This is a genomic window from Saccharopolyspora spinosa NRRL 18395 (genome assembly GCF_000194155.1).
Taxonomy (GTDB): Bacteria; Actinomycetota; Actinomycetes; order Mycobacteriales; family Pseudonocardiaceae; genus Saccharopolyspora; species Saccharopolyspora spinosa.
Genome location: NZ_GL877884.1, coordinates 56,473 through 150,133 on the forward strand (window position 1 = coordinate 56,473; position 93,661 = coordinate 150,133).

96 protein-coding genes, 4 tRNA genes, 3 pseudogenes and 1 riboswitch (1 of these 104 cut by a window edge) are annotated in these 93,661 nt (G+C 68.0%); of the genes and pseudogenes, 31 read left to right on the top strand and 72 right to left on the bottom strand.

Annotated elements, in window-relative coordinates; all coding sequences use genetic code 11:
- Positions 1-341 carry the 5' portion of an NAD(P)-dependent oxidoreductase gene (locus tag SSPN_RS0140670; protein WP_010316317.1) on the bottom strand. 295 nt of this gene lie to the left of the window's left edge, so only the first 341 of its 636 coding nucleotides appear in the window; the start codon lies at positions 339-341; the stop codon falls past the left edge of the window.
- A 388-nt stretch (positions 342-729) separates the two neighbouring features.
- On the opposite strand from SSPN_RS0140670, the gene SSPN_RS0140680 reads away from it, so the two are divergent.
- Both SSPN_RS0140680 and pth read left to right on the top strand, forming a co-directional pair.
- Positions 730-1,332, top strand: coding sequence for a 50S ribosomal protein L25/general stress protein Ctc (locus tag SSPN_RS0140680; protein ID WP_010316319.1), 603 nt, complete (start codon positions 730-732; stop codon positions 1,330-1,332).
- Positions 1,333-1,423: 91 nt separating this feature from the next.
- The gene (gene pth / locus SSPN_RS0140685) at positions 1,424-1,999 is read left to right on the top strand and encodes an aminoacyl-tRNA hydrolase (protein ID WP_010316321.1); all 576 of its coding nucleotides are present in this window, start codon (positions 1,424-1,426) and stop codon (positions 1,997-1,999) included.
- A 198-nt stretch (positions 2,000-2,197) separates the two neighbouring features.
- Here pth and SSPN_RS0140690 read toward each other — a convergent pair whose 3' ends face one another.
- From SSPN_RS0140690 to SSPN_RS0140750, 12 genes and pseudogenes are all read right to left on the bottom strand, one after another.
- Entirely contained in the window at positions 2,198-3,850 is a 1,653-nt protein-coding gene (locus SSPN_RS0140690) for a fatty acyl-AMP ligase (RefSeq protein ID WP_029536235.1), read from the bottom strand.
- Positions 3,851-3,927: 77 nt separating this feature from the next.
- Positions 3,928-5,709 (bottom strand): ABC-F family ATP-binding cassette domain-containing protein, encoded by a 1,782-nt coding sequence (locus SSPN_RS0140695; protein ID WP_010316325.1) that lies wholly within the window; start codon positions 5,707-5,709, stop codon positions 3,928-3,930.
- A gap of 121 nt (positions 5,710-5,830) precedes the next feature.
- On the bottom strand, positions 5,831-6,787 hold the full coding sequence (locus SSPN_RS0140700) for a 4-(cytidine 5'-diphospho)-2-C-methyl-D-erythritol kinase (RefSeq protein WP_187764773.1): 957 nt from the start codon (positions 6,785-6,787) through the stop codon (positions 5,831-5,833).
- A 365-nt stretch (positions 6,788-7,152) separates the two neighbouring features.
- Positions 7,153-7,965, bottom strand: coding sequence for a MetQ/NlpA family ABC transporter substrate-binding protein (locus SSPN_RS0140705; RefSeq protein ID WP_010316329.1), 813 nt, complete (start codon positions 7,963-7,965; stop codon positions 7,153-7,155).
- A 62-nt stretch (positions 7,966-8,027) separates the two neighbouring features.
- Positions 8,028-8,711 (bottom strand): methionine ABC transporter permease, encoded by a 684-nt coding sequence (locus SSPN_RS0140710; protein ID WP_029536236.1) that lies wholly within the window; start codon positions 8,709-8,711, stop codon positions 8,028-8,030.
- The gene (locus SSPN_RS0140715; protein WP_029536237.1) at positions 8,708-9,727 is read right to left on the bottom strand and encodes a methionine ABC transporter ATP-binding protein; all 1,020 of its coding nucleotides are present in this window, start codon (positions 9,725-9,727) and stop codon (positions 8,708-8,710) included. Before SSPN_RS0140715 ends, SSPN_RS0140710 begins: the two co-directional genes overlap by 4 nt.
- A gap of 244 nt (positions 9,728-9,971) precedes the next feature.
- A riboswitch (SAM riboswitch) is annotated at positions 9,972-10,059 on the bottom strand.
- 175 nt (positions 10,060-10,234) lie between these two features.
- Positions 10,235-11,104, bottom strand: a complete 870-nt coding sequence (gene rsmA / locus SSPN_RS0140720) for a 16S rRNA (adenine(1518)-N(6)/adenine(1519)-N(6))-dimethyltransferase RsmA (protein WP_010316339.1) — start codon at positions 11,102-11,104, stop codon at positions 10,235-10,237.
- A 121-nt stretch (positions 11,105-11,225) separates the two neighbouring features.
- Entirely contained in the window at positions 11,226-12,719 is a 1,494-nt protein-coding gene (locus SSPN_RS0140725; protein ID WP_010316341.1) for a resuscitation-promoting factor, read from the bottom strand.
- 580 nt (positions 12,720-13,299) lie between these two features.
- Positions 13,300-13,551 (bottom strand): annotated as a pseudogene (locus SSPN_RS0140735) (transglycosylase family protein); the annotation flags it as partial.
- Positions 13,552-13,833: 282 nt separating this feature from the next.
- Positions 13,834-14,667, bottom strand: a complete 834-nt coding sequence (locus SSPN_RS0140740) for a TatD family hydrolase (RefSeq protein WP_029536238.1) — start codon at positions 14,665-14,667, stop codon at positions 13,834-13,836.
- A 104-nt stretch (positions 14,668-14,771) separates the two neighbouring features.
- Positions 14,772-16,565, bottom strand: coding sequence for a methionine--tRNA ligase (gene metG, locus SSPN_RS0140745; RefSeq protein WP_010316346.1), 1,794 nt, complete (start codon positions 16,563-16,565; stop codon positions 14,772-14,774).
- 270 nt (positions 16,566-16,835) lie between these two features.
- Positions 16,836-17,861, bottom strand: a complete 1,026-nt coding sequence (locus SSPN_RS0140750) for a DUF4185 domain-containing protein (RefSeq protein ID WP_010316348.1) — start codon at positions 17,859-17,861, stop codon at positions 16,836-16,838.
- A gap of 363 nt (positions 17,862-18,224) precedes the next feature.
- On the opposite strand from SSPN_RS0140750, the gene SSPN_RS0140755 reads away from it, so the two are divergent.
- A complete protein-coding gene (locus SSPN_RS0140755) occupies positions 18,225-19,532 on the top strand; it encodes an aminodeoxychorismate synthase component I (RefSeq protein ID WP_010316349.1) in 1,308 nt (435 codons plus the stop codon).
- Here SSPN_RS0140755 and SSPN_RS48265 read toward each other — a convergent pair.
- Together SSPN_RS48265 and rsmI are read right to left on the bottom strand one after the other, a co-directional pair.
- Positions 19,495-19,935 carry an isochorismatase family protein gene (locus SSPN_RS48265; protein WP_143539469.1) on the bottom strand — a complete coding sequence of 147 codons (441 nt, stop codon included), beginning with the start codon at positions 19,933-19,935 and terminating at the stop codon, positions 19,495-19,497. The genes SSPN_RS0140755 and SSPN_RS48265 overlap by 38 nt on opposite strands.
- Positions 19,936-19,968: 33 nt before the next feature.
- Positions 19,969-20,805, bottom strand: a complete 837-nt coding sequence (gene rsmI / locus SSPN_RS0140765) for a 16S rRNA (cytidine(1402)-2'-O)-methyltransferase (RefSeq protein ID WP_010316351.1) — start codon at positions 20,803-20,805, stop codon at positions 19,969-19,971.
- 94 nt (positions 20,806-20,899) lie between these two features.
- Between rsmI and SSPN_RS0140770 the strand changes: the two genes are divergently transcribed.
- A complete protein-coding gene (locus SSPN_RS0140770; RefSeq protein ID WP_010316352.1) occupies positions 20,900-22,474 on the top strand; it encodes a dolichyl-phosphate-mannose--protein mannosyltransferase in 1,575 nt (524 codons plus the stop codon).
- Positions 22,475-22,494: 20 nt separating this feature from the next.
- Complete coding sequence (locus SSPN_RS56115; RefSeq protein WP_010316353.1) at positions 22,495-22,671, top strand: LuxR C-terminal-related transcriptional regulator; 177 nt, start codon at positions 22,495-22,497, stop codon at positions 22,669-22,671.
- 128 nt (positions 22,672-22,799) lie between these two features.
- Here the strand turns inward: SSPN_RS56115 and lat are convergent, their stop codons facing one another.
- The 6 genes and pseudogenes from lat to SSPN_RS63205 all read right to left on the bottom strand — a co-directional run bounded on the left by lat (position 22,800) and on the right by SSPN_RS63205 (position 28,891).
- Positions 22,800-24,167, bottom strand: a complete 1,368-nt coding sequence (gene lat, locus SSPN_RS0140780; protein WP_010316355.1) for an L-lysine 6-transaminase — start codon at positions 24,165-24,167, stop codon at positions 22,800-22,802.
- A 170-nt stretch (positions 24,168-24,337) separates the two neighbouring features.
- The gene (locus SSPN_RS0140785; RefSeq protein ID WP_010316364.1) at positions 24,338-25,201 is read right to left on the bottom strand and encodes a spermidine synthase; all 864 of its coding nucleotides are present in this window, start codon (positions 25,199-25,201) and stop codon (positions 24,338-24,340) included.
- A gap of 438 nt (positions 25,202-25,639) precedes the next feature.
- A pseudogene (locus SSPN_RS0140790) lies at positions 25,640-25,798 on the bottom strand (ABC transporter permease); the annotation flags it as partial.
- 277 nt (positions 25,799-26,075) lie between these two features.
- Positions 26,076-28,331 (bottom strand): 2OG-Fe(II) oxygenase, encoded by a 2,256-nt coding sequence (locus SSPN_RS0140795; protein ID WP_010316366.1) that lies wholly within the window; start codon positions 28,329-28,331, stop codon positions 26,076-26,078.
- A gap of 45 nt (positions 28,332-28,376) precedes the next feature.
- Positions 28,377-28,766: a hypothetical protein gene (locus SSPN_RS0140800; RefSeq protein WP_010316367.1), complete on the bottom strand. Its 390-nt coding sequence runs from the start codon at positions 28,764-28,766 to the stop codon at positions 28,377-28,379.
- Between the two features lie 14 nt (positions 28,767-28,780).
- Positions 28,781-28,891, bottom strand: a complete 111-nt coding sequence (locus tag SSPN_RS63205; RefSeq protein ID WP_083822385.1) for an SEC-C metal-binding domain-containing protein — start codon at positions 28,889-28,891, stop codon at positions 28,781-28,783.
- 518 nt (positions 28,892-29,409) lie between these two features.
- Between SSPN_RS63205 and SSPN_RS0140805 the strand changes: the two genes are divergently transcribed.
- Together SSPN_RS0140805 and SSPN_RS0140810 are read left to right on the top strand one after the other, a co-directional pair.
- Positions 29,410-29,991: a DUF1841 family protein gene (locus tag SSPN_RS0140805; protein WP_029536239.1), complete on the top strand. Its 582-nt coding sequence runs from the start codon at positions 29,410-29,412 to the stop codon at positions 29,989-29,991.
- Positions 29,992-30,001: 10 nt separating this feature from the next.
- Entirely contained in the window at positions 30,002-31,309 is a 1,308-nt protein-coding gene (locus SSPN_RS0140810) for a helicase-associated domain-containing protein (protein WP_010316369.1), read from the top strand.
- A gap of 437 nt (positions 31,310-31,746) precedes the next feature.
- Here SSPN_RS0140810 and SSPN_RS0140815 read toward each other — a convergent pair.
- The 5 genes from SSPN_RS0140815 to SSPN_RS0140835 all read right to left on the bottom strand — a co-directional run bounded on the left by SSPN_RS0140815 (position 31,747) and on the right by SSPN_RS0140835 (position 35,782).
- Positions 31,747-31,822, bottom strand: a tRNA-Ala gene (locus SSPN_RS0140815).
- Between the two features lie 74 nt (positions 31,823-31,896).
- Positions 31,897-32,667 (bottom strand): divisome protein SepX/GlpR, encoded by a 771-nt coding sequence (gene sepX, locus SSPN_RS0140820; protein WP_029536240.1) that lies wholly within the window; start codon positions 32,665-32,667, stop codon positions 31,897-31,899.
- 269 nt (positions 32,668-32,936) lie between these two features.
- Positions 32,937-33,602, bottom strand: a complete 666-nt coding sequence (locus tag SSPN_RS0140825; protein ID WP_010316372.1) for a GNAT family N-acetyltransferase — start codon at positions 33,600-33,602, stop codon at positions 32,937-32,939.
- Between the two features lie 7 nt (positions 33,603-33,609).
- Positions 33,610-34,833 (bottom strand): molybdotransferase-like divisome protein Glp, encoded by a 1,224-nt coding sequence (gene glp, locus SSPN_RS0140830; RefSeq protein ID WP_029536241.1) that lies wholly within the window; start codon positions 34,831-34,833, stop codon positions 33,610-33,612.
- 46 nt (positions 34,834-34,879) lie between these two features.
- Positions 34,880-35,782: a UTP--glucose-1-phosphate uridylyltransferase gene (locus SSPN_RS0140835; RefSeq protein WP_010316374.1), complete on the bottom strand. Its 903-nt coding sequence runs from the start codon at positions 35,780-35,782 to the stop codon at positions 34,880-34,882.
- Positions 35,783-35,819: 37 nt separating this feature from the next.
- Here SSPN_RS0140835 and SSPN_RS0140840 point away from each other — a divergent pair, with 37 nt between their 5' ends.
- From SSPN_RS0140840 to mscL, 4 genes are all read left to right on the top strand, one after another.
- Positions 35,820-36,416 carry a 5-formyltetrahydrofolate cyclo-ligase gene (locus tag SSPN_RS0140840; protein ID WP_010316375.1) on the top strand — a complete coding sequence of 199 codons (597 nt, stop codon included), beginning with the start codon at positions 35,820-35,822 and terminating at the stop codon, positions 36,414-36,416.
- Positions 36,417-36,514: 98 nt separating this feature from the next.
- Entirely contained in the window at positions 36,515-36,817 is a 303-nt protein-coding gene (locus SSPN_RS53340) for an FmdB family zinc ribbon protein (RefSeq protein WP_010316376.1), read from the top strand.
- A 212-nt stretch (positions 36,818-37,029) separates the two neighbouring features.
- Entirely contained in the window at positions 37,030-37,680 is a 651-nt protein-coding gene (locus tag SSPN_RS0140850; RefSeq protein ID WP_010316377.1) for an SAF domain-containing protein, read from the top strand.
- A gap of 123 nt (positions 37,681-37,803) precedes the next feature.
- Complete coding sequence (gene mscL / locus SSPN_RS0140855) at positions 37,804-38,265, top strand: large conductance mechanosensitive channel protein MscL (RefSeq protein WP_010316378.1); 462 nt, start codon at positions 37,804-37,806, stop codon at positions 38,263-38,265.
- A 29-nt stretch (positions 38,266-38,294) separates the two neighbouring features.
- Here mscL and SSPN_RS0140860 read toward each other — a convergent pair whose 3' ends face one another.
- Entirely contained in the window at positions 38,295-38,480 is a 186-nt protein-coding gene (locus tag SSPN_RS0140860) for a hypothetical protein (RefSeq protein ID WP_010316379.1), read from the bottom strand.
- A gap of 150 nt (positions 38,481-38,630) precedes the next feature.
- Between SSPN_RS0140860 and SSPN_RS48275 the strand changes: the two genes are divergently transcribed.
- On the top strand, positions 38,631-38,930 hold the full coding sequence (locus SSPN_RS48275) for an antitoxin (protein WP_010316380.1): 300 nt from the start codon (positions 38,631-38,633) through the stop codon (positions 38,928-38,930).
- 69 nt (positions 38,931-38,999) lie between these two features.
- On the opposite strand, the gene SSPN_RS0140870 is transcribed toward SSPN_RS48275, so the two are convergent.
- The 9 genes from SSPN_RS0140870 to mrf all read right to left on the bottom strand — a co-directional run bounded on the left by SSPN_RS0140870 (position 39,000) and on the right by mrf (position 47,629).
- The gene (locus tag SSPN_RS0140870; RefSeq protein ID WP_083822386.1) at positions 39,000-39,500 is read right to left on the bottom strand and encodes a MogA/MoaB family molybdenum cofactor biosynthesis protein; all 501 of its coding nucleotides are present in this window, start codon (positions 39,498-39,500) and stop codon (positions 39,000-39,002) included.
- A 256-nt stretch (positions 39,501-39,756) separates the two neighbouring features.
- A complete protein-coding gene (locus tag SSPN_RS53345) occupies positions 39,757-41,259 on the bottom strand; it encodes a S1C family serine protease (RefSeq protein ID WP_083822378.1) in 1,503 nt (500 codons plus the stop codon).
- A 230-nt stretch (positions 41,260-41,489) separates the two neighbouring features.
- A complete protein-coding gene (galT, locus tag SSPN_RS0140880) occupies positions 41,490-42,563 on the bottom strand; it encodes a galactose-1-phosphate uridylyltransferase (protein WP_010316395.1) in 1,074 nt (357 codons plus the stop codon).
- Positions 42,560-43,351 carry a DeoR/GlpR family DNA-binding transcription regulator gene (locus SSPN_RS0140885; protein WP_010316396.1) on the bottom strand — a complete coding sequence of 264 codons (792 nt, stop codon included), beginning with the start codon at positions 43,349-43,351 and terminating at the stop codon, positions 42,560-42,562. The genes galT and SSPN_RS0140885 overlap by 4 nt, the downstream gene beginning before the upstream one ends.
- A gap of 161 nt (positions 43,352-43,512) precedes the next feature.
- On the bottom strand, positions 43,513-44,943 hold the full coding sequence (locus SSPN_RS0140890) for a HAMP domain-containing sensor histidine kinase (protein WP_010316397.1): 1,431 nt from the start codon (positions 44,941-44,943) through the stop codon (positions 43,513-43,515).
- Entirely contained in the window at positions 44,940-45,635 is a 696-nt protein-coding gene (locus SSPN_RS0140895) for a response regulator transcription factor (protein ID WP_010316398.1), read from the bottom strand. The genes SSPN_RS0140890 and SSPN_RS0140895 overlap by 4 nt, the downstream gene beginning before the upstream one ends.
- Before the next feature lie 136 nt (positions 45,636-45,771).
- The gene (gene rpmF, locus SSPN_RS0140900) at positions 45,772-45,924 is read right to left on the bottom strand and encodes a 50S ribosomal protein L32 (protein ID WP_029536244.1); all 153 of its coding nucleotides are present in this window, start codon (positions 45,922-45,924) and stop codon (positions 45,772-45,774) included.
- Between the two features lie 125 nt (positions 45,925-46,049).
- The gene (locus SSPN_RS0140905) at positions 46,050-46,301 is read right to left on the bottom strand and encodes a type B 50S ribosomal protein L31 (RefSeq protein ID WP_010316400.1); all 252 of its coding nucleotides are present in this window, start codon (positions 46,299-46,301) and stop codon (positions 46,050-46,052) included.
- Positions 46,302-46,372: 71 nt separating this feature from the next.
- Positions 46,373-47,629, bottom strand: a complete 1,257-nt coding sequence (mrf, locus tag SSPN_RS0140910; protein ID WP_010316401.1) for a ribosome hibernation factor-recruiting GTPase MRF — start codon at positions 47,627-47,629, stop codon at positions 46,373-46,375.
- 97 nt (positions 47,630-47,726) lie between these two features.
- Between mrf and rpmB the strand changes: the two genes are divergently transcribed.
- From rpmB to SSPN_RS48290, 7 genes are all read left to right on the top strand, one after another.
- Entirely contained in the window at positions 47,727-47,963 is a 237-nt protein-coding gene (gene rpmB / locus SSPN_RS0140915) for a 50S ribosomal protein L28 (protein ID WP_010316402.1), read from the top strand.
- Positions 47,963-48,130: a 50S ribosomal protein L33 gene (gene rpmG, locus SSPN_RS0140920; protein WP_010316403.1), complete on the top strand. Its 168-nt coding sequence runs from the start codon at positions 47,963-47,965 to the stop codon at positions 48,128-48,130. Before rpmB ends, rpmG begins: the two co-directional genes overlap by 1 nt.
- A gap of 68 nt (positions 48,131-48,198) precedes the next feature.
- A complete protein-coding gene (gene rpsN, locus SSPN_RS0140925) occupies positions 48,199-48,504 on the top strand; it encodes a 30S ribosomal protein S14 (RefSeq protein ID WP_010316404.1) in 306 nt (101 codons plus the stop codon).
- Between the two features lie 3 nt (positions 48,505-48,507).
- Positions 48,508-48,747 carry a 30S ribosomal protein S18 gene (rpsR, locus tag SSPN_RS0140930; protein WP_010316405.1) on the top strand — a complete coding sequence of 80 codons (240 nt, stop codon included), beginning with the start codon at positions 48,508-48,510 and terminating at the stop codon, positions 48,745-48,747.
- Positions 48,748-49,090: 343 nt separating this feature from the next.
- Positions 49,091-49,771 (top strand): 5,6-dimethylbenzimidazole synthase, encoded by a 681-nt coding sequence (gene bluB / locus SSPN_RS0140935; protein WP_010316406.1) that lies wholly within the window; start codon positions 49,091-49,093, stop codon positions 49,769-49,771.
- Positions 49,772-49,858: 87 nt separating this feature from the next.
- On the top strand, positions 49,859-51,343 hold the full coding sequence (locus tag SSPN_RS0140940; RefSeq protein ID WP_044577481.1) for a GGDEF domain-containing protein: 1,485 nt from the start codon (positions 49,859-49,861) through the stop codon (positions 51,341-51,343).
- 171 nt (positions 51,344-51,514) lie between these two features.
- Positions 51,515-52,675 carry a hypothetical protein gene (locus tag SSPN_RS48290; protein ID WP_044577484.1) on the top strand — a complete coding sequence of 387 codons (1,161 nt, stop codon included), beginning with the start codon at positions 51,515-51,517 and terminating at the stop codon, positions 52,673-52,675.
- 19 nt (positions 52,676-52,694) lie between these two features.
- On the opposite strand, the gene SSPN_RS0140950 is transcribed toward SSPN_RS48290, so the two are convergent.
- Positions 52,695-54,737, bottom strand: a complete 2,043-nt coding sequence (locus tag SSPN_RS0140950; protein WP_010316412.1) for a tetratricopeptide repeat protein — start codon at positions 54,735-54,737, stop codon at positions 52,695-52,697.
- 142 nt (positions 54,738-54,879) lie between these two features.
- Between SSPN_RS0140950 and SSPN_RS0140955 the strand changes: the two genes are divergently transcribed.
- Positions 54,880-54,952, top strand: a tRNA-Arg gene (locus SSPN_RS0140955).
- A 142-nt stretch (positions 54,953-55,094) separates the two neighbouring features.
- Here SSPN_RS0140955 and SSPN_RS0140960 read toward each other — a convergent pair.
- The 14 genes from SSPN_RS0140960 to SSPN_RS0141025 all read right to left on the bottom strand — a co-directional run bounded on the left by SSPN_RS0140960 (position 55,095) and on the right by SSPN_RS0141025 (position 66,067).
- Positions 55,095-56,498 carry a tyrosine-type recombinase/integrase gene (locus SSPN_RS0140960; protein ID WP_010316415.1) on the bottom strand — a complete coding sequence of 468 codons (1,404 nt, stop codon included), beginning with the start codon at positions 56,496-56,498 and terminating at the stop codon, positions 55,095-55,097.
- Positions 56,498-56,689: a helix-turn-helix transcriptional regulator gene (locus SSPN_RS0140965; protein ID WP_010316417.1), complete on the bottom strand. Its 192-nt coding sequence runs from the start codon at positions 56,687-56,689 to the stop codon at positions 56,498-56,500. The genes SSPN_RS0140960 and SSPN_RS0140965 overlap by 1 nt, the downstream gene beginning before the upstream one ends.
- Before the next feature lie 79 nt (positions 56,690-56,768).
- Positions 56,769-57,824 (bottom strand): AAA family ATPase, encoded by a 1,056-nt coding sequence (locus tag SSPN_RS0140970; protein WP_010316419.1) that lies wholly within the window; start codon positions 57,822-57,824, stop codon positions 56,769-56,771.
- Positions 57,821-58,765, bottom strand: coding sequence for a bifunctional DNA primase/polymerase (locus tag SSPN_RS0140975; protein ID WP_010316421.1), 945 nt, complete (start codon positions 58,763-58,765; stop codon positions 57,821-57,823). The genes SSPN_RS0140970 and SSPN_RS0140975 overlap by 4 nt, the downstream gene beginning before the upstream one ends.
- A gap of 210 nt (positions 58,766-58,975) precedes the next feature.
- Positions 58,976-61,210: an FtsK/SpoIIIE domain-containing protein gene (locus tag SSPN_RS48295; protein ID WP_010316422.1), complete on the bottom strand. Its 2,235-nt coding sequence runs from the start codon at positions 61,208-61,210 to the stop codon at positions 58,976-58,978.
- A complete protein-coding gene (locus SSPN_RS0140985; RefSeq protein WP_010316424.1) occupies positions 61,210-62,310 on the bottom strand; it encodes a hypothetical protein in 1,101 nt (366 codons plus the stop codon). The genes SSPN_RS48295 and SSPN_RS0140985 overlap by 1 nt, the downstream gene beginning before the upstream one ends.
- On the bottom strand, positions 62,307-62,576 hold the full coding sequence (locus SSPN_RS0140990; protein ID WP_010316426.1) for a hypothetical protein: 270 nt from the start codon (positions 62,574-62,576) through the stop codon (positions 62,307-62,309). Before SSPN_RS0140990 ends, SSPN_RS0140985 begins: the two co-directional genes overlap by 4 nt.
- Positions 62,576-63,025, bottom strand: a complete 450-nt coding sequence (locus SSPN_RS0140995) for a hypothetical protein (protein WP_010316428.1) — start codon at positions 63,023-63,025, stop codon at positions 62,576-62,578. The genes SSPN_RS0140990 and SSPN_RS0140995 overlap by 1 nt, the downstream gene beginning before the upstream one ends.
- Before the next feature lie 89 nt (positions 63,026-63,114).
- The gene (locus SSPN_RS57410; protein WP_010316432.1) at positions 63,115-63,267 is read right to left on the bottom strand and encodes a hypothetical protein; all 153 of its coding nucleotides are present in this window, start codon (positions 63,265-63,267) and stop codon (positions 63,115-63,117) included.
- A 126-nt stretch (positions 63,268-63,393) separates the two neighbouring features.
- Positions 63,394-64,050, bottom strand: coding sequence for a hypothetical protein (locus SSPN_RS0141005; protein WP_010316434.1), 657 nt, complete (start codon positions 64,048-64,050; stop codon positions 63,394-63,396).
- A gap of 10 nt (positions 64,051-64,060) precedes the next feature.
- Positions 64,061-65,140 (bottom strand): hypothetical protein, encoded by a 1,080-nt coding sequence (locus tag SSPN_RS0141010; RefSeq protein ID WP_010316435.1) that lies wholly within the window; start codon positions 65,138-65,140, stop codon positions 64,061-64,063.
- A complete protein-coding gene (locus tag SSPN_RS0141015; RefSeq protein WP_010316436.1) occupies positions 65,137-65,403 on the bottom strand; it encodes a hypothetical protein in 267 nt (88 codons plus the stop codon). Before SSPN_RS0141015 ends, SSPN_RS0141010 begins: the two co-directional genes overlap by 4 nt.
- The gene (locus SSPN_RS0141020; protein WP_010316438.1) at positions 65,403-65,834 is read right to left on the bottom strand and encodes a hypothetical protein; all 432 of its coding nucleotides are present in this window, start codon (positions 65,832-65,834) and stop codon (positions 65,403-65,405) included. The genes SSPN_RS0141015 and SSPN_RS0141020 overlap by 1 nt, the downstream gene beginning before the upstream one ends.
- The gene (locus tag SSPN_RS0141025; RefSeq protein ID WP_010316440.1) at positions 65,831-66,067 is read right to left on the bottom strand and encodes a hypothetical protein; all 237 of its coding nucleotides are present in this window, start codon (positions 66,065-66,067) and stop codon (positions 65,831-65,833) included. The genes SSPN_RS0141020 and SSPN_RS0141025 overlap by 4 nt, the downstream gene beginning before the upstream one ends.
- Positions 66,068-66,237: 170 nt before the next feature.
- Between SSPN_RS0141025 and SSPN_RS48300 the strand changes: the two genes are divergently transcribed.
- Entirely contained in the window at positions 66,238-66,585 is a 348-nt protein-coding gene (locus SSPN_RS48300) for a YceH family protein (protein WP_044577421.1), read from the top strand.
- 11 nt (positions 66,586-66,596) lie between these two features.
- Here the strand turns inward: SSPN_RS48300 and SSPN_RS0141035 are convergent, their stop codons facing one another.
- Positions 66,597-66,803: a hypothetical protein gene (locus SSPN_RS0141035; protein WP_143539467.1), complete on the bottom strand. Its 207-nt coding sequence runs from the start codon at positions 66,801-66,803 to the stop codon at positions 66,597-66,599.
- Positions 66,804-67,003: 200 nt separating this feature from the next.
- Between SSPN_RS0141035 and SSPN_RS0141040 the strand changes: the two genes are divergently transcribed.
- Together SSPN_RS0141040 and SSPN_RS0141045 are read left to right on the top strand one after the other, a co-directional pair.
- The gene (locus tag SSPN_RS0141040; protein WP_029536246.1) at positions 67,004-67,744 is read left to right on the top strand and encodes a helix-turn-helix domain-containing protein; all 741 of its coding nucleotides are present in this window, start codon (positions 67,004-67,006) and stop codon (positions 67,742-67,744) included.
- A gap of 12 nt (positions 67,745-67,756) precedes the next feature.
- Positions 67,757-68,233 carry an NUDIX domain-containing protein gene (locus SSPN_RS0141045; RefSeq protein ID WP_010316450.1) on the top strand — a complete coding sequence of 159 codons (477 nt, stop codon included), beginning with the start codon at positions 67,757-67,759 and terminating at the stop codon, positions 68,231-68,233.
- Here SSPN_RS0141045 and SSPN_RS0141050 read toward each other — a convergent pair.
- Positions 68,221-68,772, bottom strand: coding sequence for an HD domain-containing protein (locus SSPN_RS0141050; protein WP_010316451.1), 552 nt, complete (start codon positions 68,770-68,772; stop codon positions 68,221-68,223). The genes SSPN_RS0141045 and SSPN_RS0141050 overlap by 13 nt on opposite strands.
- A gap of 556 nt (positions 68,773-69,328) precedes the next feature.
- Between SSPN_RS0141050 and SSPN_RS56120 the strand changes: the two genes are divergently transcribed.
- Positions 69,329-69,394 (top strand) — tRNA-Ser (locus tag SSPN_RS56120).
- A 409-nt stretch (positions 69,395-69,803) separates the two neighbouring features.
- Here SSPN_RS56120 and SSPN_RS0141055 read toward each other — a convergent pair.
- The 6 genes from SSPN_RS0141055 to SSPN_RS48310 all read right to left on the bottom strand — a co-directional run bounded on the left by SSPN_RS0141055 (position 69,804) and on the right by SSPN_RS48310 (position 72,002).
- A complete protein-coding gene (locus SSPN_RS0141055) occupies positions 69,804-70,271 on the bottom strand; it encodes an Imm1 family immunity protein (RefSeq protein ID WP_010316452.1) in 468 nt (155 codons plus the stop codon).
- Positions 70,268-71,017 carry a DddA-like double-stranded DNA deaminase toxin gene (locus tag SSPN_RS48305; RefSeq protein WP_010316453.1) on the bottom strand — a complete coding sequence of 250 codons (750 nt, stop codon included), beginning with the start codon at positions 71,015-71,017 and terminating at the stop codon, positions 70,268-70,270. The genes SSPN_RS0141055 and SSPN_RS48305 overlap by 4 nt, the downstream gene beginning before the upstream one ends.
- A 232-nt stretch (positions 71,018-71,249) precedes the next feature.
- A complete protein-coding gene (locus SSPN_RS61245; RefSeq protein ID WP_010316455.1) occupies positions 71,250-71,399 on the bottom strand; it encodes a hypothetical protein in 150 nt (49 codons plus the stop codon).
- On the bottom strand, positions 71,399-71,557 hold the full coding sequence (locus SSPN_RS61250) for a flagellar basal body-associated FliL family protein (protein ID WP_237710984.1): 159 nt from the start codon (positions 71,555-71,557) through the stop codon (positions 71,399-71,401). Before SSPN_RS61250 ends, SSPN_RS61245 begins: the two co-directional genes overlap by 1 nt.
- Positions 71,554-71,763, bottom strand: a complete 210-nt coding sequence (locus tag SSPN_RS0141075; RefSeq protein WP_010316457.1) for a hypothetical protein — start codon at positions 71,761-71,763, stop codon at positions 71,554-71,556. Before SSPN_RS0141075 ends, SSPN_RS61250 begins: the two co-directional genes overlap by 4 nt.
- The gene (locus SSPN_RS48310) at positions 71,760-72,002 is read right to left on the bottom strand and encodes an HC3 family zinc finger protein (RefSeq protein WP_010316459.1); all 243 of its coding nucleotides are present in this window, start codon (positions 72,000-72,002) and stop codon (positions 71,760-71,762) included. The genes SSPN_RS0141075 and SSPN_RS48310 overlap by 4 nt, the downstream gene beginning before the upstream one ends.
- A 78-nt stretch (positions 72,003-72,080) precedes the next feature.
- Here SSPN_RS48310 and SSPN_RS53355 point away from each other — a divergent pair, with 78 nt between their 5' ends.
- Both SSPN_RS53355 and SSPN_RS56130 read left to right on the top strand, forming a co-directional pair.
- On the top strand, positions 72,081-73,280 hold the full coding sequence (locus SSPN_RS53355) for a helix-turn-helix domain-containing protein (RefSeq protein WP_044577424.1): 1,200 nt from the start codon (positions 72,081-72,083) through the stop codon (positions 73,278-73,280).
- A 1,188-nt stretch (positions 73,281-74,468) separates the two neighbouring features.
- Positions 74,469-76,592, top strand: coding sequence for a restriction endonuclease (locus SSPN_RS56130; protein ID WP_143539465.1), 2,124 nt, complete (start codon positions 74,469-74,471; stop codon positions 76,590-76,592).
- Between the two features lie 175 nt (positions 76,593-76,767).
- Here SSPN_RS56130 and SSPN_RS61255 read toward each other — a convergent pair whose 3' ends face one another.
- Genes SSPN_RS61255 through SSPN_RS0141105 form a run of 3 tightly spaced genes read right to left on the bottom strand, consistent with a single transcriptional unit; the run spans position 76,768 to position 78,216 of the window.
- The gene (locus tag SSPN_RS61255; RefSeq protein ID WP_010316466.1) at positions 76,768-76,932 is read right to left on the bottom strand and encodes a PhnA domain-containing protein; all 165 of its coding nucleotides are present in this window, start codon (positions 76,930-76,932) and stop codon (positions 76,768-76,770) included.
- Between the two features lie 46 nt (positions 76,933-76,978).
- Positions 76,979-77,707 carry a tyrosine-type recombinase/integrase gene (locus SSPN_RS61260; protein ID WP_010316468.1) on the bottom strand — a complete coding sequence of 243 codons (729 nt, stop codon included), beginning with the start codon at positions 77,705-77,707 and terminating at the stop codon, positions 76,979-76,981.
- Entirely contained in the window at positions 77,662-78,216 is a 555-nt protein-coding gene (locus SSPN_RS0141105) for a site-specific integrase (RefSeq protein WP_010316470.1), read from the bottom strand. The genes SSPN_RS61260 and SSPN_RS0141105 overlap by 46 nt, the downstream gene beginning before the upstream one ends.
- A gap of 697 nt (positions 78,217-78,913) precedes the next feature.
- Between SSPN_RS0141105 and SSPN_RS0141110 the strand changes: the two genes are divergently transcribed.
- Together SSPN_RS0141110 and SSPN_RS56135 are read left to right on the top strand one after the other, a co-directional pair.
- The gene (locus SSPN_RS0141110) at positions 78,914-79,234 is read left to right on the top strand and encodes a hypothetical protein (protein WP_010316472.1); all 321 of its coding nucleotides are present in this window, start codon (positions 78,914-78,916) and stop codon (positions 79,232-79,234) included.
- Positions 79,235-80,736: 1,502 nt separating this feature from the next.
- A tRNA-Ser gene (locus tag SSPN_RS56135) sits at positions 80,737-80,859 on the top strand.
- A 309-nt stretch (positions 80,860-81,168) separates the two neighbouring features.
- Here SSPN_RS56135 and SSPN_RS0141120 read toward each other — a convergent pair.
- The 4 genes from SSPN_RS0141120 to SSPN_RS0141135 form a co-directional block, all read right to left on the bottom strand.
- The gene (locus tag SSPN_RS0141120; protein WP_010316475.1) at positions 81,169-82,035 is read right to left on the bottom strand and encodes a hypothetical protein; all 867 of its coding nucleotides are present in this window, start codon (positions 82,033-82,035) and stop codon (positions 81,169-81,171) included.
- 2 nt (positions 82,036-82,037) lie between these two features.
- Positions 82,038-83,306 carry a class I SAM-dependent methyltransferase gene (locus tag SSPN_RS0141125; protein ID WP_010316477.1) on the bottom strand — a complete coding sequence of 423 codons (1,269 nt, stop codon included), beginning with the start codon at positions 83,304-83,306 and terminating at the stop codon, positions 82,038-82,040.
- 746 nt (positions 83,307-84,052) lie between these two features.
- Entirely contained in the window at positions 84,053-84,268 is a 216-nt protein-coding gene (locus SSPN_RS0141130; RefSeq protein ID WP_010316479.1) for a hypothetical protein, read from the bottom strand.
- An 876-nt stretch (positions 84,269-85,144) separates the two neighbouring features.
- Positions 85,145-85,828 (bottom strand): MerR family transcriptional regulator, encoded by a 684-nt coding sequence (locus tag SSPN_RS0141135; RefSeq protein WP_010316481.1) that lies wholly within the window; start codon positions 85,826-85,828, stop codon positions 85,145-85,147.
- A 145-nt stretch (positions 85,829-85,973) separates the two neighbouring features.
- On the opposite strand from SSPN_RS0141135, the gene SSPN_RS0141140 reads away from it, so the two are divergent.
- Positions 85,974-87,191: an erythromycin esterase family protein gene (locus tag SSPN_RS0141140; RefSeq protein ID WP_010316483.1), complete on the top strand. Its 1,218-nt coding sequence runs from the start codon at positions 85,974-85,976 to the stop codon at positions 87,189-87,191.
- 97 nt (positions 87,192-87,288) lie between these two features.
- Here SSPN_RS0141140 and SSPN_RS61265 read toward each other — a convergent pair whose 3' ends face one another.
- The gene (locus tag SSPN_RS61265; protein WP_010316486.1) at positions 87,289-87,513 is read right to left on the bottom strand and encodes a hypothetical protein; all 225 of its coding nucleotides are present in this window, start codon (positions 87,511-87,513) and stop codon (positions 87,289-87,291) included.
- Between the two features lie 29 nt (positions 87,514-87,542).
- Here SSPN_RS61265 and SSPN_RS61270 point away from each other — a divergent pair, with 29 nt between their 5' ends.
- Together SSPN_RS61270 and SSPN_RS61275 are read left to right on the top strand one after the other, a co-directional pair.
- Entirely contained in the window at positions 87,543-88,643 is a 1,101-nt protein-coding gene (locus tag SSPN_RS61270) for a sensor histidine kinase (protein WP_010316488.1), read from the top strand.
- A complete protein-coding gene (locus tag SSPN_RS61275; RefSeq protein WP_010316490.1) occupies positions 88,631-89,284 on the top strand; it encodes a response regulator transcription factor in 654 nt (217 codons plus the stop codon). Before SSPN_RS61270 ends, SSPN_RS61275 begins: the two co-directional genes overlap by 13 nt.
- A gap of 168 nt (positions 89,285-89,452) precedes the next feature.
- On the opposite strand, the gene SSPN_RS0141160 is transcribed toward SSPN_RS61275, so the two are convergent.
- The 5 genes and pseudogenes from SSPN_RS0141160 to SSPN_RS53375 form a co-directional block, all read right to left on the bottom strand.
- On the bottom strand, positions 89,453-89,959 hold the full coding sequence (locus SSPN_RS0141160; protein WP_010316492.1) for a methylated-DNA--[protein]-cysteine S-methyltransferase: 507 nt from the start codon (positions 89,957-89,959) through the stop codon (positions 89,453-89,455).
- Positions 89,960-89,972: 13 nt separating this feature from the next.
- The gene (locus SSPN_RS0141165; RefSeq protein ID WP_029536249.1) at positions 89,973-91,439 is read right to left on the bottom strand and encodes a DNA-3-methyladenine glycosylase 2 family protein; all 1,467 of its coding nucleotides are present in this window, start codon (positions 91,437-91,439) and stop codon (positions 89,973-89,975) included.
- A 147-nt stretch (positions 91,440-91,586) separates the two neighbouring features.
- The gene (locus tag SSPN_RS0141170; RefSeq protein ID WP_010316496.1) at positions 91,587-92,891 is read right to left on the bottom strand and encodes a tetratricopeptide repeat protein; all 1,305 of its coding nucleotides are present in this window, start codon (positions 92,889-92,891) and stop codon (positions 91,587-91,589) included.
- A gap of 375 nt (positions 92,892-93,266) precedes the next feature.
- The gene (locus SSPN_RS53370; protein ID WP_237710987.1) at positions 93,267-93,395 is read right to left on the bottom strand and encodes a DUF397 domain-containing protein; all 129 of its coding nucleotides are present in this window, start codon (positions 93,393-93,395) and stop codon (positions 93,267-93,269) included.
- Between the two features lie 10 nt (positions 93,396-93,405).
- Positions 93,406-93,630, bottom strand: a pseudogene (locus SSPN_RS53375) (AlkA N-terminal domain-containing protein); the annotation flags it as partial.
- Positions 93,631-93,661 lie beyond the last annotated feature (31 nt).

Below are 93,661 nucleotides of genomic sequence, written 5' to 3' on the forward strand. Positions count from 1 at the left end.
ATCAACCGCGGGCCCCCATCGGCGACCCGCAGGCTGCTGGCACCGCCGACCACGCCGATCCGCAGGCCGCGCCGATTGGCCGTGGCGAACAGCGTTGGCACCGCGTCGAACAGCTTCGTGCCGTCGGGCATCGGCCGCCCCGGGATCGCCACGATCAACGCGCCCGCACCCGCGGTCGCGTCGAGCACGAACTTCTCGTCGTGTAGCGAGCCCGCCTCCCTCGGCTCGGCCAACGACTCGACGTGCCGCGCCACGCCGACCACCTCGTGCCCGCGCTGCCGCGCTTCCCGCAGGATCTTGCCGCTGGCGAAGCCGGTGGCACCAAACAGGACCAGTCTCATCGCATCCTCCTTCTGTGCTGGTCACCGACGATAACTATTAGTTACTGGTGACTTCAAAGTGCACTGAGTTCCTGGAGGTAACCATCGAGCTGGCGCGCCCGTGCCGAACGCCCGGGAGCGACCCGAACCGGGTGGAGTCACCCATGCGAAAACGACTGTGCAAGCAACGTTTAGACTAGTCAGGTTGCCTCGGCGAGGTCGGGACGTTCGCCCGGCGTGATCGACGCGGTGGCACGGTGGTCGCCGACCATTCGGTTGGCGCACTGATGTCGCTCACACCCCGGGTGCCCGTTCGGCACCGCGTCGTAATCACGCCAGTAGCGCGCCCCACCGCCGCAGGCCAGCGACCAATTCACGTTCCGCCCGACGTCATGAGGAGTGCACCACCGTGTCCGAGGTACGTATCGCCGTCGAGCAGCGCACCGAGTTCGGCAAGGGGGCGGCCCGCCGCACCCGCCGCGCCGGCAAGATCCCCGCGGTGCTCTACGGTCATGGCGCCGACCCGAAGCACCTGTCCCTGCCCTCCGTGGAGTTCGCCCGCGCGATCCGCGAGAACGGGCACAACGCGGTGCTGACGCTTGATGTGTCCGGTAGCGACAGCGAGCTCGCGCTCACCAAGACCATCACCACGCACCCGATCAAGAACTACATCGAGCACGTCGACCTGCTGCTGGTCAAGCGCGGCGAGAAGGTCACCGTCGCGGTTCCGGTCGTGCTCTCCGGCGAGGCCGGCCCCGGCGGCCTGGTCAGCCAGGAGATCACCGACGTCGAGATCGAGACCGAGGCGCTGCACATCCCCGAGCAGCTGGAGCTGTCGATCGCCGGTGCCGAGATCGGCACCCAGTTCCACGCCTCCGACATCCAGCTGCCGGCGGGCGTGACCCTGCAGTCCGACCCCGAGGCACTGGTCGTCAACGTCACCGAAGCCGCCGCGTCGATGGCCGAAGAGGCCCCCGCCGAGGCCGCCGAGGGCGAGACCGAAGAGGCCTGAGCCCCCGACGTCGGGCCGCACCGCGCGCTGTCCCCCTCGACCTGAGCGGGACAGCGCGCTGCGTGCCATCTAGAGCAGGAGACTTCTTCCCGTGAGCACTCCGGACTCGGTCGCGCTGATCGTCGGGCTCGGCAACCCCGGTCCGCGCTACGCCGGAAACCGGCACAACATCGGTTTCCTCGTCGCCGACGAGCTCGCCGACCGGATCGGCGGGAAGTTCAAGGCGCACAAGGCCGGTGCCGAGGTCGTCGAGGGACGGCTGGCCGGAGCGCGCGCCGTGCTGGTCAAGCCGCGCTCGTTCATGAACCTCTCCGGCGGCCCGGTGGCCGGCGCGGTGAAGTTCTACAAGGCGCCGCCGGAGTCCCTGATCGTGATCCACGACGAGCTCGACCTGCCGTTCGGCACCATCCGGCTCAAGCGCGGTGGCGGCGAGAACGGCCATAACGGGCTGCGCTCGATCAGCAAGTCCCTGGGCACCCGCGACTACGTGCGGGTCCGCTTCGGCATCGGCCGTCCGCCCGGCCGGATGGACCCCGCCGACTACGTCCTGAAGGACTTCTCCGGGACGGAGCGCAAGGAGCTCGCCTACTTCATCGACGTCTGCGCGGACGCGGTGGAAGCTTTGGTCACCAAGGGCCTCGAAGCCGCCCAGAACCAGTTCCACTAACGCCGGGAGCGGCGATTTCGCGCGAAAACGCCGCTCCTACCCGTTCCCGGATCACTGCGCCCCCGCTGCAACGGGTGGATCTTTCCGTGTGAAGGGCACCGTCGTCCCCGTGGAGGCACTGGCGCGCCGTGTGTCCTAGGTGCCGGTCGAAAGCGCCCTTCACCCATCGCACCAACGGGTTCCGTTCGTCCACATTGGTCAGTTGCTGGGGACCAGGGACGCGGTCGCGGCTCGTTTGAGCTTCCCGGACGGGGTTTTCGGCAGCGAACCCGGAGCCAGCACCACGACCGCCGACGGGCGGACGCCCACGGCGTCGACGATGCGGGCCGCGACCTCCTTGCGCAGCGCCTTCTCCGCGTTCTCATCGCCCGCCAAGCGCGACTCCAGCACCACCGCGAAGCGTTCGCGGCGGCTCCCGGCGTCCTGCCGGACGGCGGCGGCGTTGCCCGCGCGCACCCCCTCGACCTGGCAGGCGGCCCGCTCGACGTCCACCGGGTAGATGTTGCGGCCGCCCATGATGATCACGTCCTTGCGGCGCCCGCAGATCACCACCTGCCCGTCGACCAGGTACCCCTCGTCCCCGGTGTCCAGCCAGCCGTCTTCGTCCTTTGTGGACAGCGGCCCGTCGACGGTGAGGTAGCCCGGCGTCACCGCCGCGCCCCGGATCCGCAGCCGCCCCACCTGCCGCTCCCCCAGCTGCTGCCCGGCGTCGTCGACGACGTCGACGTCCAGGCCCGGCAGCGGGTGGCCCAGCAGCGCGAACTGCCGCGCCCGCTCGGCATCCGGCGATACCGGCTTCGCCCGGCGCTGCTGCTCCAGCGCGTCCGCATCGACGACGTCGACCTCCAAACCCCGGCCCAGCGGGGCGAAGGACACCGCGAGCGTGGCCTCGGCCATCCCGAAGGCGCACACCATGCAGTTCGAGCGGAGTCCGAACCGGGCGCCCTCGTCGGTGAACGACTGCGCCGCCGACGGATCGATGGGTTCGGCGCCGTTGAGCGTGAACCGCAGGCTCGACAGGTCGAAGTCGCCGTCGTCGGCGCGAGCCATCCGGCGGGCGACGATGGCGTAGGCGAAGTTCGGCGCGGCGGTCACGGTCGCGCGGTACCGGGTGATCAGCTCGGGCCACAGCAGCGGCCGGGCCACGAAGTCCGCCGGGGTGACCTTTACCGCCGACATCCCGATGGCCATCGGCACCGTCAGGCAACCGACCATCCCCATGTCGTGGAACAGCGGCAGCCAGGACACCGCGACGTCGCGCTCGGGAGTGAGATCGACGGCGGCAACCATCGCCCGCAGGTTCGCGTAGAGGTTGCCGTGCGTGATCCGCACCGCCTTGGGTTCGGCGGTGGAGCCGCTGGTCAACTGCAGCAGGGCGGTCGCGTCCTCGTCGACCGCGACCGGCTCGGCGAGTGGTTCGCCGCCGGTGAGGCCAGCCAGGTCCCGGTAGACGATCGCGCTCTCCTCGAGCACCCCGGCCAGCTCCTCGAAAGGAGTGCCCAGCAGCACCAGCCGCGCACCGATCATCTTGAGCACCCGAACGGTGTCCTCGGCCCAGTGCGCGAGGTCCGTGCGCGGCGTCGGCTGGTGCAGCATGGTCACGCTGCCGCCGCCGAGCCACACGGCCTGCACGGCGGGCGCGATCAGCCCCGGATCTGCGGCGAGGATCGCGACGACCCGCCCGGGCCCGAGGTCGTCGCCCAGCGCCCCGGCCATCCGTAGCGCATCGGCGTGCACCTCAGCCCACGTCCGGAACCACGGTTGGTCGGGCTCGCCTGTCGTGAGCCCCCGCGCCTGCGCACCGGAGTTCTCCCGGGCGGACGCCACCAGTGTCTCCACGAACTGACTCATGTGACGCAGCTTACGAGCACCGTGATCGGCCGCACAGCGTCCGCCACTCCGGTGGGTGCCGGTCTGACGACTTCTGGTCAGCCGAGCTGATCGGCGAGTTCCATCCAGCGGGTCTCGATGTCGTCCTTCTCCTGCTTCAGCGCCCGCAGCTCCACGTTCAGCTCAGCCACCCGCTCCGGCGCCGTCGCGGCTTCCGCGAGCTTCTCGTGCAGGCCCGCCTCGCGCTCCTCGAGCTTGTCGAGCTGGCGCTCGCAGCGCGCGAGCTCCTTGCGCGCCGCATGCTCCTCCGCGCCGGAGAGCCCTCGCGGCTTCGCCGCGTCGGTCGCCTGCTTGCCGACGCTGCCTTCTGCGGCGTCCAGCAGCGACTCCCGCCGCTCCAGGTACTCGTCGATACCGCCCGTCAGGTGGGTGAGCCGACCGTCACCGAACAGCGCGTGCACGCTGTCGCACACCCGCTCCACCAGGTAGCGGTCGTGGGAGACGACCACCAGCGTGCCCGGCCAGTTGTCCAGCAGGTCCTCGAGCTGCTGGAGCGTGTCGATGTCGAGGTCGTTGGTGGGCTCGTCGAGGATCAGCACGTTCGGCTCGGCCATCAGCAGCCTCGCCAGCTGCAGGCGGCGGCGCTCGCCGCCGGAAAGGTCCTCGACGGGCGTCCACTGCCGCCCCTTACCGAACCCGAAGCGCTCGCCGAGCTGCGACGCGGACAGCTCGTACTTGCCGAGGGTGACCCGCTCGGCGACGTCCTCGATCGCTTCCAGCACCCGCCATTGCCCGGGCAGGTCGTGCAGTTCCTGGGTCAGGTGCGCCAGCCGCACCGTCTTGCCCTCGACGCGCTTGCCCGCGTCGGGTTCGCGTTCCCCGGCGAGCAGCTTGAGCAGCGACGTCTTGCCGGAGCCGTTGACGCCGACCAGGCCGATCCGGTCGCCGGGGCCGATGCGCCAGGTGACGGCGTCCAGCAGCGCGCGGTCCGCGATCCGGAGGTCGACATCCTCCAGCTCCAGCACCGTCTTGCCGAGGCGCCGCTTGGCGAACGCGACCAGCTCGACGGTGTCGCGGGGCTCCGGCACATCGGCGATCAGCGCCTCGGCGGCCTCCATCCGGTACCGGGGCTTCGAGGTGCGGGCCTTCGCACCGCGCTGCAGCCACGCGAGTTCCTTGCGGGCGAGGTTCTGTCGCTTCTCCTCGGCCTGCTGGGTGATGCGGGCGCGTTCAGCGCGGGCGAAGATCCAGTCGGCGTAGCCGCCCTCGTACTGCTCGACACGGCCCTGGACGACCTCCCAGGTGCGGTTGCAGACGGTGTCCAGGAACCAGCGGTCGTGGGTGACGATCACCAGCGCGCACTTGCGCTCCAGCAGGTGGTCGGCCAGCCAGTGCACGCCTTCGACGTCCAGGTGGTTGGTCGGCTCGTCGAGCACCAGCAGGTCGAGGTCGCGCACCAGCGCGGCGGCCAGCGCGACGCGGCGGCGCTCGCCGCCGGAGAAGTCGGTGACCGGGGTGTCCAGGCCGAGGCGGGTCATGCCGAGGCCGGTGAGCACCGACCGCACTCGCGGGTCGGCGGCCCATTCGTGTTCGGCGCTGAAGCCGTGCGGGTCGAGCACCGCGTTGCGCACGGTCGAGTTCGCGGGCAGCTCGGTGCGCTGCGTGACCACCGCCATCCGCAGGTCACGAAACTGGCTGACCCGGCCGCTGTCGGGTTCGGCGATGCCGGCGAGGACCTCCAGCAGCGTCGTCTTACCGCCGCCGTTGAGCCCGACGACCCCGATGCGCTCGCCCGCCGAGACGCCCAGCGAAACTCCGTCCAGCAGCGGGCGCACGCCGTAGCTCTTGCTGACCGACTCCAGATTGACCAGGTTCACCATCGGGTGCTCGTCTACTCCATCATCTGCGTTGCGTGATCACGGGCTGGGGTCGTCCCGGCGCAGTTTCAATTGAAACTGCGTAACCGGAGTCCTAAACGCCAGTTTCAATTGAAACTGGACTTCAGGCGTGGACCTGGGGCGGGGTCGGGCGGTGCGCGGGTTCCTCGGAAACGATCCGCGCGCCCGGGACCGGGCCGTGCGCGACGCGGACCGTGCGGCACACCCCCGCGCCGGAGAGCTCGGCCGCCACGTGGACCGCCGCGTCCGCGTCGGTGCAGAGGAAGGCACAGGTCGGGCCCGAGCCGGACACGATCCCCGCGAGCGCTCCCGCCTGCACGCCCGCGCGCAGCGTGCGCCGCAGCCCGGGCCGCAGCGAGACGGCCGCTGCCTGCAGATCGTTGCCCAGCAGCAGGGCGAGCTGCCGCGGGTCGCCGGACGACAGCGCCTCCAGCAGCGGCTCGACCTCCCCGACCCGGTTCGGCTTCGACTCCGCCCGCAGCCGGTCAAGCTCGGTGTAGACGCCGGGCGTGCCCAAGCCCCGGCGATCCAGCGCGATCACCCAGTGGAAGGTGTGCCGGGCCAGCACCGGCACGAGCCGCTCGCCGCGGCCGGTGCCCAGCGCGGTGCCGCCCTGCAGCGAGAACGGGACGTCGCTACCCAGCTTCGCGGCGATCTCGCTGAGCTCGTCGCGGCCCAGCTCCAGCCGCCACAGGTGGTTCAGCGCCAGCAGCGTCGCCGCCGCATCGGCGCTGCCTCCGGCCATCCCGCCGGCGACCGGGATGCCCTTGCTGATCGACAGCCGCACCCCGGGTTCCTCCGGATCCCGCCCGCTGTGCTCGGCGAGCAGCTGCACGGCCTTCCACGCGAGGTTGCTGGGCCCGGTGGGCACCGAATCCGCGCCCTCGCCGTGCACGTCGATGCCCGGTTCCTCGGCGACCAGCACGGTGACCTCGTCGGTCATCGACAGCGCCTGGAAGACGGTGACCAGCTCGTGGTAACCGTCCGGGCGCGGGTCACCGACCGACAGGTGCAGGTTCACCTTGGCCGGGACGCGGACGGTGATGGGGGTAGGAACCACGGAGAGCACTCTTAGAGCGTACGTGTCCGCGAAAGCCCACCGCTTGCTTCCCTGCGCCTTGAGATCCTTTCCGGCTGACCTTGCTCGGCGATTCGGGTAACGGCCCCCTGCGGGAATTTCGGTCGCGACGTGGACTCCGGGATGCCCGACTTGCGTATGACCATTACGCGGCGCTGGGGCTGTCCTCGCCAGGCGACGTCTGAGAACCCACGACGGTGCAAGTTGCAAGGGTGGCCTAAGCGCCTGACGCCGCTTTAAAGAACAAACCCCAAACCCGGCCCCAAGCCGAGCACACAAACGAGGTGAGGGGCACCCTTGGGCGGCTAAACCACTCAAGGGTGCCCCTCACCTCGGGGAAACTCCGGTCAGGACGCCGGGATGACGGCTACGCCGCCGTACTTCTGGTTGATGAAGTCCTTGACCTGCTGGGAACGCAGCAGCTCGGCGAGCTTCAGGATCCGCGGGTCCTTGGCCAGGGCCGGGGTGGTCACCAGGCCGTTGGCGTACGGGTTGTGCTCCGGACTCTCCACGGCGATCGGGTTCTGCAGGTTCGCCTTGATCGCGTAGTTGCCGTTGACCACTGCGGCGGCGGCGTCATCGACCGAGCGCGGCAGCTGGTCCGGCGACAGATCCTTGAGCTGGATGTTCTTGGGGTTCTCGGCGATCGCCGACTCCAGCCGGGTGCCCACCGCTGCCTCCGGCTTGAGCTTGAGCAGGCCGCCCTGCTCCAGCAGCTTCAGCCCGCGGAACTGGTTGGCCGGGTCGTTGGACAGCGTGACCGTCGCGCCGTTCGGGATCTCTTGCAGCGACTTGAACTGCTTGGAGTACACCGCCAGCGGCTCCAGGTGCACCGCCTGGATCCAGACGAAGTCGCCACCGCGCTGCTTGGTGTACTCGTCCAGGTAGGGCTGGTGCTGGAAGTAGTTCGCGTCCAGCTCACCGTGCGCGACGGCTTCATTCGGCCGGTTGTAGTCGTCGAACTTCGTGATCTCGATGCCAATCCCGGCCTGCTGCGCCAAGTTGTCCTTGACGTACTGCAGGATCTCGCCGTGCGGGGTCGGGCTGACCGCGATCCGCAGCGGGGCGTTCGGGTTCTCGGCAGCCGAGCTGCCGCCGCCCCCGCACGCGGCCAGCGCCAGGCCGGCCGCAGCCACCAGGGCAGCAAAACGCAAACGCATCAGGGTTTGTCCTTTCTGGACAGAGTGGAAGGTCCCCAGGCAAGGGGTGGTTTCGGGGGGTGTCAGCTGGTCGCGGTTCGGCGCCGGTCGACCAGCTTCGCGGTGCGGTCGGTGATCAGCTGCATCGCGAAGGCCAGCACGCCGAGCACAACCACGGATCCCCACAGGATCCGGTCGTCGTAGCCCTGGTAGCCGTCCTGGATCGCGGTCGTGCCCAGCCCGCCGCCGCCGATCGCGCCGGCCATCGCGGCGTAGCCGATCAGCGCCACGGCGGTGACGCCGACCGCGCCGACCAGCGCGGCCCGCGCCTCGCCGACCAGCACCGTCCACACGATCCGCAGCCGACTCGATCCAGTCGTGATCGCGGCCTCGACCACGGTGAAGCTGACCTCGCGCAACGCGTTCTGCGTCAACCGCGCGAAGAACGGGACGGCGCCGATGGTCAGCGGCACGATCACCGCGGTGCTGCCGATCGACGTGCCGATCAGCAGCCGGGTGAACGACGCCAGGACCACCAGCAGCACGACGAACGGCACGGACCGCACCAAGTCGACGACCACGCCGAGCACCCGGTACAGCACGGGTTTCGGGCTCAGGCCGACCGGCGAGGTCAGATGCAGCAGCACCCCGAGCGGCAGGCCTCCCAGCACCGCCAGCAGGGTCGACACCAACACCATGTAGAGCGTGTCGATCGTCGCTTCACCAAGTATTCCAAGGACCTCCGACCAGGGGGTCACATCACTCACGCAGCAGCTCCGTCAACGCAAACCGGGGCACGTCGCACATGCGCGTCCCGCTCGACCATCCATTTCAGGGCCGCCTCGGCGCGCTCGCCGCTCAGGCCGACCTTGAACTTCGCTACCGGCGTGTCCCCCAGCCGGGTCAGCCCGCCGCCCAGGATCGCGAGGTCGACCCCGAACTGGCTGGCGGCCTCCGGCAGCAGCGCGCCGACCGCGGCGAAGCCGACCAGCACGACCTCGGCGACGACGTCGTGCCGACCGCCGGCTGGCTTGAACGACGCGGCCTGGTCGGTGTCCGGCAGCAGCGTGGTGCCCACCCGGCTGCCGGGCTCGGCGACCAGGTCGAGGACCTTGCCGTGCTCGACCACGCGGCCGTTCTCCAGCACCGCGACGTCGTCGGCGATCTTGCGCACCACGGCCATGTCGTGGGTGACCACCAGCACGGTGACACCCAGTTCAGCGCGGGCGCGGTCCAGCACGGTGAGTACCGAGTCGGTGGTGCCCGGGTCGAGGGCCGAGGTCGGCTCGTCGGCCAGCAGCACCGAAGGCTTGGCGGCCAGCGCACGCGCCACCGCGATCCGCTGGCGCTGCCCGCCGGAGAGCTGGTCGGGGTAGACCGAGGCCTTGTCGGTCAGGCCCACGAGGTCCAGCAGCTCGCCGACGCGGGTGCGCCGCTGCGGGCCGCTGATACCGGCCGCTTCCAGCGGCAACGCGACGTTGCCCGCGGCAGTGCGCTGCCGCAGCAGCGAATCTCCTTGCGGCACAACGCCGATCTGCCGGCGCGCGGCGCGAAGGGACTTGCCGCCGAGGGAAACCAGGTCGGTGCCGTCGACACGGATGGCGCCGCTGTCCGGCTTCTCCAGCAGCGCGATGCACCGGGCCAGGGTGGACTTGCCGGCCCCGCTCGGACCGACCACACCGCACACCGCGCCGGCCGAAACCTCCATCGTCACGCCGTCGAGGGCGCGGACGGATCCGTTGTTGTGCTGGAAAGATTTGGTCAGGTTCTCGACTGTGATCACGATCGGCTCCACATCAGCTCGCGACGGCCGCGCACGCGAAAGGGCGACAGGCCAAGGAACTTCGGAAAGGGAGGAAAGGCTGGGTCACATCTCGCGACGACAGGCGGTGGTGGTGCGGCGCCCGTGGTCGATGACGCGACGCTGCGTCAACAGCCTCCGGATGTGGTTTCGCCGGGATCGGGCCAGCTGGGCTCGGGTTTGACCCGCAGGCGGGCTAGCTGGCAGCGCGTTGGACTCCACAACAACTCCATCGGTCCTGGCGTTAGCACCTGCCCACCGGGTGGTTGCTGCGGCTTCGCGGAGCCAGGTCTCTCGGCCGCTCGGGATGGATTTCCCGAATAGTAGACCCCACTGGCGGATTCCAGCGCAAGTTGATAGTCGTCACTTTCCGAAATCGTTTGCCAAATCACACACCCGGAGGAGCGGGAATTTTCCCAACACACCAGGTGTTGCCTGTGACTCCACGTAGCGGATCGATCTCGGATGGCAAGCGCCCGGACGGGTGGTTCAGCGACCGCTCTCGGTAGTCGCGGCCTGTGCGATGCGCGCGAAATCGCCGATCTCCAACTGCTCGCCGCGGACGGTCGGATCCACCCCAGCGGCCCGGAGAACCTCCTCCGCCCGAGCCGCGGACCCGGCCCAGCCGGACAGCGCGGCGCGCAACGTCTTGCGCCGCTGGGCGAACGCCGCGTCCACCACGCGGAAGACGTCCTGGCGCGGCGCGGTCGACGGCGGCTCGATGCGCTGGAACGACACCAAGCCGGAGTCCACATTGGGCACCGGCCAGAACACCTTGCGCGGCACCGGACCCGCGCGGCGCACGTCGGCGTACCACGCGGCCTTGGCGCTCGGCACGCCGTAGACGCGGCTGCCCGGCTTGGCGGCCATCCGGTCGGCGACCTCGGACTGCACCATGACCAGGCCGTGCGCCAGGCTCGGCAACTCGGCCAGCAGGTGCAGCACCACCGGCACGGCGACGTTGTACGGCAGGTTCGCGACGAGCGCGGTCGGCGCCGCCGGGAAGTCCTCGGCGCGGACCCGCAGCGCGTCGGCCTCGATCACGGTGAGGCGATCGGCCAGCGCCGGGGCGCACTCGGCGGCGGTGCGCGGCAGCCGCGCCGCGAGCACCGGATCGATCTCGACCGCCGTCACGGCGCCCGCAGCGGGCAGCAGCGCGAGGGTCAGCGAGCCCAGGCCGGGGCCGACCTCCAGCACGACGTCGTCGGCGGTGACCGACGCGGCAGTCACGATTCGGCGCACGGTGTTCGGGTCGTGCACGAAGTTCTGGCCGAGCTTCTTCGTCGGTCGGATGTCGAGTTCCTCGGCCAGCCGGCGCACGTCGGCCGGGCCAAGCAGCGTCGCCTGCTGGTCGTCCACACCGAAAAGCTACCCGCGCCCCAACTCACCACCCCGACCAGGTGACGAGCGAGGGGCACCCGTGGTGTCCACGGGTGCCCCTCACCTGACGAAATGGGCTTGGTAATCCCGGAAGGTCACCTCACAGGCTGAGCTTCGAGGAGCAACCCGGCCAGGCGCCGTAACCGCCGCCCCGGGACGCGCGGACCTTTTCCGCCACCGCGATCTGCTGCTCGCGGCTGGCCTGGTGCGGGTACGGCGCGTACTGGTCGCCGCCGTAGGCATCCCAGGTCGACTTGTTGAACTGCAGGCCGCCGTAGTAGCCGTTGCCGGTGTTGGCCGCCCAGTTCCCGGTGGCCTCGCACTGCGCCAGCTTGTCCCAGACCCCGGAGGTCGGGGGCTGCTTGCCGCCTACTCGCACGACCTTGGGCTGGGCTTCCTTGGTGATCTTCTCGCCGACGGTTTCCCGGCCGGTCTCCTCGCCGTTGCGGGTGGTGACCCGGGTGAACACGATCTTCTCGCCGGGCACGCCGGGGAACTCGACCCGCTCCTCGCCCTTGAACATCGTGTTGTCCACGACCTCCTGCACCGGGGGCTGGACCGGCACGGTCATGTTGATCACCGTGCTGCCCGTGCGGTCGATGCGCACCTCGGCGCCACTGGCGAGCCGCTGGTCGCCGCCGGGCGTGATCGCGTCCTCGGGGCCGAGTTCGAGCTTCTGCTCCCGGACCAGCTCGTCGATGTCGATTGCGGTGGTGGTCAGCTGCCGCGGCTCGCTCGCCCCGTCGATGATCGTGATGTTCTTGCTGGTCTTGACGACCAGGTCCATGCCCTGCTCTGGCACGGTCATGGTGCGGTCGGCGGAGACCCACGCGCCGTCGGCCTGAACGCCGAGTTGACGAAGCGCCTGGTCCACCGTGACCGAGCGGACCCACTCCTCGCGCTGCTCGCCATCGACGGTCAGCTTCAGCAGCCGTCCGCGGTCGAGGGTGATGGTGTCGCCGTGGCTGACCTTGGCCTGCGGGGAGGGGCTGAGCGCGTCGTGCTGGCCGACGGTGATGCCCTCGTCCTCCAGGACTTCACCGACGGTGCCCTCGTAGGTGCTGACGGTGTGCTCGTGACCGTCGACCTCGACGGTCACCGACTTGTCCATCGCGGCGGCCGCGCCGCCGGTACCGGTGAGGCTGAGCAGCACGCCAGCCACCGCGCCCTTGAGGAAGCGCCGCTTCCAGGTGGTGATCGCCTCGACGACTTCCTGCGGCGGGGCGTCGCTCTCCTCGGCCTCCGGCAGCGCCTCCGGAATGACCAGCGGCGGCAGGATGATGGTCTCGGCGTTGATCAGCCGGATGACCTCGGCGACGTCGACCTCGGCAGTCGCCAGCATGTCCTCGGCGTCCGGCCCGAGGACCTCGTAGATGTCCGCCGACGTGATCTCGAGCGCGCCCGGCGGGAAGCTGGGGTGGTCCTCGGCCGGGTAGCGCTGCGGCTCCGGGCGGTCCAGGAGTCCGACGGCGGTGTGCTGGTCGGCCTGAACCGGCGTGAACCAGTCCGTCGTAGGTTCGAAGGATTCGGCCCAGTAGCCGTCGTCCGACCGATGGGCATGGCCGGGATGGCTGGGCTCGCCGCGTCCGTTCACAGGGTCGTTACCTCCCGAAGGCGGAAGTCGCGCTCGCGCGTTTCGGAACGGAGGCGGCGTCGGGCGAGACTCATGTCGTCGCTCAACACTCCCTCGGTCCTTGCGGGCACACAACCTTCGTGCTTCGCGTCTGTATCCGACTCCCGTAGCCAAGCGCCGTCCTAGCCGGCCGCGAGCACCTTTGCTCGTGGCCCGCTTCCCCGACGTACACCGGCGAGACTAACGGGCGTTCCCCATGACTGGTTGTCATCGGTTACGAGGCCGAGACTCTAGCGTGATCAAAGGCGGGAGCCAAGAACCCCGACGGCACGTGTGATCTGCGTTACGATAATTTGCCGCGCAACCAAGCACTATCAGTAAGCGAGATCGCCCCCGTTTTTACCCATTCGGGGGTACCGCCGACGGTCCGCCAGCTAGGTGACCGCCCGCCTTGGTGACATCTCACACGTCCCCGGCACCAGCGGTTTCCATGATCGGCTCGGGCCGGAACATGAGTCCGGCCCGAGCACTCAACGCGCTCGGGCCGGTCCCGCCCTCCCCTCGCACGTGGGATCCGGGCCCACGTGTCGAGTTGATCACCTCATCTCCGCAAGCCCAACTTTCGCGCGCATGCGGGCCAGGCGCCGAATCCGCCGCGGGCGCTGCGCAGCGCTTCCGCGACGACGATCTGCTGCTCCCGCGAGGCCCGGTGCGGGTACCGGTTGTACTTCTCGCCGCCGTGGGCTGCCCACGTGCGGCGGTTGAACTGCAGGCCGCCGTAGTAGCCGTTGCCGGTGTTGGCCGCCCAGTTCCCGCCTGACTCGCACCTCGCCAGCCGGTCCCAAACGCCCGCTCGCGCGGCTGGTGGTGCGCTCGGAGACGCCATCACCACCGGCGCGCCACCGCAGACCACAATGCTCGCCACTACCGTCGCCTTCGTGAACAAACCGAACTTCATCGCAATCCTGACTGCCGTGCGTCCGGGCAGGAGGACCTCCGTCCAGCAGGCGAAGTTTCGGGGTTGTCCCCATCCCGGCTTCCAAAGTGGACGGTAGGGACGGCGTCACGGACCGCAAGCGGGCGCGGCTCAACACCCGATATCAAAAGACAGCGGGTGAGAAGCGGCAGGGTGGGATTACGCCTGATCGAGTCGGAAGACTCGCTCGGCAGTTGCCGTTGTCGCTACGACCAGTTCTTCGAGCGTCATGCCACGGAGTTCGGCGAGCTCCCGGAGGGTGTAATTGACGCAGTACGGCTCGTTCGGGTGCCCGCGGAACGGGTGCGGGGTCAGGAACGGTGCGTCGGTCTCCACCACGAACTGCTCCAGCGGCACCAGCTGCGCGGCCTCCCGGAGCGCCTTGGCGTTGCGGAAGGTCGCCGTGCCGGCGAAGGACAGCACGTAACCGGCGTCCACGCAGTCCTGGGCGAACTCCGCGTCCCCGGAGAAGCAGTGGAAGACCACCGTTTCCGGGGCGCCCTCCTCGGCCAGGATCCGCAAGATGTCCTGGTGCGCCTCGCGGTCGTGGATCATCAGCGGCTTGCCGACGCGCTTGGCCAGGTCGATGTGCCAGCGGAAGGCCTCCTGCTGCGGCTCCGGCGGCGAGTAGTCCCAGTAGTAGTCGAGCCCGGTCTCACCGACCGCTACGACCCGCGGGTGCTCGACGAGCTGCTCCAGGACCTCGCGGTCGGCGTCGTCGAAGTCCTTGGTCCGGGTGGGGTGCAGCGCCACCGCGGCGAACACCCGGTCGTCCCAAGTGGACGCCTCGACGGCCCACTGCGCGGAGGCGATGTCGTCGGCGACGGTCACCACCCGGCCGACCCCGGCGGCCTGCGCGCGCTCGACGATCGCGTGCACCTCGTCAGGCGTCTTCGCCCCGCACGCGTCGAGGTGGGTGTGCGCGTCGACCGCCGAGGCGGGCAGCGCCTCCGGCACCGGCGGCAACTCCCGCTTCCTGTCGCGCTTGCTCATCGCACCTCCCACGTGCATGCGCAATTTCCATTGAAATCAGGGCTCCGATTTCAATGGAAATCAGGGCTCCGATTTCCATTGAAATTGCAACCCACCTCGGTGGGTCAGCTTTCGATCGGGGCCCACTCGGGGCCGGTCTCGCCGAGCTTCGGGTCCAGCTTGGCGAACAGCGGCGTCGGCTTCTGCAGCGGCCGCCCGACCTCGATCTCGGTGGACCGCCACGACGCCTGCTCGGCGGCGTAGTCGCCCATCAGTACCGGGTACTCGATGCTCGCGTCGTCCAGGTCGGTGACCTCGCGGATCTCCGGCTGCGCCGACCAGACCCCGGTACCGCCGAGCAGCTCGTGCACCTTCTGCGCCGAGTGCGGCAGGAAGGGGGTGAGCAGCGTGTTCGCGTCGGAAACCACCTGCAGCGCCGTGTTCAGCACGGCGTCCCGGCGGTCCGGGTCCTCCTTGAGCTTCCACGGCTCCTGGTCGGACAGGTACTTGTTCGCCGCCGACACGACCCGCATGGCCTCCTGCGCGGCAGCCTTGAACCGGGACCGCTGCAGGTGCCCGCCGACGGTGTCGAAAGCGTTGCGGGACAACGCCTTCAGCTCCTCGTCGGCGGCCTGCGGCACGGTCGGCGCGGGCACCGCGCCGTTGTTCTTCGCGGCCATCGAGATGGACCGGTTGACCAGGTTGCCCCACTCGTTGGCCAGCTCGAAGTTGGTGCGCCGGACGAACTCGTCCCACGTGAAGTCGGTGTCCTGGTTCTCCGGCCCGGCGACCGAGATGAAGTACCGCAGGGTGTCCGGGCCGAAGTCGCGGAGGAAGTCCCGCACGTAGATCACGGTGCCGCGGGAAGTGGAGAACTTCGACCCGCTCATGGTGAGGAACTCGCTGGAGACAATCTCGTCCGGCAGGTTCAGCTCGCCGTACGGGCCGACCTCGCCACCGCGGTCGCCCTGGCCGTTGTGGCCCATCAGCAGGGTGGGCCAGATCTGGGCGTGGAAGGTGATGTTGTCCTTGCCCATGAAGTAGTAGCCCTTGGCGGCCGGGTCGGTCCACCACTGCTGCCAGGCGTCCGGCTGCCCGATGCGGCGGGCCCACTCGACGCTGGCCGAGAAGTAGCCGATCACCGCGTCGAACCAGACGTAGAACCGTTTCATCGGCTGGTCGCGCCAGCCGTCCAGCGGGATCGGCACGCCCCAGTCGAGGTCCCGGCTGATCGCCCGCGGCCGCATGTCCTCGACCAGGTTCTGGGCGAACTTCAGGACGTTGGGCCGCCAGCCGGTGCGGGTGGACAGCCACTTGCCCAGCGACTCGGTGAACGCCGGCAGGTCCAGGAACAGGTGCTCGGTCTCGACGAACTGGGGCTTCTCGCCGTTGATCCGGGACACCGGGTTGATCAGGTCGGCAGGGTCGAGCTGGTTGCCGCAGTTGTCGCACTGGTCGCCGCGCGCGCCGTCGTAACCGCAGATCGGGCAGGTGCCCTCGATGTAGCGGTCGGGCAGCGTGCGGCCGGTGGACGGGCTGATCGCGCCGGTGGTGGTCTTCGGCGCGATGTAGCCGTTGCGGTGCAGCGCCAGGAAGATCTGCTGGACGACCTGGTAGTGGTTGCCGGTGGTGGTGCGGGTGAACAGGTCGTAGGCCAGGCCGAGGCCCTGCAGATCCTCGGCGATCACCCGGTTGTACTTGTCGGCGAGCTGGCGGGTGGTCAGGCCCTCCTTCTCGGCCTGGACCGAGATCGGGGTGCCGTGCTCGTCGGTACCGGACACCATGAGCACCCGGTTGCCCGCCATTCGCTGGTAGCGCGAGAAGACGTCCGAGGGCACACCGAAACCGGAAACGTGGCCGATGTGCCGCGGGCCGTTCGCATAGGGCCAGGCCACAGCGGTCAACACAGAGGCACTCATAGTGCTTAGCCTACGGTTCTGGAGGACCTGATCTCGAACGGGTTCTGGTTAGTGGAGATGTCCGCGCGCGGTACCGGTAGCGAAGCCCGAGAGACCATCTCGGCTGCGGGATCCCCCGGGTTGTGCACGCCACGGCATCGGGGGCTGGTTTCGGATTGCGGAGGCGGCGTCGTCACGCCCGACATCATCCCGACGGTGTGGTGATCCGGTGAGTGCTTTTGGGCGCTGCGGCAGCCGAAAACGCTCACGGACCGTCGGCGGCCGGACGGATCACGCCAGATCGGCGCGGAAGAAGTCGACGTTGTACGGGCCCCACTGGGTCAGGGTGAAGTAGATCGCCGGCCGGTCCGCGGCCCACGGATGCTGGAAGCCCCCGTAGAGCGCCGGGTAGTCGGCACCGGAGACGACGACCTCACCGTCGGTCCACGGCCCGGTGAGTTCCGGCGCGGTGCGCAGCACGATCGCCGCCCGGTGCTCGTCGAGGTGCACGGCGAACCACAGGCCGAAGTGCCGGTTGTACTGCACCGAGAGCTCGGCGACCGGGCCCGGCAGCCCCGGTTCGGCGGCGAACGGGTCGGCGCCCCAGCCCGCCCCGGTCCAGTACTGGTAGGCCGCCGGTTCGAGCAGGTCATCGGCGCCGACGCGGGCGAGGTGCCCCGCACCGAACCGGCCACTCGGGGTGCCGAGCAGGTACACGCGTCGGTCCAGGACGCCCGCGAAACCGATCATCTGGAACGGGTGCCCGCCCTGGTCGCGCCGCCGGAACCGGCTCAGCCAGGACTGCCGCCGGTTCGGCCACACCGCCGTCTCCGACTTCGTCCAGGTGGTGCCGCCGTCGTCGGAGTACGCGAGCGCGCCGTAGTTGGTGTGCCACACGCCCGGCGTCCCCCAGTGCCGGACCGACATGTAGTGCAGGTAGTTCCGGCCACCCACCGCGATACCGGAGGTGGGGATCACGGTGTGCTCGGGCACCCCGGTCCGGTCGCCGGGCAGCACCTGCCCAGCCATGCCGTCCTCGCGCTCCAGGACCGAGTCGAACTTCAGGCCGGTGTCGAGATCGGTGTTGGTGGACCGGGCGATCACGTTGTACCGCCAGTCGGCGTGCCCGGGGCCTGCGCCGTGCCCGCCCCAACCATCGCCGTAGGTGTCGCCGAACGCCGCCAGCACGCCGCCCCGCCCGTCGTCCCACATGATCCCGAGATCGGTCGCGTGGATGCCGAACCGGCTTGCCGTCCGGTTGCAGGAGTCCTCGCCGGTGATCCTCGTGAGCCTGGTCGCTGAGAGCACGCGCACCATGCCGCCACCGTACGGAACGGCGCCTGGCGGGAACAGTGGCGCACAAGCTCGCACAGGGTTGGCGTTTCCGCAGGTGGGGGCGTGAGCGTATTTGGGAGGCACCGGCACCGCATCGCACTCAAGCACTCTGACCTGGCTCTGACCAGAGAAACCGGGCGGGCATGGCGATGGGGTTTGCATTGGCATCGCAGCTGGGCTCGCCAGCGGTGGCGCTCGTCACGGACAGCACGGCAGCCAGTTTTGGGCGGACGGCTCTGATCAGGACGAACAGCTGGCCAGGGCGGGGGCTCGCGTGATGGGGCCCGTCCCCGGCAACGCGGAGGCCGGTCCGGAACAGGCGTTGGGCGTGGTCATACTGTCGGCGTGCCGGTCTTCACCCGCCCGATTGATGGCGACGCGAGCGCGGCCAAGGTGCTGCGCCGCCTCGCGGCTCGCGCGCGTCGCCGCGGGCTACCGCCGCCAGCGGCGCTGACCGGCGACTGGTTCGGCGGCTCCGCCGTCCTCGCCCCATCCGTGCAGATCGCCGCGACCCAGCCAGAGCTGGCCTTCACCGCCCTGGACCTGCCAGCCCCTTCCGGCGACGCGAGCAGCTCGGGTACGCCGAGCAACCCTGGCCAGGCGGAGCCGGGGGCGGTCGGCGGCGGGTGGATCGGCTACCTCGGCTACGGCCTCACCGACCCCGGGCAGCACACCCGACCCCGACGCCTGCCGCTGGCCGCGTGGGGCTGGGCCGATCACGTGCTCCGCCTCGACTCCGACGGGCAGTGGTGGTTCGAGGCGCTCCGCGCCGCAGAACCGGGCCTGGTCGCGGAACTCGCCGAGGTGGTCGCCGCAGGCGATCCGCCGACGGCGACCTGGGAGGTGGGGCCGGTCGGCAGACCGGACGCCGACCAGCACGGCAAAGCCGTGCGCGGCTGTGTGGAGGAGATCGCCGCAGGCGAGATCTTCCAGGCCAACATCTGCAGCCGGTTCGAGGTGCCGTTCCGGGGCGATCCGCTGGACGTTTTCGCCGCCGGCAGTGCGCGGTTGCAGCCCGCGCGGGCCGCTTACGTCGCCGGATCGTGGGGCGCGATCGCGTCGTTGTCGCCGGAGTTGTTCCTGGCCCGGCACGGTCGGGTGGTGCGCTCCAGCCCGATCAAGGGCACGTTGCCGCGCCGGGGTCCGCACGAGGATGGCAACGCCGAACTGCTGCGGTCGTCCACCAAGGACATCGCGGAGAACGTGATGATCGTGGACATGGCGCGTAACGATCTCGGGCGGGTCGCCGAGGTCGGGCGGGTGACGGTGCCCCGGCTGCTGGAGGTGCAGCCGCACCCCGGCGTGTGGCACCTGGTGTCGGACGTGCGGGCGGAGGTTCCCGCCGACCTGCCGAACTCGGCGCTGTTGTCGGCGGCGTTCCCGCCCGCCTCGGTGACCGGTGCGCCGAAGGTGCGGGCGCTGGAGCTGATCGCGGAGCTGGAGTCGCAGCCGCGCGACGCGTACTGCGGCGCGGTCGGCATGGTCTCGCCCGTCGCGGGCATGGAGCTCAACGTGGCCATCCGCACCTTGGAGTACGCCGACGGCGTGCTGCACCTGGGTGTCGGCGGCGGGATCACCGCGGATTCCGACCCGGACCGGGAGTGGCAGGAAGTGCTCACCAAGGCCGCCCCGGTGCTGTCGCTGCTCGACTAGATCCCCGCTGGTCACTCCGGCCGTGAGCCTTCTGGGCTGCTACGGCGGCCCAGGAGATTCGGGTCCCGGACCCGCCCGGCACGGCATTGTCCACCACCCGCCCGTCCGAATCGGACATTTCCGCGATTAGCGCGGATCCCGGCGCGTCCGGTCGGAACGCGGCCTGCGCATCGCCGACGGCACGCATGAACGCCGTGTTGCGCACTAACCCGCCTTCTCCAGGGGGCACCGTGAACCGGGTCAACACCAGCTCGGCCCCAGCTTCGCGGGCCGCCTGGTGGAATCGCGCGGCCCGCCCGACCACGCCACTGCTAGCCACCGGCTCCGCGAGCATCCCGCCGAAGAAGCCCTCGGGCTCGATCACGTTGACCTGCCAATGCAGGCCCAGCACTGCGCTACGCATCTCGCGATCTTGCCCCGAAACCCGCGCGGACCTCTACCTCCGGGCGGCGAGCACTGCGTCGTACAACTCCTTCTTCCGCACGCCCGCGAGCTCCGCGACCTCCGCTACCGCGTCCTTCAACCGCACGCCTTCGGCGGCGCGCTCCTCCACCAGCGCCACCAGTTCCGCCGGATCTGCGGCTGCCGCCGGCTCGGCTCCGCCGAGCACCACGGTGATCTCGCCGCGCACGCCTTCGGCGGCCCAGGCGGCGAGCTCCGCGAGACTGCCGCGGCGGATCTCCTCGTAGGTCTTGGTCAGCTCGCGGCACACCGCCGCCCGCCGTTCGCCCCCGAGCACCGAGACGGCGTCGGCCAGGGTGTCGGCGAGCCGGTGCGGTGCTTCGAAGAGCACGCAGGTGCGTTCCTCGGCGACCAGGCGGCCAAACCAGCGGCGCCGCTCCCCCTGCTTGCGGGGCGGGAAGCCTTCGAAGCAGAACCGGTCCGAGGGCAGCCCGGACACCGCGAGCGCGGTGGTCACCGCGGACGGCCCGGGCAGGCAGGTCACCGGGAGTTGTTCGGCGACGCAGGCCGACACGAGCCGGTATCCGGGGTCGGACACGCTGGGCATCCCGGCGTCGGTGACCAGCAGGACGGTGCGGCCCTCGCGCAGCGCGTCCAGCAGCATCGGCGTCCGCGACGATTCGACCGCCTCGTAGTAGCTGACCACCTTGCCGCCAGGGGCGACGCCCAGCGCGCTGGCGAGCGAGCGCACCCGCCTGGTGTCTTCGGCGGCGATTACGTCTGCCGAGCCGAGCGCGTCGACGAGGCGCGCCGAGGCGTCGCGGGCGTCGCCGAGCGGAGTGGCGGCGAGCAGGAGCGTGCCAGTGTCCATAACCGCACAGCGTATTTCCGCAAGCCGTCGAGGTTCGGGCCACCCGGGACGGCGGGCCACCCGCTTCGCGGCTGGTCTCCTACGATCGGAGGCTGTGACCGTCCTCGTCCCCAATCCTGGTGGCCGCAGCGCCGACGAACTCGTCAACGTCGGTCGCAGGCCGCCGGCCCGGCAACCGGGCGAGAGCGATCCGCGTCCGCTGCTCGACGTGACGATGCCCACCGACCGGCTGCGCGGCTGGTTGGTCACGATCACGATCACGGTCGTCGCAGGTCTCGTGCGGCTTTGGGATCTCGGGCGCGCCACCAACGAGGGCACCCCGGTCTTCGACGAGAAGCACTACGTGCCGCAGGCGTGGCAGATGCTGCGCAACGGCGGCTACGAGGACAACCCCGGGTACGAACTGGTCGCACATCCGCCAGTGGGCAAGCAGCTGATCGCGGTCGGCGAGTGGCTGTTGGGCTACAACCCGTGGGGCTGGCGGATCATGGCCGCGCTGTCCGGCACGCTGATGGTGCTGCTCATCGTCCGGATCGCCCGCCGGATGACCAGGTCCACGCTGCTGGGCGCGATCGCCGGGGTGCTGCTGATCTGCGACGGGCTCAGCCACGTGCAGTCCCGGGTCGGGATGCTAGACATCTTCCAGGCGATGTTCCTGCTCGCCGCGTTCGGCTGTCTGCTGGTCGACCGCGACGAGGTGCGCAGCCGGATGTGGCAGGTCTGCGTCGACGGCCGGCTGGATGCGAGCAAGTGGGGCCCACGGTTGGGGTTCCGCTGGTGGCGGTTCGGCGCCGGGCTGATGCTCGGGCTGGCCTGCGGCGTGAAATGGAACGGCATCTACTACATCATGGCGTTCGGCCTGCTCAGCGTGATCTGGGATGCGCTGGCGCGACGCGCGGCGGGGGTCCGGTACCCGTGGCGGGCCGCGCTGGTGCGCGACACCGCGCCGGCGTTGTGGTCGCTGGTGGCGATCCCGCTGCTGGTCTACTTCGCGACGTGGGCGGGCTGGTTCGCCAGCGAGACGGCGACGGATCGGCACGCGACGCTGGTCTCCGAGGACGTCGGTCTCGGGTTCCTGCCCGATCCGCTGCGCTCGCTGCTGTACTACCAGCTCAACGTGCTGGACTTCCACACCCACCTGGTCACGCCGAAGAACCCGCATCCGTGGGAGTCGAAGCTGTGGGCGTGGCCGATGGGCATGCGCCCGATGCTCTACTACTACGAGTCCGGGGTGACTGGCTGCGGCCGGGCGAGCTGCGTCGAGGCGACGATGCTGATCGGCACCCCGGCGATGTGGTGGCTGGCGCTGCCCGTCGCGGGCTGGGCCGTGTGGCGGGCGACCAGCAGGATGGACTGGCGCTACGCGGCGGTCCTGGTCGGCTATGGCGCGGGCTACCTGCCGTGGTTCACCAACCTGGACCGGCAGATGTACTACTTCTACGCGACGCCGCTGGCGCCGTTCCTGGTGCTGGGGATCGTGCTGGTGCTGGGAGAGGTCCTCGGCACGGCGCGGGACCACTTCGAGCGGCGCCGGACGGGGCTGCTCGCGGTGGCGCTGTACGTGGGGCTCGTGGTGGCGAACTTCGTGTGGCTGTGGCCGATCCTCAACGGGGAGCCGATCACCCAGGAGCACTGGCAAGCAGAACTCTGGCTCCCCTCCTGGCGTTGAGGGCGGTTTCCAGGCCCGCTTTGCGCAGCGGTGCGGTCGAACTGCTCGGCCACACCTTGCAAGGCGGGACCATCGCGGCGGCGGTCCACTTGGCCCCCGGCACGGTCCGCAACTACCTGTCCGCGGCTATGACCAAGCTCGGCGTCGCCAACGGCCACGAGGAGGCCCGCCGGGCCTGGGAAAAAGGATGGAGCTAACGCCGTCCGGTCCCGGGTGCTGCCGATTTCGCGCGACATCGGCGCGAGCGCCAGGTCATCGCCATGCCACCTGACAGCCGCGAGCGGTCGCCCCGGGCGGCAGCGACCGCTTGCGAACCCCTGCACCTTCAGGCCAGGTCGGCCAGGGTCTTGCGGAGCGCTGCCACCGCGTCGACGATCTCCTCGGGTCGGGCCGAAAGCGGCGGGCGGCAGCGCAGCGAGTCCGGTCCCGAGGGCAGGAACAGCGTGCGGTAGCTGTCGCGGGCGACGGCCAGCGCCCGGTCGCGCTTGGCCAGGTCGTGGAAGGTGATCGCGCACATCAGGCCGCGGCCGCGCGGGGCGTGGACCACCGACGGGAACTCCGCCGCCAGGTCGCGGAGCTCACCCAGCAGCAGTTCGCCCATCTGCCGGCTGTGCTCGAACAGGCCCTCGCGCTCGACGACCTCCAGGATCCTGGTCGCGCGCACCATGTCGACCAGCGAACCGCCCCAGGTGGAGCTGATCCGGCTGACCTCGCGGAAGGCGTTGTCGGCGACCTCCAGCACGCGGCGACCGCCCATCACCCCGCACACCTGCAGCCGCTTGCCGAACGCCACCAGGTCCGGCTCCAGCCCGAGCGCCTGGTGCGCCCATGCCCGCCCGGTCAACGCGCCGGTCTGGACCTCGTCGGCGACGGTGAGCACGTCATTGTCCCCGCAAAGCTCCTGCACGGCCTGCAGGAACTGCGGACGCAGGTGCCGGTCGCCGCCCTCGCCCTGGATCGGCTCGTACACGAAGCAGGCGATCTCCGCGCCGTACCGGCGCATCGCCGCGCGGGCTGCGTCGAGCGCGACGGTCTCCTCCGGCAGCAGCTCGGCGCTTTCCCACCGCTCGCCCGGTTCGATCGCGGGGCTGGGGATGCGCGGCCAGTCGAACGCCGGGTAGTCGCGGATCTTCGCTGGATCGGTGTTGGTCAGCGAGAGCGTGTAGCCGCTGCGGCCGTGGAAGGCCCGCTCCAGGTGCAGCACGCGGCTGCCGCGCACGGCGATCCCGTTGCGCGCGTTGACCTTGGTCTTCCAGTCGAACGCGACCTTCAACGCGTTCTCCACCGCGAGGGTGCCGCCGTCGATGAAGAACAGCAGCGGCAGCTCGGACACGCCGACCACGCGCCGGAAGGTCTCGGCGAAGCGGGCCTGCTCGGTGGTCGCGAAGTCCGGGTTGGACGGCTTGACCCGCCCGGCGCGCACCAGCGCCGCCTCGAACTCGGCGGTGCGAAGGCCGGGGTGGCCGTGCCCTAGCGGCGCCGAGCTGAAGAACATCGTCATGTCCAGGTACTCGGTGCCGTCCCGGGCGTCGCGGAGCCGGCACCCGTCGCCGGCGTCCAGGTCCACGACGATGTCCAGCAGATCACCGGTGACGTGGGCTTTCAGCGCCGCGACGGCGCCGGTGGCCGCCTCGCGCGGGCTTGGAACGTCGGTCGGTACCACTGCGCTAACGGTCTCGTGCTGAGCGGTCATGTTCGGCCTCCCGGCGCCGTGTGGTGCGGTGCCCCGCATCACTTGTCAAGAAAAATTACATCAGAAATCCGCATCTACACAATATCCTTCCGCTAGAACTGCGCAGCGACGAAAGATCTTCTTTTGCTGTGGGCAGAGGGTGCCCACGAGAACCACAGCGCGTGGATACGTCAGGCGAATCGGGAGCCGTCGCCCCACCGGCGCACCGGAGGCACCGGGACGGTCAGCGGTTCCGCCTCGGTGAGTGGCGCGGCCGTCCCGGACACGGCGGCCAGCTGCCGCGGCGCCAGGCAGGAAACCCGGTTCTTCGCGGCGGCGCCCCACTCGACGAGCCCGGCCATCGGCAGCCGGCGGGTGGACGCCACGACGACGACATTGCCCGCGCGTCGCCGCAGCAGGACACCGGGTTCGGCAAGCACGAGGACATGCGGGAACACCTCGCAGACCGAAGCGACGACGCGCAGCGCGAAGCCGAGGTCGGCGGCGTCCCACATGTTCGCGGCGTACAGCCCGCCGTCCCGCAACACCCGGGAGATCTCGGCGAGGAACTCGACGGTGGCCAGTTCGGTGACGACGTCGCCCGCCCGGAACACGTCCAGCACGACGAGGTCGGCGCTCGCGTCCCGGGCGTCTTCGACGCCGTTTCCGCCGTCCTGCACGCGAACCTCCAGGCCGGGCACCTGGTCGAGTTCGAGGTGTTCGCGAACGAGCTCGACGAGAGCCCCATCGAGCTCGAAGACGACCTGCTCCGAGCCGGGCCGGGTCGCGGCGAGGTAGCGCGGCAACGTGCAGCCGGCACCGCCGACGAACAGGGCCGACACGGCGTCCCCGGACGGCCAATGCCGGTCGATCGCCTGCCCGATCCAGTCGGCGAAGGGCATCTTCAGGTGCCCGGGCTCTCGGAGATCCACGTAGGACTGGGCGACCCCGTCGACGGCAACGGTCCACCCGCACTCCCGGTACCGGTCGGGAATCAGCTCGGCGACGCCGAACCGAACCGGCGCCTCGACGCGAACCCGCTCCAAACCGATCACCCCAAACCCGGAGATCCTAACCCGGCCACGGCACCGACGAAGCCCGAACCTCAACTGCGGCAAGAGTTTCCGAACCACTTGTCGGCAGGTCGGGCCGAGCAGAAATCCCTGCGGAACCTACCGCTCCGCTAGGAGCGCTTCTACCGGGAGCCGATCGCCTCCCGCCACGTCGATCACGGCCGAATGGCGCAGGTGCGCGATGAATGCGCCAGCGGCGGGGGTCGCGGATGGCTCCGACGGGCGGTGGCGGGGACGCCGGTTCGCCAGCAGAAGAGCAGAACAATCGGCCAGCTTCGCGGCGCTGATACGGCCATGTCCCGGCTGCAACTCCGGATGTTGCCCGGACCGCGCACGCTACGCAACGTCGCCTCGGCAACACGCGGTTCACCGAGGCGACGCAGGAGGGGCCGCAGGCGAGCTGGCGTGAGTTGGTCGCGGTCACGGTCGTTTCCTGAACGTGGAGGACGCCCACAGGTACCCGTCGAGAGCGATCCTGGCGCACCAGGCGAGGGCGGCGATCACGTCGCTGGTGGCCGGCGCGCCCAGCAGCCCGCGCCGGGTTTCGGTGATCGGTGTGAAGGGCTGGTACGCCGCGAACACATCGACCAGATCCTCGCGCAGGACTTCGCGCGCGACCCATGACGCCTGCACAGCGTGAAGAGCGCGACAGCATGCTCTCGACGCTCCTCGCCGCAGAACTTGACGTGCAGAACAGCTATGCACGCTGGTCCGCGTCGCTGCGCCGCCTCCTCACGCGTGCCGCCCACGGCGGCCGCCACCAGCGGCTGCTCAATCTCGCCGACCGCGCACTTCACGCAGGGGCAACCTGGGTACAGGCCAAGCCCGGGCAACGGTACGTACCGCAGGACGTGCTTCATGTTCGCGCTGATACGTCAGCCAACGTCGAGGTCAACCACGTCAGATCGGTCTCGGCGGTGTGCCGCGCGGTCTTGGCGCGCGTGAGCAGCTCGTCGGTTTTCGTCAGCACGAGCGTGTATGGCCGGCCCTGTCGTCGGGTCTGGTGCCGCACCGGCAGCCCGGCCGAGTCGATCTGGGTGTGCACGTGCAGACGTCTGTTCTTCGCTAGCGGCCACTCGAAGATCCGCCGCGACCGGGCCCCGAGAAACGTTCCCAACGTGTCGCACAGGTCACACCCGCACCCGGTCCATGCGATTGACCAGTCGTCGTCTTCCCGCCGCGGCCGCGCGACGATCGCGCCGAGCCGCTGTGCGCAGTCCCGCGCGATTGTGTCGAACTCCGCCGCCTGCCGCGAGGCCGCCGAACGCAACGCCGGCATCAGACATTCCAGCACCGTGTCCTCGTATCCGCGCAGCGCCGTGGTGATCTCCGCGTGCAACGTGTCGTCGGCCGCCTCGATCAGCTGTGTCAGCGGTGAACTGAGCATCTCCAGCCTCGGCCGGCGGGCATCGATGCGCGCGGTCGTGGTCCAGGTCCGCAACTCGTCGTCCAGCCAGCGCCACGTTCGGGCGGCCAGCAGCCGCACCACTTCCGGTCTTCCGGCAACACGTAGCGCCTCGCACAGACCCGGAAGCCTCTCGACCCACCCGTGCCGGTCGGTTCCGTTGTGGTGCCCCCGTTCGAACCACCCGTTGACGACGTCCAGCGTCCACTCCTGGCCGTACCGCCCGGCCGCGGCCGCCAGCCCGCCCGCATGCTCCCGTGCGAGCGTCTCCACGCGGAACGGCTCCAGCAGCATCGCCGCCGTCCTGGCAACACCCAGACCCGCTGCCACGTCCAGCGCGTTGCAGAGCAGTCCCGCCCGCGACGCGGTCCTGTTCCAGAAAGGCGCGAGCGACTCCGCCGCGGCCCGCGCCCCCGCCAAGTCGCCGGCCTCGATGCGATCGCGGAGCTCGTGTAGCGCCCACTGCGATCCGGCCTCGGCACGCGCCGCGAAAGCCCGGTCCCGGGGCCACACGACGACCGCGGCCCGCCGGTACCACCGGTCCAGCGTGTTGCCGTAGTTACCCATGTAGCCCTCGTACTCAGACCGGTAGGGCTCCATAGCCGCGCTCGGGGTGGTGGCGCAGACCTCATAGTCGGAGACGTACAGCGAGATCGGCTCGCCGCCGGCGCCGTCCGGGCCGGTCCACCAGCCGAGGGTGATCTCGTTGTCGATCAGGTCGGTGAGCTGATCGTCGTCGGGGTCCTCGTCCTCGCCGTTGTAGTCGTCCCACCCGTAGCCGTCGGACGGCTGGACGTCCCAGGTCTCCTTCACCTCGGCGAGCGCCAGCACTGCCTCGCATCCAACCCGCTCCGCGGCTGCGCGCACCAGCGCGGCACGTTCCGCGTCGGCGCCCTTGAGCCGGCGCCAGGTCAGGCCCCGCTGGGTGTATTCGTGGTCCAGCAGGAAGACCAGCCGGTTCGGTGGGTCAAGGTCGCGTCCGCCGTACCGCGGGGTGGCCGGCGTGGTGAAATGCTCGGTCAGGCAGTGCGCCAGCTCGGTGACCGGGCCGGCCTCCGGGACCGAGGTCTCGGCACTGGCAAGCAGGTTGAACGTGAGCGTCACCCGGTACCCGGACCTGACCGGCGTGACCTCATGACGGCAGTTCGAGTAGAACGCGACGAGGGTCAGCTCCTCCTTCGACGCGCGATAGGCCCTGCTTTCCCCGGCGTGGTCGATGACCAGTTCCCCGCCGGTGTGCGCCGACGGCAGTGACACCACAAGGGTGCCCACCATCTCGTCGTGCTTCTCCGAGTCCTGGTGAGGGAGGAAGAACTGTCCCTTGCCGTAGACCAGCATCGCGTGCGGCTCGGCCCGCAGCCGTGCCGTCCGCGGGAGCCCGAGCTCGTCACGGAAGTGCTCCAGCGCGCCGTCCAGCACCATCGTCCAGTCGGGCCCGCCGAGGGTGATCTGATCCGGGGCCAGCTCCCACGTGTCGCGGACCCCGGTGTCGGTCAGCGTCTCCTCACCCCTGCCGAACATCGCCGGCCGCGCCACCGCGATCAGTTTCTTCGCTAGGGGTGCGCGGACCGGCAGGCGTACCGGCCCGACACCGGAGACCTCAAGCTCGAGCATGCGCGCCGGTGCCAGCAGTTGAGCGCTGAACGACCCGGTCGGCTCGACATCGTCGAACAGTTGTGCAAGTCGTTCCCGTGCCGTTTTCGTCATTTGTCCCCTCATATCCTCGCTGGACGTTGCCGATGTGCGGCCGACTCAGCCTTCGCCGCTGTGCCCGTTCGCCCTGGGTAGTAACCAGTGAGTGCGGTAGGCGCGCTCGATGTCCGGGTCTCCCGATTTGGAAAACCGCAGCCGGCGGCGATCCTTGGTCCAACTGACGTATACCGTCTCGCTGGGGCGCATTCCTTCGCTCTCGGCCCAGCTTCGGAAGATCCGCATCGCTGTACTGATCTTGGGCAGGCTGGCGACCACTACCCGCTCCAGGTATGGCACGCGGCAACGCCGCCAGTCCTCAACTCTCTCAGGCCGAAGCCAGCCGGTGGCGAGCAACGCGTCGATCGCGGTGACGTAGCCGTTCCTGGCGACGGCGGCATTGCCGGCTGCGGCGATCCCGCGCCGGAGTTTCGTCTCATTCTGGGAATTCATCGACCACTGGACCTTCAGTCGAGGGAGCCCAGGCTGTGTGGTCGGCAGCATTGCTGGTACTTGCGCCCCGAGCCACACCAGCAGGTCGCGCCTCGTGCCGGTGGCCAGGGGACGGACAGCGTCATGGTCGAGTGGTGGTACGTGCCGTACCAGCCAGCCCGGCTCCAGTTCGGGGTCACGCTGATTGGGATTGTCAGTCTGCGTCCTGTTTATCAGTTGGTGGTGTCGCTGAGTTGCAGGCATTTTGCAGGACGGGGGTGGCCTTGCAGATGGCGGCCTGCTCGGCGGGGAACGCCTCGGCGACCTCCGGGCAGGTGGCCTACGCCGCACGGGATCAGTAGCAGACGGCGCGGTCGACGACGACGACGGCGGCGAGTATGCGAACGGCTGTAAGGCCAGCAGCGGCAACGACAACAACGGGTCGAAACCTGGGCGGGGCAGCACCGCGACAGCCCGGTTCACCAGTGCCGACGCCGCCGGATCGACCACCGGGGCACGGCCAACTGGCTGAGCAGTCCCCGCAGCGCCGCGGGCAATTCCTGTTGGACGGAAATGGCTCGTGCCGACATCGAGCACACGGCGGCGGAGCCAGCCCGACGAGTCGGCGCCAGCGCGTCATGAGAACCTGGATTTCGTGAGTCCGGTGAGCAGGGGTCGCAAGCGCAAGCCGATGAAGTCCGGTCGAAGTAGGCAGTCCTCCCGGTCTCCTGGGTACGCCTCGCCGCCAGGCCCGCCGGCAGAAGGCGATGTCGACCCGGCGGCATATCTGGACGACGTTCCGCCGTCGGCGGACAAGGCCGAGGTCGAGAGCATCCTGGACCGGCGGATGTTCACCGTGGCGTACCAGAGCACCGTCATCGACGGCGAGCGGTTCGACTGGCTCAACCCCGCCGACCCGGATGAGCGAGCGCTGCTCATCAAGGGTGAGCATCCCGAATACCACGAGTCGTTGGCCGATCCGCTCTTCGAGGGCGAACTCGACGGGCACTCCCCCCGGCTGCACCTGACGATGCACGAGGTGATCGCCAACCAGTTGTGGGACGACGACCCACCCGAGGTGTGGCAGGCCGCCCGGCGGCTCCGCGACCAGGGCATGAACCGGCACGACATCCTGCACAGACTCGCCGCGGTCCTCACCAAGCACATGTACCCCGTCCTGGCCAAACACGAACAGTTTGATACCGAGGCATACCGGCGGGCCCTCAACGAACTGCACCGCGAGTAGCCTCCGCACGGTGAACGACGTCCTTGAACATCACGTTCGGCCGACCGAGCAGGATGCTCAGCTGAACCTGCGGGCGGTGCTGGAATTGTGCGCGGCCGGCGAGGTGCGGTGCAGTGAGAAGACCGGCCGGCCGTCGGCGGCGACCATCCGGACGGTGAGCTCGCGCCTGGTGAGCGGCGATTTCTATCCGGACGAGCCGATCGCGGCGTTCGCGTGGCCCTTGTTGCTGCAGGCGGGCGGGTTGGCCAGGATCGATGGTGGGCGGCTGCGGTTGACCCCGAAAGGCCGTGCCGCGTTGGCCGCTCCAGCGGCTGAGGTCATCCGGGCATTGTGGCAGCGGTGGTTGACACACGCGGTGATCGACGAGTTCAGCCGGATCGAGGAGATCAAGGGCCAGCGGATCAAGAACGTGATCAGTGCTGCCAAGCCTCGCCGGCAGGTCGTCGCCAGAGCGCTGGCCGGCTGCCCGGTGGACGAGTGGATCGGTGTGGACGGCCTCTTCACCACGATGCGGCGGGCACGCCTGAATCCCAGCGTCGCCCGCAATGACATGGCGTTGTGGAAGCTGTACCTCGTCGATCCGCAGTACGGCAGCCTCGGCTACGACGGTTTCCACCGATGGGAGATCCTGGAAGGCCGCTACACGCTGGCCGTGCTGTTCGAGTACGCGGGCACGCTGGGCCTGATCGATCTCGAGTACGTGCATCCCGACGGCGAGCGGGACGACTTCCGGGACAACTGGGGCGCGGACGAGTTGGACGCCCTGAGCCGCTACGACGGGCTACAGGCGATCCGGCTCAACGCTTTGGGCTGCTTCGCCCTTGGCCTCGCGGATACCTACCAGCCGCCGGCCGCCACCGGTCAGGAGCGCGGGCTGAAAATCCTACCGAACCTTGACGTGGTGGTCACCGGCTCGCTGGTGCCGGGTGACGAGCTTTTGCTGTCGGCGTATGCCGAACGGACCGCGGACCGGGTGTGGACGATCTCGTCCACGAGCCTGCTGGCCGCCCTCGACACCGGACGCGAACTAGCCGAGTTCACCGCCTTCCTGGCCGACCGTGCCGAAAATGAGGTACCCGGCACGCTGGATGCCCTCGTCGACGACATCAGCCGTCGTACCGCACAGTTGACCGACCTCGGGCACGTCCGCATGATCGAATGCGCCGACTCGGCGTTGGCGACGCTCATCGCCCGCGACCGGGCAACACGCTCCCTCTGCCGGCTCGTCGGTGAACGCCATCTCGCCGTTCCGCTCGACACGGAGTTGAAGTTCCGCGTGGCCGTGCGGAAGCTTGGCTACGTCATGCCCACATCCTGACCTCGCGTGGGAAGGGAAAGCCGAGGCTGAGAGGTAGCGGGCGGGCGTTTGGTCAGAAAACAGGCCAGGACGCCTGGAGAACGCCGAAACTGTTCGTCGTCGTTCTCGTGAATCGGGTATCCGAGAAGCCTGCGCTGGCGGGACTCTCGGCCGCGCCAAGATCGGGTACCTCAACCACATCGACCACTCCGAAGGCCGGGTGATTCGCACCATCGTCGTCGATGATGGTGCGGGCACCCTTCGTCCAACTCGCCTTCGAGCTTTACGACACCGGGACTGCACGCGCAGCGATCAACACCTCACACCGCACACTCCATTCCGGACCCGAGGCGACAAAAAGGCCACCCGCAAAAGCGGGTGGCCCGTTTTTCGCCTTCCGGCGTCGCGGTCCTACTCCAATGCCCTTCAATCAGGCACATGTCTCAGTAGTCCATCTGTGGTGGAGCTGAGGGGAATCGAACCCCTGACCTTCTCGATGCGAACGAGACGCGCTACCAACTGCGCTACAGCCCCTTGTTGAGTGCTGACAAAAGCTTAGCAAGGCCCGAAATCAGCTTTCGCAGCACCCCCCTCTTGGGGATTCCGGGCTATTCGCCGGAGGCTCGCCGGTAGGGCTCCCAGGTACGTTCGTCCAGCTCATCGAACATGGGGTCCTCGTCGTCGATCTCCACTCGGACGGCGCGCGCGGCTGGCCTGCCGTCGTCGGGCCGCCCGGTTTCGTCGTCGCGGTCCTCATCGTGCTCGTAGACGGGCTGATCGTCGATGTCGACGTAGTCGTCGTAGTCGTCGATCTCGTCGTGCTCGCCGGACATCCGGGCCAGACGACGGCTGCGGATGTCCTCTTCGATGCGGACCTGGCGGCGCAGGTATGTGAGGTAACCCACGACGACGAGGTCGGTGGCGCCGTGCAGCCACCACATGACCGGCCACACCAGGGCACCCAGCAGCGCCGTGGTCACCGCCACGAGCAGCATGACGAGCACGATGCGCTGCCGTCGGGCGTACTTGGCGCGGGCGGCCAGCGCTGCGGCTTCCGGGTCGAATCCGCCGCGTCCGGGCCGGTAGCGGCGGCCCGCCCGGACGTCGTCGCTGTGCACCCGTCGCCACGAGCCGTCGGCGTCGTTCTCCTCGATGGCGTTGTCAAGGTCGGTGTCAGGCATCCCGAGCGCCTCCTCCACCTCGTGGGTTGTCGCGGCTCCGGGGGTCGCCGGGCGCCGTCCGCTGCCTCGCCGCACGACTCGTGCGGCCAATGCGGAGTCGGTGGTCTTGGAAACTTCCTGGCGGCGGCGGGCGAACATCGGAACCAGCACCACCAGCCACGCCGCTGCCAGCGCAGCGAATATCAATGAACTGGGCATGCCCCGCCACCTCCCCCTGGCCACCGGCAGCACACAAGTCTGCGATCGCCACGCTAACCACATCAGTCACTTCTGTCTCGGAGCCACGCCGAGCCACATCGGTTCCCCGGGAACAAGAAAACCGCACGTTCAGAGCAGTCGGCGGCAACATCGACATCGGCGTGTCGGTTTCCATACCGCCGAATGGCGAGAGATCTGCCGCCGTTCGATGCCTTTTCGGCCGCCCCGGCCCCGGTCAGCGGTGACGGTGCGTGATCAAGGTCTCGGCGTCATGGCCGGCTCGCACCGCCGGTCCTGATCAGCCTGCTCACCGCGCCGTCCGGGATCTCCTCGGCGGTCAGGGCGTACACGTAGTGGTCCCGCCAGGTGCCGGCCACGTCCAGGTAGCGGCGGAACAGCCCTTCGCGGCGGAAGGCGGATTTCTCCAACACCCGCACGCTCGCCTGGTTCTCGGGCCGCACGGTGGCCTCCAGCCGGTGCAGCCCGACCGGGCCGAAGCAGTGGTCCACCGCCATCGCGACGGCCGCCGTGGCGACCCCGCCGCCGGCCAGGCGCGCGGCCACCCAGTAGCCGATCCACCCGGAGCGCAGCGCGCCGCGCACGATGTTGCCGACGGTCAGCTGCCCCGCGAACTCGCCGTCGACGGTGATGGTGAACGGCAGCGCCTGGCCGCGTCGGGCCATCCCGCGCAACGCGCTCCACTGCGCGGGCCAGGCCATCAGCGCATTGCGCTCTTGCCAACCGCCGACCGCGGTGGGCTCCCACTTCTGCAGGTAGGTGCGGTCTTGCAGCCTCGTCCGGCTCCAGGCCGAGCCGTCGCGCAGCCGCGGCGGGCGCAGCGCGACGGGGCCGCGCTCCGTGATCAGCGGGCCGAGGCGCGCTGGCCAGCCGGGGTGGCGGCCGATCGGGAACCCATCGGCGTCGGCGGGCTGCATCGGTGGCTCACGCGCGCTGCGAGAGGAACCGGACCTGCACGTCCTCGCCGGCCGCGACGTCGGTGGTGTCCTCGTCGACCACCACCAGGCAGTTGGCCTCGGCCAACGACGCGAGCAGATGCGATCCCGAGTTGCCCAGGGGCTGCACCAGGTAGGAGCCGTTCTTCGGGTCGCGCATCAACTGGCCGCGGAGGAAGCCGCGACGCCCCTTGATGGAGGTGATCGGGGTGAGCAGTTCGGCCGACACGGTGCGCCGGTGCGGGTTGAGCTTGCCGAGCGCGGCGCGGACCAGCGGCCGCACCAGCACCTCGAAGGCGACCAGCGCGCTCACCGGGTTGCTGGGCAGCACGAAAGTGGGGATCTCGTCCGGACCAAGCCGCCCGAAGCCCTGCACCGATCCGGGCTGCATGGCCACCCGGGTCACGTCGAGCTCCCCGAGGTCGGCGAGGGCCGCCCGGACTTCGTTGCCCGCCGCGCCGCCGGCACCACCAGCGATCACCACGACCTCCGACAGCAGCAGCCGCCCCTCGACGACCTCGCGCAGCCGGCGCGGGTCGCTGTTGACGATGCCGACGCGGGTGACCTCGGCCCCGGCGTCCCGCGCGGCGGCGGCCAGCGCGTAGGAGTTGACGTCGTAGACCTGGCCCTGGCCGGGCGTGCGGTCGACGTCCACGAGTTCGTCGCCCACGGAGATCACCGACACCCGCGGCCGGGGGTGCACCAGGACCTTGTTGCGGCCCACCGCCGCGAGCAGCCCGACCTGCGCCGCACCGATGGGTGCGCCGCGGCGCACCGCGACGTCGCCGGTCTGCACGTCCTCGCCGGTGCGGCGGACGAACGCCGCCGATGGCACCGGCTGCCGGACCGTGACCTTGGCGGGGTGCTCGTCGGTGTAGGCCAGCGGCACGACCGCGTCGGCCAGCGTCGGCAGCGGCGCACCGGTGACAACCCGCACCGCCTGCCCCGGTTGCAACCGGCGCGGCTGCCGCGATCCGACCGGGATCTCCCCGACGACCGGCAGCACCGTCGACTCGCCGACGGCCGTCTGTACGTCGACGCTGCGCACCGCGTAACCGTCCACCGCGGCCTGGTCGAACCCGGGCAGCGCCTGCTCGGCGACGACCTCTTCGGCGCACAGCAGGCCTTGAGCCTCGGAGATCGCCACCCGCACGGGCGCGGGCCGGACGGCGGCTGTCAGTACTCGCGCGAGCTGCTCGTCCACTGATCTCATGGCTGTCGACCTCTTCCCGCGTGCCCGAGCCGTGGTCGGCGCGGTGTTAGCTCCTGCTGATCCGTTCGACGAGCCAGTTTCGCAGTTCCGGCCCGTATTCGGGATCCTCCAGCGCGAAGTCCACCGCAGCTTTGAGGAAACCGCCAGGATTTCCGAGGTCGTGTCGCCCACCTCGATGGACCACTACGTGCACCGGGTGTCCTTCAGAGATCAACAACGCTACGGCATCGGTGAGCTGGAGTTCACCTCCGGCACCGGGCTCGATGCGCTTGAGCGCGTCGAAGACGGCGCGATCCAGCAGGTAGCGACCGGCGGCGGCCAGGGTGGACGGGGCCTCGTCCGGCGCTGGCTTCTCGACCATGCCGCGGACCCGCTTGACATCGTCGTCATCGGTGTCGGTGACGTCGAAGACGCCGTAAGCGGAGATCTGCTCGCGCGGCACGTCGAATGCGCACAGCACGCTGCCGCCATAGCGGGCGCGCACCTCGGCCATCCGCGTGAGCACGCCGTGCGGCAGCACCAGGTCGTCGGGCAGCAGCACGGCAACCGCGTCGTCGGCGTCGGTCAGGTTCGGTTCGGCGCAGCCCACGGCGTGCCCCAGTCCGAGGGCTCGCTCCTGCAACGCGGTCTCCGCAGCGATCAGGGCGGGCCCACGGCGGACCTTTTCGAGCAGTGCGGCCTTGCCGCGGTCCTTGAGCGTCTGCTCCAGCTCGGGTTGCGGCTGGAAGTACTCGGTGACCGCCCGCTTGTCCGGCGAGGTAACGATGATCAGGCGCTGCGCGCCCGCTTCGGCGGCCTCGGTGGCCACCAGTTCGATCCCGGGGGTGTCGACGACCGGGAGCAACTCCTTCGGCACCGCCTTCGTGGTCGGCAGGAATCGGGTTCCCAGGCCTGCGGCGGGCACGATGGCGGTCCGGAACGCTGTGGGCGTGCTCGTCGGGCTGCTCATGGCCAGGGAGCCTATCGGGCATCCCTAGAGTGGACCTGTGAGCTCACTGGACGAATCGTTTACGACCAAGTCCGAGTGGCGCCGCGCGTTGCTGGAACAGCGCGGGGGCGTCGCCGAGGACACGCGGTCCGCCGAAGCAGGGGCGCTGCAGGAGGCGTTGCTGCGGTGGCTGGACGGCCGACCGGTGCGGACGGTGGCGGCGTACGTCCCGGTGGGCGGCGAGCCGGGGTCGCCGGGTGTGCTCGACGCGCTGCTCGACGCCGGGCTGCGGGTGCTGCTGCCGGTCGTGGTCCGCGGTGGCCCACTGGAATGGGCGGAGTTCACCGGCCCGGACTCGCTGCGCCCCGCCGGGTTCGGCCTGCTCGAACCGGCCGGTGACCGGCTGGGGACCGCAGCGATCGGGCAGGCCGACGCGCTGCTGGTGCCTGCGCTGGCCGTGGACCACCGGGGCGTTCGGTTGGGGCGCGGTGCCGGTTACTACGACCGGTCGCTGCCGATGGCCGCGCCGAACGCGCCGCGGATCGGTGTCGTCCGGGACGGCGAATTCGTCGCCGAACTACCCGGGGAGCCGCACGATGTGCGGATGACCGGGGTATTGACACCCGGCCGTGGGGTGGTTCCCCTACCCATGTGACATAGGAGTGTTTGCACCGGACACCCTACGTGACGCATTATCGTATTTAGCACTCCCGCAGTTCGAGTGCCAAGACGAGATGTCGGAGGTTCACGGCCGTGCCCACATACCAGTACGCCTGCACCGAATGTGATCACCAGTTCGAGACGGTGCAGTCGTTCAGTGAGGACTCCCTCACCGAGTGCCCGAAGTGCACCGGCCGACTCCGCAAGCTGTTCAACGCCGTGGGGATCGTGTTCAAGGGCTCGGGCTTCTACCGCACCGACAACCGGTCGTCGAACTCGTCGTCCAGCTCGACCAGCAGCAGCTCCTCCTCGTCGAACGGCAGCAGTTCGTCGTCCGAGTCGAGCTCGTCCGCTTCGAGCAGCAACTCCTCGACCACCACGGCCGCCGCTTCCTGATCTCCGCCGCCAGTTCGCCGACCGCAGCCGACGCGGTCGGCGATTTCGTGTGCGCGCCGAGCGATCCTCCCCGTCCGTGGGAAATTCGTCCGGGTGAGCCGAGTTGTCCACAAGGGACCGGTCTGTCCACAGATTTCCGCTCCCCCCTCCCGCCCCGGCGCGCAGCTCCCTAGCTTCGGAGGTCGTCAACGACCGCGACTGGGGAGTGGACCATGTCTTCGGAAGACCGCCTCAACTCGACAGCGCTGCACCGGATCGGCGCGCTTTTCCCCGCCCGACGGGGTTTTCGCCTGCACACCCTGCGCAGGCTGACCGCCGTAGCGCTACTGCTGCTCGCCGCTGGGCTCGCAGTGCAGCCAGGCCACGGGCCGCTGGATTCGCGCGTCGGGGTGCTTGTCGCCGCGCGCGATCTGCCGCCCGGTCGGGTCCTGTCGAAGGCCGACGTGGCGCGCCGCGAGCTGCCCGCCGACCTGGTGCCGGACGGCGCGTTGCGGGACGTTGCGGCCGCCGAGGGGCGGGTGCTCGGCACCGCCGCGCGCAGCGGGGAGCCGCTGACCGACGTCCGGTTCGACGGTCCGCTGGTGGCCTCCGGCGACGCCGGGACCGCGTCCGCACCGGTCCGCCTCGCCGACCCGGAAGTGGCCGACTTCCTGGTGCCCGGCAGACGAGTCGACCTCGTCACAACATCCACTCGATCGGATCACGCTTCAGTGCTCGCCGAGAACGTCCGAGTGGTCGCCGTGCAAGCCCCGAAGGGCCGCAACGACCAGGGCAGACTCATCTTCGTGGGACTACCCGAAAACACCGCCGCGGCGGTTGCCGCGGCATCCCTGCTCCAGTCGGTCACCGTTACGCTCCGCTGAGTGCGCGTCGCGCGCCGGTCCTCTGTCGATTCGGCGCATCATCCATCCGGGATTCGCGCGTCGCACCCATCGATCGATCCGGGCTCGTCCGGACCACCCATGATTTGGAGAGGAGCTCCCAGCGTGCTCAAGGGCTTCAAGGACTTCCTGATGCGCGGGAACGTCATCGACCTCGCAGTCGCGGTGGTCGTCGGCAGCGCGTTCACCGCGCTGGTCACGTCCTTCACCACCAGCATCCTCAAGCCGATCATCGCCGCCACCGGGGGCGGCAACGTCACCGGCCTGACCATCCAGCTGCGCGACGGCAACGAGGCCTCGATCATCGACTTCGCCGCGATGATCAACGCGGTGATCACGTTCTTCATCACGGCGGCGGTCGTCTACTTCCTGTTCGTGCTGCCGATGAAGAAGATCTCGGAACGCCGCAAGAAGGGCAAGGAAGAAGGCCAGGCCGAGCCGACCGACGTCGAGCTGCTGCTGGAAATCCGCGACCTGCTGCGCCGGGAGCAGGGCCTCCCGCAGGTCAAGGGCCTCGCCGCCGAAGCCAAGAAGGCGAGCGTCTCGGGCGACGGCCAGCAGAAGTGAGCATCGCCGCCTGCTGAGGCCACCGAGCGTCAGCGGGCGTCGTGGTGCGGTGGGCGGTTCTCCCGGTACCAGCGTTCGTCGTCACCCGCGGTAGTCCGGTCCGGGCGGTCGTCGGAAGTGGTCTCGGGCAGAACGTCGCCGAAGATCTCGGCGAGCCTGCGCCGCCGCTCCCGTTCGGCCGGGTCGGTGGTTCTGCCTCGGTCGTTCGCGGTCACACCTCCATCGTCCCCCATCACGATGAGCGGTTAGGAGCATCGCACGGTCATCGCTGTGATGTCGGCTACAGTGAATGTTGTTGCAGGTAAATGCCGCGGGAGCGGCGCCGGGCGTGGCTCACCGGGTGTCGAAGCCACGGGAGGCAAAAGATGAGTTTCCTGGACAAGGCCAAGGAACTGGCGAACCAGGCCAAGGACAAGGCCGAAGAACTCGCCGAGAAAGCAGGCCCCAGCGCGGCGAAGGGACTCGACGCCGCCAAGTCGAGCCTGGACAAGGCCACCGGCGGCAAGTACCACGACAAGATCGAGAACGCCAGCCACAAGGTCGAGGGCCTCCTCAAGCGGGACGGGCACGGCCCCGACGACAAGGGACCTGGGGAAAAGGGACCGGGGGAAAAGGGACCGGGGGAAAAGGGCGGCCCGACCGAACCCGGCCCGAAAACCCCCTGACGCCAACCGGAACCCGAAGAACACAACGGTGGCGGCTCCGCTCGGAGCCGCCACCGCTTCGTCTTCAGGTCAGGACGTTTCCAGGCCTGAGAGCTGTTCGATCACGTGTGTCACCAGGGGAGTCAGGGTGGCCATGCCGTCCCGGACCGAGGCCCGGGAACCCGCGAGGTTCACCACCAGCGTGCTGCCGGAGACCCCGACCAGGCCTCGCGACACGCCGGCTTCGACCGCGCCCGCCGCCAGCCCGGAGGCCCGCAGGGCTTCCGCGATGCCCGGGACCGGGCGGTCCAGGACGCCCGCCGTCGCATCCGGCGTGACGTCCCGGGGCGACACACCGGTGCCGCCGACGGTGATCACCACGTCGACCCCGCCGATCACCGCGGTGTTCAGCGCGTTGCGGATGTCGACTGTCTCGCCGGCCACCGCGACGGTACCGTCAACGATGAAACCGGCTTCCTCCAGCAACTCGGTCACCAACGGACCGATGTTGTCTTCCTGCTCGCCCTGGGCGACCCGATCGTCCACCACGACCACGAGGGCCCGCCCCAACCGCTGCGCGCTGCGTTCCATGCCGGTAACCGTAGTGCCAAGGGTCTCCTCGGTCAGATCCAACGAGTTGGTGAGATCGACCAGCCTCACCGGCCTGCGCGGAACCACGGTGCCTGTTTCGTCGGACATGTTCCTCCAAGTCCTGCGATGTCCCCGAGTTGACTTTCGACCGTTGTGCGAAGCCGAGCCGTCGACCGCGCCGGGCGGCCCGGAGGGGGTAGGGCAGCCCGGCGCGGTCGACGCGGAACACGGCCGGGGAACCGGCCGTGCGTTCTGATCACCCTTTCTGACCGGTAAGGGTGGCGTCCACGGTGCGATCACCGCCCGTGCCGGTGATGGAGATCCGCACCCGGTCCCCGGGGCTGTGCGAGCGGACCGCGGCCACCAGGGAGTCGGAGTCCAGGATCGACCGGTCGTCGATCTTGGTGATGACGTCGCCGGACTGGATCCCGGCCTGCTGGGCGGGTCCGCCGGGGGTGACGTCGCGGACCTGCGCGCCGGGTTGCTGCGCGTTGCTGATCCTGACGCCCAGGGTGGTATGGGTCGCCGAGCCGGTGTCCTTCAGCTCGGTGGCGATGCGCCTGGCCTGGTCGATCGGGATCGCGAAGCCGAGCCCGACCGAGCCGGCCTGTTGCTGGCCCGAGCCCGGGCTGTAGATCGCGGAGTTGATGCCCACCACGTTGCCGTCCATGTCGACCAGCGGGCCGCCGGAGTTGCCGGGGTTGATCGCGGCGTCGGTCTGCAGCGCGTTGAGCACGGTGTCCTCGCTGCCGGACTCCCCGCCGGCGCGCACCGGGCGGTCCTTGGCGCTGATGATGCCGCTGGTCACGGTGCCGGAGAGGCCGAACGGCGAACCGATGGCCACCACCGGCGCACCGACCGGCAGGTCGTCGCTGCGGCCGAGTCCGGCCGGGGTGAGGCCGGTGATGTCGGCCTTCACCACCGCGAGGTCGGACGACGGGTCGGTGCCGACGACCCGCACCGAAGCCGAGCGGTTGTCGTGGAACAGCGCGGTGAGCTGGCCGCGCTGCCCGCCGCCGTCGACGACGTGGTTGTTGGTGAGGATGTAGCCGTCGCTGCTGAGCACGATCCCGGAACCTTCGCCGGCGCCGCGCGCGGTCACCAGCTGCAGCTGGACGACGCTGGGCAGCACCTTCTCGGCGACTTGCTGCACCGAGCCCTGCGGCGCGGTGCTCGCACTGCGCGCCGGCCGCGGCTGGTCCAGCGCGGTCACGGCGCCCTTGTCACCGCCGAGCTCGTACCCGACATACCCGCCGACACCGCCGCCGACCAGGCCCGCGACCAGCGCGAGCGCCGCCGCACCTGCGATCAGCCCGCCGTGCCGGTTCCGCTGCTGGGACGGTTGGACCGGCGCGCTGTAGCCACCCGAAGGCCACGGCTGCGAATGCGGGAACTGCTGCGTCGAGTGCGGCGGCTGCGCCGCCCCAGCCTGGTGATGGGAATGTTGCTGGGGCTGGACTTGCTGGTGATGGGCTTGCTGGTGATGGGCTTGCTGCTGTTGAGCGTGCTCGGCTTGCGTCTGCGGCTGCTGGGGTTGCTGAGGCTGGGGTTGCTGGGGCTGGGGCTGGGGCTGCTGGGACTGGGCCTGGTGCTGCGCCTGCGGCTGAGCCGGAGCTTGGGGCTGCTGGGGCTGTTGCTGCTGGGGCTGCAGCGGCACCCCGGCTGGTGGCGTGTCGCCGGTGCCCGCGGCGGGCCCGTTCGCCTGCGGCTTCGGTTCTTCCGGCTGATCGCCGGAGTTGCCCGGGGTGTGTTCGGTCATGGCTCCACCTTGCTCCAGATGGCTGAGAAGTGTCTGAGACCAGGCTGTGGGTCAGCCTGATAACCGTTGGCGCGGACTGTGATCTCCGACGTGCGGGGCCCGGTTGTCGGGTCGTGTGGCGGTGAGCGCCAGCCGGTGAGCGCTTTTGGACGTTGCAGCCCCAAAATACTCACGGGCCTGGCGAGATCAGCCCCGGCGTGGCGCTTCGGGATGCCGGGGGCGGAAACGGGTCAAAGCAGCCGGGCGGCGATCTGCTCCGGGGTGACGTCGTTGATCCACACCGCCATGCCGGACTCCGAGCCCGCGAGGTACTTCAGCTTGTTCGCCGAGCGCAGCACCGAGAAGACCTCCAGGTGCAGCCAGGAAAGCTCCCGGCCGGTACGCACCGGCGCCTGGTGCCAGGCCGCGACGTAGGGCAGCGGGCGATCGTAGAGTCCGTCGAGGCGGCGCAGGACGTCCAGGTACGTCACCGCGAAGTCGTCGCGTTCGGCGCCGGTGAGCGCCACGATGTCCGGCACCTGGCGGTGCGGCACGAGGTGCACCTCGACCGGCCACCGCGCGGCCGCGGGCACGAAGGCGGTCCAGTGCTCGGAGTCGACGATCACCCGCTCCCCCGCCGCGTGCTCGGCGGCGAGCACGTCGCCCTGCACGTGCCGACCGTGCTGCGCGAGGTACGTCTCGGCAACCTGCAGCATCTTCTCCGTCTTGGGCGTGACGAACGGATATCCGTAGATCTGGCCGTGCGGGTGGTGCAGGGTGACGCCGATTTCCTCACCGCGGTTCTCGAAGCAGAACACCTGCTCGACACCGGGCGTCTCGGCCAGTCCGGCGGTCCGGTCGGCCCAGACGTCCACCACGGTCCGCGCCTGCGCGGGGCTGAGCTCACCGAACGACGAGTGGTGGTCGGAGGTGAAGCACACCACCTCGCAGCGGCCGTTCGCGGGCGCGACCGGCACCATCGGCATGCCCTCTACAGTGGACTCCGCGCCGGGAATGCCCTGGGCGAACGACGGGAACTGGTTCTCGAACACGACGACGTCGTAGTCCGGCTCCGGGATCTCGGTGGGCCGCCCGGGGGCGCTCGGGCACAGCGGGCACAGCTCGGCTGGCGGCTTGTAGGTCCGCGCCTGCCGGTGCGCAGCTATCGCGACCCACTCGCCGGTCAGCGGATCCCGTCGCAGCTGCGAAGCCGGGGCCTGCGGCGGCAGGTCCCTGGTGTCGTCGGCGTCCCGGATCCGCGCCGGGTCGGCGTCGAAGTAGATGATCTCCCGGCCGTCGGCCAGCCGTCGCGCCGTCCGCTTCACCGCTCCTCCTCCACGCCCTGCTGATCGGCCAGCAGCAGCTCGACGTGCTCGGCCAGCAGCTGGCGCGCGTCGCCCGGCAGGCCCTGGTCGCTGATCAGCAGATCGACCTCGTTGAAGTCGACGATCGTGGAGATCCCGACCGTCGACCACTTGGAGCTGTCGGCGACCACGACCAGCCGGCCCGCCGCCTCGGCCAGCGCCCGGTTCGTTTCGCTCTCGTTCAGGTTCGGGGTGGTGAAACCGGCCCGCGGCGCCATCCCGTGCACCCCGAGGAACACCAGGTCCAGGTGCAGGGAGCGCAGCGCCTGCACCGCGACGGGCCCGACCAGCGCATCCGACGGGGTGCGGACGCCGCCGGTGAGCACCACGGTGCGGTCGGTGCGGCCGCGCTGCTGCAGGGCGTCGGCGACCCGCACGGAGTTGGTCACCACCGTCAGGTCGGCGACCTCGTCGAGGTGCCGCGCGAGCGTCCAGGTGGTCGTTCCCGCAGACAGGCCGATCGCGGTGCCCGGCCGGACCTGTTCGGCGGCCAACCGCGCTATCGCCTCCTTCTCGGCGAGCTGCCGCACCGACTTGGCTTCGAAGCCCGGCTCGTCGGTGCTGCGGCCGATCGTCGAGGTTGCGCCGCCGTAGACCTTCTCCACCAGGCCGCGGCGGGCCAGCGCGTCGAGGTCGCGGCGGATCGTCATGTCCGACACGCCCAGCCGCTGCACCAGGTCGCCGACCTGCACCGCCCCGGTGCGCCGCACCTCGTCGAGGATCACTTCCTGGCGTTGCCGCGCGAGCACTCCACCCGTCCCCTCAGCCCGTCGGGGCCGCGCGCTCGTGAGGTTCTCACCGGGAATGATCAACGACCCGCGCGGCAGTCAAGCAAACAAGAACCAACATTACCCGAACGGGTGACCGGCGTATGACACCGCAATCCGACGCAGCGGACGAAGCAGACTGTTCATTGCTGTTCGATGTACTGCGGGCTGCCCGGCAGCGCCATGCGCAGCAGCGCCCCGCCCTCGGGCGCCTCACCGGCCCAGACCGTCCCGCCGTGGCGCTCCGCGACCTGCTTGACGATCGACAGGCCGAGCCCGGAGCCCGGCAGGGTCCGCGCGTCGGAAGACCGGTAGAAGCGCTCGAACACGTACGGCCGGTCCGCCGCGGCGATGCCGGGCCCGCTGTCGGCGACCTCCAGCTCGGTGGTCACGCCGTTCGCGGCCGGATGCAGGTCCACCCGGACCCGGCCGCCGTCCGGGCTCCACTTCGCGGCGTTGTCCAGCAGGTTCAGCACCGCCCGCTCCAGCGCGGTCGCGTCGCCCATCATCACCCACGGCTCCAGGCGGACGTCGAACTCGATGCGCGGCGCCCGGCGCCTCGCGCGGTTCAACGCGCGCTCCACGACGTCGACCAGGTCGACCGGCTCGTGCACGGCCTGCGGGGTGTCCTCCCTGGCCAGCTCGACGAGGTCGCCGACCAGCGCGGACAGCTCCATCACCTGCGCCTGGACGTCGGTGAACATCTCCGCCCGGTCCTGCTCGGACAGCTTCGGCGCGTCCGGCCGGGCCGAGGCCATCAGCAGCTCCAGGTTGGTGCGCAACGAGGTCAGCGGGGTGCGCAGCTCGTGGCCGGCGTCGGCAACCAAGCGCCGCTGCCGTTCCTGCGACTCGGCCAGGGCACCGAGCATCTTGTTGAAACTCGTGGTCAGGCGGGCCAGCTCGTCGTCGCCGCCGACCGGGATCGGGCGCAGGTCACCGGTGAGCGCGACGCGCTCGGTGGCTGCGGTCAGCCGCTGCACCGGCCGCAGCCCGGCACGGGCCACCGCGGTCCCGGCAGCCGCCGCGAGCAAGATCCCGGCACCGCCCATCACCACCAGCACCACGCTCAGCTGCGCGAGCGTCCGCTGCGTGGGTTGCAGCGACGTGGACATCACCAGCGCGGCTTTCTGCCCGGTCGGGACCGCCACCACACGGCTGTTGGTGCGCTGATCGGTGCGCAGCGACTCGCCGGTCTGGCCCTTGGCGACCGCCAGCTCGTCGAGGCTGATCGGCGGCCGGTCGTTCGGGCCGACCACGACGCCGTCCGCCGACAGCACGCTGATCTTGAAGTTCTGCGCCACGAAGAACGCCACCGGCACCTGCTGCAGGTCCGCGGTACGCACCAGCGGGCCCTCGGCCGCTTCCACCGCCCGCTCGGTGAGGTTGTCGTCCAACTGCTGGTAGAGGCTGTCGCGCACGGTGACGAACGCCGCGACCGACACCAGCGCGACCGCGCCGGCCACGCAGATCGCGGCCAGCCAGGTGACCCGGTTGCGCAGCGAGACGCGCTGGAACCGGCCTTTCGGGCGCTCTTGCGGGTCGAGGTCGGGCGGAGGTGGTGCGGGAACTGTCACGGCGGCGTCTCGCGGAGCACGTAACCGACGCCGCGAACCGTGTGGATCAACCGCGGCTCACCCTCGGCCTCGGTCTTGCGACGCAGGTATCCGATGTAGACCTCCAGGGCGTTGCCCGAGGTCGGGAAGTCGTAGCCCCACACGTCCTCCAGCAGGCGGCTGCGGGTCAGCACCTGCTTGGGGTGCGCCATCAGCAGTTCCAGCAGGGCGAACTCGGTGCGGGTCAGGCTGATCGGGCGCTCGCCGCGGCGGACATCGCGGGTGCCCGGGTCCAGCTCCAGGTCGGCGAAGCGCAGCGCCGCTGGCTGTGCGTCCTGCCCGGCCTCCGGCGGGCTGGCGCGGCGCAGCAGCGCGCGCAGCCGGGCGAGGAGCTCTTCGAGCGCGAACGGCTTTGGCAGGTAGTCGTCGGCGCCCGCGTCGAGCCCGGCGACCCGGTCGGACACGGCGTCGCGCGCGGTGAGCACCAGGATCGGCAGGTCGTCCCCGGTGCTGCGGAGGCGCCGCGCGACCTCCAAGCCGTCCAGGCGGGGCATCATCACGTCGAGCACCACGGCGTCTGGGCGGTTGCCAGCCAGGAAGTCCAGTGCCTGTTGACCGTCCGCGGCGAGCTCGACCTGGTACCCGTTGAACTGCAACGACCTTCGCAGCGATTCCCGCACGGCACGATCGTCGTCGACGACGAGGATGCGCATGGGAACAGTCTTCCCCCTAGCCCTGAGAAGCAGCTGAGAACCCGCCGTACGTCGCGGCACCTCGTGACATCCGTCTCCAGTTCGGCGTGATCCCGAGGCGCGCCGTCACTCGGGGTGATCGCACGCGCCGGATCGGTCACCGCTGCTGGAAGTGCCGGATGAGCGCGCGCGGCACCAGCTTGCGCTGCCCGTCGACGACGATCGGCACCAGATCGGGTACCGCCGCCTTCCACTGCGATCGGCGGTGGCGGGTGTTGCTGCGGGACATCTTCCGCTTCGGAACGGCCATGTCGGTCCTCTCGTGGTCGCGTTGGGGGTTGGTTGGCGAGGTGAACGGACCGTTCACTTCCTAGATCGAGGCGAACGGTCCGTTCGCTCCGAAACCCTCGGGCAGGTCCGGTCGCGCTGCGGGGGTCAGCGGATCCGGTCGCCGTAGCGGCGGCGGAACTTCTCGACCCGGCCCTGGGTGTCCAGCACCCGCTGGTTGCCGGTCCAGAACGGGTGCGAGTAGGCGGTCACGTCGATCACGATCAGCGGGTAGGTGTTGCCGTCCTCCCACTCCGTCCGCGTGCCGGACGTGGCGGTGGAGCGGGTCAGGAGCCGGTCCCCGGTCGTGCGGTCCTGGAACACGACGGGCCGGTACTCGGGATGGATTCCTGGCTTCATGGTTTCTCCTCGTAGGTCTGCGGCGCGGAGCCGCTGGCGGCACCGCGCGGATTGCGGCTCCCGGCGACGCGCTACCGGGTGCCGGTCTCGCCGGTGGCGTCCGCGGTGGTCTCCGCCGGGTCGTCGCCGCACGGGTCGGTGTGCCACTCGCCGAACGGGTCCTCGTAGTTCGCCCACGCGCGCTCGCCCGCGGCGAGCTCGTCGTCGGTGAGCAGGGCGTGGCGCAGGGCGTGGACGATGTCCTGCGGGTTGGCCTCGTGGACGATCACGACCAGCTCCTGCATCCGGTCGCCGTAGTAGTCGTCCCAGGTCAGCGAGGCCCTCACCTGCCGTTCCGGCGAAACGTCGGCCCACTTGTCCGGCTCCAGCGCGGCCAGCCACGGCCCGGCGTGCCCGACGCCGAGTCCACCGCCCGCGGACTCCAGCCACAGCGCGACGTCCGGCTGGCTGGCGACCCAGACGCGGCCGCGGGTGCGCACCACGCCGTCCAGCAGCACGTCGATCGCCTGGTGCAGCCGCTCCGGGTGGAACGGCCGACGCTCCTCGAAAACCACCACCGACACCCCGGCATCGGTTTCCAGCGACGGCTGCCCGCGCAGCAATTGCCCCTGCGGCCCGTCGACTTCGCCGCGGCGCGCGTCGGCGGGCACCTTGGCCAGCAGCGCGGAAACGTCCAGGTCGTCGAGGTGCGTGCCGGGCGCGTTGGGCGTGAGCCGGGCGATCACGGCCTCGGTGCGCACCTGGTTCCACGGGTCGTCGGCGCGCCCGGAGAGCACGATCGCGTCGGCGAATTCGACCTGCCCCACCGCGACCTGGGCGACGGTGCGCTCGTCGTCCGCGCTGCCGCCGAGCCCTCGCTCGACGAGCTCCTCCTCGCCGGTCGCATCGGCCAACCAGGTCGCCAGGTCGATGGTGGTGACCACGGCCTGGACGTCGACGTCGTCGGTGAGGGGGCGGTCGTCCACCAGGACGTGCTGCAGCGCCCAGCAGATGGTTTCCGGCTCCAGGGCGGGATCGAGCTGCACGACGATCCGCGTCACATCGGGCGCGGCGGACAGCCTCCGCAGCAGCGGCAGCATGTCCAGGCGCAGCGTGCAGGACACGCAACCGTGCGCGAGCTCCAGGACCTCGGTGCTCTCGCTGTCGCCGTGACGGACCAGGCGCCGAACGACGCCCTGGGCGACTTGGCGCAGGTCGTGGTGCACGAGTGCGGTGCCCGCCGGGGCTTCCCGCCGGGCCGTTTCGGCGGCCGCCGCGACCTGCGCCGCGCGGATCCCGGCCACCATGATCAGCGGAATCCGCCGGTTCGCGGACGACTCGGTTCCCATCCCCACCTCAATCGACAACGGTTTTCATCTGACGCGGACACACGCTACTCTCGACACCGACAAAATGAAAATGGATGTCATTATCGAGAGGTAGGTCATGTCCATCCGCTGCCAGGTGACCGGGAAGAAACCCGGCTACGGCAACCAGGTCTCCCACTCCAACCACCGCACCCGCCGCCGCTGGCTGCCCAACGTGCAACGACGGCGCTACTGGCTGCCGTCCGAGAACCGCTGGATCCGGCTGCGCGTGTCGACGAAGGGCATGAAGACGATCGAGAAGCGGGGCATCGAGTCCGTAATGGCCGAGATGCGAGCGCGAGGGGAACGCATCTGATGGCCAAGAGCACCGACGTCCGCCCGGTGATCAAGCTGCGGTCCACGGCCGGCACCGGCTTCACCTACGTGACCACCAAGAACCGCCGGAACGACCCGGACCGCCTGGTCCTCCGCAAGTACGACCCGGTCGCCCGCAAGCACGTCGAATTCCGCGAAGAACGCTAGACGGTGATTCCCGGCTCGTCTCGACCAGCGAGCATTCGCGAGCCCGGAGAGTTGAAAGGAACGGCCCAGTGGCCAAGAAGTCCAAGATCGCGCGCAACGAGCAGCGCCGCGAGATCGTCGCCCGCTACGCCGAGCGGCGGGCCGAGCTGAAGAAGATCATCGTCGCCCCCGGGAGCACCCCGGCGGAACGCGATGCCGCACAGCGCGAACTGCAGCGCCAGCCGCGCAACGCAAGCCGGGTGCGGCTGCGCAACCGCGACGCCGTCGACGGGAGGCCGCGCGGCTACTTCCGCAAGTTCGGCGTCTCCCGGGTGCGGCTGCGCGAGCTCGCGCACTCCGGCGAGCTGCCCGGCGTGACGAAGTCGAGTTGGTGAGCCGTGCGCAACAACGACCGTCGCAGCTACCGCCGCAAGCCCAACCTCCTCCAGCGCGAAGGCGTCGTCCAGGTGGACTGGAAGGACACCTCGCTGCTGCGCAAGTTCATCTCCGACCGGGGCAAGATCCGCTCCCGGCGCGTCACCGGCCTGACCACGCAGGAGCAGCGCGACGTGGCGAAGGCGATCAAGAACGCCCGCGAGATGGCGCTCCTCCCGTACCCGTCGAACGGCCGCAAATGAGGCGTTCGCCCAGGTGAACGGCCGTGACTGCGGTGGGTGCTGTAGAGGCTGTGCTGGAACTCGTTCTGTGTGGACGTTCCGCTGGCTGCCCAGCGGGACCGACCTGGTTCCGCCTCGCCAATCGGGGTGAAGCGAACGGACTGTTCACGTCGGTATGCGATACGAACGGTCCGTTCGCTTCACCCAGAACCCTCCAAAACTGCCTCTACAGCCCCAAAAAGCACTCACGGGCCATGACCAGGCAAACGTCGTCCCGCTGCCTCGTTCGATAGCAGGTGCTACGGGCGGCCGGCGCCGGTGCCCCTCGCGCCGTTGCCCCAGCGGCGCGGCAGGATGGACGGCGATGACGATCGCCGGACGAGCCCCGAAGTTGACCGACACCGCCCCCGCCGCCGACCTCTACGACGTGATCAACCGCCGCCGCGACGTGCGCCGCGGGTTCACCGGCGGCGAACTCCCCGACCCCGTGCTGCGCCGCGTGCTGACCGCCGCGCACAGCGCGCCCAGCGTCGGCCTGTCCCAACCGTGGGACTTCGTACTCGTCCGCGACGACGCCACCCGCCGCTCCTTCCGCGAGCACGTGCTGGCCGAACGCAGCGTGTTCGCCGCCCAGCTCGACGGGGAACGCGCCGAGACCTTCGCCAAGATCAAGGTCGAGGGCATCGTGGAGTCCTCGCTGGGCGTCGCCGTCACCTACGACCCGAACCGCGGCGCACCCCAGGTGCTCGGCCGCCACGCAATCGCTGACGCCGGCCTGTACTCGGTGTGCCTGGCCATCCAGAACCTGTGGCTGGCCGCCACCGCCGAAGGCCTGGGCGTCGGTTGGGTCAGCTTCTACCGCGAGGAGTTCCTCCGCCGCCTGCTGGGCATTCCGCAGGGGGTGCGTCCGGTGGCATGGTTGTGTGTGGGACCGGTGCGAGCCCTGGCCGACACACCTGACTTGGAACGCCACGGCTGGCGGCAGCGGTTGCCGCTGGAGCAGGTCGTCCACTACGACAAGTACGGCCACGGTCACAACCGGTAGCCTGTAGGCCACGAAAACCGCTCCGACACGCGGTTCCCCTACTAGGTGCGCTCCAGCGAGGACGCGGTGCAGCAGGATGATCCGCTGATGGTCGGCCACCTGCCGGCCCAAGACCGCCACGTGCGGTTGTTGCTGGACTCCGGCCGTTTCGCCGAGGCCAACGCGGCGTTCGACGAGCTGCTCGCGGCCGGGGCGAACCACGTCGACGAGCAGTGGATCCGGCCCACCGTGCTGGTGCACCGGGCCTCGGTGGCGTGGCGCTTGGAGCGCATCCCGCTCGCCCTGGAGCTGATCGCCGAGGGCTGGACCGACCTGGACGTGGACCGCCCCGAGGGCGCGGCGGCCGCCCACACGATAAGCATGCTCGGCTACCTGTTGGACACAATCGGCCACCGCGGCCCGGCGCTGAAACTGATGGCGCTCTCCGTGCAGATCGCCCGCGAGTCCGGTGACCAGGCGGCGCTGGCGCACTGCCTGAGCAGGGAGGGCAACGCGCGGGTGTTCCGCGCCGTCACCCGTCCGGACGACTCGGGGGCGGCGCAGTTCGCGTTGGCCCGCAGCCTCTTCGACGAGTCGCAGGCGCTGTCCAAGCCGGGGCAAGTGAAGCGCTCGGCGCTGGCCGGTTTCGCGCGGGCGCTGGCCGGTGTCGGCGACACGGCAGCCGCGGAAAAGGCCGCCCTGCAGGCGCTGGCGCTGGGGCGGGCCGCCGACGACTGGTACACGGCGTCGGTGGCGAACTGGGTGCTGGCGGTGGTGCGCCGCGACCAGGGCCGCCTGGAGGAGGCCCGGACGTTCGCCAGCCGCGCACTGGACGGCGCCGAAACGATCCGCGACACCATGCTGATGATGCAGTTCTCCCTCGACCTGGCGGCGATCTGCGAGGAGCTGTCCGACCCGGTCGGCGAATCCGCCGCGCTGCGGCGAACGGTCGCCGCGGGCAGCACGGCCGTGGACGTGCTGCAGGAGGGCTTGGGGCAGGCCTTGGAGCAGCGCCGCGTGGCGGTGCAGGCGCAGCGCATGGCGGTGGCCGCGCAGGAAGCCGCGCTACGCGACCCGCTGACCGGTCTGACCAACCGGCTCGGTCTGGAGCGGCGCGCGCCCATGCTGCTCGAGAGCACCGCCGCGGCCGGGCGGGTGCCGTGGCTGTTGCTGCTGGACGTGGACTGGTTCAAGGACGTCAACGACCTCGCAGGCCACACCGCGGGCGACGTCGTGCTCCAGGAAGTCGCGCAGCTGCTGCGCCGCGAATGCCGCGCCGACGACCTGCTCTGCCGGTGGGCAGGCGACGAGTTCGTGGTGCTGCTCGTCGACGCCTCCGAGGAATCCCGCGACGCCGGGCCGATCGTCGCCGAACGGATCCGCGCCGCGGTGCACCGGCACGACTGGCAGCTGGTGCTCGGGTGGACGACGAGGCCGCCGACGGTGAGCATCGGGGTCGCGGCGGGCCCGGCGAACCTGGAGCACCTGTTCGCCGCCGCCGACATCGCGCTGTACCGGGCGAAGCGGGCCGGACGCAACCGCTGGGAGATCGACGGCGACCGGCCGACCGCGGACCGGTCGACCGCGGGTTGAGGCGGATCCGGCTCGGTTAGGATCGGTCGCCGTGCCCACCACGCTGCGCCCAGATGGCGGCGGATTTCCCCTGCGCAGCAAGGTAGAATCGATGATCGACGCGGGAAGCCGGGAAGCCGGGAAGCCGGGAAGCCGGGAAGCCCGGAAGCCCGGAAGCCGCTGGTGGCGGCCATGTCCGCTGAGCCGGGCAGGGCGGGGCGCTGGGACTCCGCGCCGGTGCTGCGCCGGATCCTCGGCGTCGTGAGAACTCTGACCGCGTTGGACCGCCTGTTGGACGTGCTCCCGGTGCTCGCGGACGACATGCGGGTGGAGACCCGCTTCGCGGTGGCGGCAGGATCTGAGTTCGCCGCGAACCTCGCCGACGAGCTGCACCGCTCGCAGGCGCAGGTCGTGGACTGGGAGCAGGCCATCGGCAAGGACTTCGACTTCGCGATCTCGCCGAGCGGCAACGGCCCGCTGCACGAGCTGGACGTCCCGGTGCTGACGCTGCCGCACGGCGCCGGGCACCACAAGCTCCGCGCCACGGAAACCGGTGTAGCAGAGGAAGTTTCGGGCCTTTCCACCGCCCAGCTGATGCACGAGGGACGGGTGGTCCCGGCGGTGGTCGGCCTCTCGCACCCGAGCCAACTGGCCGAGCTGCGGCGCAGCTGCCCGGAAGCGGTCCCGCGCGCCGAGGTGATCGGCGACCCCTGCTTCGCGCGCCTCCAGGTCAGCCTGCCGATGCGCGAACAGTACCGCGCAGCCCTCGGCACCGGCCCGCGAAAACTGGTGGTCCTGGCCTCAACCTGGGGCCCGCATTCGCTGTTCCGCCAACAAGGCGGGCTGGCGCAACAGTTGGTCGCCGCGCTACCCGCCGACTACCAGGTGGCGCTGGTGCTGCACCCGAACGTCTGGAGCAGGCATGGCGGCCTGCAGCTCGAAACCTGGCTGCGGACGGCCCTCCGCAACGGGCTCGTCCTGGTTCCAAGGCTGCGCAAGTGGCAGGCCGCGCTGGTCGCCGCGGACGTGGTCGTCTCCGATCACGGGTCGCTGTCGTTCTACGCTGCCGCGCTGGGAAAACCGCTGCTCCTGGCGGCTTTCGGCACCGACGAGGTGGTGCCCGGCTCCCCGATGGCGCTGCTGGGAGGACGAGCGGAACGCCTGGACCCGGCCGGGGACGTGCGGGCGCAGATCGATGCGGCGAGGCCGGTCCCGGATCATCAGCAGCTCGCCGACCTGGCCTTCCACGACAACCCCTACCAGCACCTTCGCGAGCTGATCTACCGGCGGCTGGAACTCCCGGAGCCGCCGTGGCCTGCCCGTCCGGAGCCGGTGGGGCTGTTCCACTCGTGAGTGGTCGTTCCGGTAACGATCACTCGCGATCGAGCTTGCGCTGCACCCGCTCCGCCTTCGGGCTCTGCGCCTGCTCGTAGATCGCCAGCGCCTCGTCCAGGCAGTCCCGCGCACCCGGCTGCCCGGTCGCGGTCAGCGAGTCGGCGAGCAGTTCCAACGGCTCGGCGAGGTCGAAGGATGCCTGCCGCTCCCGAGTCGCGGCAATGGCGTCCTGGAGCAGCGCGAGGGCCTGCTCATGCTGGCCGAGCGCCTGGTGCGCCCGAGCCGCGGCGACCCTGATCTGTCCAGGAGTCCGCTTGTCCTCGGGGAATTCCGCGATCCGCTCCAGGGCGGCGCGCAACAGCTCCAAGGCCTCGCCGTGGCGGCCGAGCCCGGAAAACGACTTGCCCATCAGGTATTCCTGCAGCGCCATGCCGCGACGGCGCCCCAACTCCTCGTTGAGCCGCCGCGACCGCTCGAAATTCCCGACTGCCCCGTCGAATTCGCCGAGCGCGTGCATCACCTTGCCCTGGAATTCCAGGGCAGAAGCCAGGATCCGCCGATGCCCGGCTCGCTCCGCCACGGCGACGGCCTGCGCGCATTCCTCCTGCGCTTCGGCGAGCTCGTCGCACTCCATCAGCAGCTGCCCGCGCAGGCACCGCATCCGGGACTCCGCGACGGGCTCCTCGATCTCCCGTGCGCACTTGATGGCCAGTTCCAAAGCCCGCAACGTGTCGGAATAGTGCTTGTGCTGGTTGTGCAGCGCCCACAATGGACCGTCGCAGAGCGCGATCACGTCGACGCGCAAACCACTTTCTTCTGCCAACCGGACTATGCCGAGCAGGTTGACCCGCTCCCGCTCCAGCCACTCCAGCGCTTCTTCCCGGGTGGCGAAGGGGTTTTCCCCGGCGACGTCGTCGTCCACGACGCGGAGGCGGCTCGGCTCCATCACCATCCGGTCGGCGAAGGCGCCCTGCAACCGATACCAACCGACGAGGCGCCGCAGCGCATCGTCGCGCTTCGCGGCGCCGAGCGCCCGCACGGCTTCGGAGGAGGCGTGCTCGTCCACGAGGTCGTGGAGCAGGTACTGCTCTTGATCGTTCTCTTCCACCAGACAAGTCCTGTGCAACTCGGCGAGACGGGATTCGGCGTCGATCTCAGCCAGATCGGCTAACGCCGCCACCGCCCCGGCCGAGAACACGGGGCCCGGGAACACGCCCAGCCACGCGTACAGTTCCTTCTCGGTCGCCTGGAGCTCCCCAACCGCGAGATCCAGGGCCGAGAAGACCGTGTGGAAGTGCTTCCGCCGCCGACCGGAGAGCTCCCGGACCGCCCGCGCGATGCTCCAAGACGCCCGCCGCTGCAAAAGACCGGCGACGACGCGCAACGCGATCGGCAACCCGCCGCACTGATCCACGAGCTCCGCCGCAGCGGCGGGCTCAGCGTCGACCCGCGCCCGCAGCCCGTTCCACCTCAGGTAGTCGAGGGCATGCGGCGGCTCGAGCGCGGTCAGCCGAATCGGGCGAACCCCGTCCGGAACCAGGTCGGCGGCATCTTCTCGGGCCGTGCACAGCACGAGGCTGTCCGCCGAGGCGGGCAGCAACTTCTCGATCTCCCGCAGGTCAGCCACGTCGTCGAAGAAGAACAGCAGCTTCCGGCCCTTGGTCCTGCTGCGCAGCAGGACGATCTTGTCATCCGTCGCCAGCGGGATCCGGTCACCGTCAACGCCCAGCGAACGCAAGCAGTGCTCGGCGGCCTCGTCGAGGCTCCGCCGCCCAAGGTCGAAGTCGAACACCACCTGGCCGTCCTCGAACGCCCCGATCACCCGGTGCGACCAGTAGGTGCCCAGCGCGCTCTTGCCGACCCCGTTGATCCCGCTGATCACCACGCACCCGGCCCGAGCACCACGCCGCTCGGCCAACAGCGCGTCGAGCGCTTCGCGCTCCGGCTCCCGATCGACGAAGTTGACCGGCTCCGCAGACAGCTGCCCCGGCGGCACCTGCTCCTCGTGGAAGTGCACGTGGCCGTGAACGGCCCCGATCTGCACGAGGTTGCGCACCGAACCGCTGTTCTCGTTGCCCATACCCACCCCATAGGCGCCGAACGGTAACGATCACCTGACGATACGCGACGGAAGCCTGCGACCGGTGGGACGCGAGGGACGCCAACCGGGTGTCGGCAGCGAAAGGCGGTGCAGGTACGCTCCGAGACGGGTCGAAGACCAAGCCCTCGTAGCTCAGGGGATAGAGCACCGCTCTCCTAAAGCGGGTGTCGCAGGTTCGAATCCTGCCGGGGGCGCAAGTTGCAACCTGGCCCAAACGCTCCCTGACCTGCGAGAAGAGGCCAGGGAGCAGGCGGGACATTGTCCGGCTGTGTCCGGTCGTGATCCCCATCGTCCGGGTGTTCGTGCCAAATACGTGCCCACGAAATCGGGAGCAGCTCAACCACTCGGGCGGTGGCCGAGCGCGCGCTGCACCTTGTCTCGCGCGACCTGGTCTTGCCCGTCCAGGCACTTGGCGTAGACCTGTAGCAGCACCTCGACCGAATGGCCCGCCCATTCGGCGACCTGGGCTGGGTCGACTCCGCCGTTGAGCCAGGTCGACACGGCGGCATGCCGCAGGTCGTACGGGCGGCCCGCTAGTGGGGTCGCCAGGGCCTCCTCAGCAAACGTCGCTCGGCGGGCTCGGGTCCACACCCGGTTCCATGTGATCGACGGAACCTCGCGCCCGTCCTCGCCGCGAAACAGCCGACCGTCCCTCGCCACCCCGTACTTGGCCAGGTGCTCACGGAGGATCTTCGTCAGCTCCGGGGGGCACGGAACATGCCGCCCTTCCCCGCGGGGTCGATGTTTCAGGCCGCGCCGGTCGCGAGGCTGGCCGGCGTCCGTCCAGCTGCTGCCTGCGTGCGGTGCGGCGTCTTCGATGTAGATCTCGCCCCAGCCGTAGACCCAGTCGTTCTTGGCCTCCGACCATGTCGGCTCCGGGAGCTTCAGGAAGGGCTTACGAAGGTCAACCGCCTCTTCCGGGCGAAGAGCGCCGAAATACATGCTGGCGAAGCAGGCATAGAGCTTCGGGCCGCTGCGCTTCACCTGCATCATCTCGCGCAGCAGGGTGCGTACTTGCACCGGATTCGGAACTCGCCGCCGGTCGATCGTCCGTGAGGGCTTAGGTGCCGCCCACTCGATCTCTCTCAGCGGGTTCGAGTGCAGCAGCTCCATCTTCACGGCATGTTTCAACATGTTTGACACGATCATTCGCCGTTGACGCGCAACGGATTTGGCGCTCGGCTTGCCATCGAGTCGGGTGACCGTCGCGTTGTGGAGCGCCTGTGCCGTCACCGGCCTCATTACGTACGTGAGCGGATACGAGTTCCGCTCGATCCAGGACAGCGCCTTTGCGATGTGGTCCGGCTTGTCCTCGCGCTCCCTCTTGGAGAGGTTGAAGGCCCACCCCAACGCCGAACGGATCGTTGCGTCATCGGGCTTTCCGTTGCTGTCCTTGAGCATGACCGGAGTTGCCGCAGTAAGCGCCTCCGCGATAGTCCGACGATATGTCGCTGCCGCCTGGGGCCACTTCATGGCGACGTAGTCGAGAGCGAGGGCGTAGAAGTTGATTTCCTGCTTCGGTCGTTCCATCGAGACTGGCAAGCCGGTGTCAGTGCGGAATGCTTCGCCCTCACTGGCTGCCGAAACCAGTTTCGATCGGAAGCTCTTTGCGAGCGTGCTGTTTGCGAACGGCCTCTTGAACGGCTCTTTTTCGACTCGCCACCGTACGTAGTAGGTGTTTCCACGCTTGCCCCGGTAAACCCAGGTCTTGTGAATCTTCACGTTGTAAGAGGTGTACATCAGGCGGCATCCTCAAGGTCGTTAAGCCACTTTTCGAAGTCAGTTCGGCGAATCCGCAGCGATCCGTTGGGCAACCGCACGCACGGCGGTCCCTGTTCTTTCGCTCGCCAGTCGTAGAAAGTGCTGCGCGCAATGCCCAGCTCGTCGCACACCTCGGGAACCTTCAGATAGTTTCCGCTGCGCTTGACCATTACTACCTCCTTCGTTCGAGGGGAAGTTGGGATCCGTGTCCCCGAGGTGTCCCCGGGTTTCAGATGCTGTTTTGGCTGTTCAGAAGAGGTTCGGGGACAGCGGGGACGTCGGGGACACTTCGTGGTCGGTCGCGCCGCCGGATGCCTCGGCGGTGCTGGGGATGCGGTATCGGCCGCTCGTGACGTGCAGGTGGCCTTCTTTGGCCAGGCGCTGGCAGGTCTTTTTGACGTTCTCGTGCGGCAAACGGGTCGCTTCAGCGATGGCTTTCGGGCCGAGACCGGGGTTTTCGCGCACGTAGCGCAGGATCGTGGCGCGGGTGTCGTTCAGGGTGTGGTCGCTGGCGGGGCCGTCGAGCAGCTGCCAACTTCCTGTCGTGGCTTGGAAGGACAGGGCGTATTCGGCTTCGTCGACGTCGCGGCCGGTGACGTTGAGAACGCCGTCGGCCTGGTTCCGGCCGCGCTTGAGGACCAGGACGGCGTCTGCGGCTCCGGCGATGCCGTTGGTGCCGGACACTTCGGCGAGGAAGTCCTCAGCGCCCATCTTGCGGACGTGGTGGACCAGGACCATCGCGACGCCGTAGTGATCGGCGATGCGTTTCGCGCGGGACACGGCGGCGTAGTCGGCGTCGTAGGCGGACATGCCTGCGGGCGGGACGCCCCGGATCTTGGCGAATACGTCGAGCACGACCATGCGTGCGTCCCGGTGGCGTTCCAGCCATCCGGCGATGGCCTGATCGCCCCCGGCGGGCAGTGCGGGGCTCTCGGTGGCCAGGGTGAGACCCGGTGGGGCGGGTTTGCCGCCGAGTAGCTTGCCCATGCGGGTCTGCAACCGGCGTGGGGTGTCTTCCAACGCGAGGTAGAGCACGGGGCCGGGCTGCACGTCGATCGACTCCAGCGCCTGGCCTCCGGCCGCGACGGACAGCGCCAGGCCGAGAGACATCCAGGACTTGCCGACCTTGGGCGGCCCGGCCAGGACGTTGACGCCTTCGGAGAAGATTCCGGGCACGGCCCACCGGGGTTCGGGGAACTCGGCGGCCATGAGCCTGTCGGCGGTCCAGGCGTTGGCGAAGGTGTCGGCGAGTTCGGGGCGCAGCGGGCGCACGTTGTCGGCCCCGGATGGTTGCGGGTTGTTCACGCGGCGACCTTTCGGGGACGTGCGGCTCCGGCACGCAGGCCGGAGGCGATGGTCTTGTGTGCCTGGTTCCAGCTGTAGGCGCCGGCGGTGACGTGATCGTGGGCGACGTGCAACAGCAGCTCGGTGACGTCCTGCTCGCCGAGTTCGCCCCCGGCGACCAGCTGGCCGAGGGCGTTCGCGGCGCAGTACAGGGAGAAGTTCCGCTCTCCGCCCACGGCGGTGCGCACGCGCTCGGTTTCGGCGCAGATCGCAGCGTCGAGGTAGCGGGCCCGTCGCCCCTGGCCGGTGGTGATCGGGATCGGCTGCTGCGGTGGCAGCGGTGCGGGGGCGAGGCGTTCGCACAGCCAGGCGGGCAGCGGTAGCAGCGGCCGGTCGTGGGTGATGGTGTAGCGGCCGTCGCGACGGATCGAGCCGGGACCGACGACGTAGCCGCCGTGGGCGCGGGTGTCGATGCCCCACCCGAGGCCGTTGCCGCGCTCGCCTTGGGTGTTGCGCAGCTCGATGCCGTCCGGGGCGGTGAAGTACAGGTGCGTGCCGCCTGAGGGTGTGGTCACGGTGAAGGTCTCCAGCGGCGGTTGCTGCCCGGCCTCGGCACACAGCAGGAGGAAGACGTCCATGCCGTTGGCCGCGTCCTGCTCGGCCCAGTTCGGTGGGACGGGCTTGCCGGGCTTGGGCATGTCGAAGTCCAGGACGACGTTGCCTGCTCGGCCCGGGGGGATGCCGATGTTGTAGTCGTCGTGGTTCCAGCAGTCTCGGATCCGGTCGGGGTCGGTGGTGGCGCGGTGTTCGGGCTTGAGGTGGCCGTTGGCGCAGATTCCGGTGCCGGGGCACTCGGCGTGCCCGTGCAGGGCGGGGAAGCTGCCTCGTGGTTTGAGGGGGAACACCGGCCAGCCGCGCTGTGCGACGGCCAGAGCAGCGTTGAGAAGCGTGTACGACGGCATCAGCGGAACCTCTTTTGGACACGAAGAGTCACAAGTTGGGAAGGGAATGGGGAGGGAACGGGACAGGGAATCCGGGGAGGGCGAGGGAAAATTCCCTGTCCCGTTCCCTGTGCCCGTTCCCTCGGTTTGAGCTGCGGAAAGGTCCCGTGGAGGGAATGAGGGAATGGCGCGCGGCAGGCCGTGAGAACCCGGTTGTGGGCCGGTTTTCGGCTACTCGGCGTCGTTCCCTCCCTCGCGCTCGGCGAGGGCCTGGTGAACACGTTCCGCATACACCATGAGCACGCCTGCTTTGGTCACCTGCGCGCCTTCGGCGTCGAGCTGGGCTTTGAGCTTGTCGGCGTTGAGCTGCTCGTAGGGCCGGTAGTTCGGGGCGAGCGTGCGCAGCCGGGCGACCACGTCGGTGGCCTTGACCTTGCCATCGTCGGCGAGGACTTCGGCGACGTCGGCGAGCAGATCGCGCTGCTCGGTTTCCTTGACGCGGGTGCGAATGTGGTGGCGGGCCTGGCGGGCGCGTTCGGCGATGATCTCGGCGGCGTTGCCATCGATGAAGTGGGTACGGACGGTCTCGATGGTGTTGCTGGCGTCCTTGACCACCAGCACGCCCTTATCAAGGCCCTGCCGCAGCTCGTGCGGTGCGGCACCGCCGGCGTCCACGGCGGCATCACCCATTCCCATGCGGGACTGCGACTCGGTGGCCACCACCAGCGAGGCGCGGATGTGTGCGCCGTTGCGGGCCCGGATCGGGAGGTTCTCGTTGGTGGGGTCCTGGGTGCCCTGCCAGAACGTCACGTTCACCGCCCGCCCCTGGTTCTGGATCTTGCGGACCGCGTTGAAGAACCGGCTGTTGGCCTTCGCGCCGCCGTAGGGGATGCCCTGCTCGTCCTTGGCGGTGCACTCGTAGGCGACCTGCGCTTCATCGACGACCAGGACGATCGGGTGGAACCCGCTGTGAGGGTCGCGGGAGAGCTCCGAGGTGACGCCGTTGGGGTAGCGGTCGGCGTTGGCCTCGATCTCGGTGATCCGGCGGTTCATCTCCTCCCCCGCCCACTCGACCATGTCCGTCGCGTCGGCCACGTGCTCATCCGTCGGCCCGGCGATGTAGGTGCTGACCAGCGGTTTGAGCATGTTGTAGTCGCCGACGCCCTTGAGGTCGGCCAGGTGGACCTCGACCGAGGGGTCCAGCAGCAGCCACAGCAGCAGCGACCGCAACGCCACCGTTTTGCCCTGGTTGGACAAGCCGGTGATCAGCAGGTGGCACTGCCAGAGCTTGAGCAGGAACGCGTCCCCGCGCAGCGTCACGCCCCACGGTGCGCGGCCGGAGAAGATGTCGGCGGCGTCGAACCCGTCGTTGACCAGCGGAGAAGGGCCGATCGGTTCGTCGAGCGCCCCGGAGTCGGCGACCCACAACCGCACCGTGCGCGCCGCCGGGGCCTTAGTGATGAACACCTCGTGCTCGTGACGGCCCAGCCCCTCGGCGACGGCCTGCCGCTTGGCACGCACCTGCTCGGTCGTGACCGTGGTATCGCCGCTGGACGGCAGGGTGACGTCCACCTCGACCCCGCACCCGGCGAGCTTGATCGGCGAGAGCATCGCGGCCCGCTGGTGCTCGTCCATGCGGTCGATCGCGCGCCGCAGCGCGGGAATCCCCGAGCGCTGCAACGCCGAGACCACCACACTCGGCGTGATCTCCACCTCCGTGCTGCCGGTGCCTGGCGTGGCCAGGAACGCGGGCACGTCCTGCCTACGCCGACGGTGGTTGTAGCCCTTGATCAGCAGCCCGACCAGCAACGCGATCCCGGCCCAGGGCGCCCACGAGGCGGCCCACACGACGAAGTCGAAGCCGCCGACCAGGGCGTTGATCAGGGCCGACCACACGTCGGCGAAGCCCATTCCGCCGGGCGTTGCCCATGCCGCGATGGAAACGATCAGCGTGATGGCTGTGGTCAGCAGGCCGGTAGCCGCGATGAACTTCGGGGCCTGCATCATCAGCTGCCCGAACACCTTGATGCGTTCCAGGAACAGTCTGCGGGACTCGTTGCGCTGCGCCGAGAGCTGCGCGGCGACGCCGTGATCCCCGGCAGCCTGAGCAGCGGCGATCCGGGCGTCGATATCGCGCCCAGTCCAGCGGCCGTAGCCGCTGGCGAGGGTGTCCCACGCCCCGCCACCCACGTAGTACAGGTGGCGGCCGGTGAACTTGACGGCCTGCGCCCCGGCTGGCAGCGCCACCTCGGCGGCCCGCTTGGCCTTACCGGCCAGTGCCGGCGGAATCACCGGCCCGCGCTTGATACGGGCCAGCGCGCGGCTGGTCGTGTCGGGCACGAGTTCGCCCTCGATGGGCTCGTCGTTTGCCGGGTCGTCGCCGAGACGTTCGGCTGTGGCCCGCACCGGCAACGGGATCACCTCAGCCTCGTGGTTGGTGTCGTCGTGGTCGTGGACGGCGGTCATCACGCGGCCTCGCTTTCGGTGTCGACCGGGTGCATGTCGGAGAGGGCGTCGCGGACCTCTTGGGCGGTCTCCATCGCACCGCCGAAACGGCGGCGGAGGGCGTTCGCTGAGGGCCTTTCGGGAAGCTCCCCGGCCTCGATCGCCGCAAGCGCCTGATCGAGCAGGGAGGCGGCGCGGTCGGATAGTTTCTGCTGTTCGATCGGGGTAGAAACCTCCGCCGCAGGCTGCTCGGTGGGGACGTCCAGCGGGGGCAGGGTGGTGCGGAGGATGACGCCGTTGACGATCACGAACTCGCCGTTTTCGGCGGCCTTACGATCGGTGGCCAGCTGCCGCTTGACGATCACCTTGGCCAGCTTCCGGTCCCGCTTGGAGGCGGCCGGGCCGACTCCGTGGCGGTCAATCCAGGCGGCTTCCCACGCGGTCGGGTGGTCGACCCCGGCGCGGTTCGCGATCCGGGCTGCGGCGAGGGACATGCGGGGGAACAGCAGCCAGCGGGCGAACCGTTGGGACACTTCCCGCGCGCTGGTCCCGGCGGCTTCGGCGGCGTCGAGGCTCTGCCGGATGTGGTGCAGCAGCACGCCCAGCAGCGACAGGGTTCCCAGCGCGAGCCCGGCGGCGATGCCGTAGTCGGCGGTGCCGTGCGCGGCGTTGATCGTGGCGGCGATACCGGCCAGGACCCACATCCACCGCGGTAGCGACCCCACCGGAGCGCCTCGGCTGGCGCGGCGGTGCGCCTCGAACGCGCACACCCACGCCCCGGCCTCGATCGCCAGCGGGAACAACCACGACATTCCCGCAGACACGTGCAGGACCTTCACAGCGAACGTCGCTTGGGCGTCCCAGGCCAGCAGCAGCGGCGCGACGATCAGCGCCGCCCACAACCCCGACAGGGCCGTGTCCGGGGCCGCCTTGCGCCACCGCGCCCACCGTTCCCGGCGCTCCTGCCGCCGCTCCTTCCGCTCCTGGCGGGCGGTCTCGGCCTGGTGGTCCTCGCGGTCCTGGCGGGTCTGCTCCCGCAGCGACTCGGTCTGGGCGTTCGTCTTGGCTGCTTCGGCCTTGGCGATGGTCCGCGCCGCGCGCGGGTCGTAGATCGTTGTCATCGCGGCGTCACCTCCAGCGGTCGCGGCAAGCGAGGAGCAGGAACAGTTCCGCCAGCGGCATCCGCCGCGACGATCGTCAGGAAGCCCAGCACGACCAGCGGGAACACCACGACCAGCACGGCGGTACGCACCGCACCCGACACCAGCGCCGCCACCAGCAGACCCACCGTCGGCAGTCCGGCGGTGAACAGACCGAGGAACAGGAAGCGGACACCGAGGATCAGCAGCCCCAGCGTGATCACCAGGGCTTCCACCAGGCGCGTCATCACAGCGCACCTCCCCGCAGCGTGCCGGAGGTGGCCAACCGGGTCGCCAGGACCTCGACGCGGTCCCACTGCGCGACCACCAGCCGTCGCGCGAGACCACGGGCCTGGCGTTGGGAGAGCTCGATTCCCTTGCCGCTGCGGCGGAAGTTCGCCTCATCACCGTGCGAAACCGTCTTGCCCCGGTGCCCGGTGAGGCTGCGCCAGTACGTCTCGGCCTCCGGCCCGGCCATGCACGCCACCAGGTAGCCGGGCAGCTGCTCATCCGGCAACCAGGACTCGTCGATGTCGGTGCAGCCCCGGATGTTGCCGAACAGCCAAGTCCGCCAGATCCGCACCCGGCGCACCGACAAACCCGTCTGCTGGTGGGCGATAGCGTGCCCGATCTCATGCACCGCCGTGGCGGCCCACTCCGGCTCGAACGCATCAAGCCCGGACAGTGGCTTTACCATCAGACTTCTCCTCATTCAGTAGTGAGTGGATCGGGGAGCCCGGCCCAGCAGGCAGTTCTTGGCGGGAATGCTGCTGGGCCGGGGCGGGGTTATTCCTTGCCGCTGCCCTGGCAGTCCGGGCAGGTCACCGACTTGTTCTGCTCACCGCTGAATCCGCCGGTCCACAGCACGCACGCTCCGTCGCACGCCTTGCAGACACCAGGCGGAACCTGGTCGAAATCACGATTCGAGTTCTTTCCCACGGCGTTTCTCCTTGTCAGTACTGGCTGCGCCCGGGGCGCGGGTCAGGGCCGGGCGGTGTGGTTGAGCGCCCGCAGGATCTCGGCAGCCGGGCCGGTGGTGACCTTGTTGCCGTCCTGGTCGATCGGCTAGAGCCGCTGGCCGTATTGCTCGATCTCGGAGACCGCGCCCGAGACGAGCTGGTGTAGCTCGGTGATCCGCTGCCCGACCTCGGACAGCTCGCTGAACACCTCGATGGCCTGCTGGACCTCGGGCTGGTGGCTACCGCCCAGCGCGTCGTGCAGCTGCCCGGCGACCTCGGTCGCCCACTGCTGGACCTGCGCCAACGCCCCCTGGATCTGCTCGCTCTTGCTGCTGGTGTTGGAGATCGCGGCGATGATTTCCTCGATACCGGCCATGCTGGTTCCTCCCGTGTTCGTGGTGGTCGCGGGCGCGGCCGCCGGAGTGGTGTCGTGGTGGGTGGAACCGGCCGGCGGGACCGGGTCACGCTTGACCGGCAACGGCTTGCCAGTGACCTGTGAACGCCACGCGCTGGTGTCGCCCTGAATGCCCCGGACCCGCATTTCCAGGTAGTCCCCGGACGGCATGTCATTGCCGGGCGGTGGCGGAGCGTCGATCTCGTCCCGGTAGGCGCCGCACTCGCAGTGCCAGCGCACCGTCATGCCCGTGATCTGCTCGCCGTAGTGCGGCTTATGTCCCGGGCAGGTCAGCTCCTCACGCCGCCGACCCCCCTTTGACGAGTCCCCGACCAGGTACTCCTGCTGCTGCTTCTTTAGGAACCACATTCCTGCCCCCTTACAGCCGCTGGCCGTACTGCTCGATCTCGGCGACCGCGCCCGAGACGAGCTGGTGCAGCTCGGTGATCCGCTGCCCGGTCAGCTCCTGGAACAGGCCGATGACCTGCTGAACTTCGTGCTGCCCGGACTCACCAAGCGCCATGTGCAGCTGCCCGGCGATCTCTCCGGCCCACTGCTGGACCTGCGCCAACGCGCCCTGGATTTGCTCGCTCTTGCTGGTGGTGTTGGAGATCGCGGCGATGATTTCCTCGATACCGGCCATGCTGGTTCCTCCCGTGTTCGTGGTGTGCTGGCTTGGGTTGGGGGTGTGATGGGTGCTGTCGGTCGCCGATTCGTTCCTCGGTGCCCGTTTCGGTGTGCGGCCCGGGTGGCCGGCGGTGTGCATGACGTCGCGGACCTGGTCGCGGCTCATCGGCCCGTTGACGAGCACAGCGCGGGCCACGGCGGTGATCTGGCCCCAGTGCTCAGTGATCACGCCGTCGGCGAGACTGCGGGCTTCCTTACGCACTGCGGCGATGGGGAAACGTCCGTCAACGCTTTGTTCCAGCTCGATGGCGTCCCCTGCCCCGCCGTAGGCAACGTCGAGGCGGTTCGGGTGGGTGTCCTGGCCACGGTCGGCAAACCACCGGTTGTTGGCCTGCACGCCCGCGACGCACATTGCGGCGTAGTCGCCCAGCGTCGCCGCCCGAAGAGTGCCGATATCCCAGCGAACCGCGCCGTTGGAACGGGATTCCTGTCCGGCGATGACGGTGTGTTCGATATCGGCGGTGATGCGTTGCATGCGCATCCCGAGGTGCTCGCCGACGACGGCGTGTGCCGCCTCGTGCACTGCGGTGTACTCGCGTCGGTCGGTGTCGGTCAGGAACGGCAGAGGCTCCCGAAGAGCCAGGTTGGGGGTGCCCAGCTCCCGTGTGAGTGCCTTGATGTAGTCGACACAGCGATCGCACCGGCTGAAATCCCGCTGCAGCAGGGGAAGGAAACGCGTTACCCAGCCCTCACGCATGATGTCGGACTGACAGTTAGGGCAGATCACCTCGTGATACCGCACCCGCGCCGTCTCTTGCTGGGCGTCCGTCACGCCGTACCCCTGGCGTGACGAGCCTCGATCTTCTTGGCCTCGCACAGCAGCTCGTCCGCAGCGGCAAGCACCGCGTACGCCAGCGGCATCGACTGCCCGGCCAACTGCCCGATCAACTTCTTGTAGAGGCGCGCCAGGTTCCGGCGAGCAGCTATCGCCCGCGCCGGGTCCGAAATCGACACCCGCATGAACTCGGCGTATGCGCGCTCAAGGTCTCCAGTGAGCAGGTCCTTCGACACGGAGATCTTCTTCGAGACAGCCATCACTCGGCCCTCAAAGCAGCGGCGCGACGCAGCACGTCGGCACCGAAGCTGGCTGGTCCCTTGCTAAAGCCGTGTTCGGTGACGATCTCCAACTTGAACCAGTTCACGCCTTTGAGGTGGTTCCACAGCGTCAGCCGCTGCCCACAACCCAGGTGCACGACGATGGACGCCCTGACAAAGGTGCCGTCGTAGCTGCATTCCAGAATGACGTCAGTGCCCAGGTGCTCCGCCCACGCGGCCAAATCCGCCATGACGGACCCACCGATCCCGGGCTCCAACTGCGCCTCCACCTCGGTGCCGTCGATGCGCACGGCCACGATCGGAGGCAAGGCCGGGAGAGCGCGCACGGTCAACCACGCGGCCAACTCAGCGGCCGTCTCAGCCATCACCTGGTTCAGGTCGGTGCCGTGGCCGTGGACCTGGGCGCTCATGCGATCGCCCCCTCGGCCGGAACCCGCGTCTTCAGCAGGCGCGCGGTGTCGGCCTTGCGGGCCCGCCGCGCCGCGCGCTCCAGCGCCACCTCGTCCATCCCGGGGCCGCCGATCACGCCGCGGTTGTGCGCGTCCAGCGCCTCCTGCGCCGCCTGGCTCAGCAGCTCCAGGTCGGACAGCTCCGACTCCGGGATCAGCTCCGATACCGGAACCGGGGTCTTGGTGGGGTTCATCTTGTTTCCTTCCTGATCGGGTTGAACGAAGCCCACAGTAGCGCTACTAGTGGCGCATACAAAGGCGCTTCTTTCGGCAAATAGGATGGGATTGGCATGTCGCCCTACCGCTGTGGCGGCCTGCGGCGATACGATCTGCGCTGCTAGGAGCGCTTATCTGGAGGGGTCAATTGAGCAAAGATTGGGCCGCCGTAGCGACGGCGATAACCACCCGTTTGGCGGAACTGGACATGACGCAGAAGGAACTCGCCGACCGCGCCGACGTTGGCGTCTTCACGTTGCGGCAACTGCAGAACCCCGAGGCATACGAACCCAAGCGGCGCACACCGAGGCTGCTCGCAGCGATTTCCAAAGGCTTGCGGTACCCCGAGAACCACCTGGCCCAGGTCCTCGAAGGCGACACCCCAGCTGAGGCTGACGCCGACCTCCGTAGCGAGGTCGCGACTCTTCGCCAAGAAGTGGCTGACCTTCGAGAGCGCGTTAACGAACTGGCCCCACGCAGCGCTCCGAACAAGTAGCCCGCTGCTCATCAGCCGATGACGCCGCGCAGGAAGATGGACACTTGCTCGATCGCCGTCATGGCCGTCACCCAAGCGGCCTTGACCCACTGCGCGGCTTCCACCGGGCTCTTCAGCAAGAGGACCACCAGCGCGGCCAAGAACAACAGCCCTAGCACCTTCTTGGCCGCGCCTCCACCCTTCGGCATCGGGAACGGCATCATCTGGTTCTTCGCCATTTCGACCTCCATTGGTTCGCCCCGCGACACCCTCGGCCGGGTGCCGGTGTTCCGGGGTTCCGCCTTGCATAGCAACAAGTTCACGCCAGATCAGCGGACGTTCCAACGGGTCTTTCAAGGTCACTTGAAAACGTCTTTCCAGCTCTATACGGTCCCTACAACGTCCCAAATTCGTCCTAGAAACGTCCCTGGGGGTGGGGGTGGCTAACGAACGACTACGTGCCGCGATTCGCGCTGCTGGGCTGACACTGGGAGAAGTCGCACAGCACACCGGAGTTGACGAGAAGACAGCAGAGCAATGGATCACCAGAGAGCGGGTACCGCACCGCCGGACACGCCAGAAGGTCGCGGACCTGGTCAAAACAGCAGAAGTCCAGCTCTGGCCCTCCCTGGCAAACGACCTGTACACGCGGCCGAACGAGGAAACCGAGCTGGTACACCTCTACCAGTCCCGCTCGTCCGTGCCGTACGCACTTTGGAACGAGCTGATCGCTGGCGTCCAGGAACGCATGGAAGTACTGGTATTCAGCGGACAATTCTTGGTCGAGCAGCACGACATCTTGCCGATCATTAAGCGGAAAGCCGAGGAAGGCGCAGTCTTCCGCTTCGCCGTTGGCGATGAGAAGTCCGAAGCCGTCATTCAGCGAGCCGTCGAGGAGGGAACAACTGGCGGACTCGAAGGGCGAATTCAGATGATGCGCCGCTACCTGAGTAAAGTTGCGGGATTGCCAAACGTCGAGGTACGTACGCACGGCACGATCCTTTACAACTCGCTCTATCGGTTCGATGACCAGCTACTGGTCAACGGCCACGCTTTCGGCGCGCTTGCTGGCGAAAACCCGGTCATGCATCTGCGTCGAGTCCCAGGCAGCTCGATGTGGGAGCACTACATGCGTTCGTTCGAACGGGTCTGGCAAGAGGCCACACCCGACCCAATCTGAGGGAGAGCCAAAGTGGCCCGTATCGACTACTTCAACGATCCCAACGCCCCCGCAGCAAACTCGGTAGTTCCGTCGGTCACGGCCGCAATCCGCAACAACGCTGGCGAAATCCTGCTGATCCACAAGATTGATAACGATCGTTGGGCAATCCCTGGCGGCGGGCACGACGCTGGCGAGTACATCACTGAAACGGTCGTGCGTGAGGTCAAAGAGGAAACCGGTCTCGATGTCGAGGTATTGCGGCTAACCGGCGTCTACACCAACCCGAACCACGTCATGGCCTACGACGATGGCGAAGTGCGACAACAATTCTCGCTCTGCTTCGCGTGCCGCTGGATCGGCGGCCAGCCGCGTGAAGACGGCAGCGAAACGAAAGAGGTCCGCTGGGTTTCCCCTGCGGACCTCGATCAACTGAATATCCACCCGTCGATGCGCCTTCGAATCGACCACGCCTTGGACGATTCGCGCACTGAACCCTATCTGGGCTGAGCCTCCGCAAGTCGGTTTTCGGTCCGGGAAACAGATTCAGCCAGCACGGGGCGCGCCTTAACCCAAGTTCGGTGAACAGGATCACCGGGTGCATAGCGGCTGAGGATCTCGTCGATTCGCTGGTCGTAGCTCAGCCGCTCGCCACCTGGTCCAGTCGTTAGATCGGCTGCAACGAGCGCGTCCAGCAGCACGGAATCCTCGAACGGGAACTCCGAAAGCTCTTGCGTCATACCGCGTTCGGCTGCCTCGAAGCGGGCTCCTGAATGGTGCGCGACAAGGTTCACCACCTCCGCCGGCCACTGCTGGCTCTGCAACCACCGAGCCCCGTCGAGCGGATGGAAGTGGGTGTGTCCGATCTCGGGTGAGTAGCCAATGTCGTGCAGCCACGCCGCCGCGACGAGCGTGTCTCGCCCCTGAGGTGGGACTGCTGCACTCAACTCGGTCGCTCGTGCTGCGACCGCTTGAACGTGTAGCCACCTCCGCCCGAGCGGCGCAACGAAGCGCTCGGCGGTCTCGGCTGCTCGCTGGGCTAGCTCCATGCGTGCTCACGCTACCTTTCTCGGCTGAGTCTCGACTGGCCCCCGTTCAGGGGGTGAAATAACTACCCCGCCTCGGGGGTGTCCCCTCTGTCCCCGTGTCCCCGCATCAGTCTGACCTGCGCAAACATAGTTCTAATGCGGGGACACTTCGGGACATCTGTGGGTCTGCGTTGTTGGCTGTAACAGTGGGGGGATCTTGCTGCCTGGCATCGTCTCTGCGCATGGACTCCACCGCTGCCGGTTTATCGCCTCTATGGCGATCTCAGCGGCTTCTGAGGAGCCCTCTCCTGGCGATCGGCAATGCGGGACCCCACCGGGATGCCTGGGGGCTGATCAGGCCCGTATAGGCCACCTCAACCCGCGTAGCTGGGCTTCCCTAACAGGGGGCGTACGGACCTTGCCCGCTCGTCTGCCAGCGCATGCGCGATCCCCCACTGTTACAGCAAGCACTCCGGAGCGCACTAACGCACATTCCCGGAGCGAGCTGTGCCAAATACGTGCCCAAGTCCGCCGTCTGAACGGTTCAGGGGTCACTGTTTATGCTGGTCAGTACGCCGCCAAAAGGAAACATCAAGACGCTCTCCTAAAGCGGGTGTCGCAGGTTCGAATCCTGCCGGGGGCGCTACCAGTATTAGCCTGCTGAACTGCGGCGGGACGCCAAATCGATGATCTTGGCGCCCCCTTCGGATCCCCCCGAAGGGAGCAAAACCACCGCTCGGGTTCCGCCTCGGCCAGTACGCGCACGGCCTCGGCGATCACATCGGAACTCAGCTCGGTCGTGGACGTTTCCGGGCCAACGATGATGTCGGGCACCTGCGTCCAACGGGCATCCGCCAGATGCGCGTACCGCATGGTCGTAGTCCACGACTTGTGACCCATGCCACGCAACGATTCGAAGTCACTGACATAATCAGCCGTTAAGAGAAATGGGGTCGCGCGTGGTGACCCCACACCGACGCGTGGATGAGAAACCGCCCCCGCATCCTTCCGGTTCGCCGGTCGGGTGCGGGGGCGCGTTCGTCGTCGCCCGGTCAGTACCACTCGCCGGGCTGCCACTGCACGCACATCGGCCGCGCCCCGGTGCGGCAATATTCGGCAACCGCCTCGCGCACCTTCTCCAGTGGGAGTGACGCCGAGGCCGGGAACCACAGGTCGCCCTCGGGGTCGAACAGCAGTGCCGGGGTGTCCTCGGTGAAGTCCGGGTTGAGCGAGTCGACCAAGGCGCCGTCCGGAGATCCGGGGTGCATGTAGTTAAGCGCTGCCCAGCCCGAAGCCGGGTTGCTGGTGACGCGCAGTCGCCCGGTGCCGGGGAACGCGGGGCCATCCTCTTCGCGGAACGACCGGCACGGCCGGTCCCACACGTACACCTCGCAGACCGGCTCCGGTGGCTGCTCCACGATCACGCGCGTCAGCTCTGTGATCTCGTCGGCAGTGCGGGCATATCGAAAGATGTGGTGAAAAACCGCCGTGACCACGGTCTGCGTCTGCTCGATCGTCATGGTCTCGCCTCTCCATGCAGCTCGATGGGCTTCGTTGCACCCGGTTCCCACACCACCAGGACCGACCCGCGGGGCAGGATCGCGCGAACTGCGGCACCGCATCCACGTTCCATGTCGCATATCGCCCGATTGAGTACGACAATGCCGTAGGTCTGCCCGATGTCCCGCATTCGCTGCGCGTACTTAGCTTCGACGTGAGTGAACACCGCTGGCGCACCGCGGCTGTCGATTGGCACGAACACCTCCGAGTTGTGCAGCGTTAACCGCACTCGTTCGGAAATGTCCGAGTCCCGGCCGCTGGTGATGCGGAACTCGGTTCCATCGCGGTCGTACACCACTCCGGTGGTCTGCCCGCCGGTGAATTCAGGCAAACGCCTCCGTATCTGCTCGACCCATCGTCCGTCGTGAGCTGCGTCAGCGGGGATACGGCCCACAGTCGAGGGGTGCGCAGCGCTGGGCGGTGTAGCGTCGACGGCTTGCTGCACGTCGAGAGCTCGGCGGTAGGTGGTGATCAGCTCAATTACGCGGTGAGCCGCCTGGTAGGCGTGGATCAATTCGTCGCTGGTCGGCTCCACTACGGCGAGGACTTCCAGCGCTTCCGGGTCGGCGGTGCCTTCCAGCGCGAAGTCCAGGATTTCACCGGCTTCGTCGCAGGCGTCCTGCGCGGTGGTGAGAAGGCAAAGGGCGGCGGTGATCCGTTCAATCACCTGCGCCAGTGTCTGATCGAGATCACCGACCGCCGACACGCCTCCCCCTCTTGAAGTTCGCCGCGCCGGATAGCGTGGCAGGTCCCCCGGCGTGGTGGGGCCGGTTGCGGCGCAGTGCCGCGCGTCGAGCCCGACCAGCCACAACGCCGTGAGCGGGTGACTGCCGCGCCGGGGAGTTTGGAATCGGCAGGGATGCACCAAGGGGCGATACACCCCCGCCGAACGGTCCGGTGCCGGTCGGGGGGCAGGGATTCACGACACCGAACCGGGTCTACAGGCTTTGCAGGGCGGCAAGCAGCCGCCGCAGCATTCCCGGATGCCGCGCCATCGCTTCCCGGTCATCGACCGGCAAACCAGACTCGACCAGTGGCAGGTGCCGGGTTTCCTCGACAGCGAGCGCATCGGCCAGATCGCCACACATTAGGGGCTGCCCAGGGTTTGGTTGACACCTGATGTGTGAGGCTTCGGTCTCGCTTCCTCGCCGCTACCGGCGTGCTGGGCCGGGGCGTAGTAGAACGTCGCCCACACCGCGAGCCCACCGACCCCGAGCAGGCAAACTGCGACCAAAGCGGCGATCATCGCATTGCCTCCGATAGGTCGATCACAAGCGGTTCCGGCGACGTTCCTTCACCGCGCAGTGCAGCGGCCACCGTCGCGAGCTGGTCGCCGAGTCGCCGGATTTCGGCGTCACTCCACCGGCCGCGCTCGACGTCGTCGGCGGCGTAGCCGAGCATCAACACCGTTGCGCGGATCATGCGCCCGACGTGGGCGAGCTCGGCACTCATCGCGCACTCACCGCCGGCGGCATCGGGACCTCGGCGAGGCACGTTCGCCCCGCGTTGCAGTCCGGGCACGTATCCCACAACCACGCCAACTCGGAGTTGTCCGCGGCCACCTCGGAGCCGCACAGCACCGTGATCGTCTCGCCTTCCGGCCAGCCACCGGCGGGCCTTTGGTCGGCGATCGCGTGCCGCGCCCCTTCAGCCGGTACCCAGTGAAACGGATAAGGTCGGTAGGGCGTCAAATCTGATCACCTCCTGTAACTGAACCGACACTACGAGCTGCTTGCATGCTGGAGGGACAACGAAGGGACAATGCCCGCATGGACGTGGATGCGGGAGCTGGAGCCCGAATCGCAGGGCTCCGCAAGTTGGCCGGTTGGACGCAGCATCAACTAGCAGCGCGCGCGTTCGTCTCCACAAGCCTGGTCAAAAAGGTCGAACAGGGACGAACTCCACCAAGTCCCGCTTTCGTCGCGTCCTGCGCTGCAGCCTTAGGTGTCGAAGTTCGCGAGCTCTATGGCGTACAAGTCGCGGATAAGATTTCCGAATTTCACAGCGAGACAGCCGGCATCTCAGAGTTGCGTGAGGCACTTCAGGCGTTCGACGATCCGCAACCGGCTGAGCCTGGACTGAGCGCGAGTGCTCTGCGCAGACAACTTGATCGTGCGGAAACCTTCCGCACAGGCCAGAAGTACGCCGACCTGGCCATGCTTCTACCGCAGGTGCTACATCATCTGTTCGTGCTGGTCGCGGATAGCTCTCCGACTACACGGGAAGGCGAGTTAGCTCGCGGCTTGCTGCACGACGCCTACCGTCTCGCCGCCACGGTGGGCGGAAGATTCGGCCACCCCGACATCGCTGCGGCAGCATCAGAACGACACGTGATGCTCGCTGGCGCTACCGGTGATCCTTTGCGAGTAGCCGTATCGGACTGGCACCGGTCTACACATTTCTTGCAGAACGGGAACTATGCAGCGGGTTTGCGCCTGCTGGATCGTTCGCTACAGCGAGTCGCAGATCAGCCACAGCAAAGCGACGCACTAGGAATCGCCGCGCAACTGCACTTGCGGGCCGCTGTCATGTCGGCTCGCAACGGCGATGGAGAACGGGCCGACGATCACATCCAGGAAGCGCGGGCACTGATCTCGCAGGGGGCGGCCGCATCGCCGTACTACAACACTGATGCCAGCGAGCTGAACGCGGTCATCCACTGGTGCGCCGTGCCCGTCGAGCGTTACGACGGTACCGAAGCCGTGAACCGCGCCAGCCGCGTAAAAGTCTTCGATCCGGCACGTCCAGAACGGGTTGGCCATCACCACATCGACCAAGCGCGCGCCTGGATGCTGCACGGAAACCGGGATCGCGCACTCGACGAACTCAACCTTGCCCGCAGAATCTCCCCCCACCACACCCGTACACACCCATCCGTACGCGAAACCGTGCGCGCACTCGCCGCAGCCGACCGCCGAGCCACCGACTCACTCGCGGTATTCGTACGATGGGCCGGTATCCAGATGTGACTGACCCGCACAGTGAAGCGCCCGTCCGGTATTCCTGCTACCGGGCGGGCCCTTTCGTTTACCTGATGCGTCTCATGAGGCACGCCCCAACCGCTGGCTGGTGTGTGCCTCTGGCGCGGCGACCACGGGACGTCGATTACCGGTTCCCAAGCCGTGGCACGTGAGCCGGTCCGGCACCAGCGATTCCGCGACCAACATCGGTGCGCGCGAACTGCCGCGCCGCAGCCTGCCACATCTCGTACCCCCTTGTGGCTGACGCGCTCGATGCCGAACCGCGGCGGCCTGCTCCGGAGTGCATGGCCGCCAGGCGAGCAGCCAGCGCCAGCCGTCCGACCGGCGCATGCGCCATCCGACGTGTTGGCCGCAGTGAATCAAGAAACTTCGCGAGCAGAACTCACATGGCGAAGACCTGGACGGGCTTCACAACCGGGCGCACGAATAGTGGTGCAACTCGTCCCGCGTGACGCCCATGCCCCGAGGCTCCCGGCCAAGCCCCACCAGGCCCCAGCCCACGTGTGTTTAAACTTTCTCTACTTCATCAAGGGCGGCCCCTGCGGGGCCGCCTGCCTGCTGTATGCGAGCCATGACAAGGCCGCCGACCTTCCTGCATGCAAGCCCGGTCAAGCCGTCGATGGCCGGCCGGGCGCGAGCGGAAAGGTCGGCGGCCTCGTCATGACGCGAGCGGAAGGCAGGCGGCCCCGCAGAAGCCGCCGAGACGGAGATCTGAACCGCGGACGTCCTGACTCAATTGGGTGCCTGGGCGAGCCGTCGAAGGAAGGTGCTGGGCGCGTTGCCGAGCTGGTCGCCTTACCGCTCCAGTGAGCACCATTCAGCCCGGAATTTGAGGTGGTCACCTGCTTGTGGTGCCGCTATCCAATCCGAACAAGCGTGACCCAGCCGATGGCCATTATGCCGAGCCCACCAAGCTCGCCAGCCATCATCCACCACAGACCAGAATTATCCTGACCCACCGGCCATTGCCATCTGATGAAATTGCCGATAGCCAGGCCTACCGATGACGAGTCCGCCGACCGGACAGCCGGAGCGGAATTCGACCACGTTCCGCCGCCGAGACCCATGAACCGCGAGCCGTTAAGCGATTGACAAGCAAGCCTGGGCGCCCACATGCCTTTGAAAATTGATTCAACCAGCCACATGACTGAATGAATTCTACCGTACACTCCATCCATGACGACGTCCGACAGTTCGACAAAAACCCCGCAATCGCTGGCCGACCAACGGGCGTTGTGGCGCAAGCAGGCAGCCTCCTTACCCCCATTGGGCGGCGGCAAAGGCGTCTGGGTACCGCTCACCCTCGAACTCGTGGAGCAGATCGGGGCCGGCAAGGCCATCGACATGACCACCCGCCCCGAGCTGTCCCCCACGATCTTCGCTACAGCACCACGCCAGGGCGGCGCTACACCGCTCACCCATACCCTCACCTGGCTTGAGTACAGCAAATTCGTCAGGGGCACCGGACTTGCACACATGGAGCACGAAGAGCTGAGGCTCACACCCAGCGGTCAGGCCGTTCGCTCAAACCCCACCGCTGGACAGCTCGCCTCAGTCATGACGAAACGTTTCCGCTTGTTCACGGAAACCCTGTCGCTCATTGCCGAAAAGGCTTCGACAGTCGAAGAAGTGGACGACTACCTCCGAGACCGATATGAAATGACGTGGAAGAGCCTTGGCGGAGCTCGGCGTCGAATGGACTGGCTCGAAGTCCTGAGCCTCATCGAAGGTTGCGGAAATCGTCGCTGGAGGATCACGGAAGCCGGAGAGTCACTCCTCGCGCAAAGCACCATCGTTACCCCGCAGGCCATCTCAATTCACCTCGCTCCCGCCAATCCGATTACCGAGGCACCCGACGAAATCAAAGTCCTCCTTGATCAGCTATCCACATCCGAGCGCTCTCAAGATTCCCGCAGCACCTACAACATCTGGGTACCAAGCCCAGCTTCAAACCCAAACAAGGTAGCGAATCTCAGGACTATCGTGAACGCAGCCATAGATCCTATCACGCGGGAAGAACTTCTACGATTTATCGCAGAATCATTCGGCCTCCGACGCAGCAGCGTCGATTCCATGATGCCCTTCCTCCGAGCCTCGGGCCTGTTGCATGAGATCGGCCTTGGCATCTACCAGGCCACCGCCCCTGCTCGCGCCTGGGTCACCTCTGAAGACGACGTCAATTTCATTCGGATCCTGCATGCGAACATGAGGTTCGTAGGCGAAATGATCCGAACCGTCGAGGCAGGCGTCACTCGCTCTGAAATGTATTGCCAAGCCGCCAAGTACGGACTTAACGTCGACAAATCACGATGGATAGCTTCATTCCTCGAAGACACCGCTCTTATTGAGCAGCCGCGTTACGGCAGTCTTCGGGCCACTGCCGCGGGGCTCACCCTTGTCGCCGAATTGCCACTTGCCGAAACACCCACCTCCCTCGAGCAACCACAAGTTCCCCCAGCTGAACCGAAGGGAACGAACCAAAAAGAACACCCTTCTCTCAAAGAGGAACTTACAACGCGCTCGCGATCCCCACAGGCTCTCGGCCAAGGATCGGGGAAGGCGTTCGAAAACTCGGTATGCGATGCATTCAGAGCACTGGGATTCAGTGCCGATACCGTCAGCGGAGCAGGCGACACCGACGTCGTTGTTCGATGGCACGACGAGACAGAAAACGAAGTCGTTGCGATCGTGGAAGCAAAGTCGCGTTCGAACGGTCACGTCACGCATACAGACATCAGCGATATTGCACTCGAAAGCCACAAGTTCCGACACAAAGCACACTTCGCCGCCTTGGTCGGTCCGGCATTCCACGGGGACACCATCAAGAACATGGCCGTGAAGCGGGAGTGGGCCCTCGTGGACGCGGCGCGGCTTGGCGACATCGTCGAGGTAGCCGCCGAGCTGGGACTCGGCCCGAAAGAGACCGGAATCCTGTTCAAGGTCCCGAACGGTCTCGACGAGCTTGACCGCGTCATCGAACGACGACGTCGAGAGCTATCCGTGCTCTCATTTGTGATCGCCCAACTCGCCGAGGAAGCCGCGGACACCGGCGACGCAATCACCGCCCGCGACATCTCACGAGACGGGCGGAGAACAGAGCTCACACCAACAGCCGACGAAGTGCTGGCGGCATTCTCCTCACTGTCGCAAGTCGAAGTCGGCGCACTTCGCATGGTTGAGCAGCAAGAAGACCCAAAATTCTCAACGTACGCACTCGGCGACGTCAGGTCGGCAGCGATGAGGTTGCGGGCATTGGCCAACGCCATCGAGATTTCACTGCCGACCTCTCGCCAAGCCTGATCCGCGTTCTCAACATTGCGGATTGCTTCAGCGCGCGGGACCGAACTCCACAAGCACGATGCCGCTCCGGTCATATGACCGGAGCGGCATCGTGCATCGAATCGGGCGCACCAGGCGGAATATGGAGCGACCGTGTTCCGTCGCCCAACCATGGAATCCCGGCACGGAAAAGCGCTCAGCCGACCTTCTTGACTACGCTCGACTTGAGCTGCATACGACCGAAGCCCGGCACGGTCGCATCGATGTCGTGGTCGCCCACGCCATCGTCGATGAGGCGGATGCCCTTGACCTTGGTGCCCGATTTGATGGTGCCGCCGCCGGAATCGGGTCTTCCCCACACCGTGGTGGACTCGAAAGCGGGTACGTTTGGATGACTGAAACAAACCTTACCCCCAGGAATCAACCGGAAACGGCCGTAGCTCGCGCTGTGTAACCAGCGTTCGCAATCGAAATCCGTTGAGCTCACAAGGGAAATCCGGCACTGTCCGGAAAGGACCGTAAGGAAGATCTCCTAAAGCGGGGGTCGCAGGTTCGAATCCTGCCGGGGGCGCTACCAGTATTAGCCCGCTGAACTGCGACGGGACGCCAGATCGATGATCTTGGCGCTCCCTTCGGATCCCCCCGAAGGGAGCAAAATCGAGGGCTGCGGCGACCGCCGCCCACCGCTCGGGTTCCGCCTCGGCCAGTGCCCGTACCGCCGCGGCGATGGCATCGAAACTCAGCCCATCCGAAATCGGTTCCGGGCCGCCGATGATGTCGCGCACCTGTGCCCAACGGGCATCCGCCAGGTGCGCGTACCGCATGGTCGTCGTCCACGACTTGTGACCCGACAACGCCGACACCGTCTCGATGCCGGCACCATCCTGGATCGGCCACGACGCGTAGGTGTGCCGCTTGTCGTGCGGCGTGACACCCACCAGCCCCGCGCGCTCCGCGACCGGGTCCCAGTGTCGACGGCGCACGTTCCCGTAGTTCAGCGGCGTTCCGGCCTCGGACGCCAGCAACAGCGCCCCGGTGCAACGTCCCCCGCCACGGTGCCGGGCCCGGCACCGCTTCCGCGGATTCCGCTTCACGTACTCGTCGAGCCTGCCGCCGAGCCGCTTCGTGAACGGCACTCCCCGGCGGCGACGCCCCTTCGGATAGGCTTGATCTCGCTGCTGTGCTTGTCCCAGACCTCCTGAACCTGGATCACGAGTCGCTTCGTATCGACGCGCTCACGGTGCAGTCCAACGAGTTCGCCCCATCGCATGCCGGTCTCGGTGCCGATGTCGATCAGCAGATCGAGCAGTTCGCCGTCCTCTGCCGCGACTTCGCGAAACCGTGCCACCTCGGCGCGCGTCATGAAGTACTCGTCGTCGGCGGTGACCGTCTCCAACTTGATCCCGGCGCTTGGCGAGACCGCGAGCAGTCGCTCATCGACCGCACCCCGGCGCGTGGTGCCAAACGTGGTGACGATCTTGTTGATAGTTCGGGGTGCGAGGAGCTTTGGTTCTTCTCCCTTCTTTGTGCCCTTGGCCTGCGTTTTTCGGAGCAGCTTCACCCACGACTTGATCGCGTCCGGCTCGATTTCACCGAGCGGTACCGCACCCCTGTGGGGTCGGGTGTGCTGCTCGATGCAGGACACCGCACGAGCCCGGGTCGACGGTTCTGCCGTCCAGTCGCCTAACCACTGGTCGACCCAGTTACCCAGGGCATCCGCGCGCCATCCAGGTTGATCGCGCCTGGTCTGCGCTGCCTGTTCTCAGCATCGTGTGCCTCGCGTTTGGCCTCTGCGGGGTGGCTGAACGTCCCTTGACATAACGAATGGTTCCATCGCGATTCGCGGTACGCGCCGCGGTAGCGCCCGTTCGGCCGTTTCTCTGACCATGCCATGCAAACACCTCCTTTTCTGTTGCAAGAAAAGAAAAAGCGCGCCTGCGTGGGCGCGCTGCGATTGTGTGTTGACATACTCGGTGGCGCCCTTGTCGAGTAGTTCGCGAAGCTTGATCGCTTGGTCCGTCGTGAGTTCGATCGGTTCGACCCCGGCGGCCCCCTCAAGGATCAGCGTCACGAGGTGTTCTCGGCGGGGTGATCGGTGAAGTTCGTTGCAGACCTGGATCGACCAATGCGGATTGCGCGTGCTTGCGTACCCGATCTGCCGGACCTGTGCACCGCCCGATTCGCTGTCCTCGCTCACTTGCCTCTGCCCCATTCCATCGCGGACTCCTAATGCGCTATGCGCATTGGAGAATGCGAACAGGCGTTCGAGCACTACATAGCCATTGTTAATCCCGGTACCTAAAAAGGGAAAGGGGCTAAATGCTGTGTCGTGAAGCGTCCTCGTGCGGGACCTGCTGCGGTGTGGCGAAGCCCAGGCGTTGGCCATGCCAGACGGGACCAGCGTGATCCGCCGCCCGCCGATCGCCCGCTACCGCGACGGCCGCGCGCTGGTCGACCGGGCGAGCCTCGCCCGGCTCACCGGACGCTCGGTGCACACCATCCGCCGCGCCTGCCCCATCGCCGACCGTGACCGCAGCACCGGCCGCCCGCTCTACGACACCCAGCAGTGCAACACGATCCTCAACTCCATACCCACGCGAAAAAGTGGCAGTCATCGCCATTTGACAGCCTCTGCCACTTCTGCTGAGATCACCTTCCAGTAGCACGAAGTGTGCCCGCAGCCAAGCGGATGGACAATTAGCCGGACCATTCGTCGCCACGGGTCGGATCAGTCCCCGCCAGTCGAATCATGAACATCCGCCCGTCAGTGTCCACATAACAGACATAGAGCGTGTACAGCCCAACCGCAGGTGTGTGGCAACTGGCCCACTCGATAGCTTCGTGCACGTCACACCCAGTCAGCTCGTACACGCTGTTGGACCATCCGATCCTGGCTGGGTTAACACCTGCCGGGACGGGCGGTTGCGACCAAAGAAAGACCCGGAACACGGCACCGTCTTGTTCACCGGAAGCGTCGCGTTCATCGACTGGTCTTACCTGCATGGTCACAACCGCCACCCTAGCCAGGACTACGCGAATACGCGAGGAGTCGTGGCCTGCCCAATGTTAGAGCTACCGCCTGGCTCTACGATCTCACCGCCACTGGACCCCTGCGCCCACTGATTGCCCGGCACTGTCGGCGCTCCAGCCGCCGGCGTGTAATAGGTAACCGGATTCGCACTACCAATAACTACACGCTGAGTCAGATCCGAGGTCGCAATAGGCAATGCAGGGCCACCCGGAGGCGGACCGCCAGGCCCACTTCCGTAGCCAAACACCGACAGCGCCCCTTTCACTCTAACATCAACGGCCGGGACATCCCCGCGACAATACACACGAGTCTTGTAAATAACCCCGCCGGTACCGTTGGAAAAGTGCGGGCGATCCGCGAACATATCGCACGAAACTACCCCATTCGTGCCAGTCTTGATCGTTTTCTCCTGCAACTTTCCATCCGGGCCGTAGGCGCGAAGCACATACCGCCCGCTCTCATCGTTCGGCGGTGCCGGAGTGGGCGCAGCCTGCGCGATACCCGGCACTACCAGAGCAAGCGCAGCCGCCAGCATCATCGCTGCATTTCTGATTAGCAATTCGATCCCCATCATCAGATATCAGTACAGATTGTCGGCGGACAACTGAATCCACCAACATCCACAACCGAACGCTAACACAGTCGAAACTACAAACAACGACGCCAACGGCAGGATTAAGCCAATCTCCCCCGAATAGATCAGCGTCAATAGAGAGAAACGCCAGGAATAGCTAGCGGTAATTACTTATGTACCCCGCACCAATTACTAAACCGGACCGGGCTCGTGTGCGCGAGCTGCACGGGCGGGGCAAGACCCGCAACGACATCGCGAAAACCTTGGGGCGCTCGCGCTCGACCGGGTCCAGGCTCGCCTGTGTGCTCGGTCTGTCCTTCGGACACTCGGCGGCAAACGGGTGAACGCATGCGAGCCGCACCACCGACCAGATGCTCCGCAGCTGGGTGCACGACGCTGACCGCCACCGGCCAATGCGACCAGCACAAGCGCAAACCCTGGCAAGGACGAACGTCCCGGCATTCCTGTCCTGATACGACCTTTGTGTCCACTGTGGTCACAAATGGGAGCAAAATGGGAGCAGTGGCAGCTAGACGACGCTATGAGCTACTAACCGACACGCCCCCATAAACAACCTCCTACCTGCCTATATGCCAATCCGGCTATTCGGAGCTAAGTCTCGCTACACCCCCGAAACCGCTCTCCTGAAGCGGGTGTCGCAGGTTCGAATCCTGCCGGGGGCGCTACCAGCATTAGCACGCTGACCTGCGGCGGGACGCCAGATCGATGATCTTTGCGCTCCCATCGGCCCCCGGGGCTCGGTCTATCGTGATCAGGTAAAGGCTCGCCAGGCTGGCGGACCTTGGATGATGTGGCGATCAACGCGGTGATGTCTACCCGGCCTGACCATCTAGACCCGACGCCGAGTCGTTGTCGCTTCCGGTTTAGCCCTCCGTCCCCCGACATTGGGCCACGCGAAGTCACGATCTCCTAGCTATTAGCTAGAGCAGAAACAGGCGAGAGGGGTCCGGCTGAGCACGGGAATACCGCTCTCAGGCAAAGGTGTTCAAGAAGTCCACTGCATCCGTAGACGACCCAAACGTTGCTTGGATGACATCGTCATTCGTGTACGCGATCCGAATCTCGAAACGAATAAACGGGGCAGCTTCCACGCCGCAGGAGTACGACTGCACGGCCTGAATCGCATCGCCTACCGAGGCGCATTGGCTGCTGTTGCCGTGCAACGGAGTGACGCCGACGTAGTCGATTGTCCTCACAACCCTGCGCTCCAGTTCATCGACAAAGTCACGAAGCTCTTCGTTATGGGCAATGCGCAATTCGACAGCTAGCTGTCGTTTCTCAGCGTCGTTCTTGTTGGCATACACATCACATTGCTCCTGCCAGAAGTCGTCCGGCGTACCCTCGCCCAACCCCTCGATATCGATACCGGCATCGCGGAAGACTTTGGCTGTCGTAGGGAAATGCAGATGCAGCACCACGAAGCCACTCGACCGCATCTGCTTCAAGGACGGGGCAGTCCACTGACCAGCGACAACGGCGGCAGGAGTCGGTTTGACGTTGTTCCATTTTGCCAGCACCGGAAGCACAGCGCCCTGAATCTCCTGAGCCTTCGCCTTCGAGTGCTTGGTGTATCGTCGCCAGGCCGCTTCGATAAAGGCAGCCGGATTGCCAGCCTTTCCAGCGTCTCCCCCGCGTTCCAGCACGAAGTCAAGGTCGTGGCTATTTCCAAAGTCGTCAGTCCACGTCACAAGAGATCCCCTGCGAACCTCTGGCCGAGGGCCCTTGCTGTCGAGGTACAGGTCGTGGCGATCGGCCAAGCCCTGGAGGACTGGCGCTAGCGCTTCCTCCATGATGTTGCCAATGATCTGGCCAAGGAGATGCCCCGGTGCGGTCGCCATGCTCAGCCCTCAATCCAGAGTCGACCCTCGTGGAGGGGGTGATTGTGTTTCCGGTTCTTCCACTTCGTGTTGCGGTCGCGCACCTTCTCGAACCGCCATTCCTTGAATCCAGCCGCGAGAGCGAGCTCTCCAAGCCAGCGCTCCACCGGCACGTGAACGCCGTACGGAGCCGAGTCGCCGACGACATAGCAGACCTTCACTCCAGGTGAGCTAGCTCGACGCAGAGCGTGCCAGATCTGTGCGGAGTCCAAGAAGTAGCCAGCGACCATCAGGTCGTACGCCTTGTTTCCCGCCTTGCTGCGCTTGATACTCGAAAGCTCGCCGAAGACCGCCAGAAGCTCCTCGCGAATCGACTCGATAAGCGGCGATTCAAGTGCCTCGGCGGCATCCCAGCCACCCATGTGCTGGGTCGCGGACTTCATCAGTTTCTTGCGTAGCTGCTTCAGGTCGCCCCAGCCGGTAATCTCGCCGAGGAACGACTGCTCCAGTCGAGTGGCGTCGGCGTAGTCAAAGTTGTTCGCATACGGCGGTGACGTAAGGATCAAGTCCGCCCAACCATCAGGCACGCCATCGAGTGTCCGGGCGTCGGCCTCCACGATCTTCCCCTCAGGGGCCGACCTTCTCGAGCGCATTGCCCACATGTCCTGGGCGAATACTTCAACGCGTGCCTCGAAGGCCGTTAGTGGCTCCGCAACCCGACTCTTTGTCTTGTTGGGCAGCACGTACTGCCACTGTGCAGTCCCGGCAGGAGAACAGGCTCGGATGATGCTGACGAAGGCCAGCCACAGCAGTTCGTCGTACTCATCGCCAACGCGCAGTCGCTCAACGGCGTCACGTATGCGCAGAAGATTGAGCAAAGTCTTTCGGTCGGGGAAACACTTCGCGATCAGCGGTGCGGGCGGTGCGACCACTGGCCGCTCTTTCTCAGCTTCAAGGCGTATGTCATTGGCACGCTTGACCAGGATATCCGGGTCAGCTCGCCAAGCGAGCTTCGCCTTGGCGATGCGCGTCACGAAGGGATGCACGTCAAGGCCGATGCCAGCGACGCCGATCTCCTCCGACGCAATGACTGTCGTCCCTGATCCACCGAAGGGATCAAGGACGTGCTTCGCGCCGGACTCCTCGATCACCGAGCCTGCCCATTGCGCTGAAAAGCCAGCGCTGTACCGGAACCAACGGTGCACCGGCAACCGCATGTTGTCCGCGAACGTCGTGGTGTTGGAGCCGGGGCCGGCCGAGGGAACGTCAATCGGCAGAAGCGGCTGACTCACGTCGACCTCCCATCGACGGGTCAAACTTGTGCCCGCCTTCCGTCAACCCCTGCAACGTACAGGAGCGCGCAGACAGCCTAGAACGCCCGCTCTTACGCGTCGTAAGGCACGGAAGGTCCCCTCGCCCGTGCGAGGTCACAGGGCATGTTGGCAACCAACGGCAAACGTTGATGCGCAGGGAGCATCGCCTCAGAATCCGTGAATTTAAGCTCGGAGGTGCCTGTGGCTAGGACTGCGCAGCCTGCCGCGTTGAAGTTGCTCCACGGACGCGGGAACGGCACGGAACCGGGTGGCCGGAAAGTCGCCACCGGCCCAGCGTTCCGGCGGATCGCCCCCAGCCTCCCGAGTGGCTGACCCCCGAAGCCACCGCCGAGTGGGAACGGGTCGTGCCGGGTTGCGCGCACTCGCCGCAGCCGACCGCCGAGCCACCGACTCACTCGCGGTATTCGTACGATGGGCCGGTATCCAGATGTGACTGACCCGCACAGTGCAGCGCCCGTCCGGTATTCCTGGTACTGGGCGGGCGCTTTCGTTTACCTGATGCGTGTTGGGGTGCTTGGCCGCCAGGTGAGCAGCCAGCGCCAGCCGTCCGACCGGCGCATGAGCCATTCGACGTGTTGGCCGCCCGACATTGGGCCACGCGAAGTCACGATCTCCTAGGCTCTATCCGCTTCAGGGGTGGCCTCGTCTACGTGAACCCAACCCTCTTCACCGGGTGCGGGGCGCATTCGTTGTTTCTGGGTGAGTTACGCCGGCGGGACAAGCCCTGGCAGGTAGCCCTTGCCGTCGCATTGCGGGCAGGTGCGCCATTCGGCCATCGTCATGCCGGTCTGCATGTCCTCTGTGGCCTGCACGACGTAGATCCGCGGCTCGCTGATCTTCCGCATCCCACCACAGGTGAAGCACAGTGCGTTCGGACCGCCAGCACGCATCTTCTCGTCATCGTCGTTGTTGTCCACCATGCCCCTACCTCATCATGCGGGTGGCCCGAAGCCGCGTTGGCGACCCGGTGTTTCGCGGCAGTGCCGGCATCTCGATCGCGCCATCACCGTGTCCACTTCACCCGTGGCCATTGACAAGATCGCGCGCGGCAGTGTCACGTATCCGCTGCCATCACAGCCGCGGCAGCGCGACGTCGTCTCGCTGGGGTCGCTCATCGCTACCTCCTATGCCGGCGGGCTTTCCAGCTGACCGGAGCCGTCGCGCGGGTTGCAATCCTGCTCGACCACTTCGTCTCCGTCGCCCTTGCGGAGGGACTGACGGCGAACCGGCACCGTCCCGTTCCCTCCGCAGGTTGGGCCGTGTACAACATCGTAACCACCCTTCCACCGTCGGTAATGATTCGTCGAGGAATCCAGGTCCACATGGGCAGGCACCGGCCTCTATTTTGTTTCCACTGCCGTTGCATGATCCGCACGTCGCGTTGTTCGCAACCCACTTTCCGGGCTCGACCTCGTGCGATTCCGGAATCCACCCGCGCCCGAAACACATGTCACAGCGGCGCTCGGCCCAACTCAAACCGTCAACCTTTCTTCATTCGGCGGTGGAATCCGCCCCCGGTGCTGGTATGCGTTCACGGCACCGGGCCGAGCTCGGTGGATGGCCGGACGGCGTCGGGGGCTTTCCACCGCCCGACCATCCAGGTGTGGCCCGCTGACAACTCCAGCTCATGACCGGGCTCGCGTACGGACACCGCCGTCTCGCGGCCGGTCTCGCGGCCGAGGTCGGGCGCGCGTACGGACTCACGGCCGGTCTCGCGACCGGGCTCGGGCTCGGGCTCGGGCTCGGGCTCGCCGAGCTTTGGGGCGCTCGCTTGGCAACACGGACCCCTGCCCTCACTACGTCGCCAGCTGCACCTGCTGCGTCTGATCGAGCATGGTGAGGTAGCTATCGAGTTGGGCCGCGCCGGCGAGAAGGTTGCGGCTGCGCGTGGTCAGCCGGTCCTGCCAGGAGCCGAGGAAGGCGCTCAGCGCGTCCGCCCCACCCGCCTCACGCAGCGACTCGATGAACTGCGCGACCTGGTGCAGCAGGTAGCCGCCCCGGCGCAGCTGCCGGGCGATCTCGGCGTCGCGTACGCAGTCCGGTCCGTATTCGCGGTAACCCGTTGCCCGGTCGCGTTCGGGGCGGAGGATGCCCTGGGTCTCCCAGGTGCGCAGCGTCGCCGGGTGCAGGCCGAGTCGGCGCGCGAGTTCGCCCACGGTCAGCGGTCGACCGTTGACAGGGGCGGGCGTCGTGGTGGACAGGCTGCCCAGGGCCGTCGCTACCTCAGTGCGGGTATCGCGTTCGGCGAGCAGCGCGACGTGTGCGGCGTCGATGAGTCGGTAGGCGGACTCGGTGTCGCCCCGGTTGGTCGCGCGCATGATCTCCATTGCCTGCTGGTGCCCGTGGCCACGGCGCAACGCGAGGAAGGCGCGCAGGGCCTGCGCGTGCAGGAGCGTGTAGCGCCGGTAACCGGTCTTGCTGCGCTCGGTCGGTGGGAGGATGCCCGCGTCGTCGTAGTTTCGGATCGCCTGTGCGGACAACCCGTGTTCCCGGCAAGGTCGATGGGTCGCAGCTTGCACCTCCGATTGAGGCTTCAATCTATCGAACCTTGGTAGACGTCGCTGAAGTTTCAATGGATTCTTCAACGATACGGTCGAGGGCAGTTCCTTCCGAAAAGGAGTGTTCATGTCCACTGCCGCAGCACTGCGTGGAATCGGCCGCCAACTCGACGACCCGGCAAGCCTGGGCCGTGCCCTCGACGAGCTGCTCGCCGCGCGGCCCGAGCCGCCGGCCCTGCTCGCCCTCGGCGAGCCCACACACGGGATCGAGGCGTTCCCGTTGCTGCGCAACGAACTCCTCGGCCACCTCGTCGAACGGGGATACCGGTCGATCGTGCTGGAGACCGATGTCTTTGCCGCGTCCGTTGTCGACGACTACGTGGCCGGGGAAACGGCGGAGATCGGTACGGTGCTCGCGACCGGGTTCAGCCACGGGTTCGGCGCCGTGCCGGGCAACCGCGAACTCGTCGAATGGCTCCGTGAGCACAATGCCGGCCGCGCGCCGCAGGATCGGGTTCGCTTCCACGGCTTCGACGCGCCGTTGGAATTTTCCAGTGCGCCGAGTCCGCGACGCGCACTGTCCTCGGTCAACGACTACCTGCCCGCGGCGCTGCGGCCCGAGTCAGTTCGCGACCTCGACGCGCTGCTCGGCGAGGACGCGGACTGGACGAACGAGGCGGCCATGTTCGACCCGGCAGCGTCCGTCGGCGACTCCGATCGCGCTCGCGCCCTGCGCATCGTCGCGGACGACCTCGCCAGTACGCTGCGCCGCGCGGCACCTGGCCTGCGCCCCGCCGACCCGACCGGCTACGACCACACCGTCGCGCACGCGCGCACCGCTCAGGGCCTGCTGCGCTATCACGCGGCCATGTCCAGCCCCGCACCCGACCGCATTGCGACCTTGCTCAGCCTGCGCACCGAGATGATGGCCGAGAACCTGCTCGCGATCGTTGCGCAGGAGCAGCGACGCGGGCCGTGCCTGGTGTTCGCGCACAACGCGCACCTGCAGCGCGCGCGGTCCGGAATGCCGGTCGGCGAGGACGACGTGAACTGGGAGAGCGCTGGCGCGCTCGTCGGGCTCACCCTCGGCGAGCGCTACGTGTTCCTGGCAACCGACGCCAGCCCCGACAGCGATCCGGGCACCCTACAGCGCGTGTTGGCCGAGGCGACTACCCGACGCGCACTGTTCCCAGCACAGGCCCTGCGTGCCGCGCTTCCCCCGTCGATCGGCACGGGCAAACCGATCGTGCCCGGCCACATACCGCTCAACCCAGCAGACTTGGACGGCGCCGACGCGGTCATCTTCGTCGCCGACACCGACGGAAAACGGCATCAGTACTGGTAGCCGCTCTCGGCGGAAGCAACGGGTAGTGCCGTGCCCACGAACGTTCACGGTGTCGGCTGCCACGCCACGGGCCGTGCCGGGCACACGGCGTTGCATGCTAGAAGTCGAGCGCAGCATGTGTGCCCGCGGTGTTCCGCCGCTCGAAGTCGAGCAGGTGCTGCTTTCGGACCAGCCCGGCCGCAACCGGTGAGGTTGGCGGTCGATCCGACGAGTTCCGGACCTTCTCCGGCTGCGCCAACGCGTGTCCCGGTAGCTGACAGCTGACGGCCGTGCCCGCATCGACTGCGGTCTGCGCCGAGTTCGACTTTAGTCTGATGCCCAAGCTCCGCAGGTGGCTCTACCCTTTGCCGCGTGCGAAAACCCATCGCGCCCGTCATTGGTGTCGCGCCGCTGGTCGCGTCGCTGGTCTACGGCGAGATCCAGGCGGGCACCGGGGCGGGCGGGTTGATCCTGGACATCTCCGTCGGAGCACTCGCATTCGTGCTGGTGGCGGCCTTGTTCCGCTGGCCCGTCCCCATCGCGGTCGTGTTGGCCGCGCTGGCGGCGGTGTCCGCGACCGCCACGCCACCGGCCACGCTGGCGACGCTGGTGGTGGCCAAGGAACGTCGCATCGCCGTCGCCTGCCAGGTGGCGACGGCCGGGATCATCGGGCACGCGATCCGCGGCCTGTGGCGACCGCTGCCCGGACTCCCCCTCGGCTGGTGGCTGGTGCTGGACGTGGTCGCGCACGCCGGGCTGCTCGGCTGGGGCTTGCTGATCAGGGCGAGGCAGGAATTGATCGACTCGCTGCGGGAACGGGCCCGGCGGGCGGAAGCCGAGCAGGGCAGGCGCGTCGCGGAGGCACGAGCGGCCGAACGCACCGCGCTGGCAAGGGAAATGCACGACGTGCTCGCCCACCGGCTGTCTCTGGTCGCCACCTACGCGGGGGCGCTCGAATACCGCCAGGACATCGATCCGCCACGACTCGCGCAGGCTGCCGGGGTCATCCGCGAGGGTGTCCACCAGGCGCTGGACGAACTCCGCGAGGTGATCAGCGTGCTCCGCGAGGACACCGAAGAACCAGCCCGGCTCGGCCTCCCCGACCTGGCCGCGCTGGTGGCGGAGACCCGGAGAACCGGCACCCGGATCGACTTCCAGGACCACACGTCGGGTGCGGGGTCGCTGCCCCTGTCGACGGGCCGCACCGGTTACCGGATCGTGCAGGAAGGCCTGACGAACGCGCGCAAGCACGCGGCGGGACAACCGGTTCGGGTTACGGTGGCGGGCGCGCCGGGCGAGGGGCTGCGCATCGACATCCGCAACCCTGTCGGCGCGACGACAACGGTTCCCGGCACCGGCACCGGACTCGTCGGCCTCACCGAGCGGGTGCGCCTGACCGGAGGTCAGCTGGACCACGAATTGACTTCTTCCGGCGAATTCCGGCTGCACGCCTCGCTACCGTGGCCGGTGTGATTCGAGTCCTGATCGTTGACGACGACGCGCTCGTGCGCGCCGGGCTGACCATGATGCTCGACGGCGCGGGCGGCATCGCGGTGGTCGGCGAGGCCGGTGACGGCGACGCGGCGCTGACCGCAGCCAACGCGCACGCACCCGAAGTCGTCCTGATGGACATCCGGATGCCGAAGGTCGGCGGCATTGCCGCGACCCGGATGCTGCGCGAACGACGGGACCCGCCCGAGGTCATCGTGCTGACGACGTTCGACACCGACGAGAACATCGTGCACGCGCTGCGGGCCGGTGCGGCCGGTTTCCTGCTCAAGGACACCCCGCCGCCGGAGATCGTGGACGCGATCCGCAAGGTCGCGGAGGGCCACCCGATCCTGTCCCCGCGGATCACCCGCAAGCTGATGGACAAGGTCACCACCGATTCCGACCGCTGCGAACGGGCCCGAGCCCGCCTCACCAAGCTGAGCGACCGCGAGTACGAGGTCGCCCTGGCGATCGCCCGCGGCAGCACAAACGCCGAAATAGCGGCAGCCCTGTACATGAGCGTGGCCACGGTGAAGGCTCACGTCTCCCACGTCCTGACGAAGCTGGACCTCGGCAACAGAACCCAGATAGCCCTCCTGGCCCACGACGCCGACCTGGCCTGACGGAGAACACCGAGAAGGCCTTGAACGCACGGACCGTGAGTCTTTGGTTATAGCTACCAATAGACTCACGGCCCGCTACCAGCAAAATCGTCTTACCTGTCACTACTTCAGATGCGGCGATTTCGCCCGAAATCGCCGCCCCGCCCTGGCGCCGCTGCCGAACGGGCGCTAGAAGTCGAGCGCTGCCTGCGTGGCCGCGGTGTCTCGCCGCTCGAAGTCGAGCAGGTGCTGCTTCCGGTCCAGCCCGCCGCCGTAACCGGTGAGGTTGCCGGTGGATCCGACGACGCGGTGGCAGGGCACGATGATGCCGATCGGGTTCTTGCCGTTGGCGAGCCCGACGGCCCGCGAGGCACTGGGCTTTCCGATCCGCTCGGCCAGCTCTCCGTAGGAAATCGTTTCGCCGTAGGGGATTTCGCACAACTCCGCCCAGACCGTGCGCTGGAACGGGGTGCCGATCAAATTAATCGGCAGGTCGAACTCGTTGCGCTGCCCCGAGAAGTACTCCTGAAGCTGCTCGATCATCGGCCCGAAGGGCGCGGTGTCCGGCTCGCCGAAGTTCTCCTCTGGCGGTCGGTGCCGCTGGCGCTCCATGTAGAGACCGGTCAGGGCGCCGTCGACGGCGACGAGCGTCAGCGGGCCGACGGGGCTGTCGATGACGGTGTTCACCGGGTGCACTGGAATCCTCTCCTCAGGCGGGTAGCCGGTTGATCGCGTGGTCGCCGGTCGCCCACAGGTACTGCACGGCGTACGCGCGCCAGGGACGCCATGCAGCGGCGTGACCGGTCAGTGCCGCAGGCGTCGAGGGCAGGCCCAGGTTACTTGCGGCGTAACGGATTCCCAGATCGGTGGGCACGAACGCATCAGGGTCGCCGAGAGCGCGCATGGCGACGGTCTCGACGGTCCACGGGCCGAATCCGGGCAGCTCCGCGAGCTGAGCACGAGCCCGATGCCAGTCGCTGCCGACACTGAGGTCGATACAACCACCCGCCAAGGCATCGACCAGTGTGGTGATGGTCTTGCGGCGGGCCTTCGGGAAGGCGAGCGCGTCCGGATCCAGCGACGCCAAGGCGCTCGTGTCCGGGAACAGGTGGGTCAGCCCGCCGGCCGGATCGGCGACCGGCTCGCCATGTGCGGTCACGAGCCGCGCGGCATGCGTGCGGGCGGCCGCGGTGGAAACCTGCTGCCCGAGCACTGCACGCAGCGCGAACTCCTCGGCGTCGACGGTGCGAGGCACGCGCCGGCCCGGCTCCTTGCCGACCAGCGGCGTGAGCACCGGGTCGGTGCGCAACAGGTCGTCGACGGCGATCGGATCGGCGTCGAGGTCGAGGAGCCAGCGGCAGCGGGTGATCGCAGCTGACAGGTCCCGAAGATCGGTCAGGGTCAACCGGCAGTCGATGTACTCGGGCTGCGGCCGGAGCGCGACGATGCCGTGGCCGTGGGGAAGGCGCAAGGTCCGCCGATAAGCCCCGTCCCGCCACTCCTCAACCCCGGGCACGGCGGTGGCGGCGAGGTGTCCGAAGAGGTTGTCCGGGCACAGCGGAGCCCGGAACGGCAACCGCAGCGCCAATGACCCCGCAGCAACGGGCTGCTGTCGCGAAGCGCGCGCCCGCAGCTCGGTGGGCGCGAGCCCGAAGATCTCGCGCACGGTGTCGTTGAACGTCCGCACGCTGGCAAACCCAGCGGCGAAAGCGACATCGCTCATGGGCACGGTCGCGGTCTCGATCAGCAGTCTCGCGGTCTGCGCACGCTGCGCCCTGGCCAGGGCAAGCGGCCCGGCCCCAAGCTCGGCCAACAACTGCCGCTGGATCTGCCGCACGCTGTACCCCAACCGAGAGGCAAGCCCGGGAACACCGTCCCGATCAACGACCCCGTCGGCGATCAGCCGCATGGCCCGCCCAACGAGGTCGGCCCGCTCGTTCCACTGCGGAGACCCGGGACTGGCATCGGGCCGACACCGCTTGCAAGCCCGAAACCCAGCCTGCTGAGCAGCGGCGGCGCTCGGGTAGAACCGCATGTTCTCCACCTTGGGAGGAACAACGGGGCAACTAGGCCGGCAGTAGATCCCGGTGCTGATGACGGCGGTGAAGAACCACCCGTCGAACCGAGCGTCCTTGGACTGAACGGCCCGCACACACCGAGCCACATCCTCGTGCATGCCACCCAGCATCGCCGCTGGACAGGCCCGGCGCTAGCGAAAAAACGACATCAACGTGCCTGCCCAGCCCGCCTCGCAGCGACCCGGCCGACCATCCGCGCTTCGGCGCATTTGCCCAGTTCAGGGCCCATGACCAGCCAGGCCGCGTCACAAGCCGTGGTCAGCGAGGATTGCCATCAAGGCCCGCTTGCGCCGATGGGCTCCCTTCAGACCCCGGACATCGGCCTGAAACGCCGCGTCAGCTCCGCTGCGGGAATGCAGGCCTCGCAGGGTCGTCAACAGCTGGGCGGCGCGTGTGTAACCGTTCCGGTTGCCCACCGCGATGGCGGTGTCCACGAGCGGCCGGTAGATGGCGATGACATCGGCTGGGTGGGTTGTGGCCCGGCGATCCGCAACGGCCAGCCGAGTCGGCTCGTCGCAGCGATACCGCTGCACAATCTCCCAGGCCGCGTCGATTTCGTCTTCCTCCACCAAGATCCGTGCCAGAGTCCCTGCCGCGAACGCCTCTCCGCGCTCGGTTCGCTCGCGCAAGATCCGGTGTGCCTGTTCCCGCAGTGGCGGCCACTTCCCGATCCGTTCGGCAGCCTTGCGCCATTGCCGATAGGTTCCCTCGTTCGGTGAGGCGGTGAATCTCGTCTCCAGGAGTTCCACAGCATCGGCGTCGCGCCCAACAGCTTGATAAAGCTCGACGAGCCGTTCCACGAGCTCGCTCGCACGTCCGTCCCGCGAATCCACGGACCGCAAACCACGCTGCAACCAGTCGATCGCCTCGTCGACCCGATCTGCCTCGTGCAGGACAACGGCGATTCGCACGTAAGCATGAGGATAGGACAATTCCTCGGCAAGAACCTCCACCAGCTCGTCGGTGTCCCCCACTTCCCGGACCAGTTCCTCGCGCAGCCGACGCACCCGCCACAGGTCAGGCTGTCGATCCCGGGCCTCGTCCAGGCTGGCCTTGTACGCCGCGAGCCCCGTTTCACCGAGCAGGTCGACGATCTCACCGAGGCTCACCTGGCTCACCTCAGTGTTGAGCCGGAGGTAGGCCAGCCACTGACCCAACTCGGCGGGGTCAGGCGGCGCGACCTGGCAAGTTTCCAGGTAGAGCCCCCAAGCTGCATCAACGGCGTCGTTCACCATGTCTGCGGCGCCCTCGCACACACTCGCCGCGGCGCCGACGTGAGTGACCACCGCACGCAGCATTTGCTGCGCAGAAGCCACGTGATCCGGCAACAACCGGTGAAGCGCGTCGAGCACACTGTTGGCGCGGCTGACGTAGTCGTCCTCGTCGTCAAAGTCGAGCCAATCGACCTGTAGCAGGCTCACCTGGTCCTGCAAGACCGAAACATCGGGCTGCGCCGACGCGGTCGCTGCCTGCAACCGCAACCGCTGATACAGCACGGGATCGTCCTGCGCCTGCTGCCAGATCAGCTCAACGAGTTCGAGCCGATCCATCGTCTCCAGGAAGGTCCGAACGTCGGAACGCGGCGCAGGCTTGGCCTCTCGTGGTGCGGCAGAAAGAATCCGCAACCCGACGGCGACGCAGTGCTTGCAGAAGGCCCCCTCGCGTCCATAGGGACAGCTGCAGTCCCCACCCAGCCTGCCGTCAAAGTCGCGCAACCGAACTCGATAGCTATCGGTCCCGGCCACGCTCGCCACGACACCGTCGGGTAACTGGGCGATGCTGCCCACGGCGTCCCGGTAACCCAATCCCCGATCAAAAGACCGCTCCCCGGCAAGCCGCCGCAAGTCACTTTCGGTAAACCACGCCATGCCCCACAACTACAGCACCCCGAACACACCCCCAGGCGGGGGGCTGTTCGTTGCGCGTCAGCGACTCCAAGCAGAGCCCATTATTGCCGAGACGAACGCCGACCACTGCGATGGCCCGAACACCAGCACGGCCCCACCACGATCCTTCGAGTCCCTGACACCGACGAACTCCGCGCCCCTCGCCACGTCGACGCAGTTCGAGGCCGAGAAGCCAACGGCAGCGGGTGATCGCGGTCGACAGGTCCCGAAGATCGGTCAGAGTCAGCCGACAGTAGATGTACTCGGGCTGCGGCCGGAGCGCGACGACGCCGTGCCGGTGCGGCAGGCGCAAGGTCCGCTGATAAGCCCCGTCCCGCCACTCCTCAACGCCGGGAACGGCAGTGGCAGCGAGGTGCCCGAAGAGGTTGTCCGGGCACAACGGAGCCTAGTGTCCTGCGCCAGAAATTCGTGAG

Bases quoted from the DNA above. Each gene is read 5' to 3' on its own strand.
- glp (WP_029536241.1), bottom strand. From the start codon at position 34,833: ATGAGATCAGTGGACGAGCAGCTCGCGCGAGTACTGACAGCCGCCGTC.
- rpmB (WP_010316402.1), top strand. From the start codon at position 47,727: ATGTCCATCCGCTGCCAGGTGACCGGGAAGAAACCCGGCTACGGCAAC.
- SSPN_RS56130 (WP_143539465.1), top strand. From the start codon at position 74,469: ATGACGACGTCCGACAGTTCGACAAAAACCCCGCAATCGCTGGCCGAC.
- SSPN_RS0140850 (WP_010316377.1), top strand. From the start codon at position 37,030: ATGTCTTCGGAAGACCGCCTCAACTCGACAGCGCTGCACCGGATCGGC.
- lat (WP_010316355.1), bottom strand. From the start codon at position 24,167: ATGACCGCTCAGCACGAGACCGTTAGCGCAGTGGTACCGACCGACGTT.
- SSPN_RS0140985 (WP_010316424.1), bottom strand. From the start codon at position 62,310: ATGACAACGATCTACGACCCGCGCGCGGCGCGGACCATCGCCAAGGCC.
- SSPN_RS0140975 (WP_010316421.1), bottom strand. From the start codon at position 58,765: ATGCCGTCGTACACGCTTCTCAACGCTGCTCTGGCCGTCGCACAGCGC.
- SSPN_RS53355 (WP_044577424.1), top strand. From the start codon at position 72,081: ATGGACGTGGATGCGGGAGCTGGAGCCCGAATCGCAGGGCTCCGCAAG.
- SSPN_RS0140750 (WP_010316348.1), bottom strand. From the start codon at position 17,861: ATGGTGCGCGTGCTCTCAGCGACCAGGCTCACGAGGATCACCGGCGAG.
- rsmI (WP_010316351.1), bottom strand. From the start codon at position 20,805: ATGGACACTGGCACGCTCCTGCTCGCCGCCACTCCGCTCGGCGACGCC.
- SSPN_RS0141165 (WP_029536249.1), bottom strand. From the start codon at position 91,439: ATGCACGAGGATGTGGCTCGGTGTGTGCGGGCCGTTCAGTCCAAGGAC.
- SSPN_RS0141025 (WP_010316440.1), bottom strand. From the start codon at position 66,067: ATGAACCCCACCAAGACCCCGGTTCCGGTATCGGAGCTGATCCCGGAG.
- rpmG (WP_010316403.1), top strand. From the start codon at position 47,963: ATGGCCAAGAGCACCGACGTCCGCCCGGTGATCAAGCTGCGGTCCACG.
- mrf (WP_010316401.1), bottom strand. From the start codon at position 47,629: ATGGGAACCGAGTCGTCCGCGAACCGGCGGATTCCGCTGATCATGGTG.
- SSPN_RS0140950 (WP_010316412.1), bottom strand. From the start codon at position 54,737: ATGGGCAACGAGAACAGCGGTTCGGTGCGCAACCTCGTGCAGATCGGG.
- SSPN_RS0140690 (WP_029536235.1), bottom strand. From the start codon at position 3,850: ATGAGTCAGTTCGTGGAGACACTGGTGGCGTCCGCCCGGGAGAACTCC.
- SSPN_RS0140695 (WP_010316325.1), bottom strand. From the start codon at position 5,709: ATGGTGAACCTGGTCAATCTGGAGTCGGTCAGCAAGAGCTACGGCGTG.
- bluB (WP_010316406.1), top strand. From the start codon at position 49,091: ATGACGATCGCCGGACGAGCCCCGAAGTTGACCGACACCGCCCCCGCC.
- SSPN_RS0141020 (WP_010316438.1), bottom strand. From the start codon at position 65,834: ATGAGCGCCCAGGTCCACGGCCACGGCACCGACCTGAACCAGGTGATG.
- SSPN_RS0140990 (WP_010316426.1), bottom strand. From the start codon at position 62,576: ATGACGCGCCTGGTGGAAGCCCTGGTGATCACGCTGGGGCTGCTGATC.
- SSPN_RS0141055 (WP_010316452.1), bottom strand. From the start codon at position 70,271: ATGACGATCGAGCAGACGCAGACCGTGGTCACGGCGGTTTTTCACCAC.
- SSPN_RS0141005 (WP_010316434.1), bottom strand. From the start codon at position 64,050: ATGTGGTTCCTAAAGAAGCAGCAGCAGGAGTACCTGGTCGGGGACTCG.
- SSPN_RS48290 (WP_044577484.1), top strand. From the start codon at position 51,515: ATGTCCGCTGAGCCGGGCAGGGCGGGGCGCTGGGACTCCGCGCCGGTG.
- SSPN_RS0141130 (WP_010316479.1), bottom strand. From the start codon at position 84,268: ATGGTGGACAACAACGACGATGACGAGAAGATGCGTGCTGGCGGTCCG.
- SSPN_RS0141120 (WP_010316475.1), bottom strand. From the start codon at position 82,035: ATGGCGACCGCACCGGGGCATCTCCTTGGCCAGATCATTGGCAACATC.
- SSPN_RS0141035 (WP_143539467.1), bottom strand. From the start codon at position 66,803: ATGGCGAAGAACCAGATGATGCCGTTCCCGATGCCGAAGGGTGGAGGC.
- SSPN_RS0140995 (WP_010316428.1), bottom strand. From the start codon at position 63,025: ATGGTAAAGCCACTGTCCGGGCTTGATGCGTTCGAGCCGGAGTGGGCC.
- metG (WP_010316346.1), bottom strand. From the start codon at position 16,565: ATGAGTGCCTCTGTGTTGACCGCTGTGGCCTGGCCCTATGCGAACGGC.
- SSPN_RS0141170 (WP_010316496.1), bottom strand. From the start codon at position 92,891: ATGGATCGGCTCGAACTCGTTGAGCTGATCTGGCAGCAGGCGCAGGAC.
- SSPN_RS48295 (WP_010316422.1), bottom strand. From the start codon at position 61,210: ATGACCGCCGTCCACGACCACGACGACACCAACCACGAGGCTGAGGTG.
- SSPN_RS0140705 (WP_010316329.1), bottom strand. From the start codon at position 7,965: ATGCGTTTGCGTTTTGCTGCCCTGGTGGCTGCGGCCGGCCTGGCGCTG.
- SSPN_RS0140800 (WP_010316367.1), bottom strand. From the start codon at position 28,766: ATGAATTCCCAGAATGAGACGAAACTCCGGCGCGGGATCGCCGCAGCC.
- SSPN_RS0141140 (WP_010316483.1), top strand. From the start codon at position 85,974: ATGTCCACTGCCGCAGCACTGCGTGGAATCGGCCGCCAACTCGACGAC.
- SSPN_RS0140870 (WP_083822386.1), bottom strand. From the start codon at position 39,500: ATGGAACGCAGCGCGCAGCGGTTGGGGCGGGCCCTCGTGGTCGTGGTG.
- SSPN_RS0140960 (WP_010316415.1), bottom strand. From the start codon at position 56,498: ATGTACACCTCTTACAACGTGAAGATTCACAAGACCTGGGTTTACCGG.
- SSPN_RS63205 (WP_083822385.1), bottom strand. From the start codon at position 28,891: ATGACGCTGTCCGTCCCCTGGCCACCGGCACGAGGCGCGACCTGCTGG.
- SSPN_RS0140895 (WP_010316398.1), bottom strand. From the start codon at position 45,635: ATGCGCATCCTCGTCGTCGACGACGATCGTGCCGTGCGGGAATCGCTG.
- sepX (WP_029536240.1), bottom strand. From the start codon at position 32,667: ATGCCCAGTTCATTGATATTCGCTGCGCTGGCAGCGGCGTGGCTGGTG.
- SSPN_RS0140835 (WP_010316374.1), bottom strand. From the start codon at position 35,782: ATGAGCAGCCCGACGAGCACGCCCACAGCGTTCCGGACCGCCATCGTG.
- SSPN_RS53345 (WP_083822378.1), bottom strand. From the start codon at position 41,259: ATGACCGAACACACCCCGGGCAACTCCGGCGATCAGCCGGAAGAACCG.
- rpmF (WP_029536244.1), bottom strand. From the start codon at position 45,924: ATGGCCGTTCCGAAGCGGAAGATGTCCCGCAGCAACACCCGCCACCGC.
- SSPN_RS0140740 (WP_029536238.1), bottom strand. From the start codon at position 14,667: ATGAGCAAGCGCGACAGGAAGCGGGAGTTGCCGCCGGTGCCGGAGGCG.
- SSPN_RS0140905 (WP_010316400.1), bottom strand. From the start codon at position 46,301: ATGAAGCCAGGAATCCATCCCGAGTACCGGCCCGTCGTGTTCCAGGAC.
- SSPN_RS48265 (WP_143539469.1), bottom strand. From the start codon at position 19,935: ATGCGTAGCGCAGTGCTGGGCCTGCATTGGCAGGTCAACGTGATCGAG.
- SSPN_RS61250 (WP_237710984.1), bottom strand. From the start codon at position 71,557: ATGATCGCCGCTTTGGTCGCAGTTTGCCTGCTCGGGGTCGGTGGGCTC.
- SSPN_RS0140940 (WP_044577481.1), top strand. From the start codon at position 49,859: ATGGTCGGCCACCTGCCGGCCCAAGACCGCCACGTGCGGTTGTTGCTG.
- SSPN_RS0140965 (WP_010316417.1), bottom strand. From the start codon at position 56,689: ATGGTCAAGCGCAGCGGAAACTATCTGAAGGTTCCCGAGGTGTGCGAC.
- SSPN_RS48275 (WP_010316380.1), top strand. From the start codon at position 38,631: ATGAGTTTCCTGGACAAGGCCAAGGAACTGGCGAACCAGGCCAAGGAC.
- SSPN_RS0140795 (WP_010316366.1), bottom strand. From the start codon at position 28,331: ATGACGAAAACGGCACGGGAACGACTTGCACAACTGTTCGACGATGTC.
- SSPN_RS0141015 (WP_010316436.1), bottom strand. From the start codon at position 65,403: ATGGCTGTCTCGAAGAAGATCTCCGTGTCGAAGGACCTGCTCACTGGA.
- SSPN_RS61245 (WP_010316455.1), bottom strand. From the start codon at position 71,399: ATGTGTGGCGATCTGGCCGATGCGCTCGCTGTCGAGGAAACCCGGCAC.
- SSPN_RS0141050 (WP_010316451.1), bottom strand. From the start codon at position 68,772: ATGGAGCTAGCCCAGCGAGCAGCCGAGACCGCCGAGCGCTTCGTTGCG.
- SSPN_RS0141075 (WP_010316457.1), bottom strand. From the start codon at position 71,763: ATGAGTGCCGAGCTCGCCCACGTCGGGCGCATGATCCGCGCAACGGTG.
- SSPN_RS0140825 (WP_010316372.1), bottom strand. From the start codon at position 33,602: ATGCAGCCCGCCGACGCCGATGGGTTCCCGATCGGCCGCCACCCCGGC.